94 protein-coding genes, 1 tRNA gene and 2 pseudogenes (1 of these 97 cut by a window edge) are annotated in these 115,343 nt (G+C 67.0%); 55 read left to right on the top strand and 42 right to left on the bottom strand.

The window, feature by feature from the left end; translation table 11 throughout:
* The 3 genes in view from htrA to tatB are tightly spaced (each overlapping or abutting the next) and all read left to right on the top strand, a layout consistent with a single transcriptional unit that may run on beyond the window.
* A protein-coding gene (gene htrA, locus AC5Y47_RS01260; RefSeq protein WP_499941216.1) for a serine protease HtrA crosses the window boundary here: on the top strand, nt 1-194 show its final stretch. The gene continues 1,321 nt to the left of window position 1, outside the view; the window shows 194 of its 1,515 coding nt (coding positions 1,322-1,515); its start codon lies off the left edge, out of view; its stop codon occupies nt 192-194.
* The gene (locus AC5Y47_RS01255; protein ID WP_499941214.1) at nt 194-412 is read left to right on the top strand and encodes a 2-isopropylmalate synthase; all 219 of its coding nucleotides are present in this window, start codon (nt 194-196) and stop codon (nt 410-412) included. The genes htrA and AC5Y47_RS01255 overlap by 1 nt, the downstream gene beginning before the upstream one ends.
* Nucleotides 412-798, top strand: coding sequence for a Sec-independent protein translocase protein TatB (gene tatB, locus AC5Y47_RS01250; RefSeq protein WP_499941212.1), 387 nt, complete (start codon nt 412-414; stop codon nt 796-798). The genes AC5Y47_RS01255 and tatB overlap by 1 nt, the downstream gene beginning before the upstream one ends.
* Nucleotides 799-876: 78 nt before the next feature.
* Here the strand turns inward: tatB and AC5Y47_RS01245 are convergent, their stop codons facing one another.
* The 5 genes from AC5Y47_RS01245 to AC5Y47_RS01225 form a co-directional block, all read right to left on the bottom strand.
* Complete coding sequence (locus tag AC5Y47_RS01245; RefSeq protein ID WP_499941210.1) at nt 877-2,028, bottom strand: Mrp/NBP35 family ATP-binding protein; 1,152 nt, start codon at nt 2,026-2,028, stop codon at nt 877-879.
* 43 nt (nt 2,029-2,071) lie between these two features.
* Entirely contained in the window at nt 2,072-3,574 is a 1,503-nt protein-coding gene (locus AC5Y47_RS01240) for a lytic transglycosylase domain-containing protein (RefSeq protein ID WP_499941208.1), read from the bottom strand.
* 129 nt (nt 3,575-3,703) lie between these two features.
* Nucleotides 3,704-4,246, bottom strand: a complete 543-nt coding sequence (locus AC5Y47_RS01235) for a DUF1003 domain-containing protein (protein WP_499941206.1) — start codon at nt 4,244-4,246, stop codon at nt 3,704-3,706.
* Nucleotides 4,243-5,553: a magnesium transporter MgtE N-terminal domain-containing protein gene (locus AC5Y47_RS01230; protein WP_499941204.1), complete on the bottom strand. Its 1,311-nt coding sequence runs from the start codon at nt 5,551-5,553 to the stop codon at nt 4,243-4,245. The genes AC5Y47_RS01235 and AC5Y47_RS01230 overlap by 4 nt, the downstream gene beginning before the upstream one ends.
* An 84-nt stretch (nt 5,554-5,637) precedes the next feature.
* On the bottom strand, nt 5,638-6,168 hold the full coding sequence (locus tag AC5Y47_RS01225) for a DUF4190 domain-containing protein (protein WP_499941203.1): 531 nt from the start codon (nt 6,166-6,168) through the stop codon (nt 5,638-5,640).
* Nucleotides 6,169-6,338: 170 nt separating this feature from the next.
* Here AC5Y47_RS01225 and AC5Y47_RS01220 point away from each other — a divergent pair, with 170 nt between their 5' ends.
* The 6 genes from AC5Y47_RS01220 to AC5Y47_RS01195 are packed head-to-tail and all read left to right on the top strand — an operon-like array spanning nt 6,339 to nt 11,723.
* Nucleotides 6,339-6,863: a YflT domain-containing protein gene (locus tag AC5Y47_RS01220; RefSeq protein WP_499941201.1), complete on the top strand. Its 525-nt coding sequence runs from the start codon at nt 6,339-6,341 to the stop codon at nt 6,861-6,863.
* A 17-nt stretch (nt 6,864-6,880) separates the two neighbouring features.
* A complete protein-coding gene (locus tag AC5Y47_RS01215; protein ID WP_499941199.1) occupies nt 6,881-8,275 on the top strand; it encodes an extracellular solute-binding protein in 1,395 nt (464 codons plus the stop codon).
* A complete protein-coding gene (locus AC5Y47_RS01210) occupies nt 8,272-9,159 on the top strand; it encodes a carbohydrate ABC transporter permease (protein WP_499941197.1) in 888 nt (295 codons plus the stop codon). The genes AC5Y47_RS01215 and AC5Y47_RS01210 overlap by 4 nt, the downstream gene beginning before the upstream one ends.
* Nucleotides 9,149-9,988, top strand: coding sequence for a carbohydrate ABC transporter permease (locus AC5Y47_RS01205; RefSeq protein WP_499941195.1), 840 nt, complete (start codon nt 9,149-9,151; stop codon nt 9,986-9,988). Before AC5Y47_RS01210 ends, AC5Y47_RS01205 begins: the two co-directional genes overlap by 11 nt.
* 8 nt (nt 9,989-9,996) lie before the next feature.
* Nucleotides 9,997-11,169: an ABC transporter ATP-binding protein gene (locus AC5Y47_RS01200; protein WP_499941193.1), complete on the top strand. Its 1,173-nt coding sequence runs from the start codon at nt 9,997-9,999 to the stop codon at nt 11,167-11,169.
* Nucleotides 11,166-11,723 (top strand): suppressor of fused domain protein, encoded by a 558-nt coding sequence (locus AC5Y47_RS01195; protein WP_499941191.1) that lies wholly within the window; start codon nt 11,166-11,168, stop codon nt 11,721-11,723. The genes AC5Y47_RS01200 and AC5Y47_RS01195 overlap by 4 nt, the downstream gene beginning before the upstream one ends.
* Before the next feature lie 11 nt (nt 11,724-11,734).
* On the opposite strand, the gene corA is transcribed toward AC5Y47_RS01195, so the two are convergent.
* Nucleotides 11,735-12,835 carry a magnesium/cobalt transporter CorA gene (gene corA / locus AC5Y47_RS01190; RefSeq protein WP_499941189.1) on the bottom strand — a complete coding sequence of 367 codons (1,101 nt, stop codon included), beginning with the start codon at nt 12,833-12,835 and terminating at the stop codon, nt 11,735-11,737.
* A gap of 141 nt (nt 12,836-12,976) precedes the next feature.
* Between corA and AC5Y47_RS01185 the strand changes: the two genes are divergently transcribed.
* The 3 genes from AC5Y47_RS01185 to AC5Y47_RS01175 all read left to right on the top strand — a co-directional run bounded on the left by AC5Y47_RS01185 (nt 12,977) and on the right by AC5Y47_RS01175 (nt 16,075).
* Nucleotides 12,977-13,966 (top strand): malate dehydrogenase, encoded by a 990-nt coding sequence (locus AC5Y47_RS01185; protein ID WP_499941187.1) that lies wholly within the window; start codon nt 12,977-12,979, stop codon nt 13,964-13,966.
* A gap of 61 nt (nt 13,967-14,027) precedes the next feature.
* A complete protein-coding gene (locus AC5Y47_RS01180) occupies nt 14,028-15,209 on the top strand; it encodes an NAD(P)-dependent malic enzyme (protein ID WP_499941414.1) in 1,182 nt (393 codons plus the stop codon).
* A 53-nt stretch (nt 15,210-15,262) separates the two neighbouring features.
* Nucleotides 15,263-16,075, top strand: coding sequence for a glycine betaine ABC transporter substrate-binding protein (locus AC5Y47_RS01175; protein WP_499941185.1), 813 nt, complete (start codon nt 15,263-15,265; stop codon nt 16,073-16,075).
* Between the two features lie 152 nt (nt 16,076-16,227).
* Here the strand turns inward: AC5Y47_RS01175 and AC5Y47_RS01170 are convergent, their stop codons facing one another.
* Nucleotides 16,228-17,058: an SDR family NAD(P)-dependent oxidoreductase gene (locus AC5Y47_RS01170; protein WP_499941183.1), complete on the bottom strand. Its 831-nt coding sequence runs from the start codon at nt 17,056-17,058 to the stop codon at nt 16,228-16,230.
* A 163-nt stretch (nt 17,059-17,221) separates the two neighbouring features.
* Here AC5Y47_RS01170 and AC5Y47_RS01165 point away from each other — a divergent pair, with 163 nt between their 5' ends.
* Entirely contained in the window at nt 17,222-18,958 is a 1,737-nt protein-coding gene (locus tag AC5Y47_RS01165) for a PE family protein (protein WP_499941181.1), read from the top strand.
* A 149-nt stretch (nt 18,959-19,107) separates the two neighbouring features.
* Here the strand turns inward: AC5Y47_RS01165 and AC5Y47_RS01160 are convergent, their stop codons facing one another.
* Both AC5Y47_RS01160 and AC5Y47_RS01155 read right to left on the bottom strand, forming a co-directional pair.
* On the bottom strand, nt 19,108-22,881 hold the full coding sequence (locus AC5Y47_RS01160; RefSeq protein WP_499941179.1) for a multifunctional oxoglutarate decarboxylase/oxoglutarate dehydrogenase thiamine pyrophosphate-binding subunit/dihydrolipoyllysine-residue succinyltransferase subunit: 3,774 nt from the start codon (nt 22,879-22,881) through the stop codon (nt 19,108-19,110).
* A gap of 182 nt (nt 22,882-23,063) precedes the next feature.
* Nucleotides 23,064-23,816: a hypothetical protein gene (locus AC5Y47_RS01155; RefSeq protein WP_499941178.1), complete on the bottom strand. Its 753-nt coding sequence runs from the start codon at nt 23,814-23,816 to the stop codon at nt 23,064-23,066.
* Between the two features lie 219 nt (nt 23,817-24,035).
* Here AC5Y47_RS01155 and AC5Y47_RS01150 point away from each other — a divergent pair, with 219 nt between their 5' ends.
* The gene (locus AC5Y47_RS01150) at nt 24,036-25,811 is read left to right on the top strand and encodes an MFS transporter (protein ID WP_499941176.1); all 1,776 of its coding nucleotides are present in this window, start codon (nt 24,036-24,038) and stop codon (nt 25,809-25,811) included.
* 4 nt (nt 25,812-25,815) lie between these two features.
* Here the strand turns inward: AC5Y47_RS01150 and AC5Y47_RS01145 are convergent, their stop codons facing one another.
* Entirely contained in the window at nt 25,816-29,256 is a 3,441-nt protein-coding gene (locus AC5Y47_RS01145) for a TM0106 family RecB-like putative nuclease (RefSeq protein ID WP_499941174.1), read from the bottom strand.
* A 594-nt stretch (nt 29,257-29,850) separates the two neighbouring features.
* On the opposite strand from AC5Y47_RS01145, the gene AC5Y47_RS01140 reads away from it, so the two are divergent.
* The 3 genes from AC5Y47_RS01140 to AC5Y47_RS01130 all read left to right on the top strand — a co-directional run bounded on the left by AC5Y47_RS01140 (nt 29,851) and on the right by AC5Y47_RS01130 (nt 35,666).
* A complete protein-coding gene (locus AC5Y47_RS01140; RefSeq protein WP_499941173.1) occupies nt 29,851-30,459 on the top strand; it encodes a ParA family protein in 609 nt (202 codons plus the stop codon).
* On the top strand, nt 30,456-30,911 hold the full coding sequence (locus tag AC5Y47_RS01135) for a hypothetical protein (protein ID WP_499941172.1): 456 nt from the start codon (nt 30,456-30,458) through the stop codon (nt 30,909-30,911). Before AC5Y47_RS01140 ends, AC5Y47_RS01135 begins: the two co-directional genes overlap by 4 nt.
* A 570-nt stretch (nt 30,912-31,481) precedes the next feature.
* Nucleotides 31,482-35,666 (top strand): PE domain-containing protein, encoded by a 4,185-nt coding sequence (locus tag AC5Y47_RS01130; RefSeq protein WP_499941412.1) that lies wholly within the window; start codon nt 31,482-31,484, stop codon nt 35,664-35,666.
* A gap of 2 nt (nt 35,667-35,668) precedes the next feature.
* Here AC5Y47_RS01130 and AC5Y47_RS01125 read toward each other — a convergent pair whose 3' ends face one another.
* Complete coding sequence (locus AC5Y47_RS01125; protein ID WP_499941170.1) at nt 35,669-36,250, bottom strand: LppP/LprE family lipoprotein; 582 nt, start codon at nt 36,248-36,250, stop codon at nt 35,669-35,671.
* A gap of 72 nt (nt 36,251-36,322) precedes the next feature.
* On the opposite strand from AC5Y47_RS01125, the gene AC5Y47_RS01120 reads away from it, so the two are divergent.
* The 5 genes from AC5Y47_RS01120 (at nt 36,323) to AC5Y47_RS01100 (ending at nt 42,825) form a co-directional block, all read left to right on the top strand.
* Nucleotides 36,323-38,020, top strand: a complete 1,698-nt coding sequence (locus AC5Y47_RS01120; RefSeq protein ID WP_499941168.1) for a DEAD/DEAH box helicase — start codon at nt 36,323-36,325, stop codon at nt 38,018-38,020.
* Nucleotides 38,017-39,156: an acyltransferase family protein gene (locus tag AC5Y47_RS01115; protein WP_499941167.1), complete on the top strand. Its 1,140-nt coding sequence runs from the start codon at nt 38,017-38,019 to the stop codon at nt 39,154-39,156. Before AC5Y47_RS01120 ends, AC5Y47_RS01115 begins: the two co-directional genes overlap by 4 nt.
* A 38-nt stretch (nt 39,157-39,194) precedes the next feature.
* Nucleotides 39,195-40,718: a DHA2 family efflux MFS transporter permease subunit gene (locus AC5Y47_RS01110; protein ID WP_499941410.1), complete on the top strand. Its 1,524-nt coding sequence runs from the start codon at nt 39,195-39,197 to the stop codon at nt 40,716-40,718.
* A 69-nt stretch (nt 40,719-40,787) separates the two neighbouring features.
* Nucleotides 40,788-41,579, top strand: coding sequence for a GNAT family N-acetyltransferase (locus AC5Y47_RS01105; protein ID WP_499941165.1), 792 nt, complete (start codon nt 40,788-40,790; stop codon nt 41,577-41,579).
* The gene (locus AC5Y47_RS01100) at nt 41,566-42,825 is read left to right on the top strand and encodes a lysine N(6)-hydroxylase/L-ornithine N(5)-oxygenase family protein (protein ID WP_499941163.1); all 1,260 of its coding nucleotides are present in this window, start codon (nt 41,566-41,568) and stop codon (nt 42,823-42,825) included. Before AC5Y47_RS01105 ends, AC5Y47_RS01100 begins: the two co-directional genes overlap by 14 nt.
* An 11-nt stretch (nt 42,826-42,836) precedes the next feature.
* Here AC5Y47_RS01100 and AC5Y47_RS01095 read toward each other — a convergent pair whose 3' ends face one another.
* The 4 genes and pseudogenes from AC5Y47_RS01095 to tap all read right to left on the bottom strand — a co-directional run bounded on the left by AC5Y47_RS01095 (nt 42,837) and on the right by tap (nt 47,414).
* Nucleotides 42,837-43,418 (bottom strand): TetR/AcrR family transcriptional regulator, encoded by a 582-nt coding sequence (locus AC5Y47_RS01095; protein ID WP_499941162.1) that lies wholly within the window; start codon nt 43,416-43,418, stop codon nt 42,837-42,839.
* Nucleotides 43,418-44,659, bottom strand: a complete 1,242-nt coding sequence (locus tag AC5Y47_RS01090; protein ID WP_499941160.1) for a cytochrome P450 — start codon at nt 44,657-44,659, stop codon at nt 43,418-43,420. The genes AC5Y47_RS01095 and AC5Y47_RS01090 overlap by 1 nt, the downstream gene beginning before the upstream one ends.
* A 123-nt stretch (nt 44,660-44,782) precedes the next feature.
* Complete coding sequence (locus AC5Y47_RS01085) at nt 44,783-46,102, bottom strand: FAD-binding oxidoreductase (RefSeq protein ID WP_499941408.1); 1,320 nt, start codon at nt 46,100-46,102, stop codon at nt 44,783-44,785.
* Nucleotides 46,103-46,122: 20 nt separating this feature from the next.
* Nucleotides 46,123-47,414: pseudogene (gene tap, locus AC5Y47_RS01080) on the bottom strand (multidrug efflux MFS transporter Tap).
* An 82-nt stretch (nt 47,415-47,496) separates the two neighbouring features.
* Between tap and AC5Y47_RS01075 the strand changes: the two are divergent.
* The 3 genes from AC5Y47_RS01075 (at nt 47,497) to AC5Y47_RS01065 (ending at nt 50,614) form a co-directional block, all read left to right on the top strand.
* Nucleotides 47,497-48,309: a uracil-DNA glycosylase gene (locus tag AC5Y47_RS01075; RefSeq protein WP_499941158.1), complete on the top strand. Its 813-nt coding sequence runs from the start codon at nt 47,497-47,499 to the stop codon at nt 48,307-48,309.
* 2 nt (nt 48,310-48,311) lie between these two features.
* Nucleotides 48,312-49,430, top strand: a complete 1,119-nt coding sequence (locus AC5Y47_RS01070; protein ID WP_499941406.1) for an FAD-binding protein — start codon at nt 48,312-48,314, stop codon at nt 49,428-49,430.
* Nucleotides 49,431-49,582: 152 nt separating this feature from the next.
* On the top strand, nt 49,583-50,614 hold the full coding sequence (locus tag AC5Y47_RS01065) for an LLM class flavin-dependent oxidoreductase (protein ID WP_499941157.1): 1,032 nt from the start codon (nt 49,583-49,585) through the stop codon (nt 50,612-50,614).
* Here AC5Y47_RS01065 and AC5Y47_RS01060 read toward each other — a convergent pair.
* A complete protein-coding gene (locus AC5Y47_RS01060; protein ID WP_499941404.1) occupies nt 50,611-54,603 on the bottom strand; it encodes a diguanylate cyclase domain-containing protein in 3,993 nt (1,330 codons plus the stop codon). The genes AC5Y47_RS01065 and AC5Y47_RS01060 overlap by 4 nt on opposite strands.
* 154 nt (nt 54,604-54,757) lie before the next feature.
* Nucleotides 54,758-55,186, bottom strand: coding sequence for an HIT family protein (locus AC5Y47_RS01055; protein ID WP_499941155.1), 429 nt, complete (start codon nt 55,184-55,186; stop codon nt 54,758-54,760).
* Nucleotides 55,187-55,232: 46 nt separating this feature from the next.
* On the opposite strand from AC5Y47_RS01055, the gene AC5Y47_RS01050 reads away from it, so the two are divergent.
* The 3 genes from AC5Y47_RS01050 to abmR all read left to right on the top strand — a co-directional run bounded on the left by AC5Y47_RS01050 (nt 55,233) and on the right by abmR (nt 58,635).
* Entirely contained in the window at nt 55,233-56,621 is a 1,389-nt protein-coding gene (locus AC5Y47_RS01050) for an amidase (RefSeq protein ID WP_499941153.1), read from the top strand.
* A 91-nt stretch (nt 56,622-56,712) separates the two neighbouring features.
* Complete coding sequence (locus tag AC5Y47_RS01045; RefSeq protein ID WP_499941151.1) at nt 56,713-57,828, top strand: adenylate/guanylate cyclase domain-containing protein; 1,116 nt, start codon at nt 56,713-56,715, stop codon at nt 57,826-57,828.
* A 255-nt stretch (nt 57,829-58,083) separates the two neighbouring features.
* Entirely contained in the window at nt 58,084-58,635 is a 552-nt protein-coding gene (abmR, locus tag AC5Y47_RS01040; protein WP_499941150.1) for an ATP-binding transcription factor AbmR, read from the top strand.
* Nucleotides 58,636-58,647: 12 nt separating this feature from the next.
* Here abmR and AC5Y47_RS01035 read toward each other — a convergent pair whose 3' ends face one another.
* The 6 genes from AC5Y47_RS01035 to AC5Y47_RS01010 form a co-directional block, all read right to left on the bottom strand.
* Entirely contained in the window at nt 58,648-60,651 is a 2,004-nt protein-coding gene (locus AC5Y47_RS01035) for a serine/threonine-protein kinase PknH/PknJ (protein WP_499941149.1), read from the bottom strand.
* Between the two features lie 140 nt (nt 60,652-60,791).
* Nucleotides 60,792-62,870 carry an ATP-binding cassette domain-containing protein gene (locus tag AC5Y47_RS01030; RefSeq protein ID WP_499941147.1) on the bottom strand — a complete coding sequence of 693 codons (2,079 nt, stop codon included), beginning with the start codon at nt 62,868-62,870 and terminating at the stop codon, nt 60,792-60,794.
* A 17-nt stretch (nt 62,871-62,887) separates the two neighbouring features.
* Nucleotides 62,888-64,696 carry a serine/threonine-protein kinase gene (locus tag AC5Y47_RS01025; RefSeq protein WP_499941145.1) on the bottom strand — a complete coding sequence of 603 codons (1,809 nt, stop codon included), beginning with the start codon at nt 64,694-64,696 and terminating at the stop codon, nt 62,888-62,890.
* Between the two features lie 228 nt (nt 64,697-64,924).
* The gene (gene embR, locus AC5Y47_RS01020; protein WP_499941144.1) at nt 64,925-66,085 is read right to left on the bottom strand and encodes an ATPase/transcriptional regulator EmbR; all 1,161 of its coding nucleotides are present in this window, start codon (nt 66,083-66,085) and stop codon (nt 64,925-64,927) included.
* A gap of 500 nt (nt 66,086-66,585) precedes the next feature.
* On the bottom strand, nt 66,586-68,493 hold the full coding sequence (locus AC5Y47_RS01015; protein ID WP_499941143.1) for an ABC transporter ATP-binding protein: 1,908 nt from the start codon (nt 68,491-68,493) through the stop codon (nt 66,586-66,588).
* Nucleotides 68,490-70,238 (bottom strand): ABC transporter ATP-binding protein, encoded by a 1,749-nt coding sequence (locus tag AC5Y47_RS01010; RefSeq protein ID WP_499941141.1) that lies wholly within the window; start codon nt 70,236-70,238, stop codon nt 68,490-68,492. The genes AC5Y47_RS01015 and AC5Y47_RS01010 overlap by 4 nt, the downstream gene beginning before the upstream one ends.
* A 154-nt stretch (nt 70,239-70,392) precedes the next feature.
* Here AC5Y47_RS01010 and AC5Y47_RS01005 point away from each other — a divergent pair, with 154 nt between their 5' ends.
* Entirely contained in the window at nt 70,393-70,938 is a 546-nt protein-coding gene (locus AC5Y47_RS01005) for a DUF3558 domain-containing protein (RefSeq protein WP_499941139.1), read from the top strand.
* Nucleotides 70,939-70,946: 8 nt separating this feature from the next.
* Nucleotides 70,947-71,477 carry a DUF3558 domain-containing protein gene (locus AC5Y47_RS01000; protein ID WP_499941137.1) on the top strand — a complete coding sequence of 177 codons (531 nt, stop codon included), beginning with the start codon at nt 70,947-70,949 and terminating at the stop codon, nt 71,475-71,477.
* On the opposite strand, the gene AC5Y47_RS00995 is transcribed toward AC5Y47_RS01000, so the two are convergent.
* On the bottom strand, nt 71,474-71,980 hold the full coding sequence (locus AC5Y47_RS00995) for a SixA phosphatase family protein (RefSeq protein WP_499941135.1): 507 nt from the start codon (nt 71,978-71,980) through the stop codon (nt 71,474-71,476). The two genes, AC5Y47_RS01000 and AC5Y47_RS00995, sit on opposite strands and share 4 nt — an antisense overlap.
* 431 nt (nt 71,981-72,411) lie before the next feature.
* Here AC5Y47_RS00995 and AC5Y47_RS00990 point away from each other — a divergent pair, with 431 nt between their 5' ends.
* From AC5Y47_RS00990 to AC5Y47_RS00975, 4 genes are read left to right on the top strand one after another with little or no spacing between them, the layout of a single operon-like run.
* Nucleotides 72,412-73,563 (top strand): metallophosphoesterase family protein, encoded by a 1,152-nt coding sequence (locus AC5Y47_RS00990; protein WP_499941133.1) that lies wholly within the window; start codon nt 72,412-72,414, stop codon nt 73,561-73,563.
* Nucleotides 73,560-76,181, top strand: coding sequence for an AAA family ATPase (locus tag AC5Y47_RS00985; RefSeq protein WP_499941131.1), 2,622 nt, complete (start codon nt 73,560-73,562; stop codon nt 76,179-76,181). Before AC5Y47_RS00990 ends, AC5Y47_RS00985 begins: the two co-directional genes overlap by 4 nt.
* A gap of 48 nt (nt 76,182-76,229) precedes the next feature.
* Nucleotides 76,230-77,828, top strand: a complete 1,599-nt coding sequence (locus AC5Y47_RS00980) for a GMC family oxidoreductase (RefSeq protein ID WP_499941129.1) — start codon at nt 76,230-76,232, stop codon at nt 77,826-77,828.
* A 25-nt stretch (nt 77,829-77,853) separates the two neighbouring features.
* Entirely contained in the window at nt 77,854-78,462 is a 609-nt protein-coding gene (locus AC5Y47_RS00975; RefSeq protein WP_499941127.1) for a class I SAM-dependent methyltransferase, read from the top strand.
* Here AC5Y47_RS00975 and AC5Y47_RS00970 read toward each other — a convergent pair.
* The 4 genes from AC5Y47_RS00970 to AC5Y47_RS00955 are packed head-to-tail and all read right to left on the bottom strand — an operon-like array spanning nt 78,452 to nt 83,820.
* A complete protein-coding gene (locus AC5Y47_RS00970) occupies nt 78,452-80,122 on the bottom strand; it encodes an ABC transporter family substrate-binding protein (RefSeq protein WP_499941126.1) in 1,671 nt (556 codons plus the stop codon). The genes AC5Y47_RS00975 and AC5Y47_RS00970 overlap by 11 nt on opposite strands.
* On the bottom strand, nt 80,115-81,950 hold the full coding sequence (locus AC5Y47_RS00965; RefSeq protein ID WP_499941125.1) for an ABC transporter ATP-binding protein: 1,836 nt from the start codon (nt 81,948-81,950) through the stop codon (nt 80,115-80,117). Before AC5Y47_RS00965 ends, AC5Y47_RS00970 begins: the two co-directional genes overlap by 8 nt.
* A complete protein-coding gene (locus tag AC5Y47_RS00960; protein ID WP_499941123.1) occupies nt 81,947-82,846 on the bottom strand; it encodes an ABC transporter permease in 900 nt (299 codons plus the stop codon). Before AC5Y47_RS00960 ends, AC5Y47_RS00965 begins: the two co-directional genes overlap by 4 nt.
* Nucleotides 82,843-83,820, bottom strand: coding sequence for an ABC transporter permease (locus tag AC5Y47_RS00955; protein WP_499941402.1), 978 nt, complete (start codon nt 83,818-83,820; stop codon nt 82,843-82,845). The genes AC5Y47_RS00960 and AC5Y47_RS00955 overlap by 4 nt, the downstream gene beginning before the upstream one ends.
* A 158-nt stretch (nt 83,821-83,978) precedes the next feature.
* On the opposite strand from AC5Y47_RS00955, the gene AC5Y47_RS00950 reads away from it, so the two are divergent.
* The 4 genes and pseudogenes from AC5Y47_RS00950 (at nt 83,979) to AC5Y47_RS00935 (ending at nt 87,933) form a co-directional block, all read left to right on the top strand.
* A complete protein-coding gene (locus AC5Y47_RS00950; RefSeq protein ID WP_499941121.1) occupies nt 83,979-84,470 on the top strand; it encodes a beta-class carbonic anhydrase in 492 nt (163 codons plus the stop codon).
* Nucleotides 84,471-84,591: 121 nt separating this feature from the next.
* Nucleotides 84,592-85,571: pseudogene (gene cysD / locus AC5Y47_RS00945) on the top strand (sulfate adenylyltransferase subunit CysD).
* The gene (gene cysC / locus AC5Y47_RS00940; RefSeq protein WP_499941119.1) at nt 85,571-87,415 is read left to right on the top strand and encodes an adenylyl-sulfate kinase; all 1,845 of its coding nucleotides are present in this window, start codon (nt 85,571-85,573) and stop codon (nt 87,413-87,415) included. The pseudogene cysD and the gene cysC overlap by 1 nt, the downstream one beginning before the upstream one ends.
* Before the next feature lie 38 nt (nt 87,416-87,453).
* Nucleotides 87,454-87,933: an Rrf2 family transcriptional regulator gene (locus AC5Y47_RS00935; protein WP_499941117.1), complete on the top strand. Its 480-nt coding sequence runs from the start codon at nt 87,454-87,456 to the stop codon at nt 87,931-87,933.
* Here AC5Y47_RS00935 and AC5Y47_RS00930 read toward each other — a convergent pair.
* The gene (locus AC5Y47_RS00930; protein ID WP_499941116.1) at nt 87,930-88,316 is read right to left on the bottom strand and encodes a VOC family protein; all 387 of its coding nucleotides are present in this window, start codon (nt 88,314-88,316) and stop codon (nt 87,930-87,932) included. The two genes, AC5Y47_RS00935 and AC5Y47_RS00930, sit on opposite strands and share 4 nt — an antisense overlap.
* A gap of 54 nt (nt 88,317-88,370) precedes the next feature.
* Nucleotides 88,371-88,784, bottom strand: a complete 414-nt coding sequence (locus tag AC5Y47_RS00925; protein WP_499941115.1) for a VOC family protein — start codon at nt 88,782-88,784, stop codon at nt 88,371-88,373.
* A gap of 38 nt (nt 88,785-88,822) precedes the next feature.
* Here AC5Y47_RS00925 and AC5Y47_RS00920 point away from each other — a divergent pair, with 38 nt between their 5' ends.
* Nucleotides 88,823-89,701, top strand: coding sequence for an LLM class flavin-dependent oxidoreductase (locus AC5Y47_RS00920; protein ID WP_499941401.1), 879 nt, complete (start codon nt 88,823-88,825; stop codon nt 89,699-89,701).
* Nucleotide 89,702: 1 nt separating this feature from the next.
* On the opposite strand, the gene AC5Y47_RS00915 is transcribed toward AC5Y47_RS00920, so the two are convergent.
* The gene (locus AC5Y47_RS00915; protein WP_499941113.1) at nt 89,703-91,436 is read right to left on the bottom strand and encodes an NAD-binding protein; all 1,734 of its coding nucleotides are present in this window, start codon (nt 91,434-91,436) and stop codon (nt 89,703-89,705) included.
* A gap of 246 nt (nt 91,437-91,682) precedes the next feature.
* On the opposite strand from AC5Y47_RS00915, the gene AC5Y47_RS00910 reads away from it, so the two are divergent.
* Nucleotides 91,683-92,219 (top strand): NUDIX domain-containing protein, encoded by a 537-nt coding sequence (locus tag AC5Y47_RS00910; protein WP_499941111.1) that lies wholly within the window; start codon nt 91,683-91,685, stop codon nt 92,217-92,219.
* Between the two features lie 69 nt (nt 92,220-92,288).
* Complete coding sequence (locus AC5Y47_RS00905; protein WP_499941399.1) at nt 92,289-92,756, top strand: Rv2253 family sensor-like surface protein; 468 nt, start codon at nt 92,289-92,291, stop codon at nt 92,754-92,756.
* Nucleotides 92,757-92,810: 54 nt separating this feature from the next.
* On the opposite strand, the gene AC5Y47_RS00900 is transcribed toward AC5Y47_RS00905, so the two are convergent.
* The 7 genes from AC5Y47_RS00900 to AC5Y47_RS00870 all read right to left on the bottom strand — a co-directional run bounded on the left by AC5Y47_RS00900 (nt 92,811) and on the right by AC5Y47_RS00870 (nt 98,038).
* The gene (locus AC5Y47_RS00900) at nt 92,811-93,146 is read right to left on the bottom strand and encodes a DUF732 domain-containing protein (protein WP_499941109.1); all 336 of its coding nucleotides are present in this window, start codon (nt 93,144-93,146) and stop codon (nt 92,811-92,813) included.
* 204 nt (nt 93,147-93,350) lie between these two features.
* Complete coding sequence (locus AC5Y47_RS00895; RefSeq protein WP_499941107.1) at nt 93,351-93,899, bottom strand: M15 family metallopeptidase; 549 nt, start codon at nt 93,897-93,899, stop codon at nt 93,351-93,353.
* Between the two features lie 33 nt (nt 93,900-93,932).
* Nucleotides 93,933-94,616, bottom strand: coding sequence for a thioesterase II family protein (locus AC5Y47_RS00890; protein WP_499941105.1), 684 nt, complete (start codon nt 94,614-94,616; stop codon nt 93,933-93,935).
* A gap of 108 nt (nt 94,617-94,724) precedes the next feature.
* Nucleotides 94,725-95,711 carry an alpha/beta fold hydrolase gene (locus AC5Y47_RS00885; protein ID WP_499941104.1) on the bottom strand — a complete coding sequence of 329 codons (987 nt, stop codon included), beginning with the start codon at nt 95,709-95,711 and terminating at the stop codon, nt 94,725-94,727.
* 182 nt (nt 95,712-95,893) lie between these two features.
* On the bottom strand, nt 95,894-96,784 hold the full coding sequence (locus AC5Y47_RS00880; protein ID WP_499941102.1) for an alpha/beta fold hydrolase: 891 nt from the start codon (nt 96,782-96,784) through the stop codon (nt 95,894-95,896).
* Nucleotides 96,781-97,509 carry a DUF998 domain-containing protein gene (locus AC5Y47_RS00875; protein WP_499941100.1) on the bottom strand — a complete coding sequence of 243 codons (729 nt, stop codon included), beginning with the start codon at nt 97,507-97,509 and terminating at the stop codon, nt 96,781-96,783. Before AC5Y47_RS00875 ends, AC5Y47_RS00880 begins: the two co-directional genes overlap by 4 nt.
* An 82-nt stretch (nt 97,510-97,591) precedes the next feature.
* Nucleotides 97,592-98,038 (bottom strand): hypothetical protein, encoded by a 447-nt coding sequence (locus tag AC5Y47_RS00870; RefSeq protein WP_499941098.1) that lies wholly within the window; start codon nt 98,036-98,038, stop codon nt 97,592-97,594.
* Nucleotides 98,039-98,280: 242 nt separating this feature from the next.
* Between AC5Y47_RS00870 and AC5Y47_RS00865 the strand changes: the two genes are divergently transcribed.
* Nucleotides 98,281-99,222: an alcohol dehydrogenase catalytic domain-containing protein gene (locus tag AC5Y47_RS00865; protein ID WP_499941096.1), complete on the top strand. Its 942-nt coding sequence runs from the start codon at nt 98,281-98,283 to the stop codon at nt 99,220-99,222.
* Nucleotides 99,223-99,224: 2 nt separating this feature from the next.
* On the opposite strand, the gene AC5Y47_RS00860 is transcribed toward AC5Y47_RS00865, so the two are convergent.
* Nucleotides 99,225-99,749, bottom strand: a complete 525-nt coding sequence (locus AC5Y47_RS00860) for an Rv2253/PknI dimerization domain-containing protein (RefSeq protein ID WP_499941095.1) — start codon at nt 99,747-99,749, stop codon at nt 99,225-99,227.
* A gap of 152 nt (nt 99,750-99,901) precedes the next feature.
* Between AC5Y47_RS00860 and AC5Y47_RS00855 the strand changes: the two genes are divergently transcribed.
* Nucleotides 99,902-100,207, top strand: a complete 306-nt coding sequence (locus AC5Y47_RS00855) for a hypothetical protein (RefSeq protein WP_499941093.1) — start codon at nt 99,902-99,904, stop codon at nt 100,205-100,207.
* A 44-nt stretch (nt 100,208-100,251) separates the two neighbouring features.
* On the opposite strand, the gene AC5Y47_RS00850 is transcribed toward AC5Y47_RS00855, so the two are convergent.
* Nucleotides 100,252-100,758 (bottom strand): hypothetical protein, encoded by a 507-nt coding sequence (locus tag AC5Y47_RS00850; RefSeq protein WP_499941092.1) that lies wholly within the window; start codon nt 100,756-100,758, stop codon nt 100,252-100,254.
* Between the two features lie 487 nt (nt 100,759-101,245).
* Nucleotides 101,246-101,734: a hypothetical protein gene (locus tag AC5Y47_RS00845; RefSeq protein WP_499941091.1), complete on the bottom strand. Its 489-nt coding sequence runs from the start codon at nt 101,732-101,734 to the stop codon at nt 101,246-101,248.
* Between the two features lie 248 nt (nt 101,735-101,982).
* On the opposite strand from AC5Y47_RS00845, the gene AC5Y47_RS00840 reads away from it, so the two are divergent.
* Complete coding sequence (locus AC5Y47_RS00840) at nt 101,983-102,195, top strand: hypothetical protein (protein WP_499941089.1); 213 nt, start codon at nt 101,983-101,985, stop codon at nt 102,193-102,195.
* Nucleotides 102,196-102,281: 86 nt separating this feature from the next.
* Here the strand turns inward: AC5Y47_RS00840 and AC5Y47_RS00835 are convergent.
* Nucleotides 102,282-102,354 (bottom strand) — tRNA-Arg (locus tag AC5Y47_RS00835).
* A 125-nt stretch (nt 102,355-102,479) separates the two neighbouring features.
* Here AC5Y47_RS00835 and argS point away from each other — a divergent pair.
* The 11 genes from argS (at nt 102,480) to rfe (ending at nt 115,291) form a co-directional block, all read left to right on the top strand.
* Nucleotides 102,480-104,132 (top strand): arginine--tRNA ligase, encoded by a 1,653-nt coding sequence (gene argS / locus AC5Y47_RS00830; protein WP_499941088.1) that lies wholly within the window; start codon nt 102,480-102,482, stop codon nt 104,130-104,132.
* A gap of 80 nt (nt 104,133-104,212) precedes the next feature.
* Nucleotides 104,213-105,547, top strand: coding sequence for a diaminopimelate decarboxylase (lysA, locus tag AC5Y47_RS00825; RefSeq protein ID WP_499941397.1), 1,335 nt, complete (start codon nt 104,213-104,215; stop codon nt 105,545-105,547).
* A 2-nt stretch (nt 105,548-105,549) separates the two neighbouring features.
* Entirely contained in the window at nt 105,550-106,875 is a 1,326-nt protein-coding gene (locus AC5Y47_RS00820) for a homoserine dehydrogenase (protein ID WP_499941395.1), read from the top strand.
* Nucleotides 106,872-107,948 carry a threonine synthase gene (gene thrC, locus AC5Y47_RS00815; protein WP_499941086.1) on the top strand — a complete coding sequence of 359 codons (1,077 nt, stop codon included), beginning with the start codon at nt 106,872-106,874 and terminating at the stop codon, nt 107,946-107,948. The genes AC5Y47_RS00820 and thrC overlap by 4 nt, the downstream gene beginning before the upstream one ends.
* Before the next feature lie 2 nt (nt 107,949-107,950).
* Nucleotides 107,951-108,895: a homoserine kinase gene (gene thrB, locus AC5Y47_RS00810; RefSeq protein ID WP_499941085.1), complete on the top strand. Its 945-nt coding sequence runs from the start codon at nt 107,951-107,953 to the stop codon at nt 108,893-108,895.
* 255 nt (nt 108,896-109,150) lie between these two features.
* Nucleotides 109,151-110,974: a transcription termination factor Rho gene (rho, locus tag AC5Y47_RS00805; RefSeq protein WP_499941083.1), complete on the top strand. Its 1,824-nt coding sequence runs from the start codon at nt 109,151-109,153 to the stop codon at nt 110,972-110,974.
* Nucleotides 110,975-111,064: 90 nt separating this feature from the next.
* A complete protein-coding gene (rpmE, locus tag AC5Y47_RS00800) occupies nt 111,065-111,295 on the top strand; it encodes a 50S ribosomal protein L31 (RefSeq protein ID WP_499941082.1) in 231 nt (76 codons plus the stop codon).
* An 87-nt stretch (nt 111,296-111,382) separates the two neighbouring features.
* Nucleotides 111,383-112,459 carry a peptide chain release factor 1 gene (gene prfA / locus AC5Y47_RS00795; protein ID WP_499941080.1) on the top strand — a complete coding sequence of 359 codons (1,077 nt, stop codon included), beginning with the start codon at nt 111,383-111,385 and terminating at the stop codon, nt 112,457-112,459.
* The gene (gene prmC / locus AC5Y47_RS00790) at nt 112,456-113,298 is read left to right on the top strand and encodes a peptide chain release factor N(5)-glutamine methyltransferase (RefSeq protein ID WP_499941078.1); all 843 of its coding nucleotides are present in this window, start codon (nt 112,456-112,458) and stop codon (nt 113,296-113,298) included. Before prfA ends, prmC begins: the two co-directional genes overlap by 4 nt.
* Nucleotides 113,295-113,963, top strand: a complete 669-nt coding sequence (locus tag AC5Y47_RS00785) for an L-threonylcarbamoyladenylate synthase (protein WP_499941076.1) — start codon at nt 113,295-113,297, stop codon at nt 113,961-113,963. The genes prmC and AC5Y47_RS00785 overlap by 4 nt, the downstream gene beginning before the upstream one ends.
* A gap of 134 nt (nt 113,964-114,097) precedes the next feature.
* Nucleotides 114,098-115,291, top strand: a complete 1,194-nt coding sequence (rfe, locus tag AC5Y47_RS00780) for a UDP-N-acetylglucosamine--decaprenyl-phosphate N-acetylglucosaminephosphotransferase (RefSeq protein ID WP_499941074.1) — start codon at nt 114,098-114,100, stop codon at nt 115,289-115,291.
* Nucleotides 115,292-115,343 lie beyond the last annotated feature (52 nt).

Here is a 115,343-nt window from a genome sequence, read left to right as displayed (position 1 = left end):
GCCCCGCGCAGAAGGGCGGGATCCTGGAGAACGACGTGATCGTCAAGATCGGCGGGCGTAAGGTCGCCGACTCCGACGAGGCCGTCGTGGCGGTGCGGCAGCTGACCATCGGCCAGGACGCGCAGATCGAGGTGGTCCGCGAGGGTCGTCCGGTCACCCTGACCGTCAAGCCAGACCCCGACACGAGCTCGTGATGATCGCAAGCGCGGCGCAGCCGGGCGCTGCGGGTCATCACCATCCGACCGTGATGATCGCGAGCGCGGCGCAGCCGGGCGCTGCGGGTCATCACCATTCGACCGTGATGATCGCAAGCGCGGCGCAGCCGGGCGCTGCGGGTCATCACCATCCGACCACCGTGATGATCGCAAGCGCGGCGCAGCCGGGCGCTGCGGGTCATCACCTTCTAATCTGATGTTCGCCAACATCGGCTGGGGGGAGATGCTGGTCCTCGTGGTGGTCGGGCTGGTCGTACTCGGACCCGAGCGCCTGCCCGGCGCCATCCGCTGGACCACTGGCGCCCTGCGGCAGGCCCGCGACTATCTGAGCGGCATGACCAATCAGCTGCGCGAGGACATCGGGCCCGAATTCGACGACCTGCGTGGGCAACTCGGGGAGCTGCAGAAGTTGCGGGGTATGACGCCGCGGGCCGCGCTGACCAAGCACCTGCTCGACGGCGACGATTCGATATTCACCGGCAACTTCGACAAGCCGGTCAGCACGCCGGAACCGGCACCCGCGCCGGAGGCACCCGCATCGCCGAAACCCGAACACACCCCGTTCGACACCGACGCCACCTAGCCAACCCGCTGAGCAGACGGAAAAGCGCCCTATTTCCGCAGGAAATGGGCGCTTTTGCGTCTGCTCGCGCGGGGACAGTCAGCGACGAGTCGGGTCCAGTCCCAACGACATTCCGGCCAACCCCCGCCGACGCGAGGACAGACTGTCGGCGATGCGGCCCAGTTCCTTGCCCACCGCGGAGTCTGGCGCATCGAGCACCGCGGGCACACCGGCATCCCCGGCGGCGACCAGAGCGGGATCCAGCGGGATCTGACCCAGCAGCGGCACGTCTGCCCCCACCGCACGCGAGAGCCGCTCGGCCACCTGCCGGCCACCGCCCTCACCGAAGACGTGCAGCGTGCTGCCGTCCGGCAGCGTCAGTCCGGACATGTTCTCCACCACGCCGACGATCCGCTGACGGGTTTGTATCGCGATGCTGCCGGCCCGTTCGGCGACCTCGGCGGCGGCCGCCTGCGGCGTGGTCACCACCAGGATCTCGGCGTTCGGCAGCAACTGGGCCAACGAGATCGCGACGTCACCGGTACCCGGCGGCAGGTCGAGCAGCAGCACATCCAGGTCACCCCAGTACACGTCGGCCAGAAATTGCTGCAGTGCCCGGTGCAGCATCGGCCCGCGCCACACCACCGGCGTGTTGTCCTGGGTGAACTGCGCGATCGAGATGACCTTCACCTCGTGGGCGATGGGCGGCAGAATCATCGACTCCACCTGGGTGGGCCGGTCCGTGGTGCCCATCATGCGGGGAATGGAGTGGCCGTGGATGTCGGCGTCGAGCACGCCGACGGACAGACCACGGGCGGCCATCGCCGCGGCCAGGTTGACCGTGACGGTGGATTTGCCGACGCCGCCCTTGCCGGACGCGACGGCGTATACCCGGGTCAGCGAGCTGGGCTGGGCGAACGGGATGACCGGTTCGGCGGCGTCGCCGCGTAACTGCTTGCGCAGCTCGGTGCGCTGCTCATCGTTCATCACGTCCAGGCTGACCCGTACCGCGCCGGTGCCCGGGACGTCGGCGACGGCCTGGGTCACCCGCTCGCTGATCTCCGACTTCTTCGGGCAGCTGGCTGTGGTCAAAAGGATCGTGACGTGCACACTGCGGTCGGGCTCGACGTCGATGCTCTTGACCATGCCGAGCTCGGTGATCGGGCGCCGCAGTTCGGGGTCGATCACCTTGCCCAGGGCGGCACGGATCGCGGCGGTCAGATCAGCGGTGTCATCTCGGGTTTCGGACATCACCGCCGAGTGTAGGCGGCGCGCAGCACCTGCTATCGAACGGTCAGCTGACCGGTGCGAGTGCCGGCTCACCCGGGGCCGGCGGGCTGGGCTGCTGCGGACCTGCCGGCTTGGGTGACGGGGTGCCGTTGGCGGGCCTCGGCGCCGCGTTGGCCGGAGCCGGGGCAGCCGGGCCTGCGGGCGCGGGTGCGGCGGGCGCCGGTGCCGCGGGCGCCGGTGCGGCGGGGGCAGGAGCGGCCGGTGGCGGGGCAGCAGGGGCAGGAGGCGCCGCCGGAGCGAACGGCAGTGCCGGCGCGGCCGTCGGCGGGGCGAACGGGTCCTGGAACGGCGGAGCCGCCGGGGGAGCCGCCGGGGCAAGCACGATGCCGCCGTTGGGTATCGGCGCCATGCCGGGCTGGACACCCTCGGGTGTCTGGGAGTTGATGCAGATCAGCGTGCATCCCGGCGTGGCCGCCGGTACGGGTGCCGGCTGCTGAGCGGGCGGCAACCACGGCCATATCGGTGCCTGCGGCTGCTGGTACAGGTTGGCGTACTGCGGGATGACCTGCGGCTGCCCGAAATCGATCAGCGGCATGTGCTGGCCCAGCGGGTCGTTTACGCCCAGGCCGGTGACGTTGAGCGGCAGGTTCGGCCCGAGGCCTTCCGGGTGCTCGAGGTGCGCATCGCCGATCGGTGGTGGCGGTCCGGTGATCGGCGGCAGGTCGACCGGGACCACACCGGTGGCGTACGCGGCGGCCCAGCCCAGCACGTTCTGGGCGTAGGACATCGAGTTGTTGTAGCGCAGGATCGCGGACATCACCTGCGACGGGTCGCGTAGGTTGAGTCCGCCGCTGCACAGGTAGCGGGCGGCGGCCAGCGTCGCATCGAACAGGTTCTGCGGGTCGGGCACGCCGTCGCCGTCGCCGTCGACGGCGTAGCGCGCCCAGGTGCCGGGCAGGAACTGCATCGGCCCCATGGCCCGGGCGTACTGCACCCGGTTGCCCTGGTTGCTCTGGACGATGACCTCGTTGCCGGGCAGCGTGCCGTCCAGCGCCGGCCCGTAGATGGGGTTCGTCGCGGTGCCGCGGGCGTCGGTGGCGCCGCCGTTCGCATGCATGGACTCGATGCGCCCGATGCCCGCGAGCAGGTTCCAGCTGACCCCGCAGCCCGGGACCGCGCCGGCCATCTTCTGCTCGGCGTTGCGGTAGGCCGACAGCGCCATGATCGGAATACCAAGCGTGCCAGGCGAATTGACGACCGTCGGCGGAGGCGGGGCGGAGATCGTGGCGGCGGCGACGTGGAAGCTGGTCGGCACCCGTTGCACCGAGATGACCGTCGGACCGGACAGGTCGACGTGCGGTGCCGGGCCTACCGCCGCAACTGGCGCGATTGCCGCGCGGGTCGGCATCTTGCCGTGGCCGGAGGGCGCGGCGCCGCTGACCGCGCCGGCGAAAATCAACGGGGAGATCATCACCACGCCGAACACCGGCGTCCTGGTAACGCGAACAACCCCCTGCCGCACCTTCGCGACGGCTGGGCCAACTCCCCAGCGTCCCCCTACGCGCACCTCGACCGTCCTCAAATTCTGTGAGCCGCCGGGAAAACTGACCTCTTTGTTACCTGCTTGTTAGCTTCGTGAACTAGATCACCATACATAACTCTCGTGACGGGAGTTGCGCAATGGTTCAGTTGTTTCTCAGCTGGATTTCTTAGCCCGGCGCTCGGTTCCCTCGGGTACGCGTAGCGGCCCGGAATTGGCCGGCGGCACCTGCAAATCCGCCAGCATCGTGCGCAGACTCTCCAGCTCATGGCGCAGGTAGTCGCGGGTGGCCACCTCACCGACGGCCAGGCGCAACGCGGCCAGTTCGCGGGCCAGGTATTCGGTGTCGGCCTTGGTTTGGGACGCGCGGCGACGATCTTCTTCGAGTGCGACCCGGTCGCGGTTCTCCTGACGGTTCTGGGCCAACAGGATCAGTGGCGCCGCGTAGGCCGCCTGGGTGGAGAACGCCAGGTTCAGCAGAATGAACGGGTAGGGGTCCCATCGCCAGCGCACGGCCCCCAAGTTCAGCGCTATCCAGATCAGCACGAACACCGTCTGCAGCAGCAGGTAGCGACCGGTGCCGAAGAACCGCGCGATCGACTCGGTGATCTGCCCGACGGCCTCGGGGTCCAGCCGCGGCGTGAACCTGCGCGACGTGCGGGGGGTGTACAGCCCGCGCGGGGCCGAGGACTTGCTCACAGCGACGATCCCTCGGTGCGCGCCGGCCGGCCGGCGGGATCGAGCTGGGGCACGTCCACCCGCCAGTCATGCGGCAGCAGATGGTCCAGCACGTCGTCGACGGTCACCGCGCCCAGCAAATGACTCTGGTCGTCGACCACCGGTCCGCACACCAGGTTGTAGGCGGCGAAATAACGGGTTACCGCGGCCAACGGCGTCTCCGGGGTGAGAGTGAGCAGGTCGGTGTCGACGATTCCGCCGACCAGTTCGGCGGGTGCCTCACGCAGCAGCCGCTGCAGGTGTACGCAGCCCACGTAGTGGCCCGTCGGCGTCGCCGTCGGCGGCCGCGCCACGAAGGCCATCGAGGCCAGGGCGGGAGTCAGGTCGGGGTCGCGCATCCTGGCCAGCGCCTCGGCGACCGAGGTGTCGGCGGTGAGCACCACCGGATCGGAGGTCATCAGCCCGCCGGCGGTGTCAGGGGAGTGCTTGAGCAGCCGTCGCACCGGGTCGGAGTCGTCGGGATCCATCCGGGTCAGCAGGACCTCGGCATCGGTCGGATTCAGCACCCCGAGCAGGTCGGCGGCGTCGTCGGGATCCATCTCTTCCAGCACGTCGGCGGCCCGGTCGGTGCCCAGCTGGGACAGCACCTCGGCCTGGTCGAGTTCGGGCAGTTCCTGCAGGATGTCGGCCAACCGTTCGTCGTCGAGGGCTTTGAACACCTCGTAGCGGCGTTTGGACGGCAGGCCGCGGATCGCGTCGGCGACGTCGACCGGTTTGCGGCCCTCGAAGTGGTCCAGCAGCTGTGCCACCCCCTGGCCCGGCATCGCCAGGGCCGACGGCGTCAGACCGTGCACGTTCTGCCAGTCCACGACGTGCACCGGCCCGCGCCGGCGCAGCCGGCGATGGGTGCGAACGGCAACCCGACTGACCACCCAGTCCCGGGTTCGGGTCTGCTCGATGCCCAGGTCGGCCACCACGAGGTCCAGGCCGGCCAACTCCGGCAGGTCGGGGTCGTTGACCCTGACCTGAGTGTCGAGCACCTGACCCATGGCCAGCACCTCGCCCGGTCGCTGCTCGAAGTGGCGCAGCGACACGTTTCCGGTGCTCAGCGTCACCGCGTTGGGCTCGATCGCGGCCACCCGCAGCATCGGGATGAATATGCTGCGTCGGGTCGCCAGGTCGACGACCAGTCCCAGTACCCGCGGCTGCGCACGCACGATGCTGATGCCGATGACGACGTCGCGTACGCGCCCGAATGATTCCCCGAGTGGACCCAGCACCAACATCCGCGGCAGGCGCGCCACGTACACCCTGTTGACAGATCCCATAGGACAGAGCGTAGGAGCGCGACCGGTGATCACGCTGCCCGAGGTCGTCCTAAGCCCCGCGCCCCGGTCGGGGAGGACGTCCGATCAGCGGCTGGATGCGACCAGGAAGATGAGGACGCCGACGGCGGTCAGGGCCAACGTCGCGCCGCCGACCGCGATGCCGGCGATGGCCATCCCGCGCCCCGCCTGGCGAGTTTGCTTGATCTGGTTGAGCGCGACGATCCCCAAGACGACGCCCGTGATATCCAGCAGCACGCCGATGTAACACAGCAGCATCGCGGGTAGCCCGACGACCGAGGTGGCGAGCGATGCGATCGCCAAGCCGTTCGTGCCGCTGGGGGTGCCGTAGTACGGGTCGCCGCCCATGGCCGGACCCGGATATTGCGGGTAGCCCGCAGCCGGATAGGCAGGTGGCGGGGGTGGCGGTGGAGCGGGGGAATACGGCACGCTGCCGTAGCTGGGCGGCGGGGGCGGCGGAGAGTAGCCGCCGGGGTAGGGGGGTGGGTAGCTGGAAGGCGGTGGTGACGGTGGTGGCGACGACCCCGGCACCGCCCATTGGGTCTGGTCGAATGGACCCGACCCGTAGGCCGCGCCGTCGTCACGGGGACCTGTCATGGTGACCGACTCTACCTCGGTATGCGCCGAAAAACGCGGCGCTGGCCAGGTGATATGCGAGGAACTTCGGGGTCCCGGACGGGTGCCGGCGACCTGCCTGCATAGTGCTGAGGTCGGGGACGTGAAACGATGGTCGGGCAGATGGCGGGCAGGAGGAAGTATGAGGACCGATGACTAGCCCATTCCAGCCCGGACAGCCCGACCCGGCGGCGGGCGGCGGGCCCGCGGGTCGGCGCGCTGTGCCCGCCTTGCCGACACCGCCCAAAGGCTGGCCGGTCGGGTCGTACCCCACCTACGCCGAGGCGCAGCGCGCCGTGGATTACCTGTCCGACCAGGAATTTCCGGTCCAGCAGGTGACCATCGTCGGCGTCGACCTGATGCAGGTGGAACGCGTCACCGGTCGCTTGACCTGGGGCAAGGTGCTGGGCGGCGGCGTGCTCAGCGGTGCGTGGCTGGGCCTGTTCATCGGGCTGGTGCTAGCCGCCTTCAGTCCACAGCCGCTCGGCGCAATTTTCACCGGTTTGGTCGCCGGTGTCTTCTTCGGGTTGATCACCTCGGCGGTGCCGTATGCGATGGCGCGCGGAACCAGGGACTTCAGTTCGACCATGCAGTTGGTGGCCGGGCGGTACGACGTCCTCTGCGATCCGCAGAACGCGGAGAAGGCGCGGGATCTGCTGGCGCGTCTGGCGATCTGACACCGGGTCCGAAAGCCTTGCTGTTGCGGCGTTGGGGGGCGACCGCGCTGGCCGCACTGATCGCAGCATCGGTGGTCTCGGCCTGCGGTTCCCGAAGTTCCGGTGTGGTCATCAGCTTCTACACGCCGGCCACCGACGGGGCGACGTTCGCCGCGGTGGCGCAGCGCTGCACGGCCCAGGCCGGCGGCCGGTACCGCATCGCGCACGTGAGCCTGGCCAGGTCACCCGACGAGCAACGCCTGCAGCTGGCCCGCCGCCTGTCCGGCAACGACCACACCCTGGACGTTATGGGGCTGGACGTGGTGTGGACAGCGGAGTTCGCCGAGGCGGGGTGGGCGCTGCCGCTGTCGGATGATCCCGCGGGCCTGAGCGAGTCCGACGCCACCGTCGACACCCTGCCCGGCCCGCTGAGAACCGCGACCTGGAACCGGCGACTCTATGCCGCACCGGCGATCACCAACACCCAATTACTGTGGTACCGACCGGATTTGGTGCGACAGCCGCCGCGCGACTGGGCGGGGATGGTGGCCGAGGCGACACGGCTGCACGCGGAGGGCAAGCCCAGCTGGATCGCGGGCCAGGGCAGCGAGGGCGAAGGGCTGGTGGTGTGGTTCAACACGCTGCTGGTCAGCGCCGGCGGTCAGGTGCTGTCCGAGGACGGCAAACGCGTCACCCTCACCGACACCCCTGAACACCGGGCGGCCACCGTGACCGCGCTACGGATCATGAAATCGGTGGCGACGGCGCCCGGCGCCGACCCGTCGATCACCCGCAGCAACGAGAGCAGCACCAGGTTGGCGGTCGAGCAGGGGAAGGCCGCGCTCGAGGTCAACTGGCCCTACGTGCTGGCCTCGATGCTGGAGAACGCGGTCAAGGGCGGTGTGCCGTTCCTGCGCCTGGACCGTGTTCCCGAGTTGGCCGGCAGCATCACCGATCTCGGAACCTTCGCCCCCTCCGACGAACAGTTCCGCATCGCGTACGAGGCCAGCCGCGAGGTGTTCGACTTCGCGCGATATCCCGGCGTGGCCGGACGGCCGGCAAAGGTCACGATCGGCGGCCTGAACCTCGCGGTGGCCGGCACCACCCGTCATCGCGCCGAAGCGTTCGAAACGGTCCGGTGCCTGCGCGACCTGGCCAGCCAGAAGTACGTCGCTATCGACGGGGGCCTGCCGCCGGTGCGGACGTCGCTGTACTCCGACCCGCGGTTCCAGGCCAAGTACCCGATGTACGGCGTCATCCGCCAGCAACTCACCGATGCCGCGGTGCGGCCGGCGACACCGGCCTACCAGGCGGTTTCCATCCGGCTGGCGTCAGCGCTGAGCCCCATCACTGCGATCGATCCCGACCGTATGGCCGACGAACTGGTCGTGCAGGTGCAGAAGGCCATCGACGGCAAGGGCCTGCTGCCATGACCACACTCGGCGGCGAGCGGCGGCTGGCCTACCTGCTGGTGGCCCCCGCGGTGACCCTGATGCTGGCCGTCACGGCCTACCCGATCGGCTACGCGATGTGGCTGAGTCTGCAGCGCAACAACCTCGCCTCGCCCGACGAGACCGCGTTCGTAGGACTGGACAACTACCGGACCGTGCTGACCGACCAGTACTGGTGGAATGCGCTGACGGTGACGCTCGGGATCACGGTGGTCTCGGTGTTCTTCGAGTTCGTGCTCGGACTGTCGTTGGCGCTGGTGATGCACCGGACCGTGTTCGGCAAAGGGCTGGTGCGCACGGCGGTGCTGATCCCGTACGGGATCGTCACCGTGGTCGCGTCGTACAGCTGGTACTACGCGTGGACTCCCGGCACCGGCTATCTGGCGAACCTGCTGCCCGACGGCTCGTCCTTCGAAGCCCCACTGACCCAGCAGATCCCGTCGCTGGGCATCGTGGTGCTTGCCGAGGTGTGGAAGACGACGCCGTTCATGGCGCTACTGCTCCTGGCCGGGCTGGCGTTGGTCCCCGAAGACCTGTTGAGGGCGGCCGAGGTCGACGGTGCCGGCGCCTGGCGACGTCTGACGAAGGTCACCCTGCCGATCATCAAGCCCGCGGTCGTGGTCGCCCTGCTGTTCCGGACGCTCGACGCGTTTCGCATCTTCGACAACATCTACGTGCTGACCGCCGGCGACAACAACACCGGATCGGTGTCGATCCTGGGTTACGACAACCTGTTCAAGGGGTTCAACCTGGGGCTGGGTTCGGCGATCAGCGTGCTGATCTTTGGGTGCGTGGGGATCATCGCGCTGGTGTTCGTCAAGCTGTTCGGTGCGGCCGCGCCCGGAAGCGACGCCGATGGCCGGTGAACGGGTAGACGCCCGCCGCGCGGCGTTCTGGGGGATCGTCGACACACTCGTGGTGTTGTATGCGTTGCTGCCGGTACTGTGGATCTTCAGCCTCTCGCTCAAGCCGTCGTCGAATGTCAACGACGGCAAGCTGATTCCGGCATCGGTGACGCTGGACAACTACCGCGGGATCTTCCGCGGTGACCTGTTCAGCTCGGCACTGGTCAACTCGATCGGGATCGGGTTGATCACCACCGCGATCGCGGTGTTGCTCGGGGCGATGGCGGCGTATGCGATTGCACGACTGGACTTTCCGGGCAAGCGGCTGTTGATCGGGATGACGTTGCTGATCACGATGTTCCCGGCGATCTCGCTGGTGACGCCGTTGTTCGACATCGAGCGCGCGGTGGGATTGTTCGACACCTGGCCGGGGCTGATTCTGCCGTACATCACTTTCGCGTTGCCGCTGGCCATCTACACGCTCTCGGCGTTCTTCCGGGAAATCCCATGGGATTTGGAGAAAGCAGCCAAGATGGACGGCGCAACGCCGGCCCAGGCATTCATCCGGGTGATCGCGCCGTTGGCGGCGCCGGGCCTGGTGACCGCAGCAATCCTGGTGTTCATCTTCGCCTGGAACGACCTGTTGCTGGCGCTGTCGTTGACCGCCACCAAAGCCGCGATCACCGCTCCGGTGGCGATCGCCAACTTCACCGGCAGTTCGCAATTCGAGGAACCGACCGGGTCGATCGCGGCAGGGGCTATCGTGATCACCGTTCCGATCATCGTGTTCGTGCTCGTCTTCCAACGAAAGATCGTCGCCGGGTTGACCTCTGGGGCTGTGAAGGGATAGTTATCGCGATGGCCGAGATCGTGCTGGAACACGTTCACAAGAGCTACCCCGACGGGCACACCGCCGTGCAGGACTTGAGCATCACGATCGCCGACGGCGAATTCCTGATCCTGGTCGGACCGTCGGGCTGTGGCAAGACCACGACACTGAACATGATCGCCGGACTCGAGAACATCTCGTCGGGCGAGCTGCGGATCGGCGGTGAACGGGTCAACGAGAAAGCGCCCAAGGACCGCGATATCGCGATGGTCTTCCAGTCCTATGCGCTGTATCCGCATATGACGGTGCGTCAGAACATCGCGTTCCCGCTGACGCTGGCCAAGCTGAAGAAGGCTGACATCGCGGCGAAGGTCGAGGAGACCGCCCGGATCCTCGACCTGACCGCTCTGCTGGATCGCAGGCCTGCGCAGTTGTCGGGTGGTCAGCGGCAGCGGGTTGCGATGGGCAGGGCAATCGTGCGCCAGCCCAAGGCTTTTCTGATGGACGAACCGCTGTCCAACCTCGACGCCAAGCTGCGGGTGCAGATGCGCGGCGAGATCGCCCGGCTGCAGAAGCGGCTGGGTACCACCACTGTCTACGTCACCCATGACCAGACCGAGGCGATGACGCTCGGCGACCGGGTGGTGGTGATGCACAACGGCGTCGCGCAGCAGATCGGCACGCCCGCAGAGCTTTACGAACGACCAGCGAATCTGTTCGTCGCCGGGTTCATCGGCTCGCCGGCGATGAACTTCTTCCCGGCCACCCTGACGACCCTGGGGTTGAATCTGCCGTTCGGGGAGGTGGCGCTGACCCCGGACGTGCAGGACGTGATCGCGTCGCACCCGAAACCGGAGAACGTCATCGTCGGGGTGCGGCCCGAGCATATCGTCGACGCCGCCCTGATCGACGGCTACCAGCGGATCAGTTCGTTGGTCTTCGACGTCGGAGTCGATCTGGTCGAGTCGCTGGGTTCGGACAAGTACGTGTACTTCACCACCGCGGGGCCCGAGGTGCACTCGGCACGCCTGGACGAGGTGGCCGCCGAGTCCGAGGTGAACGAAAACCAGTTCGTGGCAAGGGTTCCCACCGAGTCGAAGGCAGCGATAGGCCAACCGGTCCAGCTCGCATTCGACACCGCCAAAATCGTCGTGTTCGACGCCGACTCCGGTGTCAACCTCACGTTGCCGCGTGCCGAATGACGCTGGAAGCCGTGCGCGCTCATCTGCGTGCGCATTTCGCCGACACCAAGCCGGATTCCGCGAGCGTGACTTTTCTGGGCAGCGAACCCATCGAGGTGCTGCGGTTCCGCACTGCCGGGCTGACGCATTTCGTCACACTGGGCTGCTCGCGCCATCCGATGACCGATCCGACCGAATTCGTCACCGATCAACAGCGCGGTCCGCGCGCCGAAGTGGTGCTGCGCCTGCGTGATCCAGGAACTACCGTCGGTCTGGCGCGCAGCCTGGCGGTCGTGGCGGCCACACCCGCAGTGGAAGGCATTGTTCTGGTGGCCGACGCGCTGATCGACCTCGGTAGGTCACTGTGGAAAGGGACGGCGTTCAGCGCAGTGCTTCTGGGGCACAGCGATATTGCCGATCTGCCGGTGGATCCGCCGCGCGACCCGGTGCGATTTCTTTCCGCGACGCCGATCACTGCGATCGAGGCCGCCTGGGTGCGGCTCAAGGGCGCCGAGGCGATGCGACAAACCTGGGACATCGACGGCGTCGACGTGCTGGACCCCGATCGCGCGTGACCGGGGCTGGCCTACAGCCAGCCGCGCCGGCGGAAGTTGAAGTAGAGGAACACGCAGACCACGACCATGACGCTGACCACCGACGGATAACCCCACCTGGAATCCAGCTCCGGCATGAAATGGAAGTTCATGCCGTAGATGCCGGCGACCATGGTGGGCACGGCGACGATACCGGCCCACGCCGAGATCTTGCGCATGTCCATGTTCTGCTGCATGCCCGCCCGGGCCAGCGCGGCCTGCACCAGCGAGTTCAGCATCTCGTCGTAGCTGGTGATCTGGTCGGCGGCCTCGGTCTGGTGGTCGGCGACGTCGCGCAGGTAGCGCCGCACCTCCTTGGAGATCAGGTCCTTGTTGTCCGTCTGCATCCGCTGGAACGCACCCGATAGCGGGGCCACGCAACGGCGCATCTCCACCACCTCACGCTTGAGCAGGTAGATCGGTTCGACGTCGATCGAGCGTCCCGGCGCGAAAGCGACCACCTCGATGGCGTCGACGTCGTCTTCCATCAGGCTGGTCACGGCGAGGTAGTGGTCCACCACGGTGTCGGCGATCGCGTGCATCACCGCGTACGGGCCTAGCCGCAGGTGTTCGGGGTCGGCGTCCATCTTCTTGCGGACCTCGTGCAGCCCGCCGTGTTCGCCGTGGCGGACGGTGACCACGAAATCCTCCCCGACGAAAATCATGATCTCGCCGGTTTCGACGATTTCGCGGGCCAGCGCCACCGACTCGTGCGGCACATAGTTGATCGTCTTGAGGACCAGGAACAGCGTCTCGTCGTAGCGTTCCAGCTTCGGCCGCTGATGGGCGTGCACGGCATCCTCGACGGCCAGCGGGTGCAGCCCGTAGACGTCGGCCACTTCCTGCATGTGGGATTCGTCGGGTTCGTGCAGCCCCACCCACACGTAAGCCGAGTCGCCGGCCCGTCTCAGCTCCCGCACCTTGGCCAACGCGTCAGCAGGTGCCCACTTGCCCGGCAACCGATGCCCGTCGACGTAGACGCCGCAGTCGACCAGGGTCGGGACGGTCGGACCGGGGACCGAATGAACGTGCTGCGGCTTGTTGCGCGCGACCGGTCTGAGTGCTTCGGGCAATGCGTCGAATCCGGGAAACACGTCAACCTCCGATCGCTGGGCAGGTCTGACCGGCGGTGGTCTATCGTACGCGTCTCACCGCGACAAAACGGACCGGCGGATTCGCGACGGCCCCGGTGCGATAGTTTCGACGCGAACCCGTCTAGAAGGAGCAGAACCGACGTGAGCGCAAGTCCTCTCAAGGTCGCCGTCACCGGTGCCGCCGGCCAGATCGGCTACAGCCTGTTGTTCCGTCTGGCCAGCGGCTCGCTGCTGGGCCCGGACCGGCCCATCGAACTGCGGTTGCTGGAGATCGAGCCGGCGCTCAAGGCGCTCGAAGGCGTCGTCATGGAACTCGACGACTGCGCGTTCCCGCTGCTGAGCAGCGTCGAAATCGGCGCCGACGCCAACAAGATCTTCGACGGCGTGAACCTGGCCCTGCTGGTCGGCGCCCGCCCGCGCTCCAAGGGCATGGAACGCGGCGACCTGCTGGAGGCCAACGGCGCCATCTTCACCGCACAGGGCAAGGCGCTCAACGAGGTCGCCGCCGACGACATCCGCATCGGCGTGACCGGCAACCCCGCCAACACCAACGCGCTGATCGCGCTGAACAACGCCCCGGACATCCCGAAGGAGCGGTTCTCCGCGCTGACCCGACTGGACCACAACCGGGCGATCTCCCAGCTGGCCAAGAAAACCGGCGCGGCCGTCACCGACATCAAGAAGGTGACCATCTGGGGCAACCACTCGGCCACCCAGTACCCCGACATCTTCCATGCCGAGATCGGCGGCAAGAACGCGGCCGAGGTCGTCGACGACCAGGACTGGATCGAGAACGACTTCATCCCGACCGTCGCCAAGCGCGGTGCGGCCATCATCGACGCGCGCGGCGCCTCCTCGGCCGCCTCGGCGGCCTCGGCGACCGTTGACGCCGCCCGCGACTGGCTGCTGGGCAGCCCCGAGGGCGACTGGGTGTCGATGGCGGTCTACTCCGACGGCTCGTACGACGTGCCCGAGGGCTTGATCTCGTCGTTCCCGGTCACCACCAAGAACGGCAACTGGGAGATCGTGCAGGGTCTCGAGATCGACGCATTCTCCCGGGGCAAGATCAACGCGACCACCGGTGAGTTGGCTGACGAGCGCAACGCGGTCAAAGACCTCGGCCTGATCTGACACGGATTAGGGTCGCCAGCGGCTGCGCAGTACCCTGGCAGCCGTGTCCGAAACCCTTGACATGGTGAAAAGCCTTCCCGAGCCAAGTCCCCAGGTCGTCGTCACGGACGAAGAGATCTTCGAGGCACACGAAGGCGGCAAGCTGTCGGTGGGTTTGACGGCCCCGCTGGACACCCAGCGTGCCCTGTCGCTCGCCTACACCCCGGGCGTCGCCCAGGTCAGTCGCGCGATCGCCGCGGATCGCACCTTGGCCGCGCGCTACACGTGGGCCAACCGGCTGGTCGCCGTCGTCAGCGACGGCAGCGCCGTGCTGGGCCTCGGTGACATCGGGCCGGCGGCGTCGTTGCCGGTGATGGAAGGCAAGTGCGCGCTGTTCAAGGAGTTCGGTGGGCTCGACGCGATCCCCATCGTGCTGGACACCAAGGATCCCGACGCCATCGTCGAGACCCTGGTGCGGTTGCGGCCGACGTTCGGTGCGGTCAACCTCGAGGACATCTCGGCGCCGCGCTGTTTCGAGATCGAGCGACGGGTGATCGAAGCCCTCGATTGTCCGGTGATGCACGACGACCAGCACGGCACGGCGGTCGTCGCGCTCGCGGCCCTGATGGGTGCCACCAAGCTGCTGGGGCGGGACATGTCCTCGGTGCGGGTGGTGGTCTCCGGCGCCGGGGCGGCCGGTGTCGCGTGCACCAATCTCCTTCTCGCCATGGGGGTTTCGGACATCATGGTGCTCGACTCGCGCGGCATCCTGCACCACTCCCGCGACGACCTGAACAGCGTGAAAGCCGATCTGGCGCGCCGCACCAACCCCGGCGGCCGCACCGGCGGGCTGGTCGAGGCGCTCGACGGCGCGGACGTCTTCCTCGGGGTGTCCGGCGGCGTGGTCCCCGAGGCTCTGATCGCCACCATGGCGCCCAACGGAATCGTGTTCGCGCTGTCCAACCCCGACCCCGAGATCCATCCCGACGTCGCGGCCAAGTACGCCGCCATCGTCGCGACCGGCCGCAGCGACTTCCCGAACCAGATCAACAACGTGCTGGCCTTCCCGGGGATATTCCGCGGCGCCCTCGACGTCGGGGCGCGCCGGATCACCGAGAAGATGATGGTGGCCGCGGCCGAGGCGATCTACTCGGTGGCCAGTGAAGACCTCGCGGTCGACCGGATCGTGCCCAGCCCGCTGGACCGGCGCGTCGGCGAGGCGGTCGCCCGCGCGGTGGCTCTGGCCGCGGACTTCTCCGACTGACGGTGTGGGGCGGCAGGCCGGCCGCGTTGTTGCCGGTCTTGATCCTGGTCTTCATGTCGGTTGTCACCGGCTGCTCCAGCTCGTCGACGCACCCGGCAGAACTCGTCGTCGGATCCAAGCCCGATGCCGACTCGCGCCTGTTGGCTGCCGTCTACGTCGCGGCGTTGCGGTCCTACGGTTTCCCCACCCGCGCCGAAACCGCGGAGAACCCGATGGCGAAGCTGGATGCGGGTGCCTTCACCGTGGTTCCCGGCTACACCGGCACGGTATTGCAGTCGTTGCAGCCCGGTTCCTCGGCGCTGTCCGACAAGCAGGTCTACCAAGCGATGAACTCCGCCCTGCCCGAGGGTGTGGCCGCGGGCGACTACGCCACCGCCGCCGAAGACAAACCGACGGTGGTGATCACGCCGGCGACCTCGGGTGCCTGGGGCGGCAGCGACCTGACCCTGTTGCCCGGGCATTGCGCCGGCTTGACCGCGGGCATCGTCCGGGGCCGGCAGGCGCCTGCCGCGGTGGGTTCCTGCCGGATGCCGCCGCCACGCGAATTCCCAGACGACACAACGCTTTTCGCGGCGCTTCGGGCGGGCGAGATGATCACGGCATGGGCCAGGACGGCCGACCCCGGCCTGCCGTCGGATCTGATCGCGCTGGCCGACAGCAGCAAGGAGTCCTTGATTCAGGCGCAGAACGTGGTGCCGTTGTACCGCCGCAACGGCCTGAGCACCCGACAGCTGTTGGCGATCAACGAACCCGCCGGGGTACTGGACACCGCTGCGCTGGCCGAGATGCGCCGCAAGGTGGCCGACGGCGCCGATCCCCAGGTGGTAGCCGACGGCTGGCTGGCCGAGCACCCGCTGGGGCGTTGAGTCCTGGTCGGGGAATGGGTTCAACACCGGCGGCATGATCTGATTGCCGGTCACGCCGGTGAACCGAACCTAGAGCTGTGCGGGGATATTCAGCGACTGGTGGACGTCAATGTGGCGCGCCCTCAAGTCATTTCAACGTTTCGAACGTCGTCTCAGTGTTTGGGCGGGATGACCTTACTGATGAACAGCTCGGTGATCCGCTGATACCCCGAACCGGTCACCCGCACCATCAGGTCCAAGACCTTGGCGTCGGGGCCGACCAGCACACGCGCGCGGTTCTTGCGCACCGCGTCGAGAATGATCTTGGCGGCTCGCTTCGGGCTGGTGTTGGCCAGCCGCTTGTCGAACAGTTCGGCCAGGTCGTCGCGATCGTGGCCTTCGCCCACCGTGGCGTTACGGGCGATCGCGGTCTTGATCCCGCCCGGGTGCACCGCGAGAACCCCCACCGGGTGGCCGTGCAAACGCATCTCCTGCCGTAACGCCTCGGTGTAGCCGCGCACGGCGAACTTGGCCGAGTTGTACGCGGAATACCCTGGGACAGAGAACAATCCGAAGATGCTCGAGATGTTGATGACGTGGCCGTCACCGGACGCAATCAGGTGGGGAAGGAACGCCTTGGTGCCGTTGACCACCCCCCAGAAGTCGACGTCCATCACGCGTTCGATGTCCTTGAAGTGCTCGACCTCGACGTCACCGGTGTGGCCGATGCCGGCATTGTTGTAAATCTGATTCACCTTGCCGAAGTGCTCGGCGACCTCGTCGGCGTACTCCAGGAACCGTTCCCGTTCGGTGACGTCGAGCCGGTCGGCCTTGACCTGCACCCCGATCGCTTTGAGCTGTTCCTCGGTCTGGGCCAGACCTTCGGCGTCGACGTCGCAGATCGCCAGGCTGGCCCCGGACCGGCCCAGCTCCAGGGCCAGCGCCTGTCCGATGCCCGATCCCGCGCCGGTCACTACGGCTACCTTGCCGGCAAACCCCTGCATGAACACCCTCCCTCGATACGGCTCGATAGAGGTTAGCCGGTACCGGCGGTCCCGCCTGGCAGCGGCCTGGCTATTGGGTCAAAGCCAGCACCGGCGCGGCACGCAAGCCGTACCCTTGGTACCGATTCGACCTCCGTCGATGACCGATGGTTAGGGAGTTGACGTGTCGTTTGTCGTTGCTGTTCCCGCGGCGCTCGAGGCCGCCACGACGGAGTTGGCGAGCATCGGTTCGGGAATCGCCGCGGCGAATGCCGTTGCCGCAGCTGCGACCACCGGGTTGCTGCCGGCGGCTGCCGATGAGATATCGGCGGCGATCGCAGCGGTGTTCGACGGGCACGCCCAGAGTTTCCAGCAACTCAGCGCGCAGGCGGCGGCATTCCATGCCCAATTCGTGACGGCGACACAGGCCGGTGCGGGCGCTTACGCCGGCGCCGAGGCGACCAATGTTGGTGTGCTGCAGCCCGTGCTCGACCTGCTCAACGCGCCCACCCAAGCGGTGCTGGGGCGCCCCCTGATCGGCGACGGGGTCAACGGAACGGCGACGAATCCCAACGGCGGTGCCGGCGGGATCCTGGCCGGCAACGGCGGCGCCGGTTTCACCCAAACGGCCGACGGCGCGGTTGGGGGTAACGGCGGCAGCGCCGGGCTCTTCGGCAACGGTGGCACCGGTGGTGGCGGTGGAGCCGGGGCTAACGGGGGCAACGGCGGTGCCGGCGGCATGCTGTCCGGCAATGGCGGTGCCGGCGGCCTCGGTGGGGCCGCGGCCCTCGGCGTCAACAACGGCAACCCCGGCGCCGGGGGTGCCGGCGGGAACGCCGTCTTGTTCGGCAGCGGGGGCGCCGGCGGGCAGGGCGGCACCGGTCTGGCCGGCACCACCGCCGTCACCCCGGACAACGGCACGGCCGCCACCGGCGTCACCGGCCAGGTCGCGACTCAGGTCGGCTTTACCGGAGGGACCGGCGTCGACGGCACTCTTGGTCAGGTCGGCGGCACTGGTGGGACCGGCGGGTCCCCGGATTTCCTGTACACCGGCTCGGTTCCCGGCGCGGACACCAGTGGTGGCACCGGAGGCGTCGGCGGTGTTGGCGGATTCGGTAGCGACGCTGGTGCCGCAGGCAGCGGCGGGATTGGCGGTGCCGGCGGTGTCGGGGGCAATGGCGGGCTGCTGTTCGGTAGCGGCGGGGCTGGCGGACACGGTGGCACCGGCGGCACCGGCGGCGCGGGCGGCACAGCGGCGAATGGTGGTACCGGCGGTGCCGGAGGTAGCTCCACCTCTAGGGCCAGCTTTATTGCTGTCACCGCCGTCGGCGGAACCGGCGGCACCGGGGGCGTGGGCGGCGTCGGTGGCACCGGCGGAACGGGTGGCAACGGAGGTGTCGGGGGGGCCGGCGGCCACGGCGGGCTGCTGTTCGGTGCCGGCGGTGCTGCCGGCACCGGGGGCACGGGTGGTCTCGGCGGATCCGGCGGTCTCGGCGGTGACGGCGGATCGGCGGGCAACGGCGGCACCAGCTCAGCGATCGCGACGCAGGTCGGCGAGAGATCGTTCGGCGGCAACGGAGGTCTCGGAGGCAGCGGCGGCGTCGGTGGTACGGGCGGTGCCGGCGGTGCCGGTGGTGCCGCCGGCGCGGCGGGCGAGGCAGGCTTCCTGGGCCAGGCCGGATCCAGCGGCAGCGCGGGCGCGGGTGGCGCCGGCGGTGTTGGCGGCGGCGGCGGCGACGGTGGTGATGGCGGGAAGGGCGGGACTGCGACCGGCGGCTTGGACAGCATCAAGACGCCGGGTGGCCCAGGGGGTGGCGGCACTGCCGGCGGCGGCGGCACTGGAGGTGCGGGCGGTTCCGGTTCAACCGCGGGTGCCGTCGGCGGCAACGGCGCGACCGGCAATTCCGGCGTGAGCGGCTAGCTCACGAGCGTCCGCAATCTGCCAGCCAGCGCGGTGTGTCGTCGTACAGACACGGTCGCTCGCGGTTTGGGAGCTACCCCCGTCACCGCCGAACAGACGCAAAGGTCCCCAAAACCGGCCGGTTTTGGGGACCTTTGCGTCTGTTCGCGCTAGGCAAAAGCGGTGTCGATGATCTCCTGCTGCTCCACCGCATGCACCTTCGACGAACCCGACGACGGCGCCGACATGGCACGCCGCGAGATCCGCTTGATCCCACCGAGCTTCTCCGGCAGCACCTCGGGCAGCGTCAGTCCCAGCGACGGCCACGCACCCTGGTTGGCGGGTTCCTCCTGGACCCAGAAGTACTGCTTGGCGTTCTCGTAGCGGTCCAGCGTCTCCTCGAGCCGACGGCGGGGCAGCGGCGCGAGCTGCTCCACGCGGACGATCGCGACGTCGTCGCGCTTGTCCTTGGCTTTGCGGGCCGCCAGCTCGTAATAGAGCTTGCCGCTGGTCAGCAGGATCCGGCTGACCTTGCTGCGGTCACCGTCGCCGTCCTCGTAGGTGGATTCCTCGAGCACCGAGCGGAACTTCATCTCGGTGAAGTCCCTGATGTCGCTGACCGCGGCCTTGTTGCGCAGCATCGACTTCGGCGTGAACACGATCAGCGGGCGCATCACGCCGTCCATCGCGTGCCGGCGCAGCAGGTGGAAGTAGTTGGCCGGGGTCGACGGCACCGCGATCGTCATCGAACCCTCGGCCCACAGCTGCAGGAAGCGCTCGATGCGGCCCGACGTGTGGTCGGGACCCTGCCCCTCGTGTCCGTGCGGCAGCAGCAGCACCACGGTAGACAGCTGGCCCCACTTGGCTTCGCCGGAGCTGATGAATTCGTCGATGATGGACTGCGCGCCGTTGACGAAGTCGCCGAACTGCGCTTCCCACAGCACCACGGCCTCCGGATTGCCCACCGTGTAGCCGTATTCGAAGCCCACCGCGGCATATTCCGACAGCGGGCTGTCGTAGACCAGGAATTTGCCGCCGGTAGGCGCGCCGTCCTTGTTCACGGCCAACAGCTGCAGCGGGGTGAACTCTGCGCCGGTACTGCGGTCGATGATCACCGAATGCCGTTGTGAGAAGGTGCCGCGGCGGGTGTCCTGCCCGGAGAACCGGACCAGCTTGCCCTCGGCCACCAACGATCCCAGTGCGAGCAACTCCCCGAAGGCCCAGTCGATCTTGCCCTCGTAGGCCATCTCCCGGCGCTTCTCCAGCACCGGTTGCACCCGCGGATGTGCGGTGAAGTCCTCGGGCAGCGCCAGGAACGCGTCGCCGATGCGGGCCAGCAGTGATTTGTCCACCGAGGTGTCCAGTCCGGCCGGGATCATCTGGTCGGCTTCCACCGACTCGCTGGGCAGCGCGCCGTGTTTCTCCAGTTCGCGGACCTCGTTGAACACCCGCTCCAGCTGGCCCTGATAGTCCCGCAAGGCGTCTTCGGCTTCTTTGAGCGAGATGTCACCGCGGCCGATCAGGGCTTCGGTGTAGCTCTTGCGGACGCCGCGCTTGTTGTCCACGACGTCGTACATGTAGGGGTTCGTCATCGACGGGTCGTCACCCTCGTTGTGACCGCGACGGCGGTAGCACAGCATGTCGATGATGACGTCTTTCTTGAACCGCTGCCGGAAGTCCACGGCCAACTGAGCCACCCACACGCACGCCTCGGGATCGTCGCCGTTGACGTGGAAGATCGGGGCGCCGATCATCTTCGCGACGTCGGTGCAGTATTCGCTGGAGCGTGAGTACTCCGGCGCGGTGGTGAAGCCGATCTGATTGTTGACGATGATGTGGATGGTGCCGCCGACGCGGTAACCGGGCAGGTGCGCCAGGTTCAGCGTCTCGGCGACCACGCCCTGGCCGGCGAACGCCGCGTCGCCGTGCAGCATCAGCGGCACCACCGAGAACGCCTTCGCCTCGTCGGTGTCCGACGAGCCGTGGTCGAGCAGATCCTGCTTGGCCCGCACCAGACCTTCCAGCACCGGGTCGACGGCTTCCAGGTGCGACGGGTTGGCGGTCAGCGACACCTTGATGTCGTTGTCGCCGAACATCTGGAAATACACCCCGGCCGCGCCCAGGTGGTATTTCACGTCGCCGGAGCCGTGTGCCTGTGACGGGTTCAGGTTGCCCTCGAACTCGCTGAAGATCTGCGAGTACGGCTTGCCGACGATGTTGGCCAGCACATTGAGCCGGCCGCGGTGCGGCATCGCGATCACCACTTCGTCCAGCCCGTGCTCGGCGCACTGGTCGATCGCGGCGTCCATCATCGGGATGACGCTTTCGGCGCCCTCCAGCGAGAACCGCTTCTGCCCGACGTACTTGGTCTGCAGGAAGGTCTCGAACGCCTCGGCGGCATTCAGCCGGCTCAGAATGTATTTCTGTTGCGCCACAGTCGGTTTGACGTGCTTGGTCTCAACCCGTTGTTCCAGCCAGCGCAGTTGCTCGGGGTCGAGGATGTGGGTGTACTCCACGCCGATGTGGCGGCAGTACGCGTCGCGCAACAGGCCCAGCACGTCGCGCAGTTTCTTGTATTCGGCCCCGGCGAATCCGCTGACCTTGAACACCCGGTCGAGGTCCCACAGCGTCAGTCCGTGGGTGAGCACTTCCAGGTCTGGGTGGCTGCGGAACCGGGTGCTGTCCAGGCGCAGCGGGTCGATGTCGGCCATCAGGTGACCGCGGTTGCGGTACGCCGCGATCAGGTTCATCACGCGGGCGTTCTTGTCGACGATCGAGTCCGGGTTGTCCGTGCTCCACCGCACCGGCAGGTACGGAATGCTCAGTTCGCGGAAGATCTCGTCCCAGAAGCCGTCCGAGAGCAGCATCTCGTGGATGGTGCGCAGGAAGTCACCGGATTCCGCGCCCTGGATGATGCGGTGGTCGTAGGTCGAGGTGAGGGTGATCAGCTTGCCGATACCCAGTTCGGCGATGCGCTCGGGACTGGCGCCCTGGAATTCGGCGGGGTACTCCATCGCACCCACACCGATGATGGCGCCCTGGCCGGCCATCAGCCGCGGCACCGAGTGCACGGTGCCGATCGTTCCCGGGTTGGTCAACGAAATCGTCACTCCGGCAAAGTCTTCGGCGGTCAGCTTGCCGTCGCGGGCGCGGCGCACGATGTCTTCGTAGGCGGAGACGAACTCGGCGAACCGCAACTCCTCGCAGCCCTTGATGCCGGCCACGACCAGCGAGCGCTTGCCGTCCTTGCCCTGCAGGTCGATGGCCAGACCCAGATTCGTGTGGGCTGGGGTGACGGCGTTCGGTTTGCCGTCGACCTCGGCATAGTGACGGTTCAGGTTCGGGAATTGCTTGACCGCCTGCACCAGCGCGTACCCCAGCAGGTGGGTGAACGAGATCTTGCCGCCGCGGGTGCGCTTGAGCTGGTTGTTGATGACGATCCGGTTGTCGATGAGCAGCTTGGCCGGGATGGCCCGCACGCTGGTCGCCGTCGGCACCTCCAGTGACGCCGACATGTTCTTGACGACGGCAGCAGCGGCTCCGCGCAGCACCTGCACCTCGTCACCCTCGGCGGGCGGGGGCGCGGCGGCCTTGGTGGGGGCGGCGGCCTTGGTGGGGGCCTTGGTGGGGGCCTTGGCTTCCGGCGCGGACTTGGGGGCCGGGGCACCGTTGCCGGACGCCGCGGTGCTTTTGGCCGGTTGCACCGCGGGCTTCGCGGCTTGCGGCGCGGACTTCGGTTCCGGGGCGGGTTTGTCCCTCGCGGGGGCAGGGCTGGCTGGCGCCGCGTCGCTCTGAGCGGCGTCGTCGTGAGTGGCCTCGGGGTTGTAGTCGACGAGGAATTCATGCCAGCTGGGATCGACCGAGGAGGGGTCGTCGCGGAACTTGCGGTACATCTCCTCGACCAGCCACTCGTTTTGCCCGAATGGTGAACTTATATTGGCCACGGCCGCTGTTCGCCTCAATTCTTCTGTCCTGCAGACGTTTAACGCGACGCCTGCGACGTTGTGCGTCCCGGCTTGGCCGGCCGCCTCACACCCTGGGTGGTCGGGTCCGGCTTTCCGACCTCTTGTGACCCATAAAGGCTAGCGCTTTGCCTGCGATTAGCCAGCGAGACCGGGGCAGCCCATCAGCTGGCGTCCCGAACCGGCGGCAGCAGGTGCAGCGTCACCGGCCAACGCCCCGGCGGCGGGCCGAACGCCGATCGCGCGTTACCGACGATCTTCTTGCTGACCACCCGGTTGCCGATGGCACCGATGATGGCGCCGATCCCGATGGGCATGAGCTTGCCGAACATCAGCGCGCCGCGTTTGAGGGCGAAGCGCTTCATCACGTACTTGAGCATCCGGGTGTTGAACTTCGACAGCGCGGGCAGCGGTAGCGAGGCCATGCTCTCCGACACCCAGCCGCCCTTGGTCCGGCCCGGGCCGATCAGGTCGGAGACCGCACCCGTGCCGCTGTCGCCGGCCAGAACCGCCAGGATCAGGGCGCGACGGCGTTCGCGTTCGTCGAGCGGAATGCCGTACACCGAGGCCAGCGCCAGCACGAACAGGGCGGTGGTCTCCAGAAACACCGCCGTTTCGCCGGCGGCCGCGGACAGCGCGGCAATGGTGCCGATGCCGGGGAAGGTCGCGGTCGCGCCGATCGCCGCGCCGCTGGCCGTCACCACCGAGATGTAGCGCTTCTCGAGGCGGCCGACGATCTCGGCGGGGTCGGCGCCCGGGGAGGCGTGCCGCAGGCGGCTCACGTAGGCCTCGGCTGCCGGTCCCTGGACGTGCGAACTGCGTTCGATGACCTGCGCCAAAGCCCGCGAGGACAGCTTCGGCCGGCCGGGGCTGTCGCCGGCCTGCTCCGGTGTCGACTTCTTGCGTCGAAAGAACATGGTGCCTCTCTCTCCCAAGGGCGTCTCCCCAGGCTAGCGTCCATGCATCAAAAAGCGTGCCGGGTGCAAAACCTTCACAGACTCCACTGGGAAACGCTCTGACTCGACGAACGTGTTCCCGGCCGCCGGCGCCTCACACCTCCCCTGGCGTCGCGAACGGACTGCGCAGCGAGGAATAATGCGGGCTGGATTGAACCGAGGCTTCGAGACGAGGCGCGCATGAGCACAGCGACCGGCCGGGTGGCCGGGGGCAACTACTCCGGAAACCCGTGGGCTGCGCTGTGGGCGATGATCCTGGGCTTCTTCATGATCATGGTGGACTCGACCATCGTGGCCGTGGCCAACCCGACGATCATGGCCCAGCTCCACATCGGGTACGGCACGGTGATCTGGGTGACCAGTGCTTACCTACTGGGGTACGCCGTGGTGTTGCTGGTCGCGGGGCGACTCGGCGACCGGTTCGGTCCGAAGAACCTTTATTTGGTGGGGCTGGTGATCTTCACCGCGGCGTCGGTGTGGTGCGGACTGGCCGGCACCGCTTCGATGCTGATCGCAGCTCGGGTGGTGCAGGGCGTAGGGGCCGGGGTGCTCACCCCGCAGACGTTGTCCACGATCACCCGGATCTTCCCGGCTCACCGTCGCGGGGCTGCGATGAGCATGTGGGGTGCCACCGCCGGGGTCGCCAGCCTGGTCGGCCCGTTGGCGGGTGGCATGCTGGTCGACACTCTCGGGTGGCAGTGGATCTTCTTCGTCAACGTCCCCGTCGGGATCGTCGCCGTGGCGTTGGCAGCGTGGCTGGTGCCGGCGCTGCCGGTGCATTCGCGCCGGTTCGATCTCGTCGGCGTCGCGCTGTCCGGGATCGGGATGTTCTTGCTCGTCTTCGGCCTGCAGGAGGGGCAATCGGCGCACTGGGCGCCGTGGATCTGGGCGGTGCTGGTCGCCGGCGTCGGGTTCATGTCGGCGTTCGTCTACTGGCAGTCGGTCTATCACCGCGCACCGCTGGTGCCGCTGGACATCTTCCGCGACCGGGACTTCAGCGTGTGCAACATCGGGGTGGCCGTCATCTCGTTCGCGGTCACCGCGACGATGCTCCCGGTGACGTTCTATGCGCAGTCGGTGTGCGGGTTGTCGCCGACGCGGTCGGCGCTGCTGCTCGCACCGATGGCGATCGCCAGCGGGGTGCTGGCGCCCATCGTCGGCAGGTTCATCGACCGGACCCATCCGGTGCCGATGCTGGGTTTCGGGTTTTCGGTGCTGGCGATCTCTCTGACGTGGCTGTCGTTCGACTTGGACCCGGCCACGCCGATCTGGCGATTGGTGCTGGCGTTCCTGACTTTGGGCGCCTCGATGGCCTTCATCTGGTCGCCGCTGGCCGCCACCGCGACCCGCAATCTGCCGCCGGAACAGGCGGGTGCCGGCTCGGGTGTGTACAACGCCACCCGGCAGCTGGCCGCGGTGCTGGGCAGTGCGGGCATGGCCGCGTTCATGACGGCGCGGATCGGCGCGGAATTGCCCGGCGGCGGATCCGGGGCGGTACCCGACGACACCAACCTGCAACTGCCGGTGTTTCTGCGCGAGCCGTTCTCGGCCGCGATGGCGCAGTCGATGCTGCTGCCGGCGTTCGTCGCTTTGTTCGGGATCATCGCCGCGCTCTTTCTGGCCGGAGCCGCCCGACCCGGCGGGCGTCCGCCTGAACACGACAGCTTGGCCGGCTACGCCCTTGGAGACGACGACGAGGCCTACGAGGAGGAGGACGACGACGAGTACGTCGAGTACATCCTCCGTCGGGAGCCGTTCTGCGCCGACGAGTCCGATACCAAGCCGGTGGTCGCCCTGAGTCGACGCCCGCCGACCGCCGACGACTGGTCGCGCGATCCGCACGATTCGCCACCGCCGGCGGCGGCCGTTGTGGGTTTCGGTCACGGGTCGAACGGACTCTCCCGCAACGGTTCTCATCTCGAATCGCCTGCGGCGTCGCCGCGTGAATTGCCGTAGTCGCTCAACCACCCCCCGTCAGCGCCAGGAACGCGCCCAGTTCCAGCAACCCGGCCGGTGTCGCGGGCAGGTACTGGGTCAGCGACTCCGAGCGGACGATCACCGCCGCGTACTGCGCCCTGCTGATGGCCACGTTGAGCCGATTTCGGTTGAGCAGAAACGAGATTCCGCGCGGTACGTCCTCGATCGACGAAGCTGTCATCGAGATGAACACCACCGGTGCCTGGCCACCCTGAAATTTGTCGACGGTGCCCACCCGGACGTCATCGAGCCCGACCCCGGCCAATCGCTGCCGGATCAGTGCTACCTGCGCGTTGTACGGGGCCAGCACCATCACATCGCGTGGGCCGAGCGGGCGGGGGCCTTTCTCGTCGGTCCACATACGGCCCAGCAGGCCCTGAATCTCCACCGCGATCGCTTCCGCCTCTTCGGCGCTCTCGGTCGAATTGCCGTGGTGTGCAACGGGAAGCACGCGCAAACCGGGCTCGGAGCCGGCCAGCCGGCGCGCGGTGGTGCTCTCGGCGTGGGAGTGCAAACGGCCCTCGTAGGACAACTTCGAGACGGCCGCGCACACGTCGGGATGCATCCGGTAGGAGAGGTCCAAGAAGTAGCCGCGCTCATCGGGCAGCGTGCGCTGGCCGTCGACCAGCCATTCCAGCGCGGAGATGTCAACCGGTTCGGGATGGGTGCCCTGGCTGACCTGCGGCAGTTGCTGGGGATCGCCGAGCAGCAGCAGGTTGGTTGCCGCCGGTGCTACGGCAATGGTGTTGGCCAGGCAGAACTGTCCCGCCTCGTCGATGACCAATAGATCCAGGCTGCCGGGCGGCACCCGGTTGGCGTTGGCGAAGTCCCAGGCGGTGCCGCCGATCACGCAGCCGGCGTGTCCGGCGATGAAGGACGGGTATGCGCTGGCGTCGATATCCTGCCAGCGCGCTGCGGCGCGGTCGCCACCTCTCTTGGCGACCAGTGCCGGATCCAGACCGGCCTCGATCGTGCAGCCCAACACGTTCTCCACCGCCGCGTGCGACTGGGCGACGACACCGATGCGCCAACCGTGTTCGACCACCAGATGCTGGATCACCCGGGCGGCGGTGTAGGTCTTGCCCGTTCCGGGCGGGCCGTGCACCGCCAGATACGACGAGTCCAGGTTGCGTGTCGCCGTGGTGATGTCGGCGATGACGTCGGTGCTGCGCGGCAGCGCAACTCCGCCATGGGTGTGGGGCGGATGGCGCAGCAGCACGTCGGACAACGCGGTGCGCGGCAGTTGCGGCAGCCCGTCGGCGATCAGCTGCGCGGTCGCTGCGATGGACTCGCGCAGCACAGTGGTCTGCACCGGCGGGCCGGGCGTGAGCGCAAACGGCCGGTGGTCGAATGTGTTGCCGTCCTTGGCTGTTCGCTCCAGGATGGTCACCTTGGTGGGCAGGCTTGGGTCGTCGACGTCGACGATCTTGGCGGGTGCGGCGCCCCGGCGGTCCGGGTCGGCGGCCATGCCGGTCGGCGCGGGTGGCTCGTAGAGCGCGAACACATCGCCTTTGAGGTCGCCGCGGGCCAGTTCGCCGACCAACTGGAGATGCCGCTGCGGTTTACGGGCGCGCGGCGGGGTATGCCAGTCGGCGACGAGCGAAGTGTCTTCTACCACGAAAACGTCTGTGTCGTCGGCCCATTCGTCGACCGGATAATTCAGCCGGTCGAAGTGTGACCACCAGAAGGGCTTGTCCTCGCGCTGGTGATAGCCGCGCGCCGCGGACAGCAGCGCCACCGCCGTCTGCGCTGCGGTGCGGTCGGCGATCGCGGCGTCGCCGGTGAACCTGGCCAGTGTCGTTGCGAGATGATCGTCGCTTTTGATGGCGTCGCGCTGGGGCACCGGCTGCACGCCCATCGGTGTGACACCGGATTCCCAGGCCAGGATGACCAGCCAGTCGCGCAGTTTGCGGGTCGACAGGCAGTCGTAGTGGTTGTATTCCTCGATCTCCTTGAGCACGGCGGCGGCTTCGTCGGCGCGTCCCGCGGCCAACTTCTCGCAGTACTGCGCGTAGGCGGTGATCGAGGCGGATGCGGTGGTGACCTCGCCGCGGCGCAATTCACTGCCCATGTAGAGCGGCTCCAGCGCCTTGAGGCTGAGGGACTCCGCGCCCACCCGAATGCTCTTGCGCACCAACGGATAAAGGTCAACAAGCACACCATTGCGGAGCAGATCATCGACCTCGTCCTCCCCGACGCCGTAGCGCCCGGCCAGCCGCAGTAGCGCGGTCCTCTCATACGCCGCGTAGTGATAGATATGCATGTCGGGATAGCGCTTGCGCCGTTTGGCCACCATTGCCAAGAAGTCCTTGAGCGCCTGGCGTTCCTCCACCGGGTTGTGTGCCCACAGCGGACGGAACTGGCCCGCCGGCGTGGCTTCCAGGACGCCGAATAGATATTCCAGCCCCCACTGCTGACCGTCGGTGGTCCACAGCGGATCGCCCTCGAAGTCGAAGAACAGGTCGCCGGCATTGGGCTCGGGCAACAGCGCCAGGGGCTGCGGGTCGGCGAGTTCATACGTCGGTGTTTCAGTATCACGTTGCAGCAGTTGCAGTTTGGCTTGCGCCGTCAGCTTGCCGAGTGCCGGTGCGGCCAGGTCCCGCACCGGGTCACTGTTGTTGGCCAGCTTGCCGATGGTGGTGATGCCGGCGCTGATGAGCTTTTCGCGTTGGCTGACCCGCATGCCGGCGACCATCAGCAGGTCATCGGATGCCCGCAACTGCTCGACGCACAGCGCACAGCGGAAACAGCCCTGCACGCTGTCGTCGTCCCAGCGCACCGCGTGCCCGGCGGCGTGGTGATCGTCGAGCAGACGTTGTAGATGGGCGCGCTGGGCGCGATAAACCGGGATCAGGTCGCTGACCCGGTAGGGCACCGCGGTGCCGTTGCCGAGTTCCAGCTCAGCCTCGGCGGCGACCGGCACCCCGGCCGCGCTGAGTGCGTCGGCGTAAGCCGCCAGCTGTAGCAGCGCGGTGACTTTGGGGGAACGGGCCAGTTTGGTGTCGGTGACGCGGTACTGCTCACCGTCGCGAATCAGGAAGTCGGCGAAACCGACGAAGCGGCCGTCGAACATGGCAGCCTGGTACACCACCGGAGCGCGCTCGGCGATGGCGCGTCGGGTGGCTTCGGCGGCAGCGTTCAGCCCGGCGTACGTATAAGCGGGGCGACCGATGACGGCGATTTCGTCGCCGAACTGCGCGCGCAGCCGGTCCAGCCGGCGGTGTTCATGCTGCTCGCCGAGCACGGCCGTGCGGGCCAGCAAGTCGTCCTCGACAGCGGGCGCGGGACACCGACCGAGCTTGGCGTCGAGATCCCGTAACAGCGCATACTCGCACCGCGCGGCGGACGCGAGATCCGATGCGCTGTAGACGAGGTTGCCGTCGGCGAAGAACACAGCGGCAACTGTAGGTCGGGGGTACGACATCCGACGCCGCACAGTCGCGTCCCGGCGCGCGGGCGTCCGGTGTAACGGTCACCCGCGCCGGCACCAGACCACCCCGAATTTGACGCTGCCGTTCAAGCGCTTCGCTTAATGCATCCTGGAAATTGACGTTAGCGGAAAACGGCGCGTCGCCTCAGCCCCATGCCAAGCACCGCCCCATACGAACGGGCTGATGTACCGCCGCAAGTAAATACGATGTCAGCGCATCCGGCCAACAACTCGCACCGCATCACCGCAGGTAACAGGTGTTAGACGACCGCGGATGTGAGGGATCGTCTCGTTCCGGGGGCGATTCCCGCGGGCGCTGGGCCAGGCTGCTCGAGTCGCGGCGGGACCTTCCGTCGCCGAGTTTGCTGCCGTGCGTCGAGAAACCCACGAGCAGACCTTGCAGGTTTCCGAAAAAGAATCGGGGAAAGACATACAAAATTCATAGGCGACCGCGTAGCGTCGCCCCGGTGGGGTCTCTCGGCATTCCTGCGCGTCGGGGTAAGTCAATCGGCGGGTTCAGATGAGACGTCGGCCTTATCTGCCGTGTTCGGGCAGTACCTAGGTGACGCGTGAGGTTTTCGGAGAGATGTGATCTGGTCACTTGTGCATACCAAGGGCGGTGTCGGGAAGACGACGACGGCGATGTTCTTGGCCGCGACGGCCGTGCAACGGGGGGTTGCGGTACGTGTCGTGGACGCTGACCCGCAAGGATCGGCGTCGTCATGGGCCGATCGGGCGGCTCATCTGGGGGCGCCGTTGCCGTTCGATGTCAACCTGGGGACGGCGGCCGGCGTGCGCGCGTTGGTCAGCGGGCCCGGCGAGCTGATCTTGGTGGATAGTCCACCGGGAGTGGCGGCGGCGATTGACGCGGCGATCGATGTCGCCGACCTGGTGATCATCCCGACCGGGGTGCGCGCGGCGGACATCGACCGACTGTGGCCGACGCTGGACATCACCCAGCACCGTGCCACGACGATTCTGCTGACCCTGGTGGACAAGCGGAAAGTCGAGGCGACGGAGATGCCGCGGGCGTTGATCGCGGCAAGTGCGCCCGTGCTGCGCAGCAGTGTGCGGCACCTGATAACGATCGAGCGTGCGTTCGGCCGGGCCATTCCGGCGCATCTGCGAGACTATGAGAACGTCTTCGACGAACTGAGGGCGGCGGCATGGATCGAGGGGGAGGCCGCAACGTTATGAACGAGAAAGTTTCGGTAGCGGACGTGGTGCGCGCCGCGGTGATCCGCCGGCCGACCGGAGCCGCGGCGACCGCGCGGGCGGCCAGCGCGTTCCAGGGCTATGACGCTGCGGCACGCGCGATGCCGTCGACGCCGTCACTGGTGCACGAGGCAATGCGCACCACGCTGCACCTGCATCCGGCGATGCGTACCGCCCTTAAACGGCGCGCACTGGACTGCGAGACCACCATGGGTGAACTGATTCGCGTCGCCATCAAATCGGGACTGCACGATCCGGTGGGTTTGGCGCGGGCGTCGATGGTTCACCGCGGCGCTAGTGGTGGTAGCCGGACCACGCTCGACTTGCCGCGCGACCTGCACCGCGCGCTGAAGCGGTTGGCCGCTGATGAGCAGACGAGTCTGCAGGCGTTGGTAGTCGCTGCCCTCTTGCAGACCTACACCGAGCTGGGTTAATTCGCCGGCCGCGAGTCCGGTTGCTGCTGCCGGACCGAGGTGTCCCGGGCCACGCGATGCTGCGTTCAAGGACCCTGATAATGCTCTTTTTGCGCCGGTGAGCGAATTCCCGCCGGGCTTGTCTCGGCCCCCGCTTGACCACTTCAACCGGTCGAGAGGGCGCGCCGGCCCGGTGCGCAGTAACAAAATCCTTAACCGACTGGCTGCTATGGCAGATGAATATGCTCATCCATATTAACGCGCGTGGCCGACGAAACGAACTCCGGTCATGTAGCTAATTTGGAACTGCCCGAACAGGCGTGTTTAGAGGCTTTGCGGCAAATGCTGTAGCGCACCGCTTCAAGAAATAATTGCGCCAGCATTTCCAGCCATCATTATGGGCACACTGACACTTTTATATATGCACATATGTACTTCCATAAATCATTATTGATGAGCGTTTACTGGCCGAATTCCGCGCCAAAAAAATCAGTCGAAAAATGGCAATGAAAACGGACATCGCGCGTAGTCTTCGGAATGGTCTTCACCGGCCGCGGCGAGTTGGTCAGCACGAACTGTTGGGAGTTGCAGATGTCCTCTTATGTGATCGCAGTACCTGAGGGGTTGGCCGCCGCGTCGGTGGACTTGACCGGGATCGGAGCGGCGATCACGTCGGCGAACGCGGCAGCTGCCGGTTCCACGACCCAGCTCGCCGCGGCCGCTCAGGACGAGGTGTCGGCGGCGATCTCGGCGCTGTTCGGCACCTTCGGCCAGGAATACCAGGCGCTGAGCTCACAGGTCGCGCAGTTCCACAACCAGTTCGTGCAGACCTTGAACTCCGGTGGGTTCGCCTACGCGGCGGCCGACGCCGCCGCGGCGTCGCCGCTGCAAACGCTGGAGCAGGACATCCTCGGCGTGATCAACGCCCCCAGCCAGTTCCTTACCGGGCGGGCGCTCATCGGTGACGGAGTCAACGGCGCGGCAGGGACCGGACAGGCCGGCGGCGACGGCGGCTGGCTCTGGGGTAACGGAGGTAATGGTGGCTCCGGTGTGGCGGGTACAGCCACCACACCGGGCGGCGCTGGCGGCGCTGGCGGATCCGCCGGCCTGTTGGGATTTGGCGGCACCGGCGGGACCGGGGGAGCCGGATGGACCGGCACCAACGGCGCTAACGGCACCGCCGGCGGCAGCGGCGGGACCGGTGGGGCCGGTGGTTGGCTGTGGGGCAACGGCGGAGCCGGCGGGATGGGTGGCGCCGGCGGAGCGGGCGCGATCGGCACCACCAACAACGTCGGTGCCATCGGGGGTAATGGCGGCGCCGGCGCTCAGGGCGGGAATGGCGGTGCAGGCGGTGTAGCGCATGGACTCTTCTCCTCCGGCGGGGCCGGTGGGACCGGTGGTGCCGGCGGCGACGGTGGCGCGGGTGGTACCGGCGGCACGGGTGTGACCGGCAGCTTCGCCGGTACGGGTACCGGTGTCGGCGGCGACGCCGGCAACGGCGGCAATGGCGGGGCCGCCGGCAACGGCGGCAACGGCGGTGGCGGCGGTGCCGGTGGGGCGTTCGGCTCTGCGGGCGCCAATGGCAACGGTGGACACGGGGGTAACGGTGGAAATGCCGGCCTCGGCGGAACCGGCGGCACCGGCGCGACCGGCACTTTTGCCTCGCCGCTGAGCAACGGCAACGGCGGGCACGGTGGCCACGGCGGCGATCCGGGCACCCCGCACGCCACCGGCGGCAGCGGCGGCGCTGCCGGCACCGGCGGATTGGCCGGCACCGGAACGCCGGGCGCGGCCGGTCACGGGGGTGCCGCGGCAACCAGCGGCGGCGACGGTGGGAAGGGCGGCGACGGTGCGCTCGGCACGTTCGACTCGCCGTTGAGCAACGGCACCGGTGGTAACGGCGGAACCGGTGGTACCGGCGGCTCACTCGGCGACGGTGGTGACGGCGGGAAGGGCGGCGCCGGCGCCGACGGTGGTAGCGGAGTCACCGCGGGACACGGTGGTAACGGCGGCACCGGCGGTGAAGGAGGCCCGAATGGCAGCGGTGGCACCGGCGGGGCCGGTGGTAGCGGGGGCGCCGGGCAGGGCCAGTTCAGCAACCAAAGCTTCAGCAACATCGGTCAGGCGCAGGCCGGCGGCACCGGTGGCACCGGCGGAATGGGCGGCCATGGCCACGGCACCGGCGCCAACGGCAACGGGGGCGCAGGTGGTGCCGGCGGGACCGGCGCCAGCGTCGGTACCGGCGCGGTCGGGAAGACCGGTGGGGCCGGCGGAGCCGGTGCTGTCGGCACTGCTACCGGGCCCGGCTACGGCGGTGGCGGTGGTGGCGGTGGGGGTGGTGCGCTCGTCCAGGCCACTGACTCCGGCACGGTCAGCGGTACCGCGACCGGCGGTGAGGGCGGACACGGCGGCGACGGCAGCTCCACGGCAGCCGGCGGTCACGGTGGCACCGGCGGCGCGGCGACGATCGCTGCCAACGGCACGGGCAGCACCGCCGGGGGTACGGCCAAGGGCGGCATGGGCGGTGCCGCCGTCGGTACCGGCACCGGTGGCGACGGTGGGCAGGGTGCGATCGTTGCCAACGGTGTGAACGCCCACGCCAGCGGCTTTGGTTACGGCGGTAAGGGTGGCGACGGCATAAACGGAGGCATCGGCGGCTACGGCGGCCTCGGTGACGTCAACGCCCGTACCTATGGCATCGCCAGCGGAACCGGCACCGGCGGCAACGGCGGCAGCGGCACCGGCGCCGGCAGCGTCGGCGGCAACGCTTACAACCCCGCTTTCAGCGGCGGTGAAGTCCAAGCCGGCTACGGCAGCAACGTCGGCGGCATCTCCCACGGCGACGCGACCGGCGGCAACGGCGGCGACGCCACCAACGGCGGCCACGGTGGCACCGGTGGCTATGGAGTGCTGCTCTCCGGCGGAGCCGACGGTCAGGCCACCGGCACGGCCACCGGCGGAGCCGGCGGCGGCGCGAGCGCCGGTGGTGCGCAAGGTGGCACTGGCGGTGACGCCCAGATCGGCGGCTTGTTCGGCAGTGCGGACGGCCACGCGACCGGCGGCAAGGGAGGTGCGGGACTCGGCGGTAGCGGCGGCGACGGTGGCTACGCATGGACGACGGCCAACACCGACACCACCCCCCTAGGCACTCAGATCGTGAACGGCACCTCGATCGGGGGTAACGGCGGTGACGGCGGCATCAACGGCACGAACGGTGCGGTGGGTGGCCACGGCGGAAACGGCGGTATCGCCAGGCTCGTGCCGCTCAATGGCACCGTCTCCACCGACATGACCGTGCAGGGCGGTAACGGCGGAGCCGGTGGCGCCGGCGGCGACGGCGTGGGCGGCACCGGGGGTAACGGCGGGAACTCCGCCCTGGTCAACGTCACCGGCGAAGGCGTTTCCGACACCCTCGTGCGGAGTGGTGGCGGTGGCGACGGCGGCACCGGCGGGAACGGCATCAGCGGCGGCACTGGCGGCGACGGCGGAGCTGCCCAAGTCAGCGCCACAAGTGGTGGATCCATCACCGAGAGCTCCGCTATCGGCGGGCTCGGTGGCCGAGGCGGCGACGGCACGGGCACCTCGGCCGGCGGACACGGGGGCGGTGGAGGCACCGCCAGCATCTTCGCGGACGGCACCGGCAGCAGCGTGTCCGACAACACCGTCGCCAAGGGTGGACAAGGCGGAGCCGGCGGCACCAACGGCGGCACCGGCCAGACCGGCGGCGCAGGGTACGTCGCGGCGTCCGGTGGCGGCACCGTCTCCGGCAGCAGCGCCACCGGCGGCCTGGGTGGCGCGGGTATCGCCGGAGGCACCGGCGGAACCGCGGGAGCGGGCGCTATCTACTTCGACCCGAGTACCGGCACCGTCAACGGCGGCAGTGTCATCGGGGCCAGCGCCCTGGGCGGCGACGGCGGCACCGGAACAAACGGAATCGGCGGCAACGGCGGCGCCGGCCTCCTCGTCGTCGACGGCACCGGAACCGCAGGTCCCGGCGGCACGATCGGTGGCCCCGGGCTCGAAGCCTTCGCCACCGGGGGTAACGGCGGAGCCGGCACCAATGGCGGTCACGGCGGCAACGGTTCGTTCGGCGAGCTCGAGGCCGGGCCGCAAGGCTTGTCGTACGGTCATTCCACCGCCGGAAACGGCGGCGACGCCACCGGCGCCAACAGCGTCGGCGGTAAAGGCGGCCAATCCGACATTCAGAGCGGGAAGACGACGCAGGTCGTGGGTGTCACCGGCGACGCCGGCGGTCCCGGCGGGACGGCGCACGGCACGTCCACCGGTGGTAACGGCGGCAACGCCGACGGCGGCGGTCACGGCGGCAACGGCAGTGGTGCTTCTATCGCTGCCGGCGGGACCGGCGCTGAAGCCAGCGGCACGTCTCAGGGCGGTGCCGGCGGTGACGGCAAGAACGGCGGTACCGGCGGCGGCGGCCTAGCCAACGGCCACGGGCCGGGCGCCAGCCGGATCAGCGCCCTGGGCACGAACAACACCGCGAGCGGTACCGTCACGGGCGGCAGCGGTGGCATAGGTAACGGTGTCGGCAGCGTGGGCGGCAACGGCCTGGACGGCAACCTCATCGCGGCCAGTAACAACCCCGGCGCCGAGTCGCACCTGGATAACCAAACAGTGCACGGCGGTAATGGCGGCAACGGCGGCAACGGCGTTGTGACAGGCACTGGCGGCAACGGCACCGAGGGCGACATCATCGCCGTCGACGGGGTGCTGATCGAAAACGTCCAGGGTACGAACGGCGCAAACAACCCGGCGTGAGCTCAGCGGCCGGTGTTGCCGATCAGCTCCACCGCACTGCCGTTCCACCGGAACTTCACCACGCTGCCGACCCCCAGCGCGTTCGGATACGTCAGCGCCACCGTGTCGCCCGTGCTCTGCGCGGCATCGATGCCGTTGAAGCCGTAGGTGTCCGGCACGCCCTGCGGGATGAAATTGCCGAGGTGGAACAACACCGCCCGGGTCGTCGGATTATCGCCGTTGGTGTTGGCCTTGATGATCACCGCCGACAGTTGCGCGCACTGGTTGTAGTTGCCGGCCACCGGTTCGGGATTCCACGGCTGCTGGCTGCGCGGATCGCGGGGCAACTCGGAGACCACCCGCGCGATCGTGGGGGAGGCGAGGTTGACGGCGCACGGGTCGGCCGGAACGGCGCTACTGGATGGGGCCACTGAGGCGGTCGGCGGACTCGCCGGCGCACCCGAGGTGACCACCGCCGACGGCTTGGTCGCCTGCGGCGTCTTGGCGACGGTGGAGTCCCCCGATCCGCACCCGGCTAACGTGACGGTCATCGCCATAGCGGCGAGGGCTGCGGTACGACGGGCGAGCGACAACACACCGGGCACCGTACCGTCAGCCGCCCGGCGGGTGCCGCAGGCACGGCCGGACCCTCGACACGCTCTAGACTTCATCTTCTGATGGCAATCCCCGACAGCGCTCCCGCAGCGCCGCACGAGACCTTCGCCGACCTGCAGATTCATCCCGACGTCGTGCGGGCAATCGCCGCCGTCGGCTATGAGTCGCCGACGGCCATCCAGGCTGCGACCATCCCGGCTCTGATGGCGGGATCGGACGTCGTCGGTCTGGCGCAGACCGGGACCGGAAAGACAGCGGCCTTCGCCTTGCCGATCCTGTCCAAGATCGATGTCGCCAGCAACGCCACCCAGGCGCTGGTCCTGGCACCCACCCGTGAACTGGCGCTGCAGGTGGCCGAGGCGTTCAGCCGGTACGGCGCGCAGCTGCCGCGACTCAACGTGCTGCCCATCTACGGCGGGGCGTCCTACGGTGTGCAGCTGGCGGGCCTGCGGCGGGGAGCCCAAGTCGTGGTCGGCACGCCCGGTCGGGTCATCGACCACCTGGAACGCGGCACGCTGGACCTGTCGCGGGTGGACTACCTGGTGCTCGACGAGGCCGACGAAATGCTGACCATGGGCTTCGCCGAGGAAGTCGACCGCATCCTTTCCGAAACCCCGGAATACAAGCAGGTGGCCTTGTTCTCGGCGACCATGCCGCCGGCGATCCGCAAGATCACCACCAAGTACCTGCACGATCCGCTGGAAGTCACCTCGAAGGCGAAAACGGCTACGGCAGAAAACATTTCGCAGCGCTACATCCAGGTGGCCGGTCCGCGCAAGATGGACGCGCTGACCCGCGTGCTGGAGGTCGAACCGTTCGAGGCGATGATCGTTTTCGTGCGCACCAAGCAGGCCACCGAAGAGGTGGCCGAAAGGCTGCGTGCCAGAGGGTTTTCCGCAGCCGCCATCAACGGTGACATTCCCCAGGCCGCCCGCGAGCGGACTATTGCCGCGCTCAAAGACGGCAGCATCGACATTCTGGTGGCCACTGACGTCGCGGCCCGCGGCCTGGACGTCGAACGCATATCCCACGTGCTCAATTACGACATCCCGCACGACACCGAGTCCTACGTGCACCGCATCGGGCGCACTGGGCGGGCGGGCCGCTCGGGAGCGGCGCTGTTGTTCGTCTCGCCGCGGGAACGGCACCTGCTCAAGGCAATCGAGAAGGCCACCCGCCAATCACTGACCGAAGCCGAGCTGCCTACCGTGGAGGACGTCAACGCCCAACGGGTGGCGAAGTTCGCCGACTCGATCACCGACGCACTCGGGGGTCAGGGCATCGAACTGTTCCGGCGGCTGGTCGAGGACTACGAACGCGAGCATGACGTCCCGATGGCCGACATCGCCGCGGCCTTGGCATTGCAGTCCCGCGACGGAGAGGCTTTCCTCCTGGCGCCGGACCCACCACCGCAGCGCCGCGACAAGCGGGACCGCGACGATAGTCGGGAACGTCCCGAAAAGCCCAGGCAGACAAGGTCATTCACCACCTATCGCGTCGATGTCGGCAAGCGGCACAAGATCGGCCCGGGCGCGATCGTCGGAGCTATCGCCAACGAGGGCGGCCTGCACCGCAGCGACTTCGGCCACATCGCGATCGGGCCGGACTTCTCATTGGTCGAACTGCCGGTCAAGCTGCCCCGGGCGGTACTGAAAAAGCTGGAGAACACCCGCATCTCGGGTGTGCTGATCAATCTGCGACCCGACCGACGGGCACCGCGCAACGACGGCGCCAGACCACGTCGCAAGCACACCAAATGACGCTGTCCGAAGAACAAGACGCCCAGGGCGGTCTCGAACAGGTCGCGCACGTCGATAGGGTCGCGTCGCTGACCGGTGTCCGTGCCGTCGCCGCCCTGCTGGTGGTCGGTACCCACGCCGCCTACACCACCGGCAAGTACACCCACGGCTACTGGGGTCTGGTCGGTTCCCGGATGGAGATCGGCGTTCCGATCTTCTTCGTGCTGTCCGGCTTTCTGCTGTTCCGCCCGTGGGTCAAGGCAGCCAAGACCGGCGGCCCGCCGCCGTCACTGAGTCGCTATGCGCGACACCGGGTTCGGCGCATCATGCCGGCCTACGTGATCACGGTGTTGATCGCCTACGTGCTGTATCACTTCCGGGAGGCCGGACCCAACCCCGGGCACAGCTGGCTGGGGTTGATCCGCAACCTGACGCTGACCCAGATCTACACCGACGGCTATCTCGGTAAGTATCTGCACCAGGGACTGACGCAGATGTGGAGTCTGGCGGTCGAGGCGTCGTTCTATGTGCTGCTGCCAGGGCTGGCCTACCTGCTGCTGGTGCTGATGTGCCGGCGGCGCTGGCAGCCCCGGCTACTGGTGGCGACCATCCTGGCGCTGACGCTGATCAGCCCGGGATGGTTGGTGCTGGTACACACCGACCACCTGTTCCCCGACGGTGCCCGGCTGTGGCTGCCGACCTACCTGGCCTGGTTCTTGGGCGGCATGCTGCTGACCGTGCTGCAGGCAATGGGCGTGCGCGCCTACGCGGCGGTGGCCATACCGCTGGCGGTCGTCTGCTACTTCATCGTCTCTACGCCGATCGCCGGCGCGCCCACCACCTCGCCGGCTTCGCTGCCCGAGGCGTTGTGGAAGACGGTCTTCTACGCGGTGATCGCCACGCTGGCGGTGGCGCCGCTGGCACTCGGGGACAAGGGCTGGTATTCGCGGTTGCTCGCCAGCCGGCCGATGGTGTGGCTGGGTGAGATCTCCTACGAGATCTTCCTGATCCATCTGGTGACGATGGAGTTCGCGATGGTCTACATCGTGCGAGCGCACGTGTACACCGGCCCGATGCTGTATCTGTTCGTCGCGACGGTGGTGGTGACGATTCCGTTGGCCTGGGGGCTGCACCGGTTGACCCGGGTCAAGAACTGATGTCCACGACGGATCGCACGACCTCGACCCATCCTCGCCTGACGCTGTTGGCGGTGTGCCTGGCGGTGTTCATGTTGTTGCTGGATATGACCATCGTCTCGGCGGCGCTGGCCAACATCCAATCCTCGCTGGACGCCGAACTCAGCGGCCTGCAATGGGTGGTCGATGCGTATGCACTGCCGATGGCGGGGCTGCTGCTCACCTCCGCCACGTTGGGTGACCGGCTCGGACGGCGGCGTCTCTATGCCGTCGGAATGACAGTGTTCACGCTGGCCTCGGCGGGTTGCGCGCTGGCCGGCAGCATCGAGTCACTGAATTGGAGCCGGGCGTTGCAGGGGGCGGGCGGGGCGCTGCTGCTGGGTGTGTCGTTGCCGATGGTGGCCGCGGCTTTCCCCGAACGGCGCAGCAGGGGCATCGCGATCGCGATCTACGGCGCGGTGATGGGTGCCGCTGCCGCGGTCGGACCGCTGCTCGGCGGCGCTCTCGTCGGTGCTTTCGGCTGGGAATCCATCTTCTTGATCAATGTGCCGATCGGGGTCGTCGCACTTGTCATCGCGTTGCGCTTCGTCCCGGAAACCCGTGCCGCACAATCCCGTCCGCTCGACTTGGCCGGCACCGCGATCTTGTCGGCCGGTTTGTTCGCCGGCGTACACGTGTTGATCGAGGGCAATCATCGCGGCTGGACCGACACCCTGATCCTGACGCTGGGCGCGGTCTGTGTCGTGGGCTTGGTCGTGTTCTGCTGGTGGGAGTCCCGCGTCGAGGCGCCGATGCTCGACCTGAGTGTGGTCCGGCGCCCAGGCTTCGCCGGGGTGTCGATCGCGGCGTTCGCGGCCGCCGGGACGTTGATCGCGTCCACGAACTACCTGGCGCTGTATCTGATGAACACGTTGGGATACAGCCCCTTCCAGTCCGGTCTGCGGGCACTGCCGCTGACGGTTGCTTGTGTGCTGGGCGCACCGGTGGCCATGATGGCCGCCCGGTACGCGCCGGCCTGGTTGTCGATCCCCGGCGGGGTGGTCCTGATAGCGGCGGGACTGTGGCTGATGACCGGTGTCACCGAGAACACGCAGTGGACGCACTTCATCGCCGGGTCCATCGTCGCCGGCCTCGGCCTGGGTGGCCTGTTCGCGTTGACGTCGGACATCGCGCTGCAGTTCGTCCCGGTCGACGACGCCGGGATGGCCACCGGCGCGGTGAGCACGGTTCGGCAGATCGGCATCCTGGCCGGCGTCGCTGGTTTGGGGGCCTTGTTCAGCCGGCACGCGGCCGACGGTGCTTCCGCCGGGCTGGCCGGCTTGCCACTCGGTCCGGGGCCGACGCACACGCTCGTCGACCGGCTGTCCGCGGGCGCGGGTCTGCGTGTCCTGGACTACCTGCCCGGCGACCTGCGGCCCGTGCTGCCGGCGATCGCCCGGGTCGCCCGTCAGGCCAGCGCCGACGGCATGCAGGCCGCGCTGGTCGCAGCGGCCGTCGCAGCGACGGTATCCGCGGTCGCGGCGTTGGTTCTCGTTGCAGTTGGAGCGAATTCGCATTGCGAACCCGATGACCATTCTGTGTAGTTGGCCTGAGTTACTTATTTGCTCACCGGACATTTGAGTAACCTGGGCTCTACCATGCTTGGCGATTCAATGTTGATTCCCGCTGCCGACGGCGCGCGCTATAGCGTCATGATCTCCACCGATCCCGCCGACGTCGAAGCCGCCCAACGGCTGCGGTATCAGACCTTTGCCGAAGAGATGGGCGCCAGCCTGCCGCGCGCGGTTCGCGGCCCGCTGACCGGAGAGATGATCGACGTCGACCAGTTCGATCCCTACAGCGAGCACCTGCTGGCCAAGGACGAGGCGACCGGGCAGGTCGTCGGCTGCTATCGGCTGCTTCCGCCCGAAGGCGCGGCGGCCGCCGGGGGGATCTTCGCCGACACCATCTTCGACATCGGTGGTTTGAACGAGTTGCGTTCCAGTTTGGTCGAACTCGGCCGCGCCAGCGTACACGTCGAGCACCGCAACGGTGCGGTGATGGGACTGCTGTGGTCGGGGATCCTCAAGTACCAGGAGATAACCGGCCACGAATGGGGGATCGGCTGTCTGTCGGTGCGCATGGAAGGGGGCCTGCCGCGCGGCGCGTTGGTGCGGGGGGTGCGCGACGCGGCCTTCAAGATCCGTCCCGCGCCACCGCAATACCGGGTGACACCGCGGAATCCGGTTCAGGTCAACGGCTTGAGTCTTTCCGAACTACCCGACCCGGGACGGGTGCGTATCCCGCCGATGGTGCAAGGGTCGCTGCGGGTGGGCGGAATGATCTGCGGTGAACCGTCATACGATGCGGACTTCGACATGGCCGACTTCGTCGTCCTGATCAATCGGACGATGATGCATGAACGCTACCTCGAACGGTTGACACGTTCCTATGTCCACGCTTGACCGAACAGGCCTGCTCGGCATCGGGTTCGGGCCGTCGAACCTCGCTCTGGCGATCGCGCTGGCAGAGCGCGGTCTGGGCGCGGTGTTCGTGGACGCGCAGCCGAAGTTCGGTTGGCACCGCGGTATGTTGCTGCCGGGTGCGCGCATGCAGATCCCTTTCCTCAAAGACCTGGTGACGCTGCGAAACACCAAGAGCGAGTTCACTTTTCTGAACTATCTGAGCGAGCGCGATCGGCTCGTCGAGTTCATCGGCCGGCACACGATGTTCCCCAGCCGGATGGAGTTTCACGACTACCTGGAATGGGCCGCGGCCCGCGTCGGCGCGGAGGTCCGGTACGGGCAGCTCGTGGTCGGCGTCGACGCCGACCAGTCCGGTTTCGTGGTGCGGACCGAAGCTGGGTCGGTGCTGCACGCGCAGACCCTCGTCCTGGGCGCCGGACTGTCTCCGGTGCTGCCCGCCGGCACGGTGGAAACCGCTCGGCAGTGGCACAGTCATGCGCTGCTTCATCGACTGGCGACCGGCAATATGTTCACCCCACGACGATTCGCCGTCGTCGGCGCCGGGCAGAGCGCGGCCGAAGTCGCCGGCTACCTCCATCAGACCTATCCTCAGGCGCAGGTACATGCGGTGTTCGCCCGGTACGGATACAGCGTCGCCGACGACAATCCCTACGCCAACCGGATCTTCGATCCGGCCGCGGTCGACGACATCTACTACGCCGATCGACAGGTCCGGCAGCGACTGCTCGACTACCACCGGTCCACTAATTATTCAGCGGTCGATCTGGAGCTGACCGAAGAGCTGTATTCGCGCGAATACGCCGAACGGGTGGCCGGCAGGCGCCGGCTGTTCATCCACAACGCTTCGGAAGTCGTTGACGCGCAGGAACATTCCGACGGTGTGCGGGTGACGGTTGCCAACTTGATCGACCGGTCACAACTCATCTTGGACTGCGATGCGGTGATCTACGCGACGGGGTACGCGCCGTTGGACGTCCGGCGCTTTCTTGGCAAGCTGTCCGGCCACTACGAGTTCGACGCGGACGGGCTCGCGGTGGTCACCCGCGACTACCGCCTGGCGGCCAAGCCGGGGGCGCCCGGCGACATCTATCTCAACGGTGCGGTCGAGCACACCCACGGTCTGGCGTCGTCGTTGCTGTCCAATGTCGCAGTGCGGGCGGGAGATATCGTCGCGTCCGTTGCCGCGGTCGACGAACGGACACGAGGACCGCGGGTGGCGAGCTGACACCGAATCGGTTACCTGCGAGCCGAAATCGGTGTCACCACCGGGACCACGAACTCTTCGATCATCGCCCGTTCGTCGGCCTCGTCTTTGCCGGGGAACATCAGCAGCGAGATGATCACCCGCACCGCCCACCGGGCTCGGCGTTCGAGGGCGGCCGGTTCGTCGGGGTCCAGCGACTCGAGGAATCCGGACACCAGGCCGATGATTACGTCCGACTGGCCGGCCATCTCGCCGCCGATCGGCAGTCGGGTGGACCCGAACCACGCTGCCAGCGCCGGGTTTTCGCGAACCATGCGCAGCGTGGCGACGATGCTTCCGATCAGCCGTTCAGCCGGGTCTTCGACGCGCTCGATGAGTTGCAGGATCTCCCGGCCGAGGCGATGCGTCTCGCGGTGTACGTAGGCGCTGCGCAGCGTCTCCCGGCTGTCGAAGTAGCGGTATAACGTCGCACGCGAACACCCTGCGGCTTTGGCGATTTCGTTCATCCCGACGGTGGCCGCATCCTGCTCGGTGAACAGCCGTTCGGCGGCGTCGAGGATCCGGTCGGCGGCCGCCTCCGAGCGGTGTTCGGCCAGCCAGTCTCCGCGTGGCATCAGGTGTTGACCGTGATCGGAACCGACAGCGGACGCCGGACGTATCCGCCACCGGCCCAGACGATCGCGGATTCATCTACCTCGAACCTCGGGCACCGGCTCAGCAGTTCGTTCAGCGCCACCCGCGACTGCATCCGCGCGGCGGCAGCGCCCAGGCAGTGGTGTGCACCATGGCTGAACGTCAGGATGTTCCGGGGTCGACGGGTGACGTCGAGTTCTGCGGCGTCCTCGCCGTATTGGCGTTCGTCGCGGTTGGCCGACCCGTACACCAGCAGCACCCGCCGCCCGGCCGGAATGGTGGTGTCCTCGATCGTCACGTCGCGGGTGGTCGTGCGGGCCAGATTCTGGACCGGCGAGGTCAGCCGGAGCAGTTCGTCGACGGCATCGGGGATGAGGTCGGGATCGTCTGTCAGCAGGCGGCGCTGGTCGGGTCGCTGGTGCAGCAAAGGCATTGAGCCGCCGAGCATTCCGGTCACCGTGTCGTTCCCGCCGGTGACCATCGTGAACGTGAAACCCAGGATCGACAGCACCCCGGTGATGTCGCCGTCGGCTCCGATCCCGGCCGCCACCAGATGCGAGATGGTGTCGTCCCCGGGTTCGGCGCGGCGGCGTTCGATCAGCCCCGTGAAGTAGCCCATCATCGTGCCCACTGCGTCGCCGACCGTCTCCAGCGCGCTGACGATGCCACCCTCGGCCGTGTTGGCCGTGACGATGGCCTGCGTCCATCCGTCGAACTGAGCCCAGTCCTCTTCGGGCACACCGAGATAATGCGCGACGACCATCGAGGGCAGGGGCTTGAACAGCTCGGTGACGATGTCGCCGCCGCCGTTGGCGCGAATCTTCTCGATCCGCTCGACGACGAACTCGCGCACCTTGGGCTCGACGGCCTCGACCTGCCGTGGCGTGAACCCACGCGACACCAGTTTCCGAAACTGGGTGTGCACTGGCGGGTCCTGCATCACCATCGGCGGATTGTCCTGCAGCCCAATCATTTCCAGATCGCCATAGTTGACCGTGAGGCCCTGCGCTGAGGAGAACGTCCCGTGGTCCCGGGCGGCCGACCACACGTCGGCGTGCCGGGTCAGGACGTAGTAGTCGTGCTCGGGGTGCGCGGGCGGGACGACGTGGTGCACGGGGTCGTGGTCGCGCAGCGCCTTGTACATCGGCCAGCGGTTCGGCCACGTCTCGGGCGTGGCCAGCTCGAACTTGGCGGGAGCTTCGTGAGACACAACTGCGGTCATGTCTTATTGATACGACAGCAATCCCCAATGTGTCAACCGTCCTGGCGGCCGAGCAGACGCAGAATCGCACGATCGACGCCGCTCCCGTGCGATTCTGCGTCTGCTCGCGGTAGAAGCCAGAGCTCAGATCCCGCTTCCGGGGTTCAGAATGCCCAGCGGGTCCAGCGCTTGCTTGATCCGCCGGTTCAGGTCCATCACGTCGGGTCCCAGATAGTCGGCCAGCCAGGGCCGCTTCAACCGACCGACCCCATGTTCGCCGGTGATGGTGCCGCCCAGGCCGACGGCCAGGTCCATGATCTCGCCGTAGGCCACCTGGGCGCGTTCGGCCATCGCAGCATCGGCGGGGTCGAACACCAGCAACGGGTGGGTATTGCCGTCCCCGGCGTGCGCGATCACCGAGATCATCAGGTCGCGCTCCTCGGCGATGCGCGCAATCCCGGTGACCAGTGAGCCCAGCGCGGGCAGCGGCACCCCCACGTCTTCCAGCAACAGCGAACCCTTGGCTTCGACCGCCGGGATGGCGAACCGCCGGGCCGCGATGAACGCCTCGCCCTCTTCCGGGTCGTCGGTCGAAAACACTTCGGTCGCTTCGTTTTCGGCGAACACCGCGGCCATCAGCTCGGCGTCCTCGCTGCCCGCGCGCCCGCGCTCGTCGGACCCGGCCACCAGCATCGCGGCGGCCGAGCGGTCCAGGTCCATTCGCAAGGTGTCCTCGACGGCGTTGATCGCCACCGAATCCATGAACTCCAGCATCGACGGGCGCAACCGCGCGCTGACCCCCAGCACGGCCTCGACGGCCGCCTCCACCGACGCGAAGTTGGCCACCACGACACTGGAGGTGTTAGGAGCGGGCAACAGCCGCAGCGTCACTTCGGTGACCACGCCCAGCGTTCCCTCGCTGCCCACGAATAGCTTCGTAAGTGACAGTCCGGCAACGTCTTTCAAGCGCGGGCCGCCGAGTCGCACCGCGGTGCCGTCGGCCAGCACCACCTGCATGCCCAGCACGTAGTCGCTGGTGACGCCGTACTTCACACAGCACAGTCCGCCGGCGTTGGTGGCGATGTTGCCGCCGATGCTGCAGATCTCGTACGACGACGGATCCGGCGGATACCACAGACCGTGTTCGGCGACCGCCTTCTTCACCTCGGCATTGAACAAACCCGGTTGGCAGACCACGGTCCGGGTCACGGGGTCGACGGTGATGTCGCGCATCTTCTCCGTCGACAGCACGATCCCGTTGTCCACCGCGGTCGCCCCGCCGGACAGGCCGCTGCCGGCGCCCCGCGTCACTACCGGAACCCGATGCGCCGCGGCCCACCGCAGCACGGTCTGCACCTGTTCGGTGGTCCGGGGCCGGACCACGGCCAGCGGCTTGCCCGCCGACGGATCCAGCGCACGGTCCTGCCGGTATCCCTCGGTCACCGAGGGATCGACCACAACCATCCCGTCGGGGAGTTCGCCGATCAGGCCATCCAGCACGTCCACCGGGCCGATCCTACGTCGCGGCTTCGACGGCGAACTCCGGCGCGCGGTCCAGCTCCCGCAACGACGGCAGCCTGGTGCAGATCAAGCCGGCGAGCAGGATCGGCAGCGCCAAAGCCAGAAAGGCCACATGCAGTCCCGCGAAATCGGTCAACGGACCGGCCAGCAGCAGGCCCAGCGGACCGGCGGCGTAGGCCAGCGACGTCATCACCCCGACCACCCGGCCGCGCATGTGTGACGGCGCGCGGGTCTGCACCACGTAGGCATAGATCGGCTGGATCGGCCCGTACACCAAGCCGACCAGCGCCACCAACGCCAGGATCACCGGCAGCGGCGGCAGCAGCGCGATCACCGCCGCCGCGACACCGAGGGATAGCACCGCGGTCAGCATGATCACCCGGCGCGACATCCGCTTGGCCAGTCCCACATATCCCAGCGCGCCCACCAGGCCGCCCAGCGAGAGCGCCATCAACACGCTGCCGAGCTGGCCCGGCTGGTTGCGGTCGCTGAAGTACTTCGGGAACAGCACGCTTTCCATCGGCAGGTACAGCGCCGTGACGGTCAGGTCGATCAGGGCGAGGGTGCGCAGCACCCGCAAACTCCACACGAACCGCAGCCCGTCGGCGATCCCCGACCGCAGCCCCTGCGGCCGGGTGGTGCGCAGCGGTTTGCCGGCGCCTTCCAGCCGCAGCACCGAGATCGCCAGGATGGACATCGCGAACGCCGCGGCGGTGATCCACATCGTGGCGATTCCGCCGACCGTCGCGATCATCAGCCCGCCGATGCCCGGGCCCACCATGAACGCCAGGTTGAGGATCGCCTCGTAGACGCTGTTGACCCGGTCCAGCGACCACCCGGCCCGGGCGGCCGCTTCGGGCAGCATGGACTGCCTGGCGGTGATCCCAGCCGGGTCGAAGGCGGCTGCACATGCCCCCAGGGCGGCCAGCACCCAGACGTTCACCGCCTCGGCGCCGAACGCCCACGCCACCACCGGCACCGCTGCCACCGCGGCCCCGGACAGCAAGTCGGCCACCATCGACACCGGCCGGCGACCGAAGTAGTCCACCGCGGTACCCGCGACCAGCGTGGAGAACAGCAGCGGCAGCGTCGTCGCGCCGGCCACGATCGAGGCCTGCCCCGCGCTGCCCTGGCGCTGCAACACCAGCCACGGAAACGCCACGATCGAAATGCCGTCGCCCGCACACGCCATCAGCGTGGCGAAAAGGACCAGCAATGCCGGGCTCTTGTTGCTCAAAGGCTTTTTGCCGTTCATGGGATATCGCGGCTGAATCTAACCGCAAACCCCAGTCCGGACCACTGAATTTCCGGCCGCCGACACCGGGCAGGATGTAGCTGTGCTCCGTCATCCCCGTACCGGCCAGGCGTTCGACTCGCCCGTCGTGCCCGGGTCCGGCTGGCCGGGCGATCAGGCGACACCGCAGACGCCGGTGGCCACCGACGCGGCCCGGGTCGCCACGCTGGCGAGTGCGGCAACCTCCCTCACCGAGCTGGACGCCGCCAGCAGCGTGTGCCGGGCCTGTCCCCGGCTGGTCACCTGGCGTGAGGATGTCGCCGTGGTCAAACGGCGGTCGTTCGCCGACCAGCCGTACTGGGGCCGTCCGGTGCCGGGGTGGGGTTCGGAGCGGCCGCGGCTGCTGATCGTGGGCCTGGCGCCAGCCGCGAACGGCGCCAACCGGACCGGCCGCATGTTCACCGGCGACCGGTCCGGCGATCAGCTGTACGCGGCCCTGCACCGCGCCGGGCTGGTGAACCAACCGACCAGTGTGGATGCCGCGGACGGGTTGCGGGCCAAGCAGATTCGTCTCGTCGCGCCGGTGCGGTGCGCGCCGCCGGCCAACGCGCCGACGCCGGCCGAGCGCGACACCTGCGCGCCGTGGCTGCAGGCCGAGTGGCGGTTGGTCGCCACCCACGTCCGGGTGCTGGTCGCGCTCGGCGGCTTCGCCTGGCAGATCGCCCTGGCTATGACGGGCGCAACCGGCAAACCCAAACCGAAGTTCGGCCACCGCGTCGTCGCCGAGCTGCCGTCCGACAAGCGCCTTCTCGGCTGCTACCACCCGAGCCAGCAGAACATGTTCACCGGTAGGTTGACTCCGGCAATGCTCGACGACGTCTTCGCTGACGCAAAGAAGCTGGCAGGGATCAAGTAATGGTGGAATCGGTGCTGGTCTCCGGGGCCAGCGTAGCGGGACTCACCGCGGCGTATTGGCTTGAGCGCAACGGCTATTCGGTCACTGTGGTCGAGCGCTACCCGGGACTGCGGCCGGGTGGTCAGGCAATCGATGTGCGCGGCCCCGCGCTGGAGGTCTTGGACCGGATGGGGTTGCGGGCTCCCGCTGAGGAGCTTAAAACGCGTATCCGGGGATCGTCGGTGGTCGACCGCGACGGCAACGAGTTGTCCCGCGACACCGAATCGACGCCGACGGGCGGGCCGATCAACAATCCAGACATCGAACTGCTGCGCGACGATCTGGTCGGATTGCTTTACGACGAAACGAAATTGAAGACCGAGTTCCTGTTCGACGACAGCATCGTCACGTTGGAGAATCTCGGCCCGGCCGTGGAAGTCACCTTCGAACAGGCGGATCCGCGCAGCTTCGATCTGGTGATCGGGGCTGACGGCCTGCATTCCAATGTGCGCAGGCTGGTCTTCGGGCCCGAGGAGCGGTTCATCAAGAGGCTGGGAACGTTCGCCGCGATCTTCACGGTGCCCAATTTTCTGGACCTGGACTACTGGCAGATGTGGCACTACGGCGACACCAGCATGGCCGGCGTCTACAGCGCGCGCAACAACTCCGAGGCCCGTGCCATGCTCGGATTCATGGACTCCGAACTGCGAATCGACTACCGCGACACCGAAGCTCAGTTCGCCGAACTGGAACGGCGGATGGCCGACGACGGCTGGGTCCGGCCGCAGCTGCTGCAGATGATGCGGTCCGCGCCGGATTTCTATTTCGACGAGATGGCGCAGATCGTGATGGATCACTGGTCGATCGGACGGGTGGCGCTGGTGGGTGACGCCGCGCACTGCGCGTCGCCGTTGTCCGGTCAGGGGACCAGCCTCGCGCTGCTGGGCGCCACCGTCCTGGCCGGTGAACTCAAACTGGGCCGCGTGGACCATGGCCTCGGATTTGCCAACTACTTCAAGCGTTTTCACGCCTACACCGAGCGCACCCAGTTCCTGGCCACCGACAGCATCCCGGGTGGCGCGCCGATCTCGCAGGAGCAGTTCGAACTGATCGTGAACTCGATCACCCTGATGAACTACTGACCCCTGCCGAGCAGACGCAAAAGCCCCGATTTCGTGCCGAAATCAGGGGCTTTTGCGTCTGCTCGCCACACCCCGCCACACCCCCGGCACCCCCGCCACACCCCGGGCCACGGGCCGGGAAGCTTCCGGCGCCCGAACGCGTTGCACCCAGCGTGCGTCTTTCCGTTCTCGATCTCGTTCCGGTGCGTACCGACCAGTCCACCGGCAACGCGCTGGCGGCCACCGTCAAGCTGGCGCAGACCGCCGACCGGTTGGGCTTCACCCGCTACTGGGTCGCCGAACACCACAACATGCCCTCGGTGGGCGCTACCAGCCCGCCGGTGCTGCTGGCCTACCTCGCCGCGCAGACCCAGCAACTGCGGCTGGGCTCGGGCGGGGTGATGCTGCCCAATCACGCGCCGCTGGCCGTCGCCGAACAGTTCGCGCTGCTGGAGGCCGCCGCGCCGGGCCGCATCGACCTCGGCATCGGCCGCGCCCCCGGCTCCGACCCCGTCACCTCCTACATGCTGCGCGGCAGCAACGACGAACGTGACATCCAGAACTTCCCGCAGTACCTCGACGACGTGGCCGCGCTGATGAGCTCCCGCGGTGTGCGGGTGCCGCTGCGATCCGGGGATTACACGCTCAAAGCGACGCCGGCGGCAACCAGCGAACCACGGCTGTGGCTGCTGGGCTCGTCGATGTATTCCGCGCGGCTGGCAGCCGCCAAGGGGTTGCCGTACGTGTTCGCTCATCACTTCTCCGGTCAGGGCACCGAAGAGGCGCTGGCCTACTACCGCTCGCATTTCCGGCCCAGTGACCTTGTCCAAGAGCCCGTGACGTTCCTGACGGTGAATGCGGTGGTGGCCGAAACACGGGATGAGGCAACGGCTTTGATGTTGCCCAACCTGCAGATGATGGCCCGGTTGCGGACCGGCCAGCCACTGGGTCCGGTGCAACTGGTCGAAGAGGCGCGCCAAGCCGAGCTGACGTCGCCGCAGCAGCGCATTGTCGACAGTGGGCTGCGACGGGCCGTGGTCGGCGCTCCCGCCGAGGCCGCCGACCAGCTGCGCGCACTGGCCGAACAATTCGACGTCGACGAGGTGATGGTGCACCCGGTCGCCTCGGCGCATCGCGGCACCGACCCCGACACCGCGCCCGCCCGGGTCGCGACGCTGGAACTGCTGGCCAAGGAGCTTTTCTAGTCGGGCACGCCCGCTTGCGGATTGGCCGCGGCGGGGTTGGCGACGTGGGTGCTTATCCACTCCTGCAGGTCGGCTGCCGGCAACGGCGGACTGTGCACGAACCCCTGGGTGATGGTGCACCCGTACTGCCGCAGCGCGCGCAACGTCGCCTCGTCCTCGACTCCCTCGGCAACGAGGTCGGCGCCCAGGCTTTCGGCCAGCGCGACCGTGGATCGCACGATGGCCACCGACCGCGGGTCCTGGGCAAGCCGCGCCACGAACACCCGGTCCAGCTTGAGTTCGTCGACCGAAACATCTTGCAGCCGCGCCAGTGACGACCATCCGGTGCCGTAGTCGTCCAACGAGATGCGAACGCCCAATTGCTGCAACGCCGCGACGGTGCTGCGTGAACGCGCCGAGTCGACCAGCGTGCTCTCGGTGATCTCGATGATCAGCGCGTCGGCCGGCAGGCCATGGGTGTGCAGCAGTCGCTCGATGGTGCCGACGAGGTCGAGGTCGAGCAGATTCGTCGTGGACAGGTTCACCGCCACGGTCAGCGACAACCCTTGCTCGCGCCAGGAGCGGACCTGTTGGAGGGCGAGGTTGACGGTGAGGTTGGCGACCTTGCGCATCAGGCCGGCCCGTTCGGCGGCGGGCAGGAACTCCTCCGGTAGCAGCAGTCCGCGACTGGGATGGTGCCAGCGCAACAGCGCCTCGACACTGTGCACGCTGCCGTCGTCCGCGTTGATCTTGGGTTGGTAGTGGCAGGTCAACTCGGAGCCGTCGATCAGCGCGGCGCGCAGTTCCTCGATCAGGTTGGGGTCGTTCTCGCGATAGAACTCGAAAGCCGCGTCGTACACCGCGATCTTGCCCCTGGCCGACATCGCGTGCGGCAGTGCCATTTCGGCGCGGTTGAGCAACTCCTGCGGATGGTCGCAGTGGTCGGGATAGAGCGCGATGGCGATGCGGGCATCCACCTGCACGGTCATCGGATCCAGCTTGAACGGCTCAGTCAACGCTTCCAGCAAACGGCCCGCCTGGGCGCGTGCGGCGATCAGGTCGGCGCCCTCGGCAAGCAGGATCGCGAATTGGTCGTCGCCGGCGCGGGTGAGCAGGTCTTCGCGACGGACGTTGTGGGACAGTCGATTCGCGATCTGGCACAGCAACTCGTCGACGAAGTGGGGACCGACGGAGTCGGTGATCTCCTGGAATTCGTGCAGTTGCAGCAACAGCAGGGCGCGACGAGCCGGAGCCTTGGTGGCCGGCTGGGGTCCGAGCACGATCGCCGGCGGCGCGAAGGTGGGCACCTCGGTCAGCACCGTGGCCAGCGACCGGCGGTTGGGCAGCGTGGTCAATTCGTCGGTCATGGCCTGTTTGTGGTTCTCGGCCATGATGCTGACTTCGCGGAACGTCACCGAGAATCGGGCCGCCACCGCGATCAGACTCAACGCTGCCAGCACCTGAGCCGCGCGAGTCTCCGGACCCACCGCGGTGACGGCGAGCGCGACGACGGTGCATGCCACCGGGGCCGCGTAAGAGCCGAGTCCACGCCTTGGCATCGGCGGCGCCGACGACCAGGCGGCCCAACTGGCCAGCGCAATCAACAGCGACGACGCAGGCCAGCCCGCGTCGAGCAGCGTGCCGACCCGGTAACCGCTGCCGGATGTCTCGAAAAGGTAGGCGGTGTCGGCGACCGCGATCAGCACGAACCCCGCCACCAGCAATCCCCAGCGAAACTCGTGTCGCCACCCCAGTATCGGCAGCATTCCGGCGGCCAGCGCCAGCAGGACGAGGTCAGACCACGGGTAGATCAACCCCACCAGCACGGTGGCCGGCGCTCGGGTAGCGGCCGCATGAATGGGTCCTGCCATCAAGCCGGCGGCCACCGCGGCCATGGCCAACCCGCACACCAGGGAGTCGAGTCGGATCGAGGCGGGCACCCGCTTCAAGCGCGACCGCATCAGCAGCAACAGGCCGATGTAGGCGAACGGATAGAACGCCAGATAGGCCGGGTCGGCGATCGACGGGGACTGACCATCCGGGACCCAGCGTGCGTAGATCACGTCACCCAGCGCCGAGCTGAGCATGCCGATCGCGATGAGCGACCAGGCGGCCCGGTCGGCGGTGACGCGATAGGCACGGATGGCGATGAGGATCGCGGCGAACGCGTTCAAGGCCGGGTACAGAACGTCGGCAAAGAAGGGCGTGTGATCGGCGCGCGGGTCGGGCCAGCACGAGGCCGCGAACACGATGACGCCAATTGCCAACGCCACGAACGACATTCGGATGTAGGTCGGTGGCCACCGCACGCTGGACGGTAGGTCGTGCGAACCGTCGGGCCTCGGCTTGGTCGCAGCAACGAGCGGTTGGATGGTGCGCGTCAGTGCCGTCGCGCCGGCGGAGCCGCCCGTTGGGCCGAACGCGCTCGGCGCCCCCCGCGGCAGCCGGCCGTCCTGGAGACCTTCCAGGCCGTTGTCGAACGCCGAGATCGCCGTGTCGGCGAGTTCGGGCAACGCGTAGGGCAGCGGCAGGTCCGGTACGAAGCTGCGAATGCATTGGCCGCCTTCGCGTTTGGCGGCATACATGGCCAAGTCGGCATGGCGCAGCAGTTCGTCGACGGTGACGTTCGACTCGGGGGCGGCCGCGGTGAAACCGATGCTGGGACGCACGGCCAGCGGAACGCCGTCGATCACGATCGCCGCATTGAAAGCTTCCAGGACTCGTTGGGCGACCGCGTGCGACTCCGCGATCGGACCCTCGACGAGTACGGCGAATTCGTCACCGCCCAGGCGGGCTACGGTGCCCGTCTGCCCCAGTACGGTGGTCAGCCGTCCGGCGACCCGGACCAACAGTTCGTCGCCGGCCGGATGGCCCAGGGCGTCGTTCACCGACTTGAAGTTGTCCAGATCCAGGCACATCACCGCGATCGGCGCAGCGTCCTGACGACGACGGGCGATGGCCAGTTCCAACGTGTGCAGGAAGTTGGCGCGGTTGGCGAGTCCGGTCAGACTGTCCCGGAATGCTTCTTGGGACACCTCGACCAGCAGGCCCTGGTTTTCCATCAGCACCAGCAACTGGCGTATCAGCACCGTCGCGACCAGGATTCCGAGCGCGGCCAGCAGCGGCCCGTGCCGCATCATGTGCAACGCGTGGCCCAGCCCCACCGCGGCCGCCAGCAGCAACGGGAGGTAGGGCAACCACAGGCGCACCCGCGAGGTGATCTCGTCCCGGGCGGTGTCGGTGGCGGCTTCGTGCATGCTCACCAGTCCCGCCAGCGCGGCAAGGCCCAAGCCCGCCACTCGGCTCACGTCGACCAGGTCGCCGGTGTGGTAGCTGCCCACGCCGGTCTGGAACAACACCAGCAGGTCGGTCAGGCCGATCGTCGCGATGCCGCCGGCCAGCAGGGTCATGCTGCGCCGCCCGCCGGGGCGTCCGCGTGACAACACCAGAATCGCCATCGTCATGAGCGCGACGTCGGCGAAAACGTGGACCACCGTGGTGGGTCGCGAACTGCTGCGCGTACGCAGCAAGTCGTCCAGGACGAACACCCACGCGGCGACGAAAAGCGAAGTCGCCACGATGATTCCGTCGAGCACGAGCCGCCAGAAATTGTGGCCCGCGGGGTTGAACAGCAGCAGCAAGGCGGTCAAGACGCCGATCGGGTAGAGCAGCAGCACGAACTCCGCCGCGGCCGGATGACTGGCGTGGTCGAGTTCGGGACGCACGTCCAGAACCGCCCAGATGACCTCGCCGACCGCCCAGCCGCTTAGCGCCACCATCATCGCCAGCCAGCCGAACTTGCGCCGCCCGATCGCGTGCCGAGTCGCCTGGGCAGCGCACACGGTTGCGAACGCGATGCACACGAAGGTGACGACCTGGACCACCGGCCGGGTCGCATCTGCACCCTGCCAGCCGCTGAGCGAGGCGATCACGACCAGGAGTCCGGCGACGCCGTAACCGCCGAGGATGGCACAGCTGACGCCCATGGTCAGTCCGGAGAGCGGGCACATCCGTCCCGTCCAGCGCATCATTCCCAGCTCCAGCTCGCACGCGCGCGCATGCAGGCGAAGCGCGCATCCACAGGATAAACCGCCGCACCTACTCCGGCTGTACTACCGGTCTGTTTTAGCGCGAAATCACCGTCTCCGAGTATGAAACGGCGATTTACTGATCCGCCTCGATCTGTAACACTGCGTCGCGCAGGATGCGTCCGGTCGCTTCCCGGTCCGGATCGCGGCGCAACACCATCCCTTTGACCAGCGACAGCTTGTCGCCGCTGCGGCGGGGCAACACGTGCAGGTGAATGTGCAGGACGGTCTGAAAAGCCGCGCGCCCGTCGTTGATCGCGATGTTGGTGGCGTCGGCCAGTTCGGTCGCTTTGGCCGCCTGCGCGATGCGCTGGCCCATCCTGACCATCCCGGCCAGCGTCTCCGGCGGGGTGTCGGCCAGGTCCGCGCTGTGTTTCTTGGGAATGACCAAGGTGTGGCCACGGCTGAACGGCCGGATGTCGAGGATCGCCAGCAAGTCGTCGTCTTCGCAGATCCGGATGGCCGGAGCTTGGCCGGCCACGATCGCACAGAACACGCAGGACATGCCGTCACCGTACTGGGTGCGAAGAGGCCAGCGATACGCTGCGGCTGTGGACCCCAGCGATCTCGCTTTTGCCGGTGCCGCCGAGCAGTCCCGCATGCTGGCCGACGGCGAAATCACGGCGCCGGAACTCCTCGAGGTCTACCTCGAGCGCATCGAGCGGCTGGACAGCGAACTGCGCAGCTACCGGGTGGTCCGCTACGACGCCGCCCGCGCGGAAGCCGAGAACGCTCAGCGGCGCCTCGACGCCGGGGAGCGCCGACCGCTGCTCGGCGTGCCGATCGCGATCAAGGACGACGTCGACGTCGCCGGCGAGGTCACCACCTACGGCAGCGGCGCGCACGGCCCGGCGGTGACCGATGACGCCGAGGTGGTTCGCCGGCTGCGGGCGGCGGGCGCGGTGATCATCGGCAAGACCGCGGTGCCGGAGCTGATGATCATGCCGTTCACCGAGTCGCTGACATTCGGGGCGACGCGCAATCCGTGGAACCCGCGACGCACGCCGGGCGGCAGCAGTGGGGGCAGCGCGGCGGCGGTCGCGGCCGGGCTGGCCGCGGTGGCGTTGGGATCTGACGGTGGCGGATCCATTCGCATCCCGGCCACCTGGTGCGGCCTGTTCGGGCTCAAACCGCAACGCGAGCGGATCTCGCTGGAGCCGCATGACGACGCCTGGTGGGGACTGAGCGTCAACGGTCCGATCACACGCTCGGTGCTGGACGCGGCGCTGGTCCTGGACGCGACGACGACGGTGCCCGGACCCGAAGCCGAATTCGTCGCCGCGGCGCAGCGCCGGCCCGGGCCGTTGCGAATTGCGTTGAGCACCAAGGTGCCTACGCCGATGCCGGTCCGGGTGGGTAGGGCGCAGTTGACCGCGGTCGAACAGGCCGGTGCCTTACTGCGCGACCTGGGCCATGACGTGATCGTCCGGGATCCGCACTATCCGGCGTCGCTGTACGCCAACTACCTGCCCCGGATGTTGCGCGGCATCAGTGACGACGCGGATGCTCAGACCCATCCCGAGCGACTGGAGCCGCGAACGCGCAACATCGCGCGGCTGGGTTCGTTCTTCTCCGACCGGCGGATGGCCGCGTTGCGCGAGGCCGAGATCGGGTTGAACGGTCGGATCCAGGCGATCTTCGAAGACGTCGATGTCGTCGTCACCCCGGGTACCGCGGCGGGCCCGTCACGCATCGGCGCCTACCGACGCCGCGGCGGGGTGTCTACGTTGCTGCTGGTCGGACAGCGGGTGCCGTTTCAGCAGGTGTGGAATCTGACCGGTCAGCCTGCCGCCGTCGTGCCCTGGGACTTCGACGACGAGGGCTTGCCGATGTCGGTGCAGTTGGTCGGGCGGCCCTTCGACGAGGCAACGCTGTTGTCGTTGTCGGCGCAGATCGAAGCGGCGCGGCCGTGGGCGCAACGACGACCGCCGGTGTCATGACGGGTCGATCACCCGCCAGGCGGGCGGTTTCACGCCCGGTTTGACCGCGTGGGCCGGGCTGGATCGCAGACCTTCGTTATACGTTGGCCCCATGGCCGACCCGGTGGACGATGACCTGCTCGCCGGGTTGGAGGGCGCGCAGCGCGCGGAGCGGGCCGAGTTGATCGAATGGTTGCTCGAGCAGGACATCAGCGCCGAGGAGATCCGGTCGACCACCCCGCCGCTGTTGCTGGCCAGCCGGCACCTAATCGGCGACGACGGCACCTACGTGTCCAGCCGGGAGGTCAGCGAAAGCCACGGCATCGATCTCGAACTGCTGCAACGCGTCCAACGCGCCATCGGCCTGGCCCGGGTGGACGACCCGGACGCCGTCGTGCACATGCGAGCCGACGTCGAGGCCGCCGCCTCCGCGCAGCGATTCATCGAATTCGGGTTACCGCCCGATCAAGTGGTAGCCGTGGTGCGCGTACTCGCCGAAGGTCTGTCGCACGCCGCCGAGGTGATGCGCTACACCGCGCTGTCGGCCATCATGCGTCCCGGGCTCAGCGAAGTGCAGATCGCAATGGCTTCCAAGGCGCTGATCAGCCAGATCGCGCCGCTGCTCGGACCGATGATCGAAGACATGCTGTTCATGCAGTTGCGGCACATGATGGAGACCGAAGCCGTCAACGCAGGGGAGCGGGCCGCCGGTCAGCCGCTGCCAGGCGCGCGTTCGGTCACCGTCGCCTTTGCCGACCTGGTCGGGTTCACCAAGCTGGGGGAGGTGGTCTCGGCCGAGGAGCTGGGCCACCTCGCCGGAAGGCTGGCCGAACGGGCGCGCGATCTGACCGCTCCGCCCGTGCGATTCATCAAGACGATCGGCGACGCGGTGATGCTGGTCTGCCCCGAGCCGGCGCCGCTGCTGAGCACCATGCTGGAGCTGGTCGAGATCATCGACACCGACGACGAATTTCCGCGCCTGCGCGCCGGGGCGGCCGCCGGTATGGCGGTGAGCCGGGCCGGCGACTGGTTCGGCAGTCCCGTCAACACCGCAAGCCGCGTCACCGGGGCTGCGCGGCCAGGTACGGTCCTGGTCGCCGAGTCGGTGCGCGACGCGCTGGCAGCCACGTCCGATGAGGTGGGGTTCGAGTGGTCTTTTGCCGGGGCGCGACGCCTCAAGGGCATCAAGAACGAGACAAAGCTGTATCGGGTTCGGCGAACGTCATAACGCATTGGGCAGGCCCGGCGTGACTCTGGGGGCGTGCTGACTCCGTCTTACGCGGGTCGGCCGCGGCCGGGATTTCCCCTCTTCCGGCTCTTGCGATTCGGTCACTTCCGGGCCTGCTTCGGTATCAAAAATACAACTGCAAATGCCTGATAGCAACGGTTTTCGCCGGTCCAGCGTCGGCTATGGCCGGTGCGGTTGAGTTCGCCCGCGGCGAAACCGGCTGGCGTAACGGTGCAAAGGTGTAATCATGTAATCATGAATCTTCATCATCATGGGCGGCGGCACGGTCGCCCCGGCGGCTGGCAACAGGCCGACCAACCCGACGCCACCGGTGCGGCCGAATGGTTCGCCGGGCGCGTCCCCGAGACCTGGTTCGACGGGGATCCCTCGGTGGTGGTCGACCGAGAGGAAATCACGGTGGTCGGAAAGCTCGCCGGAGTCGACGAGAGCGCCGCGCGGGCCGAAGGCCGCGCTTCGCGGTTCCGCGAAGAGACCCGCTCGGAACGAATGGCCATCGCCGAGGAGGCCCAGGCCCGCTACGGGCGCAAGGTGTCGTGGGGCGTGGAGGTGAACGGTGAACGAAAGCTGTTCACCCACATCGCCGTTCCGGTCATGACGCGCCTTCGGCAACCCGAACGCCAGGTGCTCGACACCCTGGTCGATGCCGGCGTGGCACGCTCTCGTGCCGACGCCCTGGCATGGTCGGTCAGACTGGTCGGCGAGCACACCGAGGAATGGTTGGCCAAGCTGCGCTCGGCCATGTCGGCCGTCGACGATCTCCGTGCGCAGGGACCAGACCTGCGCTGATACGTTCCCGGCTTACTTCTCTTTCTCGACCTTCGCGACGATCCTGTCGGTGATCTCGCCGCCCTGGTCGGTGATCCGGAAGCCGCAGGCGTTCACGTCGACGATCACATTGTTCTCCACGGCCATCGCGCGCTGGCATTCCCAGCCGTTGGCGCCCTCCTGGGTGTTGAGCACCGTGATCTTGGGCACGGCGCCCAGCACGTCGGCGAAGGTCCACCGGTAGGTCTTGCCTTTGTTGGTGACCGTGACTGTCTTGTCTGCGCACGCCTTCCACTTGGTCAGCTGCGCCTGCAGGATCGAGCGCGCCTTGTCGGCGGTCGGAAACGCGATCACAGCCTGGTTGACCCAGTGGTCGTTGTTGTCACCCGGTTCGGACAGGATCAGCCCGTTGAGTCCCGTGTAGCCGGATCCGGCGTAGACCGGCCCCTGGCTGGTGTACATCGCACCCTGGCAGTCAGGGTCGGACAGGGTCACCGCTGAGCTGTCCATCGTGGTGATCGCCTTACCCGGTTGCATGGTCGAAGAACTCATTATCGAGTTGATCTCCGAAGAGCTCAGCAACAGAGAACTCAGCCGTTCTTCGGAGATGGGCGGTTTCGGCTTGGGCTTTGACGAATCCGGGATGACCAAGATGATCAGGCCGACGACCAGGACGACCAGCACGATCGCGGCGGCCGCCACGATGGGCCACGGGTTGCGCTTGCGGGGTGCCGGCGGGTGCTGCCCCTGGTGCCAGCCGGGGACGGGGCCGGAGGGGACGGGGCCGGAGGGGACGGGGCCGGAGGGGACGGGGCCGGCGGGGACGGGGCCGGAGGGTTGCTGCGGTATCGGCGTGCTCGGTGGACCACCGGACCAGCCGCCGCCCTGGTAGTGCTGAGGTTTCTGCAACGACGGGGTCGGCGCGGAGATCGGGCCGCTCGCCGGTGTCCACCCGGGCGAGGCCGGTCGCTGCTGCGGTATCGGCCCCGACGGGCCGGAACCGCCTGCGTATTGCGGGTTCGGCGGCTGTGGGCGGGGCCCCGGCGGCGGGGTGGTCGGGGGTGGGGTCGACCGCGGCGGCGGGGTCTTGGGCGGGGACCCCACGGCACCGGCCGGCATGGTCGGGGGGACCACAGTCGGGGGACCGGGCAGGGTGGCTTCCTGGCTGCGGCGCACGATCTTGTCGGCGTGGTCCTGGTCGGGGTTGCTGAGCGCTTCGTGGGCGGCCAGTGCCAGGTCGCCGGCGCTGGCGTAGCGGTCCTCGGGCCTCTTGGCCATCCCGCGCGCGATGACGGCGTCGAAGGCTTTCGGGATACCCGCGCGAATGGTGCTGACCTGCGGGATCGGATCCATCAGGTGCGCGGTGACCAGCATGCCGGCGCTGTCGGCACGATATGGCGCACCACCGGTCAGGCATTCGAACAGCACGCAGGCCAGCGCGTAGATGTCGGCGCGGTAGGTGACCTCGTCGTTGGAGAAGCGTTCGGGCGCCATGTATTTCCAGGTGCCCACCGCGGTGCCCAGTTGGGTGAGTTTTTCGTCGGTGGTGGCACTGGCGATGCCGAAGTCCACCAGGTAGGCGAAGTCGTCGCGGGTGACCAGCACGTTGGGCGGCTTAATGTCGCGGTGCATGACTCCCGCGGCGTGTGCGGCATCGAGCGCCGAGGCGATCTGGGTGATGATGGCCACCGCGCGCGGCGGGGTCAGCGGTCCGAAGCGCTTGAGGATGTTGTCCAGGTCGGTGCCCTCGATCATGCGCATCTCGAGGTACATCTGGCCGTCGATCTCGCCGTAGTCGTGGATGGGCACCACGTGGGGTTCTTGTAATCGGCCGGCGATGCGCGCCTCGCGTTTCATCCGCTCGCGAAAGATCGGATCCTTGCTGAACTCCGCGGTCATCAACTTGACGGCGACGGTCCACTCTTTGACGGTGTGTTCGGCCTCGTAGACCTCACCCATCCCGCCTTTGCCCAGCAACCGCTTGAGGCGGTAGGGCCCGAACATCGAACCCACCCGTGAGCCCTGCGCGTCGCTCATCGCTGATCCTCCCAATCAAGCCCAATGCCGCCGACACTATCAACAACTCTCAGGCGAAACGCCAAACAAATTCCCTTGGGACGCGACTGTCGTCTTCTCAGCCGTCGGCGGGGTTCCATTCGTGCTCAAGCACATCTGACTCACTTGCGGGTGCGACGCTGCGGGCCCAGACGGCGCAGCCGCCATGCTGTGCAGGTCACCAACACCACCGCCTGCACGGCGCATACCGCCGCGGCGATCGACCAGCTGCTGACGCTGTAAGTCCACAACGGATCCCGGTCGCCGCCGACGGTGCGGCGCAGGTCGTTCAGATCCACCGTGGCCGCGGCCATCGCGTAGGCCCACCGCGACGGTGACAGCCAGGACAGCTGTTCCAGCAAGACGTGGTCCTTGACCGCGAACATGCCGCCGCACAGCACCAATTGGGCCATCACCACCAGCACCAGCAGCGGCATACCACGGTCGGCGTGTCCGATCAGCGCCGATATCAGCAGACCCAGCATCATCGACACAACCGTCACGGCCAGCACCGCGACCGCCACTTCCAGTCGCGGCCACGGCAAGACCACCGACTGGTCCGGCGGCGGCAGCAGAGCGACCCCGCACAACCCCAGCAGCAGACCCTGCGTGCCGGTTATCGCACCGAGGACAGTGAGTTTGGAAGCCAGGTAGGCGCCGGCGGACAGGCCGATGCCGTGCTCGCGCCGATAAATCGCTTCTTCCTTGACGATTTCGCGGATCGAGGAGCCACAACCCATCAGCGCGCCGCCGATGATCAGCAACACCAGAAGCTGGCCGGGTTGAGAGGACGACTTCTCGATTGCTTTGGTCAGTGACAGTCCGGCGCCGCCGGGGACGGCATAGGCGAACAGGCTGAGCAGCACCGGCAGGGCGAGCAGGAAGAGGGCGTACTGGCGGTCGGCGGTGATCACCGCCAAGTAGCGGCGGCACAGGATGGCGAATTGCGCCACCGGGTTCTGTTGCGCCCTGGGTTTGCCGGTACTGACGGCGGGGGCACCGGGTTGCTCGGGAGTTTGGGGAGCGGAGGCGCCGTACAGCGGCGACTTTCGGTAGCGGGCGGTCCAATCGGTGTCTTTGTCGTTTTCCAGCAGGATGAACAGGTCGGTGAAGTCGGTGCAGTCGAAGTAGGCCAGCGCTTGCTGGGGCGGGCCGAAATAGGCCAGACGGCCGCCGGGCGCCAGCACCAGCAGCCGGTCGCACATGTTCAGGTGCGCGATGTTGTGGGTGACCACCACCACTGACTGTCCGTCGTCGGCCAGCGTGCGCAGGGTTTGCATGACCGATTTCTCGTAGCCCGGATCCAGCCCGGAGGTGGGTTCGTCCAGGAACAGCAGCGACGGTTTGGTCAGCAGTTCCAGGGCCACGCTGGTGCGTTTGCGTTGGCCGCCCGAGAGGCTGTCAATGCGTTGGTCGGCGTGGCTCGTCAAACCCAGTTCGGCCAGCACCTCGTCGATACGGTCCTGACGTTCCCGGGCGTCGACATCCTGCGGAAAGCGCAGCCGCGCAGCGTAATCCAGCGCGCGGCGCACGGTCAGCGCGGTGTGCAGGATGTCGTCCTGGGGGACGAAACCGATGCGGTGGCGCAGCTCTTCGTAGTTGTCGTACAGGTCGCGGCCGTTGTACCGAACGGTGCCGCCGGTGGCGGGACGAAATCCGGTCAGCGCCCCGAGCAGAGTGGATTTTCCCGCCCCCGATGGTCCGACCACGGCCAGCAGGCTGCGTTGCGGCAGCACGAAGCTGACATCGTCGAGCAGGATTCGGTTCTTGGTGGCCACACGCAGGTTGACTGCTTCGTAGCAGATGTCGCCGGTGTCGACGTATTCGACGAGGCGGTCGCCGGACAGCCGCAGCCGTTGGTGGCCGATGCCGACGATGTCGTCGGGTCCGATGACCGCGCGGGTGATGCGGTTGCCGTTGACGTAGGTGCCGTTGGCGCTGTGGCTGTCGACCAGCTCCCATTGGCTACCCGAACGGCGTAGCTGGGCGTGGCGCCGCGAGACCAGCAAGTCGTGCAGCACGACGGTGTTGTCCGGAGCGCGCCCGATGGTGACCGCGACCTGATCGATGGCGTGCACGGCCGTCGGCGTGCGCTCGGTCGACGTGCCCGACGGCTGCGGCGCTGGCGGAACCGGGGTCACGGTGCTGGTGGCATCTTCGATCCGTGACCCGTCGCCGGCAGAACCCGGCGGCCGGCTCATATGTCAGCCCGTTCCGATCAGCCGTACTTGGCCCACCAGTTGTGCAGGTCCTCCAGAGTGGCCGGGTCCCCGAACACGTCGCTGAGCATGAGCTTGCTCTCGTTGCTCCAGATCAGGTTGGGGTGGTTCTTGTACGTGCCGCACGCGATCATCCCGGCGGTCACCGACGGATCCCGGTCGTAGTGCCAGCCATCCGGAGAGGGTCCCTCACCTGGGCAGTTGGCCAACTGCACCGCGGAGACGTCGTCATTGAAAGCCTGCTTGAGCGCGTCCACGGTCGGGAACAGCCCGTAGATCGCCCGGCTCGGACCGCCGGAGTTGCTGTTCTGCCCACAGTCGACCATCGCCACCGTGCCGGTCCATACGCTGTTCGGCTTGGGCGTGGTCGCTTTGCAGACCCCGGACGGGTAGCCGGGTGGCAGCATCGAGAGCAGCTTGGCCTGCGGGGTATTGGTCGCGGACGACGGTTGGCTGATGGAGGTGGACTGGGCTGCGGAGCTGGATGTCAGCGACGTCGTGGTGTCATCAGCCTTTCGGGTGTCGTCGGAACCCAAGGCCATCCAGAGGCCGACAGCGGCGAGGACCAGGACGACGACCAGGGCGGCGGCGCCGGCCACGTACGGCCAGGGGCTGCGCTTCTTGCCCGGTGGCGGACCGCCTTGATTCCAGGGGGTTGGTCCACTCGGAGGGGGTGTGCCGCCGGTGCCGCCCCAGCCTCCGCTCTGGAAATACGCCGGGGTGGGGGTGGGACCGCTCGGACCCGAAATGGGACCGCTCGGCGCCTGGCTGGGGCCGACGCCCGGGGTCCAGCTCGGCCCACTGGCGACCGGCTGACCCTGCGGTTCGCTGTAGCCGGGCGGCGGTTGATACTGCGCCGGGGCACCCGGCGGCGGGCTGCCGGTGAGGGCTTGCGGAGCCGAAACCGCGGCGGTGCCCGGCAGCGTGGATTCCCGGCTCTTGCGCAGGATGTTCTCGGCGTGGTCCTGGTCGGGGTCGCTGAGCGCGTCGTGGGCGGCACGGGCGAAGTCGCCGGCGCTGGCGTAGCGGTCCTCGGGCCTCTTGGCCATCCCGCGCGCAATGACGGCGTCGAAGGCTTTCGGGATACCCGCCCGCGCGGCGCTGACCTGCGGGATCGGGTCCATCAGGTGGGCCGTCACCAACGTGGTCGCGCTGTCGGCGCGATACGGCGGGGCGCCGGTCATGCATTCGAACAGCACGCAGGCCAGCGCGTAGATGTCGGCGCGGTAGGTGACCTCGTCGTTGGAGAAGCGTTCGGGCGCCATGTATTTCCAGGTGCCCACCGCGGTGCCCAGTTGGGTGAGTTTCTCGTCGGTGGTGGCACTGGCGATGCCGAAGTCCACCAGGTAGGCGAAGTCGTCGCGGGTGACCAGCACGTTGGGCGGCTTGACGTCACGGTGCATGACGCCCGCGGCGTGCGCGGCATCGAGTGCCGAGGCGATCTGGGTGATGATGGCCACCGCGCGCGGCGGGGTCAGCGGGCCGAAGCGCTTGAGGATGTTGTCCAGGTCGGTGCCCTCGATCATGCGCATCTCGAGGTACATCTGCCCGTCGATCTCGCCGTAGTCGTGGATGGGCACCACGTGCGGTTCCTGCAGGCGGCCGGCGATGCGCGCCTCGCGCTTCATCCGTTCGCGAAAGACCGGGTCCTTGCTGAACTCGGCCGTCATCAACTTGACGGCGACAGTCCACTCTTTGACGGTGTGTTCGGCCTCGTAGACCTCACCCATCCCGCCTTTGCCCAGCAACCGCTTGAGGTGGTAGGGCCCGAACATCGAACCCACCCGCGAGTCTGGTGCCTCGCTCATCGCTGATCCTCCTCAGAAAGCCCGAATCCCGCCGACACTACCAACAGCTTCCAGGTATCGCATCGAGCGCGAACACCGAGTCCAGCAGCCGTGAGCCCGGGCGTTGCCGACCAGCAGACCGACGGGATCGTCGCAGCAACGACACGCCTGGCCGCCCGGGTAGTCCTTTGTCGACAACGCTTGCCAATCCCGTTGCCCGCCAGCGTAATTCGCAACTTTGCAAGATCGTCAGGCCTGCGTGTGCGCGGCGATCCGGAAGGTGAATTCGTGATCGCAGATCCGGATGTGGTCGCCGTCGCCGATCGTCGCAGCGACGCGGATCCGTTGGTGGCGCACATGTACTCCGTTGGAGGACCGCAGATCGTTGATGATGAAGTTGGTGCCGGTGTCGACGATGACCGCGTGGTGACGGCTGACGTTCGCGCTGTCCAGCACGATGTCGTTGTCGCTGAGCCGACCGATCCGGGTTGCCGCGGAGCGCAGTTGGTAATCGTGACCGGTGGCGGTGTCGTGCAGGTACGCCAAGACCTTCTGCCCGGCGGCCAGTGTGCGTTGGTCGAGCGCCGTGACGGTCGCCGCGGCAGTGACTTTGGCGTTCTTCTTCGTGTCGAGGGACTCCTGGCGCAGGATCCGCTCGTTGAGCGCACGCAGGGTCGGACCCGGGTCGATCCCCAGGTCGTCGGCCAGTGTCGTCTTCACCCGCCGGTAGGCGTTCAACGCGTCGGATTGACGGTCGGTCAGGTAGTAGGCGGTGATCAACTGTGCCCACAGAGGTTCCCGGTAGGGGTGCTCGACAGTCAGCGCCTCGAGCTCGGCGATCACACCGGAGGCTCGTCCGCAGGCGATCTCGGCTTCGGCCTTGGCGGTGTGCGCCAGGATCTTGTCCTCGACCAGGGCAGTGGCGAAGGAGTCGACGAATTGGAAGTCCCGCAGGTCGTCGAGCACCGGCCCGCGCCATTCACTCAACGCCGCCGACAGGTGCCGGCTGGCCTCTTCGAACCGGCTGCCCGCCGCGGCGTGCACACCCGCAGTCTTCTCGGCGATGAACCGCCCGAGATCGCAGGTGTTCTCCGGGATGGTCAGCCGGTACCCCGGCGGGGCGGCCGCCAACACCACCCGGGGGTCCACACCGGCGCCGCTGACCAGCTTGCGCAGATTCGACACGTAGGAGTGGATGCTGGCCCGCGCGCCCGACGGCGGCCACTCTTCCCAGAGTGCGGTGATCAGCGCATCGACCCCGACGGGCCGGTTGCGGTTGATGACCAGCGTGGCCAGCACCGCGCGCTGCTTGGGAGTGCCCAACGGGATCAATGTGCCGTCGATCTTCATCTCCAGCGGTCCGAGCACACCGAACTCGAGACTTTTGTCCACCATCGCGCTACCAGCCATTCCGGGTCCTCCGCGGCATTCCGGTGCCTTCCGAAAAGCAAGGTGCCGATTCGGCGCCCTTCCTGATCATTTTGTCTCGGCCTTCGTGGATCGTTTCACTGGGTCCTGTCATTGTGGGGCATTTCGCGGCGAAGTTCGCGCATCCAGCCGCACCCGTTTTCTGCGGATGCGACCGGGCAGGCCGGCCATGCCGGGTCACCGGAGTAGCCGAAATGCCGGTTCTGGCAAGACGATCATTTGCCTTCCCCTCGAATCCTGCTGACCGCTAACGAGATTCGTCTGGTGCGGGCCGAATGGACGGCTTCGACCGCGTGTGCTGCTGAAAAGTGCTGGCATTCAACACCGGCGAGGGTTATCACAGCGCCGTCGCAACACAAATCCGTGCATTCCGGTGACTTTGCGCATCACGTCGGTTGCCGCTTTGAGCATAGGTCCTGCAGAGCCAGCGCCGCCCGGGACAGTCAACAGCCGAACCCGGTTCTTCGGCAAGCGTTCGACGCTCAGGCTCGCGTCATCTCGTAGTAGGCGCCCCGGCGCGCCAGCAGTTCGGCATGGCTACCTTTTTCGACGACCCGACCCGCCTCGACGACGACGATCTGGTCGGCGTCTCGAATTGTCGAAAGACGATGGGCGATAATGAAACTCGTCCGGTCGCGGCGAAGTTCGCGGGTCGCAGAGGCGATCAGCACTTCGGTCCGGGTGTCGACCGAACTGGTCGCTTCGTCCAGGATCAACAGCTGAGGGCGGGCGAGAAAAGCGCGGGCGATCGTGATGAGCTGTTTCTCGCCGACGCTGATGTTGCCGCCGTCGCCGCTGATCCGGGTCTGGTATCCGGCGGGCAGCGTGTGGACGAACCGGTCGACGTAGGCCGCCTTGGCGGCCGCGACCACTTCGTCCGGGCCGGCCTCCGGGCGGCCGTAGGCGATGTTCTCCTCGATCGTGCCGTCGAACAGCCAGGTGTCCTGCAGCACCATGCCGATACGCGAGCGCAGCGCCTGCCTGTCCAGTGCGGCGATGTCGACTCCGTCGAGCAGGATGCGGCCGAACTCGACGTCATAGAACCGCATCAACAGGTTCACCAACGTGGTCTTGCCGGCGCCGGTCGGTCCGACGATGGCCACCGTGCTGCCCGGCTCGGCGACCAGCGACAGGTCGTGGATCACCGGGTGCCCGGGGTGGTAGGCGAAGCTCACGTGCTGGAACTCGACCTTGCCGCGGCGGTCGGGCGCGACGGGCGAAATCGGCTGGCGGTCCTGACTTTCTTCGGGTTCGTCGAGCAGGTCGAAGACGCGTTCGGCGCTGGCCACGCCGGACTGCAGGGTGTTGTACATCGCCGCGACCTGACCGATCGGGTTGTTGAACTGCCGGACGTACTGGATGAATGCCTGGATGCTGCCGAGCGTGATCTGCCCGGTGGCCACCTGCAGGCCGCCCACCACGGCCACCGCGACGTAGCCGAGGTTGCCGATGAATCCCGTTGCCGGTCCGACCAGGCCGGAGAAGAACTGGGCACCGAAGCTGGCCTGGTAGACGTCGTCGTTGAGGCGACGAAACTGTTCCCGCGCGGCCGCCTGGTGTCCGAACGTCTTGACCACCGTGAAGCCGCTGTAGGTCTCTTCGATGTGCGCGTTGAGCCGACCGGTGCTGGTCCAATGAGCCAGGAAGAGCCGCCGGGAACGACGGGTGACGGCCCGCGTCGCCAGCAGCGAGAGGGGGACCGTGAGCACGGTGATCACCGCCAACAGCGGTGAGATCCACAGCATCATGGCGAACACGCCCACCACCGTCAGGACTGATGTCGCCAGTTGGCTGATAGTCATCGACAGCGACGACTGCATGTTGTCGATGTCGTTGGTCACCCGGCTCAGCAGTTCGCCGCGTTGTTGCCGGTCGAAGTAGGACAACGGCAGCCGGTGCATCTTGTCCTCGACATCCGCACGCAAGCTGGTGATGGTCTTCTGCACGGTGCTGTTCAACAGTCGCGCCTGGCCCCAAATCAGCGCGGCGGCAATCACATACAGCACCAGAGCCAGCGCCAAAGTCCGCAGCACCGCACCGAAGTCCACGCCGGTGCCCGGAACCACGTTCATGCCCGACAGCAGGTCGGCGAAGGCGTCGTCACCGCGGGCGCGGGCAGCGGAAATCGCTTGCGCTTTGCTGGTGCCGGCCGGCAGACCGCGGCCGATCACGCCGTTGAACAGCAGGTCGGTGGCGTGGCCGAGGATGCGCGGAACCGCGACTCCGACGGCGGTGCCGGCGACACCCAGCACGACGACGGCAATGCTGAGTCGACGATGCGGGGACAGTCGCCGGATCAGTCGCCCCGCCGATCCCCAGAAGTCCCGGGACCGCATGTTGGGCGGGGCGGGGGCGGCACCACGCGGGCGGGCGTTCATCGGCGCTGTCATTGCGCCCTCCCGGCTTCGGCGCCCACCGCCTGGGATGCGGCGAACTCGGCGTAGGTGGGACAGTCGGCCAGCAGCGACTCGTGGTCTCCGGTGCCGATAATCCTGCCGTTGTCGACGACGATTACCTTGTCGGCCTGGGCAGCCGTCGAAATCCGTTGTGTGACAACGATCATCGTGGCAGCGGCCGCCTCTTCGCGTAGCGCGGCCCGGACGCGGGCATCGGTGTGCACGTCGAGCGCGGAGAACGCGTCATCGAACAGGTAGATGGCCGGGCGGCGGATGACAGCGCGCGCGATCGCCAGTCGTTGGCGCTGCCCGCCGGAGAAGTTCATCCCGCCTTGCGCCACGCGCATCTGCAACCCGTACGGTCGCACGAAGTCCTCGGCGGCAGCGATGCGCAGTGCCTCCCACATTTCCTCGTCGCCCACTGCCTGTCCTGGAGCCGCGCCGTAACGCAGGTTGTCGGCGACGGTGCCGGTGAACAGGAAGCCGCGCTGCGGTACCAGGCCGACCGCCGACCAGAGTCGCTCGGTCTGATAGTCGCGGACGTCGATCTCGTCAATGAGCACCGCACCGTCGGTGGCGTCGTAGAGCCGGCAGATCAGCGACACCAATGTCGACTTGCCCGAGCCGGTGCTGCCCACAATCGCGGTGCTGGTGCCGGGCTGTGCGGTCAACGAAATATTCTGCAGCACCGGGCAATCGGCTCCCGGATAGCTGAAGGTGACGCCGTCCAGGCGTATCGCGCCGGTGATCCCCTGCGGCGGGAACACGGGATGCTGGGGGTCGCGGACCGCAGGTGCGCTGGACAGCACCTCGGTGATGCGCTCGGCGCACACCGACGCGCGCGGCAACACGACCAGCGTCATGGTCGCCATCAGGACCGCCATCAGGATCTGGGCGAAGTACGACAGGAAGGCGATCAGCGACCCGACCTGCATCTGGCCCTGGTCGATGCGCAAACCGCCGAACCAGATCAGCGCGACGCTGGACAGGTTGATGGTCAGCGTGGTCACGGGCAGCATCAGCGCTTGCCAATTCCCTGCGCCCAGAGCGGCATTGGATAACGCCCGGTTGGCCCGCGCGAACTTCTCGCGCTCATATTGTTCGCGGGTGAACGCCCGGACCACCCGGACGCCGGACAGCTGGTCGCGCAGCACCCGGTTGACGCCGTCGATCAGGCGCTGCATGTTGCGGAACAGCGGCAGCATGTGGGAGATGATCCAGTAATTGGCCGTCGCCATGACCGGCACGCTGACCAGCAGCAGCCAGGTCAGCGCGGCCTCCTGGTGAATGGCCATGACGACACCGCCGACGCACATGATCGGCGCGGTGACCAGGACGGTAGCCGCCGTCTGGACCAGGAACACGATCTGCCGGACATCGTTGGTGCTTCGGGTCAACAACGTCGCCGCACCGAAGCGGGCCGTCTCGTGCTCGGAGAAGGTGATGACGTGTTCGAACATCGCCGCGCGCAGGTCACGGCCGAACCCGGTCCCGGTCCGGGAGCCGAAGTAGGTGGCTCCCACCGCGCACAGCACCTGCAGCCCGGTGACCATCAGCATCAGCACGCCCAACCGGACGATGGTGGCCGTGTCACCTCGGGCGACGCCGTCGTCGACGATCGCCGCGTTGAGCGTCGGAAGGTACAGCGATGCCAGGGTGCTGATCGACTGCAGCGCCATCAACACCGCGACCAGCCGACGATAAGGCCGGATGTACTGGCGCAGCAGTGCCAGGAGCATGGGGTAACTGTCGCACACCCGCCGGGTGCGGGTACCGCTGTCGCCGGTAAGTCCGAAATGCCTGCTCAGATGGCGTGTCGGTGGTTGACCTACGGGGCTGCGGCTACAGTGCATCGTGTGGAGCGGCAGCAGGTAGGTAGCGGTGCGGCGTAATTTGGCGACGCGACTCGTGGCGGGCTTAGCCGCGATCGCGTTCATTCTCGGTGTTGCGGGGTGTTCGGATTCCGGAGATAACAAGCCGGGTGCGACGATTTCCTCGACGCCGGGCAAGAACGACGGCAAGCACGGGCCGTTCTTCCCGCAATGCGGCGGTGTCACTGACGAAACGGTGACTCAGCAGACCCGGATCACCGGGTTGATCAACACCGCCAAGAACTCGGTGGGATGTCAGTGGCTGGCCGGCGGCGGGATCTCGGGCCCGCACTTCTCTTTCTCCTGGTATCGCGGCAGCCCGATCGGGCGCGAACGCAAGACCGAGGAACTCTCGCGTGCCAGTGTCGAGGACATCAACATCAACGGTCACAGCGGCTTCATCGCCGTCGGCAACGAGCCCAGTCTGGGTGACTCGCTGTGTGAGGTCGGCATCCAGTTCCAGGACGACTTCATCGAATGGTCGATCAGCTTCAGCCAGAAGCCGTTCCCGCCGCCCTGCGACATCGCCAAGGAACTGACCCGGCAGTCGATTGCGAACTCCAAATGAGTAGGTGGATGCGTTTCGGCGCGGCGTTGCTGGCCGTGCTGGCGGTGCTGACGGGTTGTTCCCGGTCCGTCGACGGGACGGCGGTCAAGGCGGGCGGGGCCGGTGTCCCGCGCAATGACAACTCCGAGAAGCAGTACCCAAACCTGCTCAAGGAATGTGAGGTGCTGACCACCGACATTCTGGCCAAGACCGTCGGCGCCGATCCGCTGGACATTCAGAGCACGTTCGTCGGCGCGATCTGCCGGTGGCAGGCCGCCAATCCGGCCGGCCTGATCGACATCACCCGGTTCTGGTTCGAGCAGGGCAGCTTGAGCAACGAACGCAAGGTCGCCGAGGGGCTCAAGTACCAGATCGAGACCCGCTCCATCCAGGGCATCGATTCCATCGTGATGCGGCCGAACGATCCCAACGGCGCCTGCGGTGTCGCCAGCGACGCGGCGGGAGTGGTCGGCTGGTGGGTCAACCCGCAGGCACCCGGCATCGACGCATGCGGGCAGGCGATCAAGCTGATGGAACTGACACTGGCGACGAACGCCTAACGCGGCACATGGAATTCGACTAGCGCGGCATTCCCGGGTTCCAGCTCTGCCCACCGTTCGGGGACGCGCAGCACGGTGATCCCCGACGTCGGGTATTTCTCCGAAATGCGTTCCGCCGCCTGGATATTGTTGTCGCCGTCGTGAAGGATCAGCGCCACCGACGAGATCGTCGGCTCGTGTCCGACGACGAGCAGGGTGCTGACATCGGCCTCGTCGACTTTGTTCACCTCCTCTATCAGCGTTCCCGGGGTCGCGCCGTACAACTGAGCTACATAGTTGACCCCGGCCTCAATTCCGGTGCACGTCAACGTTTCCCGGGCACGGGTAGCGGTTGAACAGAGCACCCTGTCGATGGTGGGCAGGTTGGCGCGCAACCAGTCGCCACCCAGCGCTGCCTCGCGCCGGCCCCGCGGCGCCAATGGCCGGTCATGGTCGGCCACTCCGCTGGGGTAGTCCGACTTGGCATGCCGCATCAGCACGAGAGTGAGCTGCCGTCCTGTCACCGGACACACGTTAGCCACCAGATCAGCGCCGGCGCTACGGGTCTTCGTCGTCTTCGGGTATCAGCAGTTTCTCGGGGTGGTGGAAAGTGTTGATCCAACGCCTCAGCGAAACCCATACACTCCGGAGTCGTCAGTGGCTCGGCGCTCAACGACACCACCCGCGAGACCGCGTCCCGCAGCGCATCGAACGCCGCCGTCCAATCCTCACGGGTATTCGAAAACATGTTCGAATGATATCGCCGGGCACCGACGCGTCGTCGACCGTGAAGCGAAAATGTGGATAAACGTCGAACTCTGGATAACTGGGTCGGATCGGGCGTCATCCATGGACTCCCGCTCAGACCTGCCGGTCGACTTCCCCGGACTTGTCGGAGCTCCGACCTACACTCGCGGTGCCTTGGAAATCACGGTTCCGGAAGGGGGTCCCCGACATGCGGTTCCTGCACACTGCCGACTGGCAATTGGGCATGACGCGACACTTCCTGGCCGGCGATGCCCAGCCTCGTTATTCGGCGGCTCGCCGTGATGCGGTGGCGGGGCTCGGCGCGCTGGCCGTCGAAGTGGGTGCGGAGTTCGTCGTCGTAGCCGGCGACGTCTTCGAACACAACCAACTGGCACCGCAGGTGATCGGCCAGTCCTTGGAAGCCATGCGCGCCATCAAGATTCCGGTCTATCTGCTGCCCGGCAACCACGACCCGCTGGACGCATCGTCGGTCTACACCGGTCCGCTGTTCACCGCCGAATGCCCGGACAACGTCAAGGTGCTCGACCGGGCTGGCATTCACCAAGTCCGGCCGGGACTGGAGATCGTCGCGGCCCCGTGGAGCTCCAAAGTGCCTACCACCGACCTCGTCGCTGAGGTGCTCGACGGTCTGCCCGCCGGCGACGCCACCCGCGTGCTGGTCGCGCACGGCGGTGTCGACATTCTCGACCCGGACCGCGACAAGCCGTCGCTGATCCGCCTGGCAGGCGTCGAAAAGGCGTTGTCCGACAGCACGATTCACTATGTCGCCCTTGGCGACAAGCATTCACGCACCGAGGTCGGCCGCAGCGGCCGCGTCTGGTACTCGGGTTCGCCGGAGGTCACCAACTACGACGACGTCGAGCCCGACCCCGGTCATGTGCTCGTCGTCGACATCGGCGAAACCGACCCGCGGCGTCCGGTAAGTGTCCAGGCCCGTCGCGTCGGCCGGTGGCGGTTCATCACGCTGCACCGCCAGGTCGACAACAGCCGCGACATCGCGGACCTCGACCTGAACCTGGACCTGATGACCGACAAGGAACGCACTGTGGTGCGAGTGGCGCTCACCGGCTCATTGACGGTCACCGACCGCGCGAAACTCGATGCCAGCCTGGACCGGTACTCCCGGCTATTTGCCTGGCTGCATCCCTGGGAGAGTCACACCGACCTCGCGGTCGTGCCCGCGGACGGCGAGTTCGCCGACCTGGGCATCGGCGGCTTCGCGGCCGCCGCGGTCGACGAGCTGATCGCAACGGCTCGGGCAGGCGATTCGGACACGGCGCTGGATGCCCAGGCCGCCTTGGCGCTGCTGCTGCGCCTCGCCGACCGGGGTGCCGCATGAAACTGCACCGGTTGGTCATGAACAACTACCGCGGCGTCGCGCACCGCGAGATCGGGTTTCCCGACCACGGCGTGGTGGTCGTCCACGGCGCCAACGAAATCGGCAAGTCGTCGATGATCGAAGCGCTGGACCTCCTGCTGGAATCCAAGGACCGCTCGACGAAGAAAGACGTCAAGCAGGTCAAGCCGACCAACGCCGACGTCGGCTCCGAAGTCACGGCCGAGATCAGCAGCGGCCCTTATCGTTTCGTCTACCGCAAGCGGTTCCACAAGAAACCGGAGACGGAGTTGACGGTGCTGGCGCCGCGGCGCGAGCAACTGACCGGTGACGACGCGCACGACCGGGTTCGGGCGATGCTGGCCGAGACGGTGGACACCGAATTGTGGCGTGCCCAGCGGGTGTTGCAGGCGACCTCGACGGCGGCAGTCGAGCTGTCCGGCTGCGATGCGCTGTCGAGGGCGCTCGACATCGCTGCCGGTGACAGCGCGGCGCTTTCGGGCACCGAGCCGCTGCTCGTCGAGCGCATCGATGACGAGTGTGCGCGCTATTTCACCGCCACCGGGCGCGCCACCGGGCAGTGGGCTGCCGCGGTCAAGCGATTGGACGAAGCAAAAGTCGTTGTGGCTGAGTGTGTGTCGGCCATGGCCGAGGTCGACGAACGGGTGCGGTGCCACGCCGAGCTGACCGGGCAAGTGGCGGAATTGTCGCGGCAGTGCGAGGCCGCCGCGCCCCGCCTTGCCGGCGCGCAAGCCGCCGCGGATCGCGTTACCGCACTGGCCGACCAGGTCAAGGAAGCCAAACTGGTCGCGGCCGCCGCCGTCGCAACCAGTGCCACATCGTTGGCCGCGCACGCGGGCCGGCTGGCGTTGGTCGCCGAAATCGAAAGCCGCACAGCAGCTGTCGCTGCCGTAAGTGCTGAAGCGCAACAAGCCGCGGCCGCGATGGCGACGGCGTCCGCCGCAGCAGCTGAGCTGGAAGCCGCCGCCGACGCCGCGGCTCAGACCCTCACGGCAGCGCAAGATCGCGCCAAAGCCGCACAAAGTCACCTCGACCGCATCGCCGAACGCGAAGAGGCCGAGCGGCTGCGCGGGCGACTCGCCCGGATCGACGACGCCTACGGTCAACTCGAGAGCATCGACCAGGAATTGTCCGCGATCGTGCTCACCGACGAACTCCTGCAACGAATCGACACCGCGGCCGCCGCCGTGGATCGCGCCGGCTGCCAGCTGGAGTTGATCTCCGCGGTCGTGGAGTTCACTGCCCAATCCGACATCGAGCTGACCGTCGGCGCCGAACGGGTTTCGCTGACCTCGGGTCAGAGCTGGTCGATCACCGCCACCCAGTCCACCGACATAGAGGTCCCCGGCGTGCTGACGGCGCGGGTCATTCCGGGTGCCACCGCGCTCGATATTCAGGCGGAATATGATGCCGCGCAACGGAATCTGGCTGATGCGTTGCAAGCGGTCGGTGCCGCTGATGTGCCTGCGGCCCGTGCGCTCGACCAACGCCGTCGCGAACTACACGGTAGCCGCGACCGGCTGACCGCAACGCTGACCGGACTGTGCGGCGACGAGCAAGCCGAGACGCTTCGTGCCCGGCTGGCGCAGCTGCAAGCCGGGCAACCCACGCAGTCCGATCTGTTCGCCATCGACACCGTGACCGCCAGGACCGAACGCGACGAAGCCGATGCGGCCCGGGCGACAGCCCAGGCTGATTGCGACGCCCGGCGGCAGGCCGCTGCCAGCGCCGCCCGTCAATGCGCCGAAATAACCGCTCACACAACGAATTTGCAGAAGAACACGGCGACACAACGCACCGAACTCGACGCGGTGACCGCCCGGCTCGCCGGAGACCGGGCCGGGGTCAGCGACGAGGTGCTCGCCTCGGTGGCCGACAGCGAGCGTCGGGCGGCGCAAGCCGCCGAGCTGCGTGTGACCGAACTCGATCAGGCACTCGCCGCCGCGGCGCCCGACGCGATTGCCGCCGAACTGGCCGAGGCGACGGATGCATCGCGCACCCTGCGCAAGCGTCACGAGGACGCGGTCGCCGCGCTGGAGAAGATCGGCATCGAACTCGCGGTGCTGCGCAGCGAGGGACGGAAAGGCAAGCTCGACGCCGCCGAGACCGAACTCGAGCACGCGACCAGCGAGCATGCCCGAATCGGCGAGCGGGCAAGGGCCGCGCAGCTGCTGCGGTCGGTGATGTCCAGACACCGTGACACCACCCGCCTGCGTTACGTCGAGCCCTATCGCAACGAACTGCAGCGGCTGGGACGCCCGGTTTTCGGACCCACCTTCGAAGTCGAGGTGGACAGCGACCTGTGCATCCTGAGCCGCACCCTGGACGGCGTCACCGTGCCCTACGAGTCGCTCTCGGGCGGAGCCAAGGAACAGCTCGGCATTCTGGCGCGCTTGGCGGGTGCGGCTCTGGTCGCCAAGGAGGACTGCGTTCCCGTGGTGATCGACGACGCGCTCGGGTTCACCGACCCGGACCGGTTGGCGAAGATGAGCCAGGTATTCGACACCGTTGGGGCGCACGCGCAGGTGATCGTGTTGACGTGCAGTCCCACCAGGTACGACGGCGTCACCGGCGCGAATCGCATCGATCTCAATGTGTAGTGCCGAGCCCGCCCGAAGCCTAAACTCAGCCCAAAACGGGGATGCACAATGGACATTTCGCGGGACATTTCGCGCGACTACGTAGTGATCGGTACCGGCTCAGCCGGCGCTGTCCTGATCGACCGACTCAGTGCCGATCCGGGCACCGAAGTGGCGGCGCTGGAAGCCGGCCCCGGCAACACCAACAGGTTCATCGGAATCCCGGCTGCATTCTCCAAGCTGTTCCGCACCGAGGTCGACTGGGATTACCTCACCGAGCCGCAGCCCGAACTCGACGGACGCCAGATCTATTGGCCGCGAGGCAAAGTGCTCGGCGGTTGCTCGTCGATGAACGCCATGATGTGGGTGCGTGGTTTCGGCGCCGACTACGACGAGTGGGGCAGGCTGGCTGACCCGCAGTGGTCGGCGACAGAGATCCTCGAGTATTACCGCCGCATCGAGAACGTCAGCGCGGCGTGGCACTTCGTCAGCGGCGACGACAGCGGAGTCACCGGCCCGCTGCACATCTCCCGTCAGCGCAGCCCCCGGCCGTTGACCGCGACCTGGCTGGCCGCCACCCGGGAATGCGGCTACCCGGCTGTGCAGCCCAATTCCATTGCCCCCGAGGGTTTTTGCGAGACAGTTGTCACGCAGCACCGCGGTGCCCGGTACAGCACGGCAGACGCCTACCTGACCCCGGCGCTGAGCCGCAAGAACCTCACCCTGCTCACCGAGGCCACCGCGACGCGGATCCTCTTCGAGGGCAACCGGGCAGTCGGGGTGGAATATCAGCGCGGCGGCCACACGTCGGTGGTGCACGCCCGCAAAGAGGTGGTGCTCTGCGGTGGCGCCGTCAACAGCCCCCAGCTACTGATGCTCTCCGGCATCGGCGACCGGGACCACCTCGCCGAGCACGGCATCGAAACCCTCCATCACGCGCCGGAAGTGGGGCAGAACCTGCTCGACCACCTGGTGACGCCGGTGGGCTTCGACGTCGACGACGGCAGCCTGTTCGCCGCCGAAAAGCCCAGGCAGCTGATCAGCTACCTGCTGCGGCGGCGCGGCATGCTCACCTCCAACGTCGGCGAAGCCTACGGATTCGTGCGCAGCCGGCCCGACCTCGACCTGCCGGACCTGGAGTTGATCTTCGCGCCGGCGCCCTTCTATGACGAGGCGCTGCAGCCCGCGGCGGGGCACGGCGTGGTGTTCGGGCCCATCCTGGTCGCCCCGGAAAGCCGCGGACAGATCACGTTGCGATCGGCCGACCCGCACGACAAACCGATCATCGACCCCCGGTATCTGTCCGATCCCGGCGGCGTGGACCGTGCTGCGATGATGACGGGCCTGCGGATCTGCGCCGAGATCGCGCAAGCCCCGTCATTGCGCGATGTGCTCGGATCCGTCGTGCGACCACGCAACTGCACCGAGCTCAACGAAGAGACGTTCGAGACGGCGCTCAACCAGTGTTCGCATACCCTGTACCACCCGATGGGCACCTGCCGGATGGGCAGCGACGAGGCCAGCGTCGTCGATCCGCAGCTGCGGGTCCGCGGGGTCGACGGGCTGCGCGTCGCCGACGCGTCGGTGATGCCCAGTACGATCCGCGGACACACGCACGCGCCGTCGGTGCTGATCGGAGAAAAGGCCGCGGACCTGATCCGCGGGTGACCAGAGCCCTTGAGACAATGTGCGCATGGTCGAACAAAGCCTCTGGATGCAGAAGGTTGCGGCCGATCCGGGGCATTCACACTGGTACGTCGAGCGTTTCCGGACGATGGCGCGCGCCGGCGAGGATCTGCACGGTGAGGCGCGCTTAGTCGATGCGATCGCGCCCCGGGGCGCCCACATTCTCGATGCCGGATGCGGTCCCGGCCGGTTGGGCGGGTATCTGGCGGCAGTGGGCCACCAGGTCGTGGGTGTCGATGCCGACCCGGTGCTCATCGAAGCAGCCGAACAGGACCACCCGGGGCCCCGCTGGCTCGTCGGCGATCTCGCCGAGCTCGACCTCCCCGCCCGCGGCATCAGCGCGCCGTTCGACGTGATCGTCTCGGCCGGCAACGTCATGACCTTCCTCGCCCCCAGCACCCGCATCCAGGTGCTGCGCCGACTGCATGCCCACTTGGCCAGCGACGGCCGATTAGCGGTCGGCTTCGGCGCCGGCCGAGGCTATGAGTTCGCCGACTTCCTCGACCACGCAACAGCCGCCGGGTTGGCGCCCGATCTGCTGCTGTCCACGTGGGATCTGCGGCCGTTCGACGAGGACTCCGATTTCCTCGTTGCGGTCCTGCGGATCAGCGCATGAAACCTATTGCGGTGTAATCGAGATCGGCCAGCCCCCGTGCGCCGAAGTTGGCCAGATCGCTGCGGACGGCGATGGTGCCGACGGACTGGATCAGCGGCAGGCTGAACCCCTCTGCCCAGACGAGGCGATCGACCTCGTTGGCCAAGGCCCGGGCCTTGACCGGATCGAGTTCGCCGAGTGTTTGTTCGATGACGTCGTCGATCTGCGGGCTGCCGATCTTGCCGAAATTGCTTTCCCCGTAGGAGGCATAAATCTGGGTCAACCCGGACAGCGGGAACGCGTCGCCTTGCCAGCCGAACAGTGCGATGTCGAACGCGCCGACGTTGACGTAGTTGCTGAAAAAATTACTTCCCGACCGGGATTGAAGCTCGAGCTTGACGCCGATCTCGGCCAGGCTGTGCTGGGCGGTCTGCGTGAACACCTTGGCGTTGGGCGTCTCGTAGAACAGCAATCGGACGGTGAGTTGACGCCCGTCCTTCTCTCGAAACTTCCCGTTCAGCTTCCATCCCAGCGCGTCCAGCTCTCGCCGAGCCTGTTCTGGATTGTAGGGAAAGCTGTTGTCCTGGTAGCCCTCTTGCCCGGCGACGAAGATGTGGTTGTTCAGTGGTACCGGATCAGCCGTCAAGCCGTTTAATGCGACTTTGGCGATAGTCTTGCGGTCGATCCCCCTGCAGATGGCCAGGCGCAGTGCCGGATCGGACAGGATCGAACCCTTGGCGCCGTTCATGGTGAAGTGCGTCCAGCTCGGTGCGGGGGCCCGCCGGATCGAGACGCCTCTGGTGTGCTCGGCGATGACGAGTTGGTCGAGCGAGCCTGTTCCGGTGGCGTCGATCGTGTTGTTCTGCAGCGCCGGCAATCGGGCCATGTCGTCGAGCACCAAGTAGGTGATCGAATCTAGGCGCGGTTGACGACCCCACCATCTAGGGTTGCGCGTCAACGTGATTCGCTGCTTGGCCCGGTCCAGCCCGGTCAACATGAACGGGCCGGCGGATAAACCGGGTCTGTCGAGCCAGCCAGTGTTGAACGCTTCAGGAGTACCGGTCACGCTGGCGGGCAACAGCATTCCGTTGCCGGCGAACATGCCCTCCCATTCGGCGTAGGGCTTGGCGAAGGTCATGACGGCCTGCCGGTCGTCGACACCGCGGGTCACCGAGGCCACCCGCTCGGCGCCCCCGGTCGACGCGATCTGAAAGGCTTTGTCGGCACCGCTTACGGCGTGAATCTGACTGGCGATGTCCTGCCAGGTGATCGGACTGCCGTCGGACCAGACCGCCTTGGGGTTGATGGTATAGGTGACCACCTGCGGATTGGTCCCGGTGAGCTCGACGCTGGTGAAGTAGTCGGTGTTGACCGTTCTGGACCCGTCCGGCCTGATGATGAACGCGCTAGGCAGGGTGGCCTTGAGCATGTTTGCGGTTTCGGCGCTGTTGCCGTCGATGTGCAAGATGTTGAAGTTGGGCGGCAAGTCGCTGAGGGAAAGCCGCAAATTGCCCCCATCGCGCAGTGTCGCAGGGTTGCGCGGGTTGATGTCGCTGTTCGTGCCCAGCCCGGCGTTTCCGGCAACCGGAGGTGTGGTCTGGGTCGGCGCGGAACAACCAGAAAGCAACAAAGCGCTGATGAGCGCTGCGCTGCACAGGCGGTGCACCACTGCCCTACGCATGATCTGGCTCCGGCTGAGGTACGGCACTCAGCAGCCGACGCGTGTACTCGTGTTGTGGATTGCCGAACACCTGCTGACTGTCACCCTGCTCGACCACCGCACCGCGAAACATCACCAACACCTGGTGGGCCAGGTGCTTGACCACGGAAAGATCATGAGAGACAAACAAATACGACAAGCCGAACTCGTCTTGTAGGTCCAGCAACAGATTGATGATGCCGGCCTGAATGGAGACATCGAGGGCGGAGACCGGTTCGTCCAGAGCAAGGATCTTGGGCTGCAGGGCCAGCGCCCGTGCGACGCCGATACGTTGCCGTTGCCCGCCAGAGAACTCGGCGGGGTAACGGTCGGCGTCGGCGCGGCGCAGTCCCACGATGTCGAGCAACTCCGCGACGCGGGCCGTGGTGTCGCTTTCGGTAAACCCGTTGGCCAGCAACGGTTCGGCGATCAGATCGGACACGGGCAGACGGGGGTCCAGCGACGCCGCCGGGTCCTGGAACACCAACTGGATGTCCCGTCGCAGCGCCCGTCGACTGCCTGTGGTCAGAGTCGCGACGTCGGCACCCAGCACCTCGATCGAACCAGATTGCGGCGCAACGAGTTCCAGGACCTGATACAACGTGGTGGACTTGCCCGACCCGGATTCGCCGACAATGCCCAACGTGCGGCCTTGCGGCAACTCGAAGCTCACCCCGTCCACTGCCCGGACCTCGCCCACCTTGCGCCGCAGCAACACACCCTTGGTCAACGGATAGGTCTTGACCAGATTGCGCACGCGCACCACGACGCTCGCGTCGTCGGGTACCACGTCGCCGCGTCCGGTGTCGACGCCGTAGATCTCGGCGGCACTGCGTCCGATCACTTGATCGGTGCGAATGCACGCGGCCCGGTGACCGGGGCCGACCTCGATCAATTCCGGCTCCGCGGCGCGGCATTCGTCGATGGCCAGCGGGCAGCGCGGTGCGAATGGACATCCCGGATCCAGGCCCGACAACGAAGGGGGCGCACCGGGTATGGGGACCAGTCGGGTACCTTGGGCGGCATCCAGGCGCGGGACAGACCCCAAAAGTCCAATGGTGTAAGGCATTTGACGGTCTCGGTAGAGATCACCCACCGATGCTGACTCGACGACCCGCCCGGCGTACATCACCAGCGCCCGGTCGGCGAATTCGGCCACTACGCCGAGGTCGTGGGTGATGATCAGCACTCCGGCCCCGGTGACGTCGCGGGCCTTCTTGAGCACCTCGAGGATCTGTGCCTGCACGGTGACATCGAGGGCGGTGGTGGGTTCGTCGCAGATCAACAGGTCGGGATCGTTGGCGATCGCGATGGCGATCACCACGCGTTGGCGTTCGCCGCCGGACAACTCGTGCGGGAAAGCCCGGGCCCGTTGCTCCGGCTGGGTGATGCCCACCAGCTCGAGGAGCTCCACCGCCCGCACCCGCGCGGCCTTCTTGCCGACGTCGGGTTGATGAACCCGGATCGCCTCGGCGATCTGATCGCCGACGGTGTAGACCGGGGTCAGCGCGGACATCGGGTCCTGGAACACCGTGCCGATGGATTTGCCGCGGTACTTCGACATCGCGGTGTCGTCGAGCCCGAGCAGTTCGGTGCCCTGCAACCGCACTGAGCCTCCTACCTCGGCGTACTCAGGCAGTAGGCCCGCCACCGCCATCGCCGCCGCGGACTTACCGGAGCCCGACTCTCCCACCATGGCGACTACTTCACCGGAGTTGACGTGGTAGCTGATGCCGCGTACCGCGCTGACCGGTTTCGTGTCGGTAGGGAAGGTGACGGACAAACCGGAAATCTCGAGCAGCGGCCTCATGCGCCACCACGCCGCAGAGTTCTGGCGCCCGGATCGAACGCGTCCCGCAACGCGTCGCCGCTGAGGTTGGCGCACAACACAATCAGCACCAGCACCCCAGCCGGAAACAGGAAGACCCAGGGAAATGTGGTCGCGGACTGGGTACTGTCTGCGATCAGGGTGCCAAGCGACACGTCCGGTGGCTGGACGCCGAACCCGAGGAAACTCAATCCCGTCTCAGCGAGGATGGCGGTTCCGACGTTGAGGGTGGCGTCGATGATCAGAATCGAAGCCACGTTGGGTAGCACGTGGCCGACGATGATACGGCGGCTGGAGACTCCCATATATCTTGCCGCTCGGATGAATTCGCGTTCTCGCAGGCTCATGGTCAGCCCGCGCACCATGCGAGAGCTGACCATCCAGCCGAAGCCGGCCAGCAGCACCACCAGCGTGATGATGTTCGCGGAGCTCCTGGTTCGCGGCGAGATGATGGCAATCAGATAGAAAGACGGCACCACCAGCATCAGGTCCACCACAAACATCAGCGCCGCGTCGCGCCATCCCCCGAAATATCCCGAGATGGCCCCGACGGTCGCGGCGATACCGGTCGAGATCACCGCGACGCAGACACCGATCAGCATCGACTTCTGCATACCGCGCAGAATCTGGGCAAGCAGATCCTGGCCTATCGCATTGGTGCCCAACCAGTGCCGCGTATTCGGCGGCTGTAGCAACGCATCAAAGTCGAGATCCTGATACGAGTAGGGGAGCACCGGGGGCAATGCATAGCAGCCGACGAACAGCATGACCAGGATTACCAGCGCCACCACCCCGGAGCGGTTACGCAGAAACCGCCGCAGTACCAGAGTGCGACGTGAGGTGAACTGCGTCGGTGTCGCCTGGTTGATGACGGTCATGACACTCGTACCCTCGGGTCGAGCGCAGCGTAGAAGATGTCAGACAGCAGGCCTGCCAGCAATGTTGCGATGGCGGTGAATAGCGATATGGTCACCGCGATGTTGGTGTCCTGAGTAGAAACGGCGCGGATGAACCATTCGCCCATGCCGTGCCAGCCGTAAATCTTCTCGACGAAGACGGCGCCCGTGACCAGGCCGGCAACGCTGTAGGCAAACAGCGTGGCCATGGGTATCAGTGCGGTGCGCAGGCCATGCTTGACCAGCGCGCGACCTCGGGTCAGCCCTTTGGCGCGCGCGGTACGGATGAAATCCTGGCCGAGTACATCGAGCATGGCGTTGCGTTGGTAGCGGCTATAGCCAGACGCACTGAGCAGCACCAGGGTGAGCGTGGGCAACACCAGATGCTTCAACCGGTCGGCTACGGCCGCCCAGCTCCCGTCGTCCACCCCCGGCGACGTCTCCCCGGTGTAGTCGAAGAGTTGGATGCTCAGCGCCCAGTTGACTCGCAGCGCGGCGATGATCAACAGCGTGGCGAGGACGAACGACGTCGTGCTCAGCGTGACGAATGCCCATATGGTCACGACCCGGTCGCTGAGTCGGTACTGGCGGATGGCGCCCCAGGCGCCCAGCGCTACGCCCAGCAGCGTGCCGATCACCGAACCGATGACCACCAACCGCAGGGTGACTCCGACGCGGCGCCACAGTTCGGTGCCCACGGGTTGGCCGGTGACGGTTTTGCCGAAATCACCCTGCACAGCGTGGGAAACCCAGTTCGCATAGCGAATCGGAAAAGGCTGGTCCAAGCCCAGATCGTGCGCTTTGGCGTCGATGATCGCCTGCGGCGGGCGGGGATTGCGCTGCAGCAGGCTGTCCAACGGTGAAAACGCAAGTGAGGCCACGCTGTAGGTCAGGAAGGAAGACAGCGCCAACAGCACTATGTACTTGAGCAACCGACGCAAGAGAAATCGCGTCATGCCCGACCCTGTTGCCGCATTGGGACAGGGTAACGATCCAGCCCGTCGAGCACGCTCGGACATTCCGATCCAGCTGATCCACACCGGTGTAATCCGGCGGTCCGATTGTTAAGATCCAGCGCGGCAGCGATCGACGCAGCAAACCCGAGGAGACTTGCGTGACGGTTACCGACGACTATCTGGCCAACAACGCCAACTACGCGAGCGACTTCAACGGTCCCTTGCCGCTGCCGCCGAGCAAACACGTCGCGGTGCTGGCTTGCATGGATGCGCGCATCGACGTGTATCGCGTGTTGGGCATCAACGAGGGCGAGTCGCACGTCATCCGCAACGCCGGCGGCGTGGTCACCGACGACGCGATCCGCTCGCTGGCCATCAGTCAACGGTTGCTCGGCACCGAGGAGATCATCCTGATCCACCACACCGACTGCGGCATGCTCACCTTCACCGACGACGACTTCAAGCGCAGCATCCAGGAGGAGAGCGGTGTCAAGCCGCCGTGGGCGGCCGAGGCGTTCTCGGATCTGGCCGAGGATGTCCGGCAGTCGTTGCGCCGCATCGAGAACAGCCCGTTCGTCACCAAGCACACGTCGCTGCGCGGGTTCATCTTCGACGTCGCGACCGGCAAGCTCGAAGAGGTCACCCTCTAGCGCGAGCAGACGCAAAAGCCCCCGTTTCGTCCCGAAACGAGGGGCTTTTGCGTCTGCTCGCCCCAAGAAACGCGCCAGAAACGCGCCATTGACACCCACCGGCCGAGCCTGGTTCTATGTAATGACCATAAATATGGTCAATCCAACCAACTTTGCCAGAAATGAAAGCCGATGACGACTGACCTGTCTGCCGGTCCTGCTGCCGGCCAGTACGAGCTGAGCCATCTGCGCTCGCTGGAGGCCGAGGCGATCCACATCATTCGCGAGGTCGCCGCCGAGTTCGAGCGGCCGGTGCTGCTGTTCTCCGGCGGCAAGGACTCGATCGTGATGCTGCACTTGGCGCTCAAGGCGTTTCGTCCCGGGCGGTTGCCGTTCCCGGTGATGCACGTCGACACCGGACACAACTTCGACGAGGTCCTCACCACCCGCGACGAGTTGGTGCAGGAGTCCGGCGTGCGCCTGGTGGTGGCCTCGGTGCAGGAGGACATCGACGCCGGGCGCGTCGTCGAGACCATCCCGTCGCGCAATCCGCTGCAGACCGTGACGCTGCTGCGGGCCATCGGCGAGAACAAGTTCGACGCCGCGTTCGGGGGCGCCCGCCGCGACGAGGAGAAGGCACGCGCCAAGGAGCGGGTGTTCAGCTTCCGCGACGAGTTCGGCCAGTGGGACCCCAAGGATCAGCGGCCCGAACTGTGGAACCTCTACAACGGACGGCATCACAAGGGCGAGCACATCCGGGTGTTCCCGCTGTCCAACTGGACCGAGTTCGACATCTGGTCCTACATCGGCGCCGAGCGGGTCAAGCTGCCGTCGATCTATTTTGCCCACCGCCGCAAGGTTTTTGAGCGCGACGGCATGCTGCTGGCGGTGCACCGGCACCTGCAGCCGCGAGCCGACGAGCGAGTGTTCGAGGCATGGGTGCGGTTTCGCACCGTCGGCGACGTCACCTGCACCGGCTGCGTGCTGTCCGAGGCCCGCACGGTCTCGGAAGTCATCGCCGAGACTGCGGTGTCCCGACTCACCGAGCGGGGCGCAACCCGCGCCGACGACCGGATCTCCGAAGCCGGTATGGAAGACCGGAAACGGCAGGGGTACTTCTGATGACCACCCTCCTACGGCTGGCGACCGCCGGTTCAGTCGACGACGGCAAGTCCACCCTGATCGGGCGTCTGCTGTATGACTCCAAGGCTGTCATGGAGGACCAGTGGGCGGCCGTCGAGCAGACCTCGAAGGACCGCGGCCACGACTACACCGACCTGGCGCTGGTCACCGACGGCCTGCGGGCCGAGCGCGAGCAGGGCATCACCATCGATGTGGCCTACCGCTATTTCGCCACTCCCAAGCGGAAATTCATCATCGCCGACACGCCGGGCCACATTCAGTACACCCGCAACATGGTGACCGGTGCGTCCACCGCGCAGCTGGTGATCGTGCTGGTCGACGCGCGCCACGGTCTGTTGGAACAGTCCCGGCGCCACGCCTTCCTGGCGTCGCTGCTGGGCATCCAGCACATCGTGCTCGCGGTCAACAAAATGGACCTGATCGACTGGGACCAAGAGAAGTTCGAGGCCATTCGCGACGAGTTCCACGCCTTCGCCGCACGCCTGGACGTGCAGGACGTCGCGACCATCCCGATGTCGGCCCTGCACGGCGACAATGTGGTGACGAAGTCGGACAAGACACCGTGGTATGAGGGGCCGGCGCTGCTCTCGCACCTGGAAGAGGTGTTCATCGCCGGCGACCGCAACCTGGTGGACGTTCGCTTCCCGGTCCAGTACGTCATCCGCCCGCACACCCACGAGCACCAGGACCACCGCAGTTATGCGGGCACTGTGGCCAGTGGGGTGATGCGTCCCGGCGACGAGGTCGTCGTCCTGCCGATCGGCAAGACCACCCGGATCACTGCTATCGACGGCCCCAACGGGCCTGTCGCAGAAGCCTTTCCGCCGATGGCGGTGTCGGTGAGCCTGGCCGACGACATCGACATCTCCCGCGGGGACATGATCGCCCGCACCAACAACCAACCCAGGGTCGCCCAACAGTTCGACGCCACCGTGTGCTGGATGGCAGACACGTCGGCGCTCGAACCGGGCCGCGACTACGTCATCAAGCACACCACCCGCACCACCCGCGCCCGCGTGACCGCGCTGGACTATCGGCTCGACGTCAACACCTTGCACCGCGACAAGACGGCAATAGCGTTGAAGCTCAACGAACTTGGCCGTATCACGGTGCGTACCCAGGTTCCGCTGCTGCTGGACGAATACTCCCGCAACGCCAGCACTGGTTCGTTCATCCTGATCGATCCCGACACCAACGGGACGGTCGCTGCCGGCATGGTGCTGCGTGACGTCGCGGCGCAGCAGGCCAGCCCGAACACGGTGCGGCACAAGTCACTGGTCACCGCCGCGGATCGGGCGATCCAGGGCCGGACGGTGTGGCTCACCGGACTCTCAGGAGCCGGTAAGTCGTCGGTGGCAATGTTGGTCGAGCAGCGGCTGCTCGAAAAGGGTGTTCCCGCATACGTTCTCGATGGCGACAACCTGCGCCACGGCCTGAACGCCGATCTGGGTTTCTCCATGTTCGATCGAGCGGAGAACCTGCGTCGGCTGGCGCACGTGGCCACGCTGCTGGCCGACTCCGGCCAGATCGTGCTGGTGCCGGCCATCAGCCCGCTGGCCGAACACCGTGAGATGGCACGGAAGGTCCACGCCGACGCGGGATTTCAGTTCTTCGAGGTGTTCTGCGACACCCCCCTGCAGGAGTGTGAGCGACGTGACCCCAAGGGGTTGTACAAGAAGGCCCGCGCCGGCGAGATCACCCATTTCACCGGCATCGACAGTCCGTATCAACGGCCGAAGAACCCCGATCTGCGGCTGAGCGCCGATCGCAGCATCGAGGAACAGGCGCAGAGCGTGATCGACATGCTCGAGTTGGGCGCCTAGTCACCCCGGGACACGGCGAGTGGCACAATCGGTAAACCATGCGGATGTCGGCCAAAGCGGAGTACGCCGTGCGGGCGATGGTGCAGCTCGCCACGGTCCCGGTCGGCACCCTGGTCAAGACCGAAGATCTGGCCCAGGCCCAAGGCATCCCGTCGCAGTTCCTGGTCGACATCCTGACCAACCTGCGCACCGATCGTCTGGTCCGAAGCCAACGGGGTCGCGACGGCGGCTACGAGTTGGCCCGACCCGGCACCGAGATCAGCATCGCCGACGTCTTGCGCTGCATCGACGGCCCGCTGGCCAGCGTCCGCGACATCGGGCTCGGTGACCTGCCCTACTCCGGGCCGACGGTCGCGCTGACCGACGTGTGGCGGGCGCTGCGCGCCAGCATGCGCTCGGTGCTCGAAGAGACGACGATCGCCGACGTCGCCACGGCAACCCTGCCCGATCATGTGGCAAAGATGGCCGACGATTACCGGGACCAGGAGAGCCACCGGCACGGTGCGACGCGGGACTAGCCGGAGCCGTAGGGCCGGGTGAGGATCTCCAGCGCGTGCCCGTCCGGGTCCTTGAAATAGACTCCGCGACCGCCGTCGCGGGTGTTGATCTGACCGGGCCGACCTGCGCCAGGATCGGCCCAGTGCGGGAGCCCGCGCGAGGTGATCTTGCCGTAGATCGTGTCGAATTCCTCTTCGGAGACCAGGAACGCATAATGCTGCGGCCGGATCTCGTCGCTGTCGGCAACATCGGCGTAGTCCAGGGAGGCGCCGTGTTCGAGCGTGACGACCAGGAACGGACCGTACGGCGTCGGGCTGGGCAGGTCGAACAACTCGGTCAGGAACTCGGCGGACTTGCGCTTGTCCCGGGCCGCGACGATGGTGTGGTTGAAACTGATTGGCATCTTTCCTCCCGCGCGAGCGGGCACCGCTGTACGCCAGCATGCCCTGACCCCACCCTACTTCGGCGCGGTCAGCTCCAGCGCAATGTTGTCCGGGTCCCGGAACTCCAGGATGTAGGACGGACCGATGTCCTTGATCGGCTCGTGTGCGATCCCCAGCTCGTCCAGATGCGCTGCCGCAGAATCCAATTCGTCTTTGCTGCCCAACCGGAACGCGATGTGATCCAGACCGGTGCGATCTTCGTGGAACTCATCGGTGCCCACCGGTCGCAACCCCAGCAACCCGCCGCCCAGGTCGTAGATGACGCCACCGAACAGGAAGCCGAGTCGCGCGCGGGTGGCTTCGTCGGCGTTCTCCGGTATTTCGATGAGTACCGGCCAGCCGAACACGCTCTCGTAGAACTGCCGGGACCGCTCGATGTCGGTGACGGTCAGCCGGACATGCGCAATCGACGTGCTGCTTAAGGCCATCCGCCCCATGCTGCCAGAATCATCGTGTGCAAGTAGGTATGACCATGCCGGTGATGGAGCCCGACCTCGATGCGACCGTGCTCAAAGATTGGGCAACAAGCATCGACGAGGGCCCGTTCTCCTCGTTGTGCTGGGGCGAGCGGATCGCCTTCGACAACCCCGACAGCCTGACCCTGCTCGGCGCGGTGTCGGCCTGGACCGAGCGGGTGCGGCTGGTGACGACGGTGATCGTGCCGCAGCTGCACGACCCGGTGATGTTGGCCAAAGCGCTGGCGACCGGTGACGTGCTCAGCGGCGGTCGCTTGACGGTAGGCATCGGGGTGGGCGGACGCCACGAGGACTACAACGCCGTCGGCGCCGACGTCAAGACGCAGACCATGCGGGGGATGGCCGAGAGGGTGGCGGTCATGAAGCGCGTGTGGGCTGGTGAGAAGACCACCGACTCGGTGCGCCCGGTGGGGCCGTTGCCGGTGCAGCAGGGCGGTCCGCGCCTGATGGTCGGCACCATCGGACCCAAGACCGTCCGCAGCGCCGCAACCTGGGCCGACGGGCTCGCCGGGACCACCCTGGACCTCGACGTCGCCAGACAGGACGAGCTTTTCGACGTGGCCCGCGACGCCTGGGCCGAGGCCGGTAAACCCAAACCGCATCTGGCGACCTCGTTCTGGTTCGCCTTCGGCGACCCGGAGGAGGCCCGCGCGCAGGTGCATCGTCATTTGCGCCGTTACATGAACTGGATACCTGCGGAGTTCGTCGACGCCATGGCGCCGACGACCGGCTGGGCCGGCACTGAAGACGAGCTGGTCGCGGTACTACGCAGGTTCGCGGACATCGGCACCGACGAGGTGCATCTGATCCCCACCAGCTCGAACATCGAGCAACTGCGACGGGCGGCCGACGTCGCAGCGGCCTTCTGAACTATCCCGCCTCCGACAGCATGTCGGACTCCATGGCCTGCCCTTTCCGTAGCGCCGTCAGCAGCTCCCGGTACGGCCCGACGAGATAGACGGTGTCCCCGCCCTGCAACCGGGCGTCGCGGCGCGGATGCAGTTTCACCTGGCCGTCGGGCTCGGTGATCGCGATGACGCGGGTCTGGGTGGACAGTTCGTGCATCGGGACGCCGTCGAGTTCGCTGCCCGCCGACACGTGCATCCCGCCGACCATGAACGAACGCTGCCCGACCGAGAATGTCCCGAGCACATGCAAACCCATGGCGGCGCCGATGAACCACGGCGCGGCCAGATCGACGGTCGAGCGTACGGTTTCGAAGCCGAATCGCTGCGCCACCGCAGACCCCAGCGAGCGGTCGTAGACCCGCAGCACCAGCGGGACATGTGGTCGTTCGACTCCCGATTCGGAACGGACGCTGAGCATCTCGCGCAAGACGATACCGATCTCGATGTTGACCATGTCGTCCTTCGTCAGCACCGCCACCGCACGGGCCTGCTCGATGTTGGCGGACTCCAAGGTCTGGCGCAGGGTGGCGTCTCCGAAGATCACCGGCACGTCGAGTTCGGCCGCGGTCGACAGGAAGCGGTTGTTCTCGTCGCGTTCGATGACCGCCACGTCGTATCCGGCGGTGGTGAGGTCGCTGGCCACCCGGATGCCGAACGAGCCGAGCCCGACGACGATGACGTGGTTGCTCAGGTACCGGACCTTGCGCGGGCCGGCCGAACTGAGCAGGCGGCGGGTGATCATCAGCTCGGCGAGGAACGCGACCAGCACCGCGGTGGTGATCACGCCGGCGAACATCAGCAAGATGCTGAACAGCCGCAGCCAGGTGGGTTGGTTGATGAAGCTGAAATCACCGTAGCCCACGGTCGCGACGGTCTCGGTGCTGAAGTACAGCGCGTCGACCCACGTCATTCCGGGTGGAAGCCGGTAGGTGTAGCGCAGCAGGACCGTCGATCCGACCAACAGCACCACTAACGCCCATAGCGAGCGGTAGAACATCGGGTTCACGTCGTTGCGCAGGGCACGTGCGGTATCGGCGACCTGACGCCATCGCGACCGTCGGGTCCGCCGGGGCGGGGGATACGGGACCGTGATGCCGCGGGCGGCCAGCTCGTCGGCGCTGCCGATCATCGCCGTACAGTCGCCGGCGTGCACGGCTTGATCCCGTCCCGGGCATGCCACCACCTCGCCCGGGTCGGGTGACGCCTTGCCGTGGATCACCGCCACCGGTGCCAGGTCGCCGTAGATCTCCCGCAGGGTCGCGTCGCGTGGGGCCTCAGCCGCCGAGACGACGAACTCCATGCCGGCCGCCTCGAAGGCATGCGCGGTGTGCCCCAGACAGGCTTCGACTACCGAGGGCGCCGCGAGATCGGCGACGTCCAGAATGGCGCCCGGTCCGTTGTCGGCCGCCACCGCTTCGCGGAGCACGTCGTTGGCAAGTCGCGCCACGACCCGCACGCCGGGGTTGATCGTCCTTGCCAGCAAAGCGATTTCGAGGTTGTGTGCGTCGTCGCTGCCGGCGCAGACGATCGCTTCGGCGTCGTCGAGCATGGTGCTGCCCAAGTCGTGATCGTCGAGCATGACGACGTTCGCACCGACTTTGTTGAGCTCTTCGATGATGGTCAGGGCCAGTGCATTGTCACCGCTGACGATGATGTGTCGCGCCGTGTCCCGGCCAGTCCGCAAGTCGTCCGGCATCGACACCCACCCTCTGGTAACTGGAGCGTTCGCCGGCTGAACGTGACAACCGGCCACCGTGCCAGTCTGAGCCGTCCGAACGTGCTTCTGGGCGAGATGATATGACCGTTGTGCCTGCCCCGGAAGACCGGCAACCGGATCGTCATCCGACGGGTGACCAATCTCGATGTGCCGCAACCGGAGTCGAGTAAAGGGATTGCGGCCCGTCGCTTGTCCCGATTCAGGGACCGCGGCGATACTGGGCGAGTGCCTTACATCGAGTCTGTCGCTTCCCGTGAGATCTACCGCAACTCGTGGATGGTGTTACGCGAAGACGAGATCCGCCGCCCCGACGGCAGCCCCGGCATCTACGCCGTGGTGGACAAGCCGACCTATGCGCTCGTAATACCGTACGACGGAACGCGTTTGCGGCTGGTGGAGCAGTTCCGGTACCCCCTCGGTGCACGGCGCTGGGAGTTTCCGCAGGGAACCGCTCCCGGGCTTGCTGACCTCGACCCAGCCGCCCTGGCAGAGCGGGAGCTGCGCGAGGAGACCGGTTTGCGCGCAGCCTCTTTCGAGGTGCTGGGTCAGCTCGACGTCGCGCCCGGTATGAGCAGTCAACGCGGCTGGGTGTTTCTGGCCACCGGGATATCCGAAGGAGAAGCCGAGCGCGAGCACGAAGAACAGGACATGCGCAGTGCCTGGTTCCCGCGGCCCGACGTCGAGGGCATGATCCGCGACGGCGTCATCGCCGACGCTCAGTCGATCGCCGCCTACGGACTGTTTCTGTTGCGGGGTCGATGACGCGCCGATACCTCGTTGCGTCGTGCATGCGCCAGCATCGACACGGTGCGTCTGGGATCAGCATTGGCAATGCTCGCCGTTGCCGCGATGCTCGGTGCTCCTGCGGCGCATTCCGCGACGCCGTCGTGGACGGGAAAGTACTCCCTGGTGCGATATGCGGTCGAAAAACACGGCACCAGCGTCGCCGCAAGTCAGGCCGAGCCGACCTTCAGCGCCGACTATCTCTTCTCGACGGCGTGCTCGGCCACCACCTGTGTGGCCACCGCCAACGACGGGCCCACCCCCAACAATCCGACGATCACCGTGCCCTCGCATTACACCTGGGACGGAGCGAGATGGGTCGAGCGATTCGACTTCCAGTGGGATTGCTATATGGGAGAAGGGGTTTCCAAAATTTGGGCGCCCGCGAAGTCGTGGGCCTACTACACACCGCAACCGGACGGGTCGTTGCGCGGCACCTGGCACACCGACATCCTGAACGGCCCGTGCCGGGGCAGCGTGGAGATGCCGGTTGCGGCGTTCCGGGCGAAAACCTGAGCGCAACAAGACAATGCGGGGATCCGAAGATCCCCGCATTGTGATTGGTCGTGCTCAGGTGGTGGTGACGTACTGCGGGCAGTAGGCATTGGCGGCGTCGACGGCGAAGGTGTTGGCGCCGCTGTTGCTCAGACCGGTGCGCTGCGCGACGTTGGCGATGACCTGCTTGCTCGGCTTTCCGGCGTTGAGTTCGCTGCAGACGGTGTGTGCTTCGCTGATGGCGCGCGCGACACTCGGCGCTTGGATGCCGTCGGCCTCGATCTGGGCGATGAACGCGTCGTCGACTGAGTTGGCGCTGGCGGTGCCGGCGAGGCCGAGGGCGGCCAGACCGAAGGCGGCGGCGGTCAAGGTGGTGCCGGCCAGGGATGCGGTGAAGCGGCGAGTGAACATTTGGTACTCCGTTTGTGCTGCTGGTGGTGGTGGACGCTGGTTGCGCTATCCAAATACTCAGCACTGCGCCTTGACGGATTCTTGATGGATCCTTGGCGTGACCGAGACGTACCGTTCACCAATGCTCGGACGGGCGAAGGAGTTGCGCCCGTGCTCGAACAAACCGCTGAAATCACTTGCGGCGCAGCGGTTTTGACAGGCAGGTCAGCCGGCGGCGTTGGGCCGCAACGGCGGACACGCACCGCCGTAGTCGGACGCCAGCTCGAAGTGCCAGATCTCGTTGGCGTAGATCTGACACAACCCGTACGCCGGGCCGTTGGCAATCAGCCAGGAGTCGGCGGCGCCAGGACCGACGTCGACCGCCTTGCCGATCACGTGCTTGGAGACACTCGGCGAGGCGACGTACTGGCTGGCGACGGCGGCGCTGCCGTAGGTGACGACGGCGTCGTCGAAGAGTTGCTGCTGGAACTGCGGTGAGCGCCATCCCGAGGTGAGACCGACGGTGATGCCGTCGGCCGCGGCTGCGCGGGTGGCCCGCTCGAGAGCATTGAGCAGGGCGGGGTCGAGCCGGCTGACGGCCGGGTCGGACAGATCGAACGGGCTGAGCTGCTGGCCGTCGGGGATCCAGCCGCCGGAGACGGGACCGGCCGGGGCCGGTTGGTCGGAATTGTCACCGGGCGCGGCCGCGGCAGGCGCCGCCAACGCGACGCCGGCAGCCACTGCTGCCGCCAGCAGCGGATAGGAAGCACGCATCGACCCAGTCTGACCGATGCGCTCAACAACCACTCAAGCGGCCGCGATCGTCGACATCAATGGCTGCAGCGTCTCGAACAGCGGTTTGCGGTTGCGCAGGTAGAAGTGGTCGCCACGCAACATCCGCACCGAGAAGTCCGCCTTCGTCCGGGACCGCCATTCGTGCAGGTCGGTTTCTTTGACGATCGGGTCCTCGCTGCCCCCGAAGACGTGGATCGGGCAGGACAGTTCGGGTGCGTCGGTCTCCTGGTCGACCGTCACCAGCAGCTTCAAGTCGTGCCGGGTGATCGTCAGCGCCTGCTCGTGCAGAGTCGGCCAGCGCGTCAGACCGGCGGGCATCAGGCCCATCTCGGCCAGGAACGCCGCGAGCTGCGTGTTGTCCAGCTGGTCCACCACGTGCAGCGGCAGCTGGCGGTTCGGCGGGGCGTAGGCCGACAGGAAGATCGCCCGCGGTTGCTCAGCGCCGGCCGCGGCACGCACGCAGGCCAGCCGGTAAGCCAGCATGGCGCCGAAGCTGTGACCGAAGAACATGTGCGGTTCGTCCAGCAGTGGGCCGAGTTTGGCGATCACCTCATCGACGAGTTCGCGCATGGTGGCGAACCGCTCGCGGTTGGGGATCTCGACCGGGACCACCTCGACGGCTGGCCGCAGCGCCTTGACCCAGGCATTGAAAACCAACGCGCCGCCGCCGGCGTGGTGAAAGCAGAACAGCCGCATGATCGTTGCCTTTCGTCTCAATGTCGGACAAGGTCAGCTTCGGTGATCGGGCTTGGCGGATCCTCTACGAATCCTTGGAGGCTTCTTGCGTTCGGTCTGGCCTAACACCTAGGCCAGGTCCTCGGCAGCCTCGAAGTCGGCGTACTGACGGACACCGGTCTGCAACGCTTTCTGCATCAGCTCTTGGTCGTAGGCAAACGGTTCGGTCGAGTCGATGAACTGCTCGACGGTCGCCACGAAACGGTCCGGGTGATCGTCATGTGGCATGTGGCCGGACTCCTCGAAGATCTCGAGACGCGAACCGGGGATCTGCTGGTGGGCCAGCCGAGCGTGGCTCACCGGGATGATCATGTCGTCTTCGCCCCAGATGATCTGTACCGGAAGGTCCTGCATGAGGTAGGTGCGGTCCAGCATCGTGACGAACTGGCCGCGGGTGTCGACGACTGCGCGCAGCGTCCGGGCGAACGCGGCCACGGCGCCGGGCTTGGCCAGCCCGCGGGCCAACCGGGGCAGGCTGGACACGTCCCGGGTGAATCGCGTTGAGCCCACGACGTTTTCGATGGTGCGGCCAACGAGTTCCAGGGCGGGCAGCGCACCGGGCACCTGCAGCATGGACAGCGCTTCGGCGCCCAAGGGCATGGCGGCAAAACGCAGGGCGATGCTGACGTCCTTGGTGACACCGCCGGCGCTGACCAGGATGACGCGCTCGACGAACTCCGGGTACTGGTAGGTGAACTGTGCGGCGATGCCGCCACCCAGGGAATGCCCGACGAGGGTGACGCGGTCGATGTCGAGCACGGTGAGCAGGTCACGCAGACCGTTGGCGAAGGCCGCCAGCGAGTAGTCGGCGTGCGGCTTGTCCGACTCGCCGTGGCCCAACAGATCGGGCGCGATGACGGTGAATCGTTGCGCAAGCTTGGCGTGCACCGGGCTCCAGGTGGTGGAGTTGTCGCCGACGCCGTGCAGCAGCACGATCACCGGGCCGGAGCCGGCGATGCGGTATGCGCGGCGGTGACCGTGGATGGTGCGGAACCGCAATTGCGGCTCGGTGATGTCGCGGACGGGCCGCAGGTGGCGGCGGTTGCGGTTCGACATGGTGTCCCTCCCTGGCGTATGTCTCCTCCGCCGAAGCGGGGTGTTGCAGACAACAGTCCAGGGCAGCCCTTGGGGAGTTCTTGAGAAATCCTTGGAGGAGGGTTTGCGGGAGGCCGGTTACGAATCCCGGTGGTCGTGCAGACCGCAGGACACGGAGCTGTCCAGGAAATCCACTTCGCCGGTCAGCGTGACCGGATCCCCCCGCTGGAAGACGTTGACGGCGCGCTCGCGCCTGCGATCAGGCGGATGAGATCGGCGGTGCGACGCGGTCGCTCGACCATCACATGGTGTCCCGCGGGAGAAACCGTGACATGTTCTGCTCCAAGGGTTTTGGCCAAACGGATCTGCTTGTCGCGCCACCAGCGGGTGCGCCAACCCGTATGGGCCGTGACGACCATGCGCGGCACCGGCGGCAACGGGTAGCGAGGCCGCAGCGCGCACAGTTCGACCGCCAGCTCGTGGTAGGTGGCATGCTCGGCGAGCAACGCGACCGCAACTTCGGGTTGCCGTGCGGCCTCGCGTATCTCGCGCATCATCTCGGCATCCAGTCCGCCGGGCCGTCGACGTTGCAGGAGCATCAGTGCGGTGCGGGTCAGTGGTTCCTGCAGGTGCAGTCTGCGCAGCACCGTGGCGGTGGCACGCGCGGCGAGCAGCTTGGGCCGCAGCGGCAGCGCCGGGCGCCACGGGCGATCGGCGGCGATGCTGGAGTCGAGCAGGAGCAGCGCGCGGGTGCGGTTTGGATACAGGCGGGCGAACGCTTCGGCGTAGAAGCCGCCGACCGAGTGCCCCACCACCACAACTGGCTCGGACTTGCACACCCCGTCGAGTACACCCGCGATCCGGTCGGCTTCGGCTCGGATCGTGTAACGCCCTTCGGCCCCCGGTGCTACCGGGATGCCGGGCCGGTCGAATCGCACGACAGTGTGGTCTTCGGCGAGTTCGGCGACGGTGTCCCGCCAATGCAATGCGCGACCCCCGAGGCCACTGCACAACACCACGACCGGACCGCTGCTGCCGTCGACGAGGACCTGCACCCGGTGACCGGCGACCTCGATCTCGAAGCGGCCGGTCATGGGCCGTTTCCGATGCGGACGCGGGCGGTGCGTAGCGCAACGTAGATCAGCCAGCCTGCGAAGGCGACCAGTTCTGCGCGCTGGGCGATCCCTACCGCGCCCACGACGTCGGCGCTGTCGATCACGATGGCGACGCCGGTCAGTATCGCGGTTCCGCTGAGGGCGGCCAGCATGAACAGTCCGAGGCGACGCACCGATGTCGGCGCGTTTTCGCGGCGATCGGCCACCGCGAAAGCCAACAGTGATGCTAAGGCCGCGGCCAGGACCACGCCGCTGCTCAGCCAGTGCAGTTGATGGCCGATCGGGACCGTGCCCGTCGCCTCACGGGCTTTGCAGCTGGCGTTCGAGCTGGGAGCGCACACCAGCACCCACACGGTGCTGTCCAAGACGGTCGCAAGGGCGAAGACCACCAGGGCCCACCATCCTCTGGTGCTCCAACGGGTGGCCGGGACGCCGAGCATGGCGGCGGTCGCCGCGAGCACCAGGACGGCGGCGGCGGCCAGATCGCCGGCGCGGAACCATTCCCCGAAAGGTTGGTCGGCGGCGGCCAGTTCGCTGATGTAGAGGTCGGGGTCGGGCAGCGTGTGGGTGAAGACGACCTCGAGCACCCAGTTGGAGTACAAGACCGCGCCAGCCACGGTGCCGGCAACGGCGACCCACCGCAGCACGGGCAACAGCGATCGGCGCTTGGTTGCCACCAGGTCAGGGCGTTGCCGCAGGGCCATAAAGCCATCATGCCGTGCTTGTCGCTGCGCAGACGTGATTCGTCAACGGGTCGCGCCCACGTCGATCACGGGGGCGCGAGGGCTACGCGATTTTGGTGAGCGTGAACGTGTCGTGCGCGTCCGGAATACCGCAGGGCGCCGAGCTTTCCACGAAGTGCGCCTCGCCGGCCAGGGTGCGCGGGTCCCACCACTGATGGACGGTGACCGGATGCGTGCCGCCATCCCAAAGCGAGCCGTTGTCTCCGAGGTAGTACGAGGGGCATGTCACGCCGTCCGGAATCATCCGCGTCACGGTGTGGCGACCATTGACCAGCGGAGCGGAGAAGCCGTGGCCCGGTTCGGTCGTCACATGGGCGACGCATTGTGGCGTGCAGGTGGTCGTGATGGTCCACGTTGCGGTGTCGCCGTCGTCGTCCAGGTAACGGTAGGCGCCGTTCATCGCGGAACCCTCGGCTTGGGCAAGCGGCGCTGTGCCAGCGCAAATCGCGAATGATAACGCAAGCGCTGCGATCGGCAAGTCGAGTTTCATGCTCCCGCCTCGGGCCAGAGTTTAGTTGCCTAGGGACAATATCGCCGAAGTGTATCAGTAAACTCCCAGCTGACGAACGGAGTTCGGCGGTTTACGTGGCAGGCATTGGCTCGTGACGGTCGTTCGGCGCGCTGGCCTGGCGGATTGCACTCATCATGCGTGAAATTGGCCGCGGCGCGGTGGTACCGCCCCGGGCGCAGTCGTCTGCGGCATAGTTGTCTGCGTCGAACCGGGAGAACGCGATGAAAGCCTGGCAACTAGTCGGCGCCAACCAGCCCCTGCAACTCGTCGAGCGTGAGGACCCGCGACCGGGACCGGGGCAAGTCGTCCTCGACGTGCGGGCGGCGGGACTCTGCCACAGCGACGTCGGGTTCCTCGACGGCACGCTGACGCCGTTGTTGCCCAAATTGCCGATCATTCCTGGGCACGAGGTGGCGGGGGTGGTCGCGGCGGTCGGCGCCGACGTCGCCGGATTCGATGTCGGCGAGCGCGTCGTCATCGAGTCGGGCAAGGCAGGCGCGCCGGGGTGGTCGAGCGACGGAGGCTTCGCCGAAAAATGCCTCAGTTCCGCCAAGGCCCTGATCGCACTGCCCGACCAGATTGATTTCGCCCAAGCCGCTACCGCCACGGATGCGGGCCAGACGGCCTACGGCGCCGTGATGGGCGTCGGGCAAGTGCGGGCCGGTGAGAAGGTGGGCATCGTCGGATTGGGCGGTTTGGGTCTGACCGGGGCGCGCATCGCCGTGCTGGCCGGCGCGCAGGTGTACGCGGCCGAACCCAAACGCGACGTATGGGACCTCGCCCGACAGCAGGGTGTTCTCGAGGTGGTCGAAGACGTCCGTCAGTTGGCATCGCACCAACTCGACGTGATTGTGGACTTCGCCGGCTTCGGCACCACCACCGCCGGTGCGATCAGCGCGGTTCGGGTGCATGGCCGGGTAATTCAGGTCGGGCTCGGGCTCAACGAGGCAACGATTTCGACTCCGGAACTGGTGCTCAAGGAAGTGACCTTGCGCGGTGCACGAGGTGGTCATACCGGTGCCCTGGCAGCGGTGCTGAGGCACATGGCCGCGGACGAACTCACCATCCACACCGAAACGATCACTTTCGACGAGATTCCCGCCGCCATCGAGCGACTCCGAGCCGGCGACGTCGTCGGCCGGTTGGTCGCTGAAATACCCTGAGCTCAGGCGGTATTGGGATCGGCCACCTGGACGTCCGGCGACAAGTCACCCACCCGCGTCGCGGTGAACGGTACGACTATGGGAGCGCACGGTGCCTCCAACTGGGTACTGACCCCGACGAACGTCCCGTCCGACTTCACTTGGAAGGCAAGGGTTTCCGTGCCCTGCTTGGTGGTGCTGTTGCAGGTGAACATCTTCCATCTGGTCGCCACCCACTGGTCTCTGTTCTCCCGGAACACCAGGGCGCCCTCCTCAGGCGGTTGCAGCCAGGTGGGGCCGATCGAGGTGTCCCATGCGGTCGCGACGCACCCGCTGGCCCGGCACGCCGAACGGATGGCGATCAACCTGGAATACGGGGCGGACGGCTTCGGTACGCCGTCGACCGTCTGCCTGGTGCCGTCGAAGTCGAACTTGTAGGTGCCGTCAGCTAATGCCGACGCGGCGGCGGTGCCGGGCAACGCCGTCGCGACCAACGGCCCTGCGGCGATTGCGAATATGGCCGCTGAAAGTACCCGACAGATGGTCATGGCGTCGACTCTCATTTCGTTGGCACGCCACTGATCGTGTGCTTGTGAGCTGACAATTGCAAGAGCGTCTTGTTGGGATCGGTAGTCGTTCTTGGAGTGTGCACTGACTGCACCGCCGTCAACGCGGCGGCCGGTCCAGGAAAGGAACCTCCATGAGGAAGACATTCATCGCAGGGCTGGTGACAGCCGCCTTGGTGTCGAGCGGCGCTGTGGCCCCTGCGGGAATCGCACACGCCGACAACCAGGGCCCATACCAATGGTGTCCAGGGCAGGACATGGCGTTTCCGCCGGGGCCGGGTCGGGACATGGTGTGGGACATGACAATCTGCCACACCTTCTATTTCGTCGACTACGGCAAGGGCAACGTTCCGCGTAACACTCCCGGCCCTCCGGAACCTTGGGTCTGGGACGGCGCCAACCCGCCGCCGAGTAATCGGTGCTATCCCTGGTGCCTGTAGAAGGGGAACCGAGCTAGTCCAGGTCGTTGGGCAATAAGGCCAAGCTATCCCGAGAAGGTGACGACATTGCCTGGGAACAGCTGGTTGCCCGGTTGAGACGGTCGGGGATCGCACGATCGGTCCCTGCTCGCCCAGCAGTTCACCGAGCTGGTCCAAACGTCATTGCCGCCCGCGTCGAACGCGATGTCCATTGTCGCGGTGCCGGCCGGGCTGTCAGTTCCGTTCGTGTCGTAATGAAAGTTGGCCACGATCGTGGTGCGCCCCTTGTTCCGCTTGTCGGACCGGCTGCCCTCCATCTGTAGAAGAGCAAAGGTGAACTTCTGTCCAGGCTTGACGTGGTCGTTGTGATTAGGGCCTGACTGCGGGTATTTGGCAGTGCTGTTGTAGTCCCAGAACACCAGGTCGAACTTGGTGTTGTTCACGATCTCGAAGGGGCTCGTGTTGCTAGCAGGGTCAGCGCCGGCGTTTCCGAAAACGCTTGTGGCCGAAGCAATAACGACGACAGTAGCGACAGCGCCCACTCGCATCATCTGGGTGATCGAGGATCTCATCGTTGTCCTTCAACGTAGTTGGAACGCAATTGGCGAGACGAGTCCTTAGCCTAACTGCGAAGGTGCCGATCTTGTGGTGATATGCATCGGTTGGCGCTCCTATGGCCCTGCGGCAAGGCGGTTTTCGATCGAGTTGATGAGGATGCGCCGGCTGCACGGCGAGTGCGCCTCTTGCGGCTGCCGGAGCTAAGTCGGCCGGCCGAAACCAGACGTGGGTCTTTGCTTTATGCGCTGATGAAGTGTGTTGACCGTTCTCCACTGGTGGTGCTCTGTCGGAGAGCTTTACGGGGACGTCTGGAGTTCCCGGGTAGCTTCCTCGAGTTTTCTGAGCAGACGCTTCTGACTCCTCGGCAAGGTGCGCGCATAAACTGGTTCGACCATGGCGAGTCTGCCGCGAAAGCTCACGGCCAGTGTCCAACGCAATTTGCAACGCCCAGCCGGCATGGGCGTGACTTTGTAGACCTATTTCCGACCCTCTGAACTTGCTTCACCGTCCTGGAAACGACGCCGGCGACATGTAGGCAAGTCCACCGTTCGACTCATAGACGTCGACCCGGCTGGGCGGCGTGACGAACTTACGCCAACCTCCGCCCGCCACTGGTTCACCTGCTGCCTCCGCGAAGTTGTAAACACCCCGCGCGACTTCCTCCCCGAACTTGTAGTAGTCCCTCTCGTTGGTTTTCGATATCCACATTTGCTGAGGTTGCAACGTCACCTTGACGCTGCCGGGCGCCTCGGACTCGATCTTGGCAATAGCGCATGCCCACGCGACAGGTGTTTGGCACATATCGGTGAACGACGTTGCCATGCCATCGTCAGTCGACAAGCCACTAAGGACCGCGTCTGATACTTGCTTCGCATATGCCGTGCCGTCATAGGGGGGCGACGAGGTGCCGCCGGGTGCTGCTGACCTGCTCGGGTCGGCCGCGCAACCGGTGAGCGCCAAGAGCAAAACCGCGATGAAGTGCCACCTCATGCACCGAAACCCTATAGCTAGCGTTTCCCGGTCGAGGCCAAATAGATGATACGAGGGGGACTCTAATCTGCGTGTCAGCTCGGCGAATTGGCTGAAAAGCACGCGCGATTGAGGCATGGCTGTGCGTCTCTGCTTTCGCACCATTCATGCACCTGGTCGCGGTTCTCAAGCGCGTCCGTTGCTATGCGTAGGAAGCGGCTATCGTTGTGGCCGGCGCACGCCGACAGCGGCTACGTCGCGGTAAACCAGTGGGACAGCCGAACGCGGCCCACACCCTCACGCGGATCTGGCTCAAGCTGGCCAAGGCGACCGGTGTGCGTTCGCACCGGCTGCACGATGCCCGCCACTCCCGCGGGACTGCGCTGCTCGGGCACGCTGACGCCTCTATCACTGCCCGCCTCTACGCCCACAGCCAGGACGACGCGCTCCGCTCCGCTGGACAGAGTTTGGCGCAGTTGTGACATCGTCGTCACGCTGAACGCAGTTTCGCGGGGCAGCCGATCGAGGGTGTTGCGATAAACCGCAGGTGAAAGCTGGTTTCTCTGGGTGCCCCCGGCAGGATTCGAACCTGCGGCCTTCTGCTCCGGAGGCAGACGCTCTATCCCCTGAGCTACGGGGGCGCACGAACAGCATGTTGCGCCATAGGGCATAAACAAGCCCCGCCAGAGTAGCGCATCCCGGGGACCGCCCGACCACCGGTAATGGATTCGAAGCCAACGCGCCCCAGCCAATAGGATGGACGCTCGTGACCCCCGCCGACCTCGCTGAGCTGCTCAAAAACACCGCCACCGCGGTGTTGGCCGAGCATGGCCTCGACGTGTCCGCGTTGCCGGCGACGGTCACCGTGGAGCGCCCGCGCAACCCCGAGCACGGCGACTACGCCTCCAACCTGGCCTTGCAGCTGGGCAAGAAGGTCGGCGCAAACCCGCGTGAGCTGGCCGGATGGCTCGCCGACGCGCTTGTCCAGACCGACGGCATCGCCGCAGCCGAAGTGGCCGGACCGGGCTTCATCAACATGCGCCTGGAGACCTCGGCCCAGGCCAAGATCGTCAACGACGTCATCGATGCCGGCGCAGGTTACGGCCACTCCGACGCCCTGAAGGCCCTAAAGGTCAACCTGGAGTTCGTCTCGGCCAATCCGACCGGGCCCATCCACATCGGCGGCACCCGCTGGGCCGCCGTCGGCGACGCGCTCGGCCGGTTGCTGACGACGCAGGGTGCCGACGTTATCCGCGAGTATTACTTCAACGACCACGGCGCGCAGATCGACCGCTTCGCTCAATCCCTGGTCGCCTCAGCGAAAGGTGAGCCCCCTCCCGCAGACGGCTACGCAGGCACCTACATCACCGAGATCGCCGCGCAGGTACTGCAGAAGGCGCCCGAGGCGTTGGACCTGCCCGACGGCGAGATGCTCGAAACGTTCCGGGAAATAGGCGTCGATTTGATGTTCGCCCACATCAAGGAATCACTGCACGAATTCGGCACCGACTTCGACGTCTACACCCACGAAGACTCAATGCACACCAGCGGCCGGGTCGAGCAGGCGATCGACAAGTTACGCGAAACCGGCAATATCTACGAGAAGGACGGCGCAACCTGGTTGCGCAGCAGCGCTTTTGGTGACGACAAGGACCGCGTCGTGATCAAGAGCGACGGCATTCCGGCTTACATCGCCGGGGATCTGGCGTACTACCTGGACAAGCGGGAGCGCGGCTTCGACCTGTGCATCTACATGCTCGGTGCCGACCACCACGGCTACATCGCCAGGCTCAAAGCGGCTGCTGCCGCGTTCGGTGAGGACCCGGCCACGGTCGAGGTGCTGATCGGGCAGATGGTCAACCTCGTGCGCGACGGCCAGCCGGTCAAGATGAGCAAGCGCGCGGGCACCGTGATCACCCTCGACGACCTGGTCGAGGCGATCGGCGTGGACGCCGCGCGCTACAGCCTGATTCGTTCCTCGGTGGACACCCCGATCGACATCGACCTGGCGCTGTGGTCGTCGGCGTCGAATGAAAACCCGGTCTATTACGTGCAGTACGCCCACGCCCGGCTGTCCGCGCTGGCCCGTAACGCCGCCGAATTCGGCCTGATCCCCGACACGGCGCACCTCGAGCTCCTCGGTCACGACAAAGAGGGCACGCTGCTGCGCACCATCGGCGAGTTCCCGCGGGTATTGAAAACGGCTGCGTCGCTGCGAGAACCGCACCGCGTCTGCCGCTACCTGGAAGACCTCGCGGGCGACTATCACCGGTTCTACGACTCGTGCCGGGTGCTGCCGCAGGGTGACGAGCAGCCGACCGACCTGCACACCGCGCGGCTGGCGCTGTGCCAGGCCACCCGCCAGGTCATCGCCAACGGATTGGCCATCCTCGGAGTCAGCGCGCCGGAGAGAATGTGAACGTCCATCCCGCCGGACCCCGGCACGCCGAGGATGCCCGGCACGCAGGTAGCCCGCCCCGCCCGCAGTCAGCCGAGGAGTTGCTGCGCCTGGCGCCAAATGTCTGGCCGCGCAGCACTTCTCGTAACGAAAGCGGAGTGGCTTCGATCGCCGGGGTCACGGTCACCGACCTCGCGCAGCAGTACGGGACCCCGCTGTTCGTCGTCGACGAGGACGACTTCCGCTCCCGCTGCCAAGAGACCGCCGCGGCCTTCGGCGGGGGAGCCAACGTGCACTACGCCGCCAAGGCATTCCTGTGCAGCGAGATAGCCCGCTGGATCGAGGAAGAGGGCCTGTCCCTGGACGTGTGCACCGGTGGCGAATTGGCCGTTGCGCTGCACGCTGACTTTCCGCCGGAGCGAATCACGTTGCACGGCAACAATAAATCGGTTACCGAGCTGACCGCGGCGGTAAAAGCCGGTGTCGGGCACATCGTGCTGGACTCGGTGACCGAGATCGAACGGCTCGACACCATCGCCGGCGAGGCGGGCATCGTGCAGGACGTGTTCGTGCGTCTCACGGTCGGTGTCGAGGCCCACACCCACGAGTTCATCTCCACAGCGCACGAAGACCAGAAGTTCGGACTGTCGGTCGCCAGCGGCGCGGCCATGGCCGCGGTGCGGCAGGTGTTCGCCGCCGACCACCTGCGCCTGGTCGGCCTGCACAGCCACATCGGGTCCCAGATCTTCGACGTCGCCGGCTTCGAGATCGCCGCACACCGGGTCATCGGGCTGCTGCGCGACATTGTCGCCGAATTCGGGGTCGACAAGACCGCGCAGGTGTCAACGGTGGATCTTGGTGGGGGACTGGGTATCTCGTACCAACCATCCGACGATCCGCCGCCCATCGCCGACCTGGCGGCCAAGCTGAGCGCCATCGTCGGCCACGAGTCCGCCGCCGTCGGACTGCCCACCCCCAGGTTGGTGGTCGAACCCGGCCGCGCCATCGCTGGACCGGGCACCATCACGCTGTACGAGGTCGGCACCGTCAAGGACGTCGACGTGAGCTCGACCGCGCACCGCCGCTATGTCAGCGTCGACGGTGGCATGAGCGACAACATCCGTACTGCCCTCTACGACGCGCAGTACGACGTGCGGATGGTGTCCCGTCTGTCCGACGCGCCCGCCACCGCGGCCCGTCTGGTCGGAAAGCATTGCGAGACCGGCGATATCGTCGTTCGCGACACCTGGGTGCCGGACGACATCCGGCCCGGTGACCTCGTTGCCGTGGCCGCGACCGGCGCCTACTGCTATTCCTTGTCGAGCCGTTACAACATGGTGTGCCGTCCCGCCGTGGTGGCCGTGCGTGACGGAAAGTCCCGGGTGATCCTGCGCCGCGAGACGGTCGACGACCTGCTGAGTTTGGAAGTGAGGTGACCGTGCCCGATAACGAGAAAGTCGTAGGCGTAGCGGTACTCGGGTTGGGCGTAGTCGGCAGTGAGGTCGTACGCATCATCGAGGAGAGTGCCGAGGATCTGGCGGGCCGCATCGGCGCCCCACTGGTGCTGCGCGGCGTCGGGGTGCGCCATGTGGCCGAGGACCGCGGGGTGCCCGTCGAACTGCTCACCGACGACATCGATGAACTCGTCTCCCGCGACGACGTCGACATCGTCGTCGAAGTGATGGGCCCGGTCGAACCGGCCCGCAAGGCGATCCTGACTGCGATCGAACACGGCAAGTCCGTGGTGACGGCGAACAAGGCATTGCTGTCCACGTCCACCGGAGAATTGGCCAAGGCCGCCGAAACCGCCGTCGTGGACCTGTATTTCGAGGCAGCGGTCGCCGGGGCGATCCCGGTGATCCGCCCGCTGACCCAATCGCTGGCCGGGGACACGGTGTTACGGGTGGCGGGCATCGTCAACGGCACCACCAACTACATCCTGTCCGAGATGGGCAGCACCGGAGCCGATTACCAGCAGGCGCTGGCCGATGCGAGTGCGCTGGGCTACGCCGAAGCCGACCCCACCGCCGACGTCGAAGGTTATGACGCCGCGGCCAAGGCGGCGATCCTGGCATCCATCGCCTTCCACACCCGGGTGACCGCCGATGACGTGTACCGCGAGGGCATCACCAAGATCACCCCGGCGGACTTCGAGTCCGCGAAATCCCTGGGCTGCACCATCAAACTGCTGTCCATCTGTGAGCGCATCACCACCGACGAAGGCCAGCAACGCGTTTCGGCCCGGGTTTACCCGGCGTTGGTGCCGCTGGACCATCCGCTGGCCTCGGTGAACGGCGCGTTCAACGCGGTCGTGGTGGAGGCCGAAGCGGCCGGACGGCTGATGTTCTACGGGCAGGGGGCCGGTGGTGCGCCCACCGCATCGGCGGTCACCGGCGACCTGGTGATGGCCGCCCGTAACCGGGTGCTGGGCAGTCGCGGGCCGCGTGAATCCAAGTACGCCCAACTCCCGGTGGCGCCAATGGGTTTCATCGCCACCCGCTACTACGTCAGCATGAACGTCGCCGACAAGCCCGGCGTGCTGTCGGCGGTGGCCGCGGAATTCGGCAAGCGCGAAGTGAGCATCGCCGAGGTCCGTCAGGAAGGCGTGACCGACGACGGCGGTCAACGGATCGGGGCACGCATCGTCGTGGTCACCCACCAGGCAACCGACGCCGCACTGTCGGAAACCGTTGAGGCGCTTGCCGACCTGGACGTGGTACAGGGAGTGGCGAGCGTGTTGAGACTGGAAGGAACGGACCTATGAGCCGGACGGTCGTCCACCAACCCTGGCCGGGGTTGATCGCGGCCTACCGGGACCGACTCCCGGTGGGCGACGACTGGACCCCGGTCACCCTGTTCGAGGGCGGTACACCGCTGATCCCGGCGCCCCGGTTGTCCGAAAGAACCGGTTGCACTATCCATTTGAAGGTCGAAGGCCTCAACCCCACCGGCTCCTTCAAGGACCGCGGCATGACGATGGCCGTCACCGACGCGCTGGCCCGCGGCCAGCAAGTGGTGCTGTGCGCGTCCACCGGCAACACCTCGGCATCGGCCGCGGCATATGCCGCCCGCGCCGGCATCACCTGCGCGGTGCTGATCCCGCAGGGCAAGATCGCGATGGGCAAGCTGGCGCAGGCGGTCATGCACGGCGCCAAGATCATCCAGATCGACGGCAATTTCGACGATTGCCTGGAACTGGCCCGCAAGATGACCTCCGACTTCCCGACCATCTCGCTGGTCAACTCGGTCAACCCGGTACGTATCGAAGGCCAGAAGACCGCGGCGTTCGAGATCGTCGATGCGCTGGGCGTCGCGCCGGACGTGCACGCACTGCCGGTCGGCAACGCGGGCAACATCACCGCGTACTGGAAGGGCTACACCGAATATCACCGCGACGGGGTGATCGATCGGCTGCCGAGGATGCTGGGCACCCAGGCTGCCGGTGCGGCGCCGCTGGTGCACGGTGAGCCGGTCAAGAATCCGGAGACCATCGCCACCGCCATTCGCATCGGCGCCCCAGCGTCGTGGACGGCGGCCGTGGAAGCCCAGCAGCAGTCCGACGGCCGGTTCCTGGCGGCCACCGACGAGGAGATCCTGGCCGCATACCACCTGGTGGCCAGCCTCGAAGGCGTCTTCGTCGAGCCTGCGTCGGCGGCCAGCATCGCCGGTCTGCTCAAGTCTGTCGAGGACGGTTGGGTGCCGCGCGGCTCGACAGTGGTGTGCACCGTGACCGGCAACGGCCTCAAGGACCCCGACACCGCCCTCAAGGACATGCCGGCGGTGTCTCCGCTGCCGGTCGATCCGGTCCTGGTGGTCGAACAACTGGGGCTCGGATAGCGGTGACGAAGACGCTGCCCGCGGGGTTGGTTGCGAGCGCCGTAGTCTCGGCGTCCAGCGCCAACCTCGGCCCGGGTTTCGACAGTCTGGGCATGGCGTTGAGCCTGTGCGACGAAATCGTGCTCGAGACAACGGATTCGGGCCTGGAGGTGACCGTCGAGGGCGAAGGTGCCGGTCAAGTGCCGCTGGGTCCCGAGCATCTAGTGGTACGCGCCGTTCAGCGCGGCCTGCAGGCCACCGGTTTCCGTGCCGACGGGCTGGTGGTGCGCTGCCGCAACGACATTCCGCATTCCCGCGGTCTGGGTTCCTCGGCGGCGGCTGTGGTGAGTGGCCTCGCCGCAGTCAACGGCCTTGTTGCCCAGACAGATTCGCCACCGCTCAGTGAACCTCAGTTGATTCAGCTGGCCTCGGAGTTCGAAGGGCATCCCGACAACGCGGCGGCCGCGGTGCTGGGCGGTGCGGTGGTTTCCTGGGCGGACCACCGCGGCGACCGGACTACCTACTCCGCGGTGCCGCTGCGCCTGCATCCCGATATCCATCTGTTCGCTGCCATCCCCGAGGAGCGATCGTCGACCGCGGAAACGCGAGTCCTGTTGCCCGCCCAGGTCAGCCACGAGGATGCGCGGTTCAACGTCAGTCGCGTCGCATTGCTGGTGGTCGCGCTCACCGAACGGCCCGATCTGTTGATGGCTGCCACCGAAGATGTTCTCCACCAACCGCAACGCGCTCCCGCGATGTCGTCGTCGGCGGAATATTTGCAGCTGCTGCGACGTCATAACATTGCGACAACCCTGTCCGGGGCCGGGCCGTCGCTCATCGCGCTCGGCACCGAACCGGAGTTACCAGGTGAAGCGGTCGAATACGGGGCCGCAAACGGATTCGTCATCAAGAAGATGACGGCGGGCGACGGAGTTCGCTGGAAGCCGGGTGTCACGGTCGCAGGATGATCCACAGTGCGGCGGCGGGTTTTCTTGCTTCCCGCCAGGAAGCGGGCTATTCTCGGAGCCGTCCAGCAATCGCAGCATCTGCATCCATACTGCCTTGACGCTAGGACAACCACCAATTCTTCTCGTGATTCGTCGCCAATCCTGGCGATCACCGTTTCAGAGTCGATGATTGGGCGCACTCGGCACTTGCCTGAATAATCGTCCGATGCAGGAAACCCCCGCTTGACGTGAGCAGCGGGGCAAGAAAGGAAATCCGTGACTGATACGGACCTCATCACGGCTGGCGAAAGCGCCGACGGCGGAAAGCTGTCGGACGTCGTGACCACAGACTCTCCAGAGGTCAAGAGCAACGCGCCGGGCGGGTCGCTAGCCACCATGGTGCTGCCCGAATTGCGCGCTCTGGCCAATCAAGCCGGTGTCAAAGGGACATCGGGCATGCGCAAGAACGAGTTGATCGCCGCGATCAAGGAAAGCCGGGGACAGGCCAACGGCACGTCGTCGGAACCGCCGCCCGCCAAGGCCGCGCCGGAAGCCGACCAGGCCGATGCGCCGCGCCAGAAGGACGCCACCGACACCGCCACGGCGCAGACGGCGCCGCCGGCCGAAGGCGTTGTGCAGGACGAGCAGAAGAACGACGCACCGCGGCGGGAGCGTCGCGGCGCCTCCCGCGACGCTGGAGCGGCCGCCAGCAAAGAGAACGGCGACGACACTTCCACCGGTCAGCGCGACCAGAAACCGCCGAAGAACGAGGAGCGCTCGTCGGACTCGGGCAACGACCAGAACGGTGACCAGCAGGGCAACAACCAGCGGGGCGGCGACGACGACGGCGACGGGCGGCAGGGTCGCCGGGGCCGCCGGTTCCGGGACCGCAGGCGCCGTGGTGAGCGCACCGGCGAAGGCGGGGGCGGGGAAACCGAGCTGCGCGAAGACGACGTCGTCCAGCCCGTGGCCGGCATCCTCGACGTCCTGGACAACTACGCCTTCGTGCGCACCTCCGGCTACCTGGCCGGTCCGCACGACGTCTACGTCTCCATGAACATGGTGCGCAAGAACGGCCTCCGGCGCGGTGACGCGGTCACCGGCGCGGTTCGGGTACCCAAAGAAGGCGAGCAGCCCAACCAGCGGCAGAAGTTCAACCCGCTGGTCCGCCTGGACAGCATCAACGGCGGCTCCATCGAGGACGCCAAGAAGCGTCCCGACTTCAGCAAGTTGACGCCGCTGTACCCCAACCAGCGACTGCGCCTGGAAACCACCCCGGACCGGTTGACCACCCGGGTGATCGACCTGATCATGCCGATCGGCAAGGGTCAGCGGGCGCTGATCGTGTCGCCGCCCAAAGCGGGCAAGACGACCATCCTGCAGGACATCGCCAACGCGATCACCCGCAACAACCCGGAATGCCACCTGATGGTCGTGCTCGTCGACGAGCGGCCTGAAGAGGTCACCGACATGACCCGCTCGGTCAAGGGCGAGGTCATCGCCTCGACCTTCGACCGGCCGCCGTCAGATCACACCTCAGTCGCCGAGCTGGCCATCGAGCGCGCCAAGCGCCTGGTGGAGCAGGGCAAGGATGTCGTGGTGCTGCTGGACTCCATCACCCGACTGGGCCGCGCGTACAACAACGCCTCGCCGGCGTCGGGCCGCATCCTGTCCGGTGGTGTCGACTCCACCGCGCTGTACCCGCCCAAGCGGTTCCTGGGTGCCGCCCGCAACATCGAGGAAGGCGGGTCGCTGACCATCATCGCCACGGCGATGGTCGAGACCGGCTCCACCGGTGACACCGTCATCTTCGAGGAGTTCAAGGGCACCGGTAACGCTGAGCTCAAGCTGGACCGCAAGATCTCCGAGCGCCGGGTGTTCCCGGCGGTCGACGTGAACCCGTCCGGCACCCGTAAGGACGAGCTGCTGCTTTCGCCGGACGAGTTCGGCATCGTGCACAAGCTGCGTCGGGTGCTCTCGGGTCTGGACTCCCACCAGGCCATCGACCTGTTGATGTCGCAGCTGCGCAAGACCAAGACGAACTATGAGTTCCTGGTCCAGGTGTCCAAGACGACACCGGGCAACATGGACAACGACTGACCCGGCAGGAATACCGGCCTTGCCCCCACTGTTTTGGGGAGCAGGGAGTTGACCTGGCATAATGGGCGCTCGACCAGCGAAGAGGACAGCATGAAAACTGACATTCACCCCGCCTACGAGGAGACCACAGTCCACTGTGGTTGCGGCAACACGTTCACCACCCGCAGCACCAAGCCGGGTGGCCGGATCGTGGCCGAGGTCTGCTCGCAGTGCCACCCGTTCTACACCGGTAAGCAGAAGATCCTCGACAGCGGCGGACGCGTGGCCCGCTTCGAGAAGCGTTACGGCAAGCGCAACAAGACCGAAGCCGGCGACAAGTAGCCGGCTCACCGACGCCCGAACTGTGCACCACGAGCGCAGGCCGGGCGTCGGTTCGCGTTCGGGGCAGGGACCGCTTGAGGAGGTGAGATGACGCAGCCGGTGAAGACGATTGACGTCCTGCTCGCCGAGCACGCGGAGCTCGAGCGGGCGTTGGCCGATCCCGAACTGCACAGCAAAGCCGACGAGGCGCGCAAAGTGGGCCGCCGGTTCGCCCGGGTGGCCCCGATCGTCGCGACCCACCGCAAACTGGTGTCCGCACGCGAGGATCTGGAGACCGCGCGCGAGCTGGCCGCTGACGACGCGTCGTTCGCCGACGAGGTCCCCGAGTTGGAGGCCCGGGTCGCCGAACTCGACACCCAACTCACCGACATGCTGGCGCCGCGCGACCCGCACGACGCCGACGACATCGTGCTCGAGGTGAAATCCGGTGAGGGCGGCGAGGAATCGGCACTGTTCGCCGCCGACCTGGCCCGGATGTACATCCGCTACGCCGAACGGCACGGGTGGACGGTGACGGTGTTGGGGGAGACCACGTCGGATCTGGGTGGCTACAAGGATGCGACGCTGGCCATCGCCAGCAAGGGTGACAGCGCGGACGGGGTGTGGTCGCGGCTGAAGTTCGAGGGCGGTGTGCATCGCGTGCAGCGCGTGCCGGTGACGGAATCCCAAGGGCGCGTGCATACTTCGGCGGCCGGGGTGCTGGTCTATCCGGAGCCCGAAGAAGTCGGCGAGGTGCAGATCGACGAGTCAGACCTGCGCATCGACGTGTACCGGTCGTCGGGCAAGGGCGGTCAGGGCGTCAACACCACCGACTCCGCGGTGCGAATCACCCACCTGCCCACCGGCATCGTCGTCACCTGCCAGAACGAACGCTCCCAGTTGCAGAACAAGACCCGAGCGTTGCAGGTGCTGGCCGCGCGCCTGCAAGTGCTGGCCGAGGAACAGGCGCTTGCCGACGCCTCCGCCGATCGGGCCAGCCAAATCCGCACGGTGGACCGCAGCGAACGCATCCGTACCTACAACTTCCCCGAGAACCGGATCACCGATCACCGGATCGGCTTCAAGTCCCACAATCTCGACCAGGTTCTCGACGGTGACCTCGACGCGTTGTTCGATGCGCTGAGCGAAGCCGACAAACAGTCCCGGTTGCAACAGGCGACATGAAGTCGCTGCGGCAGGCAATCGATTGCGCTACGACGCTGTTGGCCGAAGCGGGAATCGATTCTGCGCGTTGCGATGCCGAGCAACTGGCCGCGCACATCGCCGGCACCGACCGCGGCCGGCTGGCCCTGCTCGAGGTTCCAGGCGAGGAGTTCTTCGGACGCTATGACGACGCCGTCGCCGCCCGGTCGCGCCGCGTGCCGTTGCAGCATCTGATCGGAACCGTGGCATTCGGCCCCACGCTGCTGCACGTGGGTCCGGGTGTGTTCATTCCGCGACCGGAGACTGAGGCGATGTTGGAATGGGCGATGGGACAACCACTTCCGGAGCGTCCCGTGATCGTCGACGCGTGCACCGGATCCGGCGCGTTGGCGGTTGCGCTGGCCCGGCACCGGCCAGCGGCGCGGGTGATCGGCGTCGACGACTCCGAGGCGGCCTTGGTGTACGCACGACGCAATGCAGAAGGTGCCAACGTGGAATTGGTGCACGCGGACGTGGGTGCGCAGGGACTGCTACCCGAATTGGACGGACAGGTGGACCTGCTCGTCGCGAATCCGCCCTACGTACCGGATGACGCTGTGCTGGAACCCGAAGTCGCGCAGCACGATCCGCACCACGCGGTATTCGGTGGACCGGACGGCATGGCGGTGATCCACGACGTCGTCGGCCTCGCCGGCCGGTGGCTGCGGTCCGGTGGCTTGTTCGCCGTCGAGCATGACGACACCACGTCGGCGTCGACGGTCGAATGCATCGACAGCACAGACCTTTTCGACGACATCGTGGCACGGAACGATCTGACCGGACGGCCGCGGTTCGTCACCGCCCGCAGGAGGCCAAGGTGAGCGACGTCTTCGACTGCGCCGACCCGGACCAGCGCGTGCGCGGCATCACCTCCGCGGTGGACGCGCTCAAATCCGGTCGCCTGGTCGTGATGCCGACCGACACCGTGTACGGCATCGGTGCCGATGCGTTCGATCGCGGCGCGGTGGATGCGCTGCTCGCGGCCAAGGGCCGGGGCCGCGACATGCCGGTCGGCGTCCTGGTCGGTTCCTGGCACACCATCGAGGGCCTGGTGTACGGCATGCCCGACGGCGCGCGCGACCTGGTGCGCGCGTTCTGGCCGGGGGCGCTGAGCCTGGTGGTGAAGCAGGCTCCCTCGCTGCAATGGGATCTCGGCGACGCGTACGGCACGGTGATGCTGCGGATGCCGTTGCACCCGGTGGCCATCGAGTTGCTGCGCGAAGTCGGACCGATGGCGGTGTCCAGCGCCAACATCTCCGGTCAACCTGCCGCCGGCGACGTCGACGAGGCACGACGCCAACTCGGCGACCTCGTCGACGTCTACCTCGATGGTGGCCCGGCCGCACAGCAGGCCGCGTCTACGATCCTCGACCTGAGTGGGAAGACGCCATGCATCCTGCGTGAGGGGCCGGTCAGCGTCGCGCGGATAGCCGAGGTGCTCGGCGTGGACGCCGAGATCCTCGCCGGCGACTTGCCCAACGTGTAACCACTGCGAAAATCTCGGTCGATTTTCGCAGTCACTGCACGCTCGACGAAGGCGAACCCGGGTTGCAGCCACCGCCACACGTTCGGCGAGCGAAAGGCCGCGGCACGAGACTCAGGTTGGTGACGTAGCCTCTCGTGGTGTCCAGCGACGTGACCAGCCTTGCCGGTGGTTTGCTCGCCCTCGCGCCCCGCACCGCCGGCGTCCCGCTGCGTGAACTCGCTTTGGTCGGCCTGACCGCGGCGATCATCACCTATTTCGCGACCGGGCCGGTCCGCGTGCTGGCCACCCGGCTGGGCGCGGTCGCCTATCCGCGCGAACGCGACGTGCACGTGACGCCCACTCCCCGCATGGGCGGGCTGGCGATGTTCCTCGGCGTGGTCGCCGCGGTGTTCCTGGCTTCTCAGTTGCCGGCTCTCACCCGCGGATTCGTCTATTCCACCGGCATGCCCGCGGTGCTGGTCGCCGGTGCGGTGATCATGGGTATCGGGCTGATCGACGACCGCTGGGGCCTGGATGCGCTGACGAAGTTCGCCGGGCAGATCACCGCCGCCAGCGTGCTGGTCACCATGGGCGTCGCCTGGAGCGTCCTCTACATCCCGGTCGGCGGCGTCGGGACCATCGTGCTGGATCAGGCCTCTTCGATCCTGCTCACCTTGGCGCTGACCGTGTCGATCGTCAACGCGATGAATTTCGTCGACGGCCTGGACGGGCTGGCCGCCGGACTGGGGCTCATCACCGCGCTGGCCATCTGCGTGTTCTCGGTGGGCCTGCTGCGCGACCACGGCGGCGACGTGCTCTATTACCCGCCGGCGGTGATCTCGGTCGTTCTCGCAGGTGCCTGCCTGGGCTTCCTGCCGCACAACTTCCACCGTGCCCGGATCTTCATGGGCGATTCCGGGTCGATGCTGATCGGCCTGATGCTGGCTGCGGCTTCCACCACGGCCGCCGGTCCGATCTCCCAGAACGCCTACGGCGCCCGCGACGTGTTTGCTCTGCTGTCACCGTTCCTGCTGGTGGTGGCGGTCATGTTCGTGCCGATGCTGGATTTGCTGCTGGCGATCGTGCGACGCACCCGGGCGGGCCGCAGCGCGTTCACACCCGACAAGATGCATTTGCACCACCGGCTGTTGCAGATCGGGCATTCGCATCGACGGGTGGTCCTGCTCATCTACTTGTGGGTGGGCATCGTCGCATTCGGCGCCGCGAGCACGATTTTTTTCGACCCGCGGCACACCGCTGCGGTGATGCTGGGCGCGATCGTCGTCGCCGGTATCGCGACGGTGATTCCGTTGTTGCGGCGCCGCGACGACTACTGGGACGAGGACTGAGGCCGACTACGACAGCCGGTAGTAGCTGTCGCTAGTTTGTGATACGGTGCTG

This window comes from Mycobacterium sp. NGS22 (assembly GCF_059813095.1).
The sequence above is the reverse complement of the archived record's forward strand: the minus strand, read 5'-3'. Positions and strand labels throughout refer to the sequence as shown.

Bases quoted from the DNA above. Each gene is read 5' to 3' on its own strand.
- AC5Y47_RS01150 (WP_499941176.1), top strand. From the start codon at position 24,036: ATGAGCACAGCGACCGGCCGGGTGGCCGGGGGCAACTACTCCGGAAAC.
- embR (WP_499941144.1), bottom strand. From the start codon at position 66,085: ATGGCTGGTAGCGCGATGGTGGACAAAAGTCTCGAGTTCGGTGTGCTC.
- AC5Y47_RS00925 (WP_499941115.1), bottom strand. From the start codon at position 88,784: ATGGCCTTAAGCAGCACGTCGATTGCGCATGTCCGGCTGACCGTCACC.
- AC5Y47_RS00860 (WP_499941095.1), bottom strand. From the start codon at position 99,749: ATGACCATCTGTCGGGTACTTTCAGCGGCCATATTCGCAATCGCCGCA.
- AC5Y47_RS01100 (WP_499941163.1), top strand. From the start codon at position 41,566: ATGTCCACGCTTGACCGAACAGGCCTGCTCGGCATCGGGTTCGGGCCG.
- AC5Y47_RS01015 (WP_499941143.1), bottom strand. From the start codon at position 68,493: ATGACAGCGCCGATGAACGCCCGCCCGCGTGGTGCCGCCCCCGCCCCG.
- AC5Y47_RS00920 (WP_499941401.1), top strand. From the start codon at position 88,823: ATGACCATGCCGGTGATGGAGCCCGACCTCGATGCGACCGTGCTCAAA.
- AC5Y47_RS01010 (WP_499941141.1), bottom strand. From the start codon at position 70,238: ATGCTCCTGGCACTGCTGCGCCAGTACATCCGGCCTTATCGTCGGCTG.
- AC5Y47_RS01105 (WP_499941165.1), top strand. From the start codon at position 40,788: ATGTTGATTCCCGCTGCCGACGGCGCGCGCTATAGCGTCATGATCTCC.
- AC5Y47_RS01145 (WP_499941174.1), bottom strand. From the start codon at position 29,256: ATGTCGTACCCCCGACCTACAGTTGCCGCTGTGTTCTTCGCCGACGGC.
- AC5Y47_RS01210 (WP_499941197.1), top strand. From the start codon at position 8,272: ATGACCACACTCGGCGGCGAGCGGCGGCTGGCCTACCTGCTGGTGGCC.
- AC5Y47_RS01245 (WP_499941210.1), bottom strand. From the start codon at position 2,028: ATGTCCGAAACCCGAGATGACACCGCTGATCTGACCGCCGCGATCCGT.
- rpmE (WP_499941082.1), top strand. From the start codon at position 111,065: ATGAAAACTGACATTCACCCCGCCTACGAGGAGACCACAGTCCACTGT.
- thrC (WP_499941086.1), top strand. From the start codon at position 106,872: ATGAGCCGGACGGTCGTCCACCAACCCTGGCCGGGGTTGATCGCGGCC.
- AC5Y47_RS00850 (WP_499941092.1), bottom strand. From the start codon at position 100,758: ATGAGATCCTCGATCACCCAGATGATGCGAGTGGGCGCTGTCGCTACT.
- AC5Y47_RS00985 (WP_499941131.1), top strand. From the start codon at position 73,560: ATGAAACTGCACCGGTTGGTCATGAACAACTACCGCGGCGTCGCGCAC.
- AC5Y47_RS01000 (WP_499941137.1), top strand. From the start codon at position 70,947: ATGCGTTTCGGCGCGGCGTTGCTGGCCGTGCTGGCGGTGCTGACGGGT.
- AC5Y47_RS01220 (WP_499941201.1), top strand. From the start codon at position 6,339: ATGACTAGCCCATTCCAGCCCGGACAGCCCGACCCGGCGGCGGGCGGC.
- AC5Y47_RS01170 (WP_499941183.1), bottom strand. From the start codon at position 17,058: ATGCAGGGGTTTGCCGGCAAGGTAGCCGTAGTGACCGGCGCGGGATCG.
- AC5Y47_RS01130 (WP_499941412.1), top strand. From the start codon at position 31,482: ATGTCCTCTTATGTGATCGCAGTACCTGAGGGGTTGGCCGCCGCGTCG.
- AC5Y47_RS01180 (WP_499941414.1), top strand. From the start codon at position 14,028: ATGGTGAAAAGCCTTCCCGAGCCAAGTCCCCAGGTCGTCGTCACGGAC.
- AC5Y47_RS01085 (WP_499941408.1), bottom strand. From the start codon at position 46,102: ATGGTTGTGGTCGATCCCTCGGTGACCGAGGGATACCGGCAGGACCGT.
- cysC (WP_499941119.1), top strand. From the start codon at position 85,571: ATGACCACCCTCCTACGGCTGGCGACCGCCGGTTCAGTCGACGACGGC.
- AC5Y47_RS00900 (WP_499941109.1), bottom strand. From the start codon at position 93,146: ATGTTCACTCGCCGCTTCACCGCATCCCTGGCCGGCACCACCTTGACC.
- AC5Y47_RS01095 (WP_499941162.1), bottom strand. From the start codon at position 43,418: ATGCCACGCGGAGACTGGCTGGCCGAACACCGCTCGGAGGCGGCCGCC.
- AC5Y47_RS00885 (WP_499941104.1), bottom strand. From the start codon at position 95,711: ATGTCGAACCGCAACCGCCGCCACCTGCGGCCCGTCCGCGACATCACC.
- AC5Y47_RS01115 (WP_499941167.1), top strand. From the start codon at position 38,017: ATGACGCTGTCCGAAGAACAAGACGCCCAGGGCGGTCTCGAACAGGTC.
- AC5Y47_RS00990 (WP_499941133.1), top strand. From the start codon at position 72,412: ATGCGGTTCCTGCACACTGCCGACTGGCAATTGGGCATGACGCGACAC.
- AC5Y47_RS01175 (WP_499941185.1), top strand. From the start codon at position 15,263: ATGTCGGTTGTCACCGGCTGCTCCAGCTCGTCGACGCACCCGGCAGAA.
- AC5Y47_RS00970 (WP_499941126.1), bottom strand. From the start codon at position 80,122: ATGCGTAGGGCAGTGGTGCACCGCCTGTGCAGCGCAGCGCTCATCAGC.
- AC5Y47_RS01045 (WP_499941151.1), top strand. From the start codon at position 56,713: ATGGCCGACCCGGTGGACGATGACCTGCTCGCCGGGTTGGAGGGCGCG.
- AC5Y47_RS01035 (WP_499941149.1), bottom strand. From the start codon at position 60,651: ATGAGCGACGCGCAGGGCTCACGGGTGGGTTCGATGTTCGGGCCCTAC.
- AC5Y47_RS00915 (WP_499941113.1), bottom strand. From the start codon at position 91,436: ATGCCGGACGACTTGCGGACTGGCCGGGACACGGCGCGACACATCATC.
- AC5Y47_RS00975 (WP_499941127.1), top strand. From the start codon at position 77,854: ATGGTCGAACAAAGCCTCTGGATGCAGAAGGTTGCGGCCGATCCGGGG.
- AC5Y47_RS01055 (WP_499941155.1), bottom strand. From the start codon at position 55,186: ATGTCCTGCGTGTTCTGTGCGATCGTGGCCGGCCAAGCTCCGGCCATC.
- AC5Y47_RS00905 (WP_499941399.1), top strand. From the start codon at position 92,289: ATGCTCGCCGTTGCCGCGATGCTCGGTGCTCCTGCGGCGCATTCCGCG.
- AC5Y47_RS00870 (WP_499941098.1), bottom strand. From the start codon at position 98,038: ATGAAACTCGACTTGCCGATCGCAGCGCTTGCGTTATCATTCGCGATT.
- AC5Y47_RS01230 (WP_499941204.1), bottom strand. From the start codon at position 5,553: ATGGGATCTGTCAACAGGGTGTACGTGGCGCGCCTGCCGCGGATGTTG.
- AC5Y47_RS00875 (WP_499941100.1), bottom strand. From the start codon at position 97,509: ATGGCCCTGCGGCAACGCCCTGACCTGGTGGCAACCAAGCGCCGATCG.
- AC5Y47_RS01060 (WP_499941404.1), bottom strand. From the start codon at position 54,603: ATGTGCCCGCTCTCCGGACTGACCATGGGCGTCAGCTGTGCCATCCTC.
- AC5Y47_RS01195 (WP_499941191.1), top strand. From the start codon at position 11,166: ATGACGCTGGAAGCCGTGCGCGCTCATCTGCGTGCGCATTTCGCCGAC.
- AC5Y47_RS00895 (WP_499941107.1), bottom strand. From the start codon at position 93,899: ATGCGTGCTTCCTATCCGCTGCTGGCGGCAGCAGTGGCTGCCGGCGTC.
- AC5Y47_RS01090 (WP_499941160.1), bottom strand. From the start codon at position 44,659: ATGACCGCAGTTGTGTCTCACGAAGCTCCCGCCAAGTTCGAGCTGGCC.
- AC5Y47_RS01025 (WP_499941145.1), bottom strand. From the start codon at position 64,696: ATGAGCGAGGCACCAGACTCGCGGGTGGGTTCGATGTTCGGGCCCTAC.
- AC5Y47_RS00865 (WP_499941096.1), top strand. From the start codon at position 98,281: ATGAAAGCCTGGCAACTAGTCGGCGCCAACCAGCCCCTGCAACTCGTC.
- prfA (WP_499941080.1), top strand. From the start codon at position 111,383: ATGACGCAGCCGGTGAAGACGATTGACGTCCTGCTCGCCGAGCACGCG.
- AC5Y47_RS01120 (WP_499941168.1), top strand. From the start codon at position 36,323: ATGGCAATCCCCGACAGCGCTCCCGCAGCGCCGCACGAGACCTTCGCC.
- AC5Y47_RS01205 (WP_499941195.1), top strand. From the start codon at position 9,149: ATGGCCGGTGAACGGGTAGACGCCCGCCGCGCGGCGTTCTGGGGGATC.
- AC5Y47_RS00960 (WP_499941123.1), bottom strand. From the start codon at position 82,846: ATGACCGTCATCAACCAGGCGACACCGACGCAGTTCACCTCACGTCGC.
- AC5Y47_RS00980 (WP_499941129.1), top strand. From the start codon at position 76,230: ATGGACATTTCGCGGGACATTTCGCGCGACTACGTAGTGATCGGTACC.
- AC5Y47_RS00845 (WP_499941091.1), bottom strand. From the start codon at position 101,734: ATGAGGTGGCACTTCATCGCGGTTTTGCTCTTGGCGCTCACCGGTTGC.
- AC5Y47_RS01225 (WP_499941203.1), bottom strand. From the start codon at position 6,168: ATGACAGGTCCCCGTGACGACGGCGCGGCCTACGGGTCGGGTCCATTC.
- tatB (WP_499941212.1), top strand. From the start codon at position 412: ATGTTCGCCAACATCGGCTGGGGGGAGATGCTGGTCCTCGTGGTGGTC.
- AC5Y47_RS00890 (WP_499941105.1), bottom strand. From the start codon at position 94,616: ATGCGGCTGTTCTGCTTTCACCACGCCGGCGGCGGCGCGTTGGTTTTC.
- AC5Y47_RS00880 (WP_499941102.1), bottom strand. From the start codon at position 96,784: ATGACCGGCCGCTTCGAGATCGAGGTCGCCGGTCACCGGGTGCAGGTC.
- AC5Y47_RS00930 (WP_499941116.1), bottom strand. From the start codon at position 88,316: ATGCCAATCAGTTTCAACCACACCATCGTCGCGGCCCGGGACAAGCGC.
- AC5Y47_RS01135 (WP_499941172.1), top strand. From the start codon at position 30,456: ATGAACGAGAAAGTTTCGGTAGCGGACGTGGTGCGCGCCGCGGTGATC.
- AC5Y47_RS01200 (WP_499941193.1), top strand. From the start codon at position 9,997: ATGGCCGAGATCGTGCTGGAACACGTTCACAAGAGCTACCCCGACGGG.
- abmR (WP_499941150.1), top strand. From the start codon at position 58,084: ATGAATCTTCATCATCATGGGCGGCGGCACGGTCGCCCCGGCGGCTGG.
- AC5Y47_RS00855 (WP_499941093.1), top strand. From the start codon at position 99,902: ATGAGGAAGACATTCATCGCAGGGCTGGTGACAGCCGCCTTGGTGTCG.
- AC5Y47_RS01155 (WP_499941178.1), bottom strand. From the start codon at position 23,816: ATGTTCTTTCGACGCAAGAAGTCGACACCGGAGCAGGCCGGCGACAGC.
- prmC (WP_499941078.1), top strand. From the start codon at position 112,456: ATGAAGTCGCTGCGGCAGGCAATCGATTGCGCTACGACGCTGTTGGCC.
- AC5Y47_RS01030 (WP_499941147.1), bottom strand. From the start codon at position 62,870: ATGAGCCGGCCGCCGGGTTCTGCCGGCGACGGGTCACGGATCGAAGAT.
- AC5Y47_RS00955 (WP_499941402.1), bottom strand. From the start codon at position 83,820: ATGACGCGATTTCTCTTGCGTCGGTTGCTCAAGTACATAGTGCTGTTG.
- AC5Y47_RS01255 (WP_499941214.1), top strand. From the start codon at position 194: ATGATCGCAAGCGCGGCGCAGCCGGGCGCTGCGGGTCATCACCATCCG.
- AC5Y47_RS00935 (WP_499941117.1), top strand. From the start codon at position 87,454: ATGCGGATGTCGGCCAAAGCGGAGTACGCCGTGCGGGCGATGGTGCAG.
- AC5Y47_RS00965 (WP_499941125.1), bottom strand. From the start codon at position 81,950: ATGAGGCCGCTGCTCGAGATTTCCGGTTTGTCCGTCACCTTCCCTACC.